Here is an 86,862-nt window from a genome sequence, read left to right on the forward strand (position 1 = left end):
GAATGCCGTGGCGAGGAATTGACTATTCCTTTAGCGATGCTTCGAGAAACTGCCCTACGCGGTTCAGCATGATGCCGCGAGCCTGCCCGTGTTCGAGATAGTGATCGAGACCTTCGAATTCGAGGTAATCGACAGTCTTGCCGCTGCCTTCCAGGCGGCTCTTCATCAGTTTGGATTGCGCGACTCCCGTATTCAGGTCGACAGTCCCGTGCACCAGCAGCACAGGTGCATCGAACCTGTCGGCATGCCGCGCGGGTGAACCCGCCGCAACGTGAGGGCCCGTGCCGATGAACCGGTCAGTGGCACGAAAGTTGGTGTACCGGCGGCTTTCTTCCCGCAGCAGTTCGAGATCGGTTACCGGCGCGATCGCAACGACAGCCTTGTAGAGCGACGGATCGAGAACCTGTGACTGCAATGCGGCATAGCCGCCATAGGACCAGCCCATGACGCCCATCCGGTCGCCGTCGGCAATGCCTTGCCACACGAGCCACCGGCCTGCATCGTTGACATCGGAAATCGCGGTTTCCCACGCCTGAAATCCGTTCTTGCCGAACCATGCTTCGCCGTAACCGGCAGACCCGCGGAAGTTGGGCTGCATGACAGCATAGCCGCGGGCGACAAGGAACTGGACCAGCCAATCGAAGCCCCATTCGTCGCGGGCGCCGGGCCCGCCATGCGGAAGCACGATAGCTGGCAGGTTTCGTCCATCGCTGCCGGGCGGCAGGGTTAAATAGCCGGGGATCGAGGTTCCGTCTGCTGCAGGGAAGTTCACCGGCTGCATCTGCCCCATCTCGACATCGACCAGCGGATCGCGCAGCGGCAGGAGTTCGGACAGTTGGCGCGAGTCCTTCTTGTACAGGTAAGCCACCCCCGGGTCGGTGTCGCTCGATGCTATCAGGACGAGGCTGTTCTCATCCTCGCTCGCGTCCTTGATCGAGATCAGGGGCGTTCCGGGCAGAGCCTTGCCCAGCGACGAAGCAAGCCTCTCCAGTTCAGGGTCGAAATACTTCACCTGCCGTTTCTCGGTGGCATAGCTTGCCCCTACGACCCGGCGCTTGCGGCCGATGCGAATGAGGGAATCCACATCCACATCGTCGCGCGACATGACGAGGTTCCTGCGGTTGGTTCCGTCCAGGGCAACGGTATAGAGCGCCCGATAGCCGTTGTGACTGTCGAAACCGTAAGCGAGGTTGTTTTTGCTATCGACCGCCACGGGCCAGAACCCCTCTGCGATACTACCGCCCGCATCCACGGCGGACAGGGGCTTCCAATCATCGGAAGCAGCGTCGCGATAGAGATAGCGATAATCGTTGCCGTCATACCCGCCGGCGGTGCTGTCGGCGACCATCATGATGCGCACGCGGCCGTTCTCGTCCGCTATATAGAGCTGGGCCTTGTCATTGGGCTTTTCCACGGTTCTGGTGCGACCGTTGGTGATGTCAAAAAGATCGACGCCAAGCCCTTCCCGATCTTCGAACAGTCGCGTGCCCGGCCCGCTGTTCTTGATGTAATCACGGGTCATCAGGATGCGCTCCTCCTCACCGTCGATGTCGAGAGCGAGGATCGATCCACCGTCCTGAAGGAGGCCTAGCGTCTTGTAGGTGGAGTCGGGCGACAGGCGGATTACCTTCCCATCCTCGGCAGAAATGCCCAGCATTCGGGTGAAATAGATCAGCGTCCCGCCGACTTCCTGAATTCCGTAGACTTCGCATATTATTCGGCTGTCGGTTGCCCAATCGCACCATTGGAGGCGGGCATTGGCCTGATTCATCGTAATCAGCGAAACGGGCTCGGCCGACGAATTCAGATCGACGGTGTAGATGGTTTCATCCGCTGCATTACCGGGGGCGATGTATAGAATCCGGTCACCCGACGGCGAGATGGAAATGTCCGTCAGCGACTGACGTGCGCCGAACCTTGCCGCCGTTTGCCCCAGTTCTTCCGCCGCGACCGGCAACGCGACCATTGCCGCAGCAGCGGCCAGAACAACCCCGTAAGTCTTCATTGATAGATCCCCCCGCTCCAATGAGCGCCCGACAAACTATATCATCAGAAGCCAACTGAAAGATCAAAATTCATGCCGGTGGAAATAATCCTCTACCTGTGGCGCTCTCGACAAGTGTGTCTCGCCCCCCGATAGACATCCGATGATCGAAATGGCCGAAATAGCGACCTTCTCTCCTGAAACATGGCTGTTCCCCACGTTGGCCGCAGTTGCGGTTCTGACCGGGATCGTCGATTCCATCGCCGGCGGTGGCGGGCTGATCATGATGCCGTCGCTGCTCGCGGCGGGCCTGCCGCCGCATCTGGCGCTGGGCACAAACAAGCTGCAGTCGGTTTTCGGGACGACAATGGCTTGCCGCACATATCACAGGGGCGGGCTGGTCGAGTTCAAGGCGAACCGGGCGCTCGTGGCGCTGGCCTTCATCATGGCGGCAGCGGGGGCGGTGCTGGTGCAGATGATACCCGCACGCATCCTCACCTATATCGTTCCCGTGTTCCTCCTCGCTCTTGCAGGGTACGTCATTTTCTCTCCTCGAATGACCGATCAGGATGCGGAGCAACGTGTCGGGCGCGCCGGATACGCTCCCGTCGCAGGGGGTATCGGGTTCTACGATGGCTTCTTCGGCCCGGGTACGGGTCAGTTCTTCAGCGCCAGCCTGGTCGGCCTGCGGGGTTACGGCCTTACGCGCGCGACCGCCAATGCCAAGCTGTTCAACATGGCGACCAACTGGGCATCTGTCATCGTCTTCGCACTGGGCGGCAAGATGGTCTGGCTGCTGGGCTTCTGCATGGCGGCGGGCGCGATGCTGGGCGGATATATCGGTTCGCATTTTGCGATGCGGCACGGCGCGCGCCTGATCAGGCCGCTGATGATCGTAGCCTCGCTCGGCCTCACCGGTCGGCTGATCTGGGGCTGGTTCACGTCCTGAGGCGCCATCCCGTGCGGAAGATGATCGCAATGGCCGTGACACAGGCCAGCATGAAGGCAAGCGTCAGGCCAAAGGAGACCCAGATGTTCACGTCCGAAGATCCGTAGAACGTCCAGCGCAGCCCGCTTACGAGATAGACGATCGGATTAACCAAGGCGATGTCACGCCACGGGTCCGGAAGCATGTCGATGGAATAGAATGTGCCGCCTAGGAACGTCAGCGGCATCAGTATGAGCATGGGGACAATGCCGAGTTTCTCGAAATTGTCGGCCCAAATGCCCAGGATGAAACCGAACAGCGAAAAGGCCGATGCAACGAGCATGATGTAAAGCGCCGCCAGTACCGGATATTCAATGCGATAATCCACGAAGAAGGTAGCGGTAAAAAGAATGATCGCCGCCAGCACCAGTGACTTCGTGGCTGCCGCACCGACGAACCCGGCAAGGGTCTCGGCCGTGCCGACCGGTGCGGAGAGCAGTTCGTAGATCGTGCCGGTAAAGCGCGGCATGTAAATGCCGAAGCTGGCGTTGCTGGTGCTTTCGCTCAGCAGTGTGAGCAGCAGCAGCCCCGGCACGATGAAGGCACCATAAGCGACGCCGTCCACGGCATCCATCCGCCCGCCGATGGCGGAGCCGAACACGATGAAATAGAGCGACGTTGTCAAGACGGGTGCCAGGATCGACTGGAACGCAGTGCGCATCGCACGCATCAATTCGCGCACATAGATTGCCCAGGCGCCGCGATAGTTGAACCCGCTCATGCCTGCTTCTCCAGCAAATCTACGAAGATGTCTTCCAGCGAAGATTCGCGGATCTCGATAGCGGTGTAATCGACGCCGGCCGCGATCAGCGCCTTGGTCAGATCGGCCACTTCCGACTTGCCCAATCCGCTGCCGTCGCCGCCACGGTAGCAGAGGTCGTCCCCGTCCAGCCTTACCGGATAGCGCGCAATCTCGGGCGGAAGGACTGCAGGCGGATTGCGAAGGGTGATATGCGCCTCCGTCCGGCCCAGACGCGCCATCATCGCCTGCTTGTCATCCACCATCAGCAGCTTGCCGCCCCGGATAATGCCGACGCGGTCGGCCATTTCCTCGGCCTCTTCGATGTAATGCGTCGTCAGGATCACGGTGACGCCCTGGCTGCGCAGTATGTCGATCTGCCGCCACATGTCGCGCCGCAGTTCGACATCCACGCCGGCGGTCGGTTCATCCAGGAACAGCAGGTCGGGATCGTGCGCCAGCGCCTTGGCAATCAGCACGCGCCGTTTCATCCCGCCTGACAAATTGCGGATCTGTTCGTCCCGCTTCTCCCACAGGCTGAGCGAACGAAGCACTTCCTCGATACGGGCCGGGTCCGATGGGCGACCGAACAGGCCACGGGAAAAGGCGACTGCGCGTGCGACCGGCTCGAACATGTCGGTCGACAGTTCCTGCGGGACGAGGCCGACCCGCCCGCGCACCTTGCGCCAATCGCGCAGCATGTCGTGACCGAAGGCGTGAATAGTCCCGGAGCTTGGCCGGACCAGGCCGCAAACCGCGCCGATCAGCGTCGTCTTGCCAGCGCCGTTCGGCCCAAGCAGAGCAAATATCTCGCCTCGCCGGATTTGCAGATCGACATCGTCCAGCGCCTTCAGCCCGCCAGAATAGATCTTGGTCAGCCCCTGAATGTCGAGAATTACATCACTCATGCAGGCTCACCTTTTTCGGGTAGAAGCAACGAGGCGTCGCCATAGGAATAGAATCTGTATCCTGCGGCGATGGCATGGGCATAGGCGGCCTGCATGCGTTCGCGGCCCATCAGCGCGCTGACCAGCATGAACAGGGTGCTGCGCGGCAGGTGAAAATTGGTCATCAGGCCGTCGGTAGCGAGAAACCTGTAGCCGGGCGTGATGAAGATGGAGGTGTCGCCTTCAAAAGGCTGGATAGTGCCATCTTCATCGGCGGCGCTCTCCAGCAGGCGCAGGCTGGTCGTGCCGACGGCGATGATCCGGTGGCCATCGCGCCTCTTGCGGTTGAGCCTTTCCGCAGCGGCGGCGTCTATGCGGCCCCATTCGGCATGCATCGCATGGTCAGACGTATCCTCCACCTTGACCGGCAGGAATGTTCCCGCACCCACATGGAGCGTCAGCGTTTCGGAACCGATGCCTGCCTTCCCGAGCGCATCTACAAGCGCAGGCGTGAAATGCAGCGCAGCGGTCGGAGCCGCTACGGCGCCGTCCTGCGCCGCGAACATCGTCTGGTAATCTTCGGCATCGCGTTCATCGGTCGCGCGCTTGTTGGCAATATAGGGGGGAAGCGGCATCGTGCCGGCGCGCTGCAGCAGAACTTCGACGGGCTCGTCGCCTTCGAAAGCCAGTGTCCAGCTGCCATCCGCGGCCCGGCCTTCTGCAAGCGCGCTCACGCCATCGGCGAACTCTACCCGGTCACCGGAACGAAGGCGCTTGCCGTTCTTGATGAAGGCCTGCCAGCGGCGAAGGTCGACCCGCTTGTGCAGTGTCGCGCCGATCTTCGCGTCGCCGCGCTTCCCCTCCAGCCTGGCGGGGATAACGCGCGTGTCGTTGAAGACGAGTATATCGCCGCGATCAAGCTGACCCGGCAGGTCGCCAACCGCACAATCCGCGAGCCCATGCTGCCCCTTTACCACCAGCATGCGCGCAGTATCGCGCGGCACTGCCGGGCGAAGGGCTATGTTCTCGGGCGGAAGGTCGAAGTCGAAAAGATCAACGCGCATTCCGCGGCATCTAAAGGCAGTGCTGCATCATGGGAAGGCCGCACGGCGCGCCTGCGCGCAATGTCTTCGGCAACCTACTCCGAGATGGGCGCGTTCAGCTGCTCGACCGTAACGCCATCATATTTGGGCGCTTCCTGTTCGCCAGTCGGAATGGGGCGGTTGTCGGCGGCGATGCTTGCCTGCAGGATACGCGTCGGATCCGCAGGCGGTTCGCCGCGCGCGATGGTGTCCACGGCATCCATGCCGGCGATGACCCGGCCGAAGTTGGTATATTTCTTGTCGAGGCTGAAGCGGGGATAGAACACGATGAAGAACTGGCTGTTGGCGCTGTTCTCGTCCTGCGCACGCGCCATCGCAATGGTGCCGCGCAGATGCGGCATGGGATTGAACTCTTCCTCAAGGTCGGGCAGCTGCGACCCGCCCTGCCCGGTGCCCGTGGGATCACCCGTCTGCGCCATGAACCCGTCGATCACGCGGTGGAAGACATTGCCGTCGTAAAATCCCTGCCGCGCCAGGGTCTTGATGCGGGCGACATGGTTCGGCGCCCAATCCTCCATAAGCCGGATCGCAATGCGCTGGCCGTTCGACAGGTCGAGGTAGAGGATGTTCTCCAGATCCGCCGCCGCATCATAATTGATCGGAGCATAGGTGCGGCGCTCTGGCACAACCTGGTCCTGCGCGGCGGCAGGCACGGCGGGCACCAGCATCAGCGAGGCAAGCGCGCCAGCGGCAATCAGGCGTTTGAACATGGAAATCCCATCGAAGAAGACGAATGAATAATGTCGGTGTAGTGGCAGCAAGTAGCCGTTCAGGCCTGACCGTTCAATGAATGATGCCGGGCATCGCCAAGAGTGTCAGTAATCGCCGAGACGGCCCAGCTTTTCGACGCGGGCGACTACATCGTCCCGCACCGCTGCGCTGACGAATGGTGCAATATCCCCGCCGAAGAGGGCGATTTCCTTCACCAGCCGCGATGCGATCGGTTGCAATGATACGTCCGCCATCAGAAATACGGTTTCGATATTTTCGTTTATCTGCTGGTTCATGCCAGCCATTTGGTACTCATATTCGAAATCGGCGACGGCCCGCAGCCCGCGCACGATGACGCTGGCGTTCTGCTTTTCGGCGAATTTCATCAGCAGGGCGTTGAAGCCTGTGACGGACACATTGCCAATACCGTAATTGTTTACTTCGCGCCGGACCATGGCCATACGTTCTTCCGGCGTGAACATGGGGTTTTTGGAAGGGTTGGTCGTGACGCCGATGATCAGGCGATCGACCAGTTTGGATCCCCGCCGGATGATGTCGGCATGGCCGAGCGTGATGGGATCGAATGTTCCGGGATAGATGCCGATGCGTTCAGCCATGCACTTTACCTGTCTCTTTCAACGATGAAGCGCGCCAGTTCGCGCAGCAGGTCCGCTTCAGCGCCGAAATGATCGAGGTGGCCCACCGCCTGATCGACCAGCGCCCTCGCCTGCGTGCGCGCAGCTTCGGCGCCCATCAATGACACGAAGGTCTGCTTGCCTTGCCCGTCGTCCTTGCGCAGAGCCTTGCCAGCCTTCGCTTCATCCCCTTCATGGTCGAGCAGATCGTCGGCAATCTGAAAGGCAAGGCCGATATCGCGTGAATAGAAGCGCAAGGGTGCGCGGCTGTCCTCATGCGCGCGGCCGAGAATAGCGCCCATCTCCACTGCCGCCGCCAGCAGGGCGCCTGTTTTCAATTGTTGCAGGCGAGTGACCGCTGGCAAATCGTACTGCGATTCTTCGGCAACGATATCCATCATCTGCCCGCCGGCCATGCCATGCATTCCGCTGGCACCTGCCAATGTCGCGACGAGGTCGGCGCGCACGTGCGGATCGTCAGAGATCTCTGGCATGGAGAGAATTTCAAAAGCCAGCGCATGCAGCGAATCACCGGCAAGCACGGCTGTCGCTTCGTCGAAATGGCGGTGCAGCGTGGGCTTGCCGTGCCGCAGCGCATCATCATCCATGCAGGGCAAATCGTCATGGATCAGAGAATAGACGTGGATCGATTCGACCGCGCAACCGGCGCGAACGGCCGCCTGCCTGTCGACATTGAAAAGACTGGCGGTAGCGGTCAGCAGCAGCGGACGAACCCGCTTGCCCCCGCCGATCGCGGCATAGCGCATGGCCTCGATCAGCCGTTTGCGCGTGTCCGCCGGCATCGGCAGAAATTCGTCGAAACTGGCATCGACCTCGCGCTGGATGCGAACCAGCCCCTCCTGCAGAAGCCCGGCCTTGTCCTGCACGGTCGCCAAATCAGCTCGCCGCGTCGAAAGGCTGGGTTTCGCGCGGCTTGCCGTCGGGACCGGCGACGATCTTTTCGATCCTCGCCTGAGCCGCGTCGAGCCGCGCCTGGCAATGCAGCCGAAGCTTCTCGCCGCGCTCGTAAAGGTCGATCGACTCGTCGAGCGGCACTTCCCCGCCCTCCAGCTTGCGTACGACATCCTCAAGGGCGCGCAAGGCGTCCTCGAAGCTAATCTGCGAAATATCGGAAGTTCCCTCAGCCATGCTGCCTGCATTGCCGCCGGCTTTGCAGCGGGTCAAGCATGAGTGGCGATGCGCCCATGCCGCGAAGGGGACTAGCGGCTGGCGCGGTGCATCGCTAAAGGCGCTGCATGTCCGAAATCACGCCAGACAAAGTCGAAGCCCACGGCTTCACTCCCGAAGAATATGACCGCGTTCTCGACGCGCTGGGGCGGGAGCCGAACCTTCTCGAACTCGGCATATTCTCGGTCATGTGGTCCGAACATTGCAGCTACAAGAGCAGCCGCTTTCACCTGAAGAAGCTGCCGACGGAAGCCCCTTGGGTCATCTGCGGACCGGGTGAAAATGCGGGCGTGATCGACATTGGCGAAGGGCCGGACGGGCGCAAGCTGGCGGCGATCTTCAAGATGGAGAGCCACAATCACCCCAGCTACATCGAGCCGTATCAGGGGGCGGCCACCGGCGTAGGCGGCATCTTGCGCGATGTGTTCACCATGGGCGCGCGCCCGGTCGCGAACCTCAACGCCCTGCGTTTCGGGCGGCCCGATCATCCGAAGATGAAGCATCTGGTGCAGGGCGTCGTCGCGGGAATTGGTGGCTATGGCAATTGCGTCGGCGTGCCGACCGTGGGTGGCGAAACCAATTTTGACCCTGCCTACGACGGCAACATCATCGTGAACGCCATGACCGTCGGCGTCGCGGATCAGGACAGGATCTTCTATTCCGCAGCGACCGGAGTAGGCAATCCTATCGTCTATGTGGGTTCGAAGACAGGCCGCGACGGCATTCACGGCGCGACGATGGCCAGCGCCGATTTCGGAGATGATATAGAGGAGAAGCGCCCTACCGTTCAGGTCGGCGATCCCTTCGTCGAGAAGCTGCTGATCGAAGCCTGCCTCGAACTCATGGCAACCGACGCAATCGTCGCCATACAGGACATGGGCGCAGCGGGCCTCACATCCTCCAGCGTCGAGATGGCGACGGGCGGCAAGACCGGCATTCGCCTCGACATGAATCAGGTGCCCTGCCGGGAAGAGGGCATGACGCCCTATGAGATGATGCTGTCTGAAAGCCAGGAGCGCATGCTGATGGTGCTGAAGCCGGGCCGCGAGGCCGAGGCAGAGGCGATCTTCCGCAAGTGGGAACTGGATTTCGCCGTGATTGGGGAAGTAACGGACACGCAGCGGATGGAACTGGTGTTCGGCGGTGAAACGGTCTGCGACATCCCGCTCGGCCCGCTGGCTGAAAAGGCGCCCGAATACGAACGGCCTTACCTCTCGCGCGAAGATTACGGGATCTGGGCGAATGTTGAACCGCTTGGCGCCCTGCCGGAGGTGACCGACATCGGTGCCGATCTGCTAAAGCTGATGGCAAGCCCCGCCCTCGCCTCCCGCCGCTGGATCAGCCAGCAATATGACAGCCAGGTGGGCGCGGATACCTTGCAGACCGGGGGCGACGCCGCTGTCGTCAGGGTGCACGGAACGCGCAAGGCGCTCGCCATGACCACGGATTGCACGCCGCGCTATTGCTACGCCGATCCTTACGAAGGCGGCAAGCAGGCCATTGCAGAAGCCTATCGCAATCTCTGTGCAGTCGGCGCAAATCCGCTGGCCGTGACCAATTGCCTCAATTTCGGAAACCCGCAGCGGCCTGAGATCATGGCGCAATTCGTCGGATGCCTTCAAGGCATGGGCGACGCCTGCCGGGCACTGGATTTCCCCATCGTGAGCGGGAACGTGTCGCTCTACAACGAAAGCAAGGCGACCGGCGGCGGAAGCGCGATCCTGCCCACCCCTGCGATCGGCGGTGTCGGCATCATTGAAGATCATGCCGGCGTGATGACGATGGGCTTCAAGGCGGACGGTGAGGAAATTCTCGTTGTCGGACGCAAGTGCGCTGGCAGCACCGCGGAACTCGGTCAGTCCGTCTGGCTGCGGGAGGTGGCGGGAGCGAAAGCCGGTTCGCCCCCTTCGGTCGACCTCGGTCACGAGCGGAAGGCCGGGGAATTCATCCGCAGCCTGATCGACAACCGCCGGGTAACTGCCGTTCACGACGTCAGCGATGGAGGGTTGATCGTCACGGTGGCAGAGATGGCGCTGGCCGGAGGCATCGGTGCCGCTCTAGAAGCAGGCGCAATCAGCGCCGGAAAAGCGTACTTCGCGGAAGATCAGGGCGTGTATGCCATCACCGTGCCGCGCGGGACAGGCGACACCGTAATATCAATTGCAGCCGGAGCAGGCCTCGTCTGCGAGAAGCTCGGCACCACCGGCGGTGATGCCATTACCCTGGCCGGGCGGCCAGAAGGTGCCGACACGATCCGCTGCTCGGTCAGCCTTTCCGACTTGCGCGAGGCGCATCAGCGCTTCTTTCGCGACTGGATGGACAGCTAGGCAGCGGCAGTTTGAGTGCGGCTCTAAGCGTGTTACGGCCGCTCTGCCATCAGGTCAGGCCGCCTTCTTCGCCGCTTCCCTGCCCAGCAGATCGTAGGGATCGATGTTCTCACCCTGCCAGATGCGGTGGCATTCACGGTACCGGACAGGCGGGTCGATGTTCAGTTCACGCCGCGCTTCTTCCAGCGGTTTCGCCAGCAGTTCCATGATCGAAAGGTCGGCGATGCGGGGGCATTTGCGCCCGGCAAGCTGCGCTTCGCGCACAGCCTTCAGAACCGGCGCGTCGCTTTCGACCTGTCCACGCATGTTCAGTGCACCGGCATAGGCGATGAACAGATTAGCCTTTCCGCCATTCTGTTCATAGGTAAAGGCCAGCACACATTGCTCCCCCAGAGCATCGCGGCCGTAACCTGTGAGGATGTGCAGCAGATCATGCGTGTCCCGCCGCCGGTCGCCATACCACTCCGCAAGATCGCCATAGCGCGGGCGATCGCCGCGGCACTTGTCAGCCTCGGCAACCAGTCCCGCCGCGCTCAGTCCCTCGCGCTCCATGAAAGTAACATAGGCATCGGCAACGCTGCCCTTCGGCATCTGCCGCAAGGCATCGTGATCGTCGAGCAGCGCCGGCAGATTACCTTCGCGCATCCGCATCCTCTCGCCATGTTCGCTCAGCGTGAAGGCACGCGCTGCCGGCATGAACTTGCTGGAGGGCAAGGCTTCGAAGATATGGAAGACATGCGCCGTGTTTTCCTTGTCCTTCAGCAATTCGCGGAAGTGGTGCAGCGCCTTCAACGGGCGCTTGCGCAGCTTCGGCCGGTCAGGATGAACCAGCAGAGTGCCGTCGCGCGCGCATTCCGCATTGGCGGCAGGGCTGTCGTGAATGGCGGTGTTTTCGGTCATGACGCATCCGTTACTAACATTCATGTCAATATAACATGAATGTCGCCGCATGCGAGTCTCGTCAACCGCTGACCCATTCCTCGCGAGGGATCTGCAGCAGCTTCAGGATCGATGTGCAGTCGCCCCGGTCGATCCAGCCGTCAGCCTTCTCGCGCAGAGTTGGCTTGGCGCGATAGGCGATGCCGTAGGTCGCAGCCTTGATCATGCGCACGTCATTCGCACCATCGCCCGCAGCCATGCTCACCGCTTCGGGCCCGAGGCGCTCCATTTCCTCGATCAGGATGCGCTGTTTCGTCGCCCCGTCAACGATGGCTCCGTCCAGCGTACCCGTCAGCCTGCCGTCCCGTATGCCTAGGCGGTTGCCCACCACTCGGTGAAATCCCAGTTTCTCTGCGATCGGGTCGGCGAAGTGGTGAAACCCGCCGGTAACCAGTACCGTCTGGCACCCCCTGGACTTCAGCGTCGCCACCAGGGTACGGGCGCCGGGTGTCGCCGCGATGCGTTCGTCCAGACACTGCCGGATCGCTTCTTCATCCAGGCCTTCCAGCAAGGCGACGCGTTCCTTCAGAGCGGATTCGAAATCGAGTTCCCCCTGCATCGCACGTTCGGTGATTGCGGAAACCTGCTTTTTCAAACCGGCGAAATCCGCCAGTTCGTCGATGCATTCCTGCCCGATCATCGTCGAATCCATGTCGGAGACGAATAATTGCGGCTCGCGAATATCTTCGGCCGAAACCAGCAGATCGGCCGGAGCGAAGTGCGTGTCCAATATGGCACGAAATTTGGCCGGATCGCCGTGGGGCAAGGCGATCTGCAGAACGCCGCCATGAAAATCCAGCATCTGCGCCACGGCGACCGGCATGCCGGCATCCGACAAGGCTGCGCTGGCACGGTCCAGGCGCATTTCCAATGTCAGCGGGTCTGCTATCAACCGTGCGATGGGCAAAGAATATTCTCCTGAAAATGAAGCGAAACGGCCGCTGGCGCTCATTGCAGGGCCGACCGCAAGCGGCAAGAGCGATTCAGCCGTGGAGCTTGCGCTGGCGCTGAGCCAGGCTGGCAAACGAGCGGCGGTGATCAACGCCGACAGCGCGCAGGTCTACAGTGACCTGCAGATCATCAGCGCACGACCCAAACCGCAGGACATGCGCGGCGTTGAGCATCTACTCTACGGTGCATGGAACGGGGCCACCGCCTGCTCCGCCGCAGACTGGGCCGACGCAGCGAAACTGGAGATTGCTCGCCTGCATGGCGAAGGAATTATCCCCATACTTTGCGGCGGAACCGGCATGTACCTGCGGGTGCTGCTCGACGGGATCGCTCCCGTTCCGCCCATCCCGTCAGAGATCAGGGAGCAGGTGCGCGTCTTGACGGGCGCCGAGGCTCGCCTGGCTCTTGAGAGAGAAGACGCAGAGGCCGCCGAACGGCTGGCGCCGCGTGATACGGGGCGAACCATGCGCGCGCTTGAAGTCGTGCGGGCAACGGGTCGCCCCATTTCCGAATGGCAGAAGGAGAAGACCGGCGGCATCGGCGGCGATGTTTCGCTGCACGCAGCGCTCTTGCTGCCGCCGCGTGACGACATTTACGAGCGCTGTAATAATCGCTTCCGCATCATGGTCGATCGGGGCGCTGTGGAGGAAGTGCGGGCGCTGCTCGCACGCGATCTTGATCCTTCGCTGCCGGTCAGGCGGGCTATCGGGGTCCCAGAAATTACCGCCTTCCTGAACGCCGAGATCGGAGAGGCGGAAATGATTGCAAAGGGGCAGCAGGCCACGAGAAATTATGCGAAGCGGCAGTATACATGGTTCCGCCAGCAACCGCCCGAAGGCTGGCCGCGATGCACCAGCAGGCAGGACCTGCTCGCCGCCTTAAGAGAAACTTTGTTGCTGTAACGATGCTTGACCTGCAATATTGTAACCAGTAGGTAAGCTACTCACCGGCCAAACGAACGCCGGTTGCAACATACATTTCCGGCCCGGTACGTTCCCCCGCGTATCGGGCCAAATAACAAGCCGGGTTTACGGGGCACGGCACAACGCGGAACACCGAAAGGGATCGAGTTGAACGAGGAACGAAGCGGAGCGTCCATTCTGGTCGAGAGCCTGGTGCGGCAAGGCGTGACCCTCGTCTTCGGGTATCCGGGCGGCGCGGTGCTTCCCATCTATGACGAACTCTACGAAGACAAGCGGCTGCGGCACATTCTTGCGCGGCACGAAGCTGGCGCCGCCCATGCAGCCGAAGGATATGCCCGTTCCACCGGTCGCCCCGGCGTCGTCCTGGTTACATCGGGTCCGGGCGCGACCAATGCGGTTACAGGTATTGCCGATGCCTATATGGATTCCATCCCGCTGGTGATCATAACGGGCCAGGTTCCGACGGCGCTGATCGGCAGCGACGCTTTTCAGGAGGCGGATACCGTCGGCATCACTCGCCATTGCACGAAGCACAATTACCTCGTGAAAGATCCGGCCGATCTGGCCGCGACGATCGAGGAAGCCTTTCGGATCGCCACCAGCGGTCGCCCTGGGCCTGTCCTGGTCGACATCCCGAAAGACGTGCAGATCGCCACCGCGTTCTTGCCCGCAGACGGCGAAGCAGCGTCAGGCGATTCCAAGCCGCTGCCCTCTACCCGGCACTATGCTCCGCAGACCCGCGGAAGCGACGAGGCGATCGCCCGTGCGGTGGAACTGCTGGCGAAGGCCGAGGCTCCTGTATTCTACACCGGTGGCGGGGTGATCAATTCCGGGCCGCGCGCCAGCCACCTGCTGCGCCAGCTGCAGGCCCTGACCGGAGCGCCCGTGACCTCGACGCTCATGGGACTCGGTGCCTTCCCTGCCGACCATGCCGACTGGCTCGGCATGCTGGGGATGCACGGCACGTATGAGGCGAACATGGCGATGAACCGGTGCGACCTGATGGTCTGCATCGGCGCGCGCTTCGACGACCGGGTGACGGGCCGCCTGGAGGCGTTTTCGCCCGCTTCGACCAAGATCCATATCGACATCGACCGGGCCTCCATCAACAAGACCGTGCCTGTCGACCTTCCGGTAATCGGCGATTGCGCCGAAGTTCTGGAGCAACTTGTCCAAAGCTGGGGCGATGCGAAGCCGCAGGACCTTACCGAATGGAAGGCGCGTATCGCCGGGTGGCGCGCGCGCCATTGCCTCGCCTTTCCCGAAGATGGCGACATGCTGATGCCGCAAAAAGCGGTCACGCGCCTTTTCGAGAAATCCCGGCACCTCGACCCGATCATCACGACAGAGGTCGGCCAGCACCAGATGTGGGCGGCGCAATATTTCCACTTCTTCGCACCCAACAAGTGGCTCACCAGCGGCGGATTGGGCACGATGGGATATGGCCTTCCCGCCGCGATCGGCGCGCAGCTTGGCAACCCCGACGCGCTGGTCATCGACATCGCGGGCGAGGCGAGCATCCAGATGAACATCCAGGAACTGGGCACCGCCAGCCAGTACCGGCTGCCGATCAAGCTGTTCATTCTCAACAACGAATTCATGGGCATGGTTCGCCAGTGGCAGGAACTGACCTATGAGAGCCGCTATTCCAATTCCTATTCGGACAGCCTGCCAGACTTCGTGGCTTTGGCTGAAGCCTATGGCTGGAAAGGCATACGCATTCACGACGAGAGCGACCTCGATGCCGGGATCGATGCGATGCTGGCGCATGACGGGCCGGTGCTGGTGGATTGCCGCGTGTCGAAGGACGCCAATTGCTATCCGATGATCCCCAGCGGCGCAGCGCATACCGACATGCTGATGTATGGCGACGAGATCGCGGCCAATCTGGACGATGCAGCGAAGGCGCTGGTCTGATGCACATTCAGCCGCAGACTTCCGAACGCCACGTCCTGATCGTCACGGTCGACAATGAAGCTGGTATCCTGGCCCGGATCGCCGGCATGTTCACGGCGCGCGGCTACAATATCGACAGCCTGACCGTGGCCGATATCAGCGAAGATCACGCGATAAGCCGGGTCACCATCGTCACCAAGGGTCCGCCGCCTGTCATCGACCAGATACGTGCCCAGCTCGAACGATTGGTGCCCGTTCACAATGTCGTCGACCTGACGGAGGAAGGCCCGCATGTCGAAAGGGAGCTTGCCTTGATCAAGGTGACCGGCGAAGGTGAAAAGCGGGTCGAGGCACTGCGCCTCGCCGACATATTCCGGGCGCGCGCAGTGGATACGACGAGGACGAGCTTCATCTTCGAACTGACCGGAGCACCTGCGAAAATCGACAGCTTCGTTGCTCTCATGCGGGAACTTGGTTTGGTCGAGATCGGCCGCACCGGCATAGTGGGCATGATGCGCGGCAAGGAAAAGTTCTGAAATTCAAGCACTCAGCGCTTGCCGTCGCGGGCGCAGGGAAAGGGGAATAATGAAAGTCTATTACGACGCCGATTGCGATCTCAACCTGATTGCCGACAAGAAGATCGTGGTGCTCGGCTATGGCAGCCAGGGCCACGCCCATGCGCAGAATTTGCGCGATTCCGGTGTGGCAGAGGTTGCGATCGCCCTTCGTGAAGGAAGCGGCACGGCCAGGAAGGCCGAGGATGCCGGCTTCACTGTCATGACCAACAGGCAGGCAGCCGAATGGGCCGACATCATCATGATGCTGGCTCCGGACGAGAACCAGGCGCAGATCTGGAACGACGATCTGAAGGGCCACATGAAGCCCGGAGCAGCCCTCGCTTTCGCGCATGGCCTCAACGTCCACTTCGGCCTGATTGAACCGACAGACGACATCGACGTCATCATGATCGCACCCAAAGGCCCGGGCCACACGGTGCGCAGCGAATATCAGCGCGGTGGCGGCGTACCCTGCCTGATCGCCATCGATCAGGATGCGAGCGGCAATGCCCATGACATTGCGCTCGCTTATGCCAGCGGTGTCGGCGGCGGCCGATCGGGGATCATCGAAACCAACTTCAAGGAAGAGTGCGAAACCGATCTCTTCGGCGAACAGGCGGTCCTGTGCGGCGGCATCACCCACCTCATCATGGCAGGCTTCGAGACATTGGTGGAAGCGGGCTACGCTCCGGAGATGGCTTACTTCGAATGTCTACACGAAACCAAGCTGATCGTCGATCTGCTCTATGAAGGCGGCATTGCCAACATGCGTTACTCCATCAGCAACACGGCGGAATATGGCGACTACCACACCGGACCGCGCATCATTACGGATGAGACCAAGGCCGAGATGAAGCGCGTGCTCGATGATATTCAGACCGGCAAGTTCGTCCAGCGCTTCATCACCGACAACCGCATGGGCAACCCTGAAATGAAAGCGCGGCGAAAATTGCAGAGCGCGCATCCCATCGAAAAGACGGGCGCTGATCTTCGCGCGATGATGCCGTGGATCACCGCCAACAAGCTGGTGGACAAGGAACGCAACTGAATGGCCGCGGCAGAGTTGACCATGGGAAGGCGGAGAAAAGGTAGCAACATGCACAAGATGACCATGGCGGCGGTGGCCACTGCCCTGATGCTGGGAGGATGCGGCGATACGACCGAGGCCGAGGATGTTCCGCCCACCGACGTGATCGCCGCGCGTGCCGATCAGCCGGCGGCGGTGCCTTACCCCGATTCCGAACGGCAGCTCCCCGAAGTGGCTCCTGACCCTGCGGAGCGCAGCAATTGCAATGCGGACATTGCCCAGGTCTTCGTCGGCGAGATGGCCGATGCGGAAACGCGCGGGCGCCTGCTGTCCGAAGTGGCGCCAGTGACGACGGTCCGCTGGGTCGGGCCCGGTGAAGCCACGACGGACGATCTGGATCCGGATCGTCTGAATGTCATGCTTGACGCTAGGGGCGCCATAACAAGCACTCGATGCGGATAATAAATTTGAGCCGGATATCCTGATACCAATTGATCGGAGCACATTATGAACAGAATCATCAGCACCAGTCTGGCGGCACTCGCCCTGTCCGCAGGCGCTGTCGGGCTCAATGCGCAGCAATCGAGTGCGCTTCCCGGCCAAGTGGACCCTTCTCGCGTGTCCGGCGGAACCTATGAGGTGGATTCCGGCCACACGCTCGTCGGCTGGCGGGTCAACCATTTCGGCTTCAACGACTATTTCGGCCTGTTCGGAGATGTCGAGGGTTCACTGACGATCGATCCCGCCAATCTGTCCTCCGCCCAAGTAGACGTCACGATCCCGATCACAGCGGTGACCGTCGCCAGTGAAGGACTGCGCGATCACCTGCTGCGTCCCGGGGAGGATGGCGCAGAACCGGACTTCTTCGGCGCGTCCCCCGCACCGGCCCGGTTCGTGTCCACTCGCGTCGTGCCGCATGGCGACGGGCGGAACGCGACCATCCTCGGTGATCTGACGCTCAATGGCGTGACAAACCCGGTGACGATCCTGGCCGAGTTCACCGGCGCCGGTGCCAATCCGATGAATCAGCGGGAAACCATCGGCTTCGAGGGAACATCGATGATCAAGCGGTCGGACTACGGGATCGACTTTGGTATTCCGGTCGTCTCCGATGAAGTCGAACTGAACCTCACCGCCGCTTTCGAGAAAGCGCGGTAGGATCTGTTTGACACGCCATGCTTGCTATCTGCGCAATATTACGCAATGAAAGGTGGCATGACACGTAACGGATCGCTTCTGCTTCGACTTATGCGCCCCTGGGCGTAGCCTGACGCGCCCCACACGGCGCGCTTGCGCTCAGGGGTGAAATTCGAAGACAGCGCCCTTCCCGATACGAGTTTTCTTGTCCATGACCATGATGCAGCGAGCGACCGGCAAGTACCGGCCTTTTCCGACCATAGACTTGCCCGGGCGCCAGTGGCCGACACGGACGATCACTGCTGCGCCTCGCTGGCTTTCGACCGATCTGCGGGATGGCAATCAGGCAATTGTCGACCCCATGGACGCGATGAAGAAGAACCGCTTCTTCGACTTGCTCGTCGATATCGGCGTGAAGGAGATCGAGGTCGGTTTTCCCAGTGCAGGATCGACGGAGTTCAATTTCATCTCGGGCCTCGTCAGGTCAGGCCGCATACCGGACGATGTCACCGTGCAAGTCCTTACCCAATCCCGTGAAGACCTGATCCGCACCAGCTTCGACAGCCTTGATGGCGCGCATTCGGCCATCGTGCATCTCTATAATGCGGTGTCCCCCGCCTGGCGCGACATCGTTTTTCGAATGAGCCGCGAAGAGGTGAAGGATATCGCCGTCGCAGGCGCCAAGGTGATGCGGGATGAAGCCGCCCGGCGGCCCGACACACAATGGCATTTTCAGTATTCGCCCGAGACGTTCTCGACAGCCGAACTCGATTTCAGCCTCGAGGTCTGCGAAGCGGTCATGGATGTTCTGGCTCCCACCGCCGAACACCCCATTATCCTGAACCTGCCGGCGACGGTGGAGGCGGCAACGCCCAATATTTACGCCGATCAGATCGAATTTTTCATCCGCAACTTACCGAACCGCGAAAATGCAATCATCAGCCTCCACACGCATAATGATCGGGGCACCGGAGTAGCGGCGGCGGAACTCGGTCTGATGGCCGGTGCCGACCGGGTGGAAGGCTGTCTGTTCGGCAATGGCGAGCGCACCGGCAATTGCTGCCTCGTCACTGTTGCTCTCAATTTGTACACGCAAGGCGTCGACCCTGGACTCGATTTTTCGGACATCGACCGGGTGATCCGCACCGTCGAATTTTGTAATCAGTTGCCCGTTGATGCGCGCCACCCCTATGGCGGGGAGCTCGTGTTCACGGCATTTTCCGGCAGCCATCAGGACGCCATCAAGAAGGGCTTCGCGGCGCGCGACACCCAGAACGGCGCACTCTGGCGCGTTCCTTACCTGCCGATTGATCCCGCCGATCTGGGCCGCACTTACGAGGCGATCATTCGCGTCAATTCACAAAGCGGCAAAGGCGGTTTCGCCTGGGTGCTGGAGCAGGATCGGGGTTTGAAACTGCCCAAGAAGATGCAGGCCGATTTCTCCCGTTCCGTTCAGAAGCTTGCCGATACGCTCGGACGCGAACTCACAGCCGATGACATCTGGCAGGCGTTTTGCGACACCTATTTCATCAGGACGAGCGAAAAGCTTGTGCAACTTGTCGATTATGAAGAAACCCGCGGGTCCGACGGATCGGCGATTTTCGCGGGCACAGTTGCCGTTGCAGGTGAACAGCAGCGTGTTTCCGGCCGGGGCAATGGCCTGATTTCTTCAGTAGTCGCTACGATGGAGGCGGCCTTCGACATCAGCCTCGAAATAATCGACTATACCGAACACGCACTCGGTTCGGGGCGCGAGGCCAAGGCAGCCGCTTATCTCGAATGCCGCGCCGCGGACGGACGCACCGTCTGGGGGTGCGGCATCGATGAGAATATCGCGACTGCCAGCATACGTGCCGTGCTGAGCGCGGCGAACAGCATCCTCGCCGCAGTCGATTGATCAGGAGCAGGCGGGCCTAGGGGAGGGCCTGCTTCCACCGTAAATTTAGTCGCCTGTCAGGATCCTGTCCACCAACTGCTTCACACTTGGTGTGAACTTGTTGGAATAGAACGGGTCCTCACGAAACCGGTAAGCCGCGTGGCCTGCAAACATCAGGTTCTCCTCCACGGGTCCGCCATGCGCGATGTCCTGCAAGGTTTTCTGAATGCAGAAGCTGCGCGGGTCAGCAAGACGGCCGGTCGTGTAATTGTCGTGATCCTTCCACGAGGAGAACGCACAATGCGACAGACATCCCATGCAATCGGCCTGATCCTTGCGAATGATATCGCGGCTTTCCGGCGTCACGAAAACGACGGTTTCCTCAGGCGTTTTCAGCCCTTCGGTGTAACCGGCAGCTACCCATTCACGGGCTTTTGCACGGTCCTCTTCCGTCACCCAGAAGTTCTTGCCCCGCACGCCCGCATCCAGTTGCACGCGGCGGTCGCCATCCTCGACCTTGCTGTAGCCGATCTGGCGTTCGCTGCGGTGGATCAGATCGTAGAGGAAATCGTTCTTAACCGCACTGGAATAGAAACCGGTCGGTGAAAACTGGTGAAGGAGCACGTCGCCCGGTTCGATATCGCGCAAGGCGTCTTTCCAGCCCTGCGGAATCGGGCTTTCTTCGGTTAGCAGAGGCCGGGTGCCGAACTGGAAAGCGATTTTTCCCAGTTCGGGATTGTCGATCCAGTTTTCCCATTCGCGCAGGAACCAGACACCGCCTGCCATGACGATTGGCACGTCTTCCGATACCCCTTCCTTGCGCATCGTGTCGCGCAGGGCGGCGACGCGCGGATAGGGATCCTCCGGCTTCAGCGGGTCCTCGGCATTGGACAGGCCGTTATGCCCGCCGGCGAGCCAGGGATCTTCATAGACCACTGCGGCCATCAGGTCGGCGACCTTGTGGTAGCTGCGCTTCCACAGGGCGCGGAAAGCGCGGGCCGAACTGATGATAGGGAGGTAGTGCACATCGTGACGCGCGGCGATCTCCGCCAGTTTGTAAGGCATGCCCGCGCCGCAGGTGACGCCGGTTACCAGCCCCTTCGTGTTGGCGAGCGTGCCTTCCAGCACTTCCTGCGCGCCGCCCATTTCCCACAGTACATTGATGTTGATGGCGCCTTTGCCACCGGCAATATCATGCGCGCGCTTCACCTGCTCCGTCGCACCGTCGATGGCATAGCGGATGAGCTGTTCGTGGCGCTCCTTGCGTGTGAGTGCATCGTAGACCTGCGGGACGATCTTGCCTTCCGCATCGTAGCTGTCGGCATTGACCGCGCTGACGGTGCCAATACCGCCTGCAGCCGCCCATGCGCCGCTGCTCTCGCTGTTGGTGGCAGACACACCCTTGCCGCCCTCTATCAGCGGCCACACTTCGCGCCCGCCATAGGAGATCGGTTCGAGACCCTTGAATGCCATTATGTCTTCACTTTCATCTTCGGTAATGATGCCGACTTGCGGCCTTCGCTGCCGCCAGGCTGATCGCTGCGGCACGGTTCGATTGCAGACGGCGCAGGCCGCTTGTCGGCCGCCTTGAATTGCGCATAATATCCTGCCAGTTCCGGCGCATCGCGGAAGGCGACGAGTTCAAAACCGACCTGCTTGAATTCGCACAGCAGCAGCAGGGGATTAATTCCGTGCTGATCGATCGGCCGGTCAACATCGACGACAACGACCTGCCCGCCTTCGGCAAGCGCCGGCCACAGGCGCCAGAGGAAAGCGTAAGGTTCGCTGACCTCGTGATACATGTGCACCAGGAAGATACGATCGAAACTGTCTTCCGGCAATCTCGGATCGTCAGCGTCGCCCGGCTTGATCGAGACATTGTCCAGGCGCTCACGTTCGACCCGCGACCCGAGCCGCTCCAGCGCGTCGCGGTCGATATCCTGGGCAAGCACCCTGCCCTCTGTTCCAACGCGTTCTGCCAGACGAACGGTGTAATAGCCATTGCCCGCGCCGATGTCGGCGACGGTCATTCCCGGCTCGATCTCGGCGAAGTCCATCACCTTCGCAGCCTCGCCGCGGCTGTCGCGCTGCGTCTCGGTGGAGAACTGGTTGCTGCCGAGGCCGGAAACAGGCCTGTCCGGTTGCGGGAATTCCAGCGCGCTCTCAGGCCGTTCGCCATCCACACGCTCGCAGCCGGTCAGGAGCATTCCCGACGCCAGCAGCGCGGCTGCGCAAATAGCGCCGCGTGTCCTCATTCGACGTCCTCGACCTCGACCGTTTCACCTGTGACACGCTGGGCCAGCGCGGCTGAAATGAAGGGGTCCAAAGCGCCATCCAGCACGTCGTCGGGCGTGGGGCTGGTCACTCCGGTGCGCAGATCCTTCACCATCTGATAGGGCTGCAGGACATAGGAGCGGATCTGGTGCCCCCAGCCAATCTCCGTCTTTTCGGCATATTCGCCCGAAGCGATCGCTTCGCGCTCCGCCATTTCCTTCTCGAACAATCGCGCTTTCAGCATGTTCATCGCGGTGGCGCGGTTCTTGTGCTGGCTCCGGTCGTTCTGACTGGCAACGACGATCCCGCTCGGCTGATGAGTGATGCGAACAGCAGAATCGGTCGTGTTCACGTGCTGCCCACCGGCGCCGCTGGCGCGATAGGTGTCAATCTTCAGATCGCCCTCGTTGATCTCGATATCGATGTCGTCGTCAATGACGGGATAGACCCAGACGCTGGAAAAGCTCGTGTGCCGCCGGGCCGACGAATCATACGGGCTGATGCGGACGAGGCGGTGAACCCCGCTTTCTGTCTTTGCATAGCCATAGGCGTTTTCGCCCTTCACCAGCAGCGTGGCGGATTTGATGCCTGCCTGTTCGCCCGAATGATAATCGACGAGTTCTACCTTGAACCCCTTGCGCTCGGCCCAGCGGGTATACATCCGCTGCAGCATCTCTGCCCAATCCTGGCTTTCCGTGCCGCCAGCGCCAGCGTGGATTTCGACATAGGTATCGTTGGCGTCGGCCTCGCCTGCAAGCAGCGCCTGAACCTTATCGGCGTCGGCGCGTTCGGCAAGACGTTCAAGGCTGGCGAGCCCGTCACCCACGATCTCGTCGTCGCCTTCGGCCTCACCCATCTCGATGAATTCGACGGCGTCGTTCTTCTCACTGGTGATCTCGCGAACAGTGCCGATGGCGCTTTCCAGCCGGCGGCGTTCACGCATGACGTTTTCCGCTTCCTTCGGGTCATCCCACAAGGTCGGGTCCTCGACCCGCGCGTTCAATTCGTCGAGGCGCCGCAATGCGCGCTCCCAATCCAGCGACTGGCGCACCAGCTGCAGGGCAGCGTCAATTCGGTCGATGTGGGCCTGCCCCTCGGCACGCATGGCTTCTTCTCCGCGTAGAATTTGCGCCACGCCTAGCGAAGCCGGGCAAGCTTGGCAAAGGTTTGCCGTCGCTGCGTGGGGCAGCGCCGGGAATAGGTTCAGTAGATGCCGCCCTGCTCTTCCACGAAGCTTTCCGCCTGCTGGGGTGCCGGCGCGCTCCGACTCTGCGTCCGGCTGGTGCTTCGCACGGTCGACCGATTGGCCTGGCGGATGAGTTCGAGAATCTCGTTCCGGCGTGCTGCGATGGCATCCTGGCGCGTGGCGCGTGGCGGTTCGGTGTCAGGCTTGAAGGCTTCCCAGATCACCGCGGCCTGCGGCTCGTCGGTGGGAGTGGCGCCAAAAACCTTTTTCCCGCTGCGGCGATCGATCCGGACCATGCGGACACCGGCGGGCGCGACGAAGGGCTCGTCGGTCCAGCGATCCCGCGTATCGGTGACGAATTGCTTGAAGATCGGAGCGGCGGTGTTGCCGCCCTGTACATAACCGCCCATGTCGCGCGGTTGATCGAAGCCAAGATAAGTTCCCGCAACTATGTCGGGCGACCCGCCGACGAACCATGCGTTGGTCGGTCCGGTCGTCGTGCCCGTCTTGCCGAACAACGGCAGATCGAGATCGCGCAGGCGAACGGCAGTACCGCGCGTCACCACGCCGCGCAACATGTGAACGGTCTGGAAGGCGGTACGCGGGTCCATGACCTGACGCCCGCTCCGGGGCAGGCGGGGCATCGGCTGACCGTCGTATTCCGCCATATTGCACCCGGTGCATTCCCGCTTGTCGGCTCGGTAGATGACCTTCCCGCGCCGGTCCTGCACATAATCGATGACGCTGGGGTTATGCTGGCGGCCCTGATTTGCCAGCGCCGCATAAGCATTCACCATCTTCAACACCGTGGTGTCGCCCGCACCCAATGCGAAAGCAGGATAGTTTTCGTATTTGCCGATGCCGACCCGCTCGAACATACGGGTGACATTATCCATGCCTGCTTCCATGGCGATGTGCACGGTCATCAGATTACGGCTCTGCTCCAGCCCCCAGCGCATCGTATGTACGCCGCCGCCGCCGCCGCCGAAGTTACGGAAGCATTTGTCGCCAAGGTTGGCGCCCTGATAGTAGCAGAACGTCTGGTCCGGAACCTGGCTGGCAGGCGTCATGCCATGATCGAGTCCGGCCGCATAGACGAAGGGCTTGATGGTCGAACCCGGCTGGCGCTGCGCCTGCGTTGCACGGTTGAAGCTGCCGAGGCGGCTGTCGAAACCGCCCTGCATCGCCAGAACGCGCCCCGTCTGCGGATCCGAAGCGACGAAGCCGCCGGACACTTCCGGAAGATACTCCAGCCGGTATCCATCGCCAGCTGGGGAGGCGGCCACGACATCGCCGACCTTGAGCGAATCCGCCGCACGGGACAGCGCGTAATCCTCGCCATCGGTGAACAGGATGCGCGGGGAAGCGCCTGCCTGGTTTATGACGCCAATGCGCCAATTCTCGTAATTGATGCCGAGGTTTGAACTCGCCAGCTGGGACGCGAGGTTGCCCGCATCGGCATCCAGCGTCGCGACCGGCCCACGGAAGCCCTTGCCATTGTGGTAACGCAGCATTCCTGCACGAAGGGAATCGCGCGCCGCATCCTGCATTTCGGTATCGAGCGACGTCCTCACCCACAAGCCGCCCGAATAGACGCTGTTCTTGCCGTCATCGGCAGTCTCGCCGAACTCGTCGATCAATTGGCGGCGAACTTCTTCGAGGAAGTAGCCCGCATCGGCACTGGCGGTCTGCGATTTCTGCGGCTCCAGCCCCAGCGGCTGCGCCTTGGCGCGGGCCGCCTCGCTTTCCGTGACGAAATCGTTCACGGCCATCTGGTCGAGCACGAAATTGCGGCGGGCAAGCGCGAGTTGCTCGTTCTTGGCCCGGCCATAGCGCTCCGGTGCCTTCGGCAAGATCGCGAGGAAAGCCATCTCGTGTAATTCCAGATCGCCGATATCCTTGTCGAAATAGGCACGGCTGGCTGCCTGCACGCCGAAGCTGCGGCGGCCGAGAGGTATTTCGTTGAGGTAAAGCTCGAGAATCTGGCGCTTCGTCAGCACGTCCTCGATCTTCATCGCCAGCATCATTTCCTTCAGCTTGCGCGTAATGGAATATTCGTCGCCAACCAGAATGTTCTTGGCGACCTGCTGCGTGATCGTCGACCCCCCCTTGGCGCGCTGGCCGGTTCCCATCTTGCTGGCGTAATCGACGACCGCGCCGGCAAGGCCGGTCACGTCGACACCGCCGTGGCTGAAGAAGGTCTTGTCCTCCGCCGCCAGATAGGATTCGATCAGGGTCTGCGGGAAGTCGGCATATTGCAGCTGCACCCGGCGTTCACGCGCGTAGGAATGCACGATTTCCCCGTCGATGCCGCGCACGACCGTCGGCAGCGGCGGTTCGTAATCGAGCAGCGTTTCGGCATCGGGCATTCCGCGGGATAGCGCGATCCACAGCGCGATCAGCGAAACAAGGCCGAGCACGCCAAGGATAAATCCCCAGCGGAACCAGCGACGTTCGCGCCAGTTACGTTTGAAGAATTGCGCAACCCCGCTCGCGTCGCGGCGTATACGATATGTGATGCTGTCTCTGGATTGTTCGGCCATGATCAGCGGCAGCCCTTAGCATGCGCTACCTTGCTGTTGCCAGAACAAAGCTGGTTTTTCAGTCGATGATGTAGCCGATCTCGAAATCGCCCCAGCGTTGCCCGGCAATTATCATGGGGACGTAAACGTTGCGAACAACCTGGTATGTCAGCCCGTCCCCTTCCTGCCTGTAGACCGCCATCATGTAAGGTGCATCGCTGGCTTTTGCCTTCCGGTCGACCGGCGCGAAAATGATGCGGCCATTCCGACAGTATTGCGTGTCATGTCCGACCTCGCCCGTGGGCCTACGGGAGAACTCCGTCACGTGAGTGGGCAGGTACCCGTTCTTGTCGGTGCAGGCTGCAGCCATGATCTGCGGATCCGATGATTTCATCCGGTCCAGCAGCGGCCGCCAGTTGCGATCGGTCCATTCCATTGCCCGCGTGCTGTAGCGCGGTGGGTTACTGCCCTCAATCAGCCGGTAATCGGTGTCGAATAGCGCGGCGAGATCCAGCGATCCGTCCTTCACCGCGGCTTCTGCGAGCGCAGCCGCTTCCGCAGCGGCCTGCAGCGCCTTTTGCACCATGGCTCCGTCGATAGGCGAGAGGCCTGCCTGGACAATGCCGTCGAACATCTCGTTGGCCGTCATCTCAAGGCTGCCGATCTGGCGATTGGCGTCCTGTAGCTTGGTTTCATTCTTCACGGCAGCACGGTCGAAATTGTCCAGCACGCTTTGCACGCGCCCGACATGTCCGCTGATTGTGCCGGTCGCACGGGCAATCTGGTCGTTCTGGCGATCGACTTCCTCCACCAGCTCGCTGACGCCGGCGATGGTATTTTCGATGCGTGCGACCGATTCCTTGGCCGCTCCACTCGCCTGCGCGCCGCTCTCGATTCGCGCGATGACCTGCTCGGCCTCGCCGCCCAGCGTGTCGATGGTGCGGGCAATTTCCTCGGTCGCGGTTCGGGTGTTACCAGCGAGGACCTTAACCTCGTTCGCGACGACGGCGAAGGTCCGCCCCGCATCCCCTGCCCGCATCGCCTCAATGGTGGCGTTCAGGGCCAGAATGTTGGTGGTTTCCGCAATCTGATCGATATCCTGCGAACAGCGGCGCACCTGGTCCATCGCCGCTGCGAAGCCGGTGACATGGTGCGTGAGTGTGTCGACAAGTTCGAGCAAGCCGTTGATCTGACCAAGAGAGGACCGGATCAGCGTAGTGCCCTCGCCCAGTCGTTCGATTGCTTTTTCCGATAACAGACGGGCTTCGTCGCTGGCTTCGGAAACCTTCTGCTGGTCGGCCTCGAGCGCCGCGACGGTTTCCTGCAGTTCGGCATGTTCTGCGCGCAATCGTTCGGATGACTGGATCACGCTTTCGACGATGCCGGCAACGTTGGATGCGCCCACCGTGACCTTGCCGCAGCTTTCGGGAATGAGGTCGATCGCCCCGTGCCCCGCGCCGCCAAGACCCAAAACTTCCATTTGTTCGTACTTCATCGCCGCAGCGGCCCCCCACCTGATGTTCAGGCCGGTTTACGGTGCCATGGTTACCAGCGGTTTAATCCTGCGCACATTTCCGCGCTGGCGAAGACGTGCCTTACGCGATAGATACCTGCGCCATGTTTTTCGATTTCGTAGACGAGCTGCGCGCAGCCGGCATATCGGCTTCCTTCAAGGAACATCTCACGCTGCTCGAGGCGCTCGACCGCGACGTGATCGAACAGACGCCCGAAGCCTTCTATTACCTGAGCCGGGCCACTTTCGTGAAGGACGAAGGGCTGCTCGACCGCTTCGATCAGGTGTTCAACCGCGTCTTCAAGGGGATCATAAGCGATTACGGGCAGAACCCGGTCGAGATTCCCGAGGACTGGCTGAAAGCAGTCGCCGAGAAGTTCTTCTCGGAAGAGGAGATGGCCGAGATCAAGTCGCTGGGCGACTGGGACGAGATCATGGACACGCTGAAGAAGCGGCTCGAGGAACAGAAGGAACGACACGAGGGCGGCAACAAGTGGATCGGCACCGGCGGAACGTCGCCTTTCGGCCATTCCGGCTACAATCCCGAAGGCGTGCGGATCGGCGGGGAAAGCCGCAACAAGCGGGCGGTGAAGGTCTGGGAAAAGCGCGAATTCCGCAATCTGGACAATACGAAGGAACTCGGCACTCGCAACATCAAGATGGCGCTGCGCCGCCTGCGCCGTTTCGCGCGCGAAGGTGCTGCCGATCAGCTCGACCTCGACGCCACCATCAAGGGCACGGCGAAACAGGGCTGGCTGGACATTCACATGCGGCCCGAACGGCGCAATGCGGTCAAGCTGCTGCTATTCCTGGACGTCGGTGGGTCGATGGATCCCTTCGTCAAGCTGGTGGAGGAACTGTTCAGCGCCGCCACCGCCGAGTTCAAGAATCTCGAATTCTTCTACTTTCACAATTGCCTGTACGAGGGCGTCTGGAAGGATAATTCCCGCCGCTGGCAAGACCGCACGAAGACCTGGGACGTGCTGCACAAGTTCGGGCATGACTACAAGGTCGTGTTCGTCGGCGATGCTGCGATGAGCCCCTACGAAATTACGCATCAGGGTGGTAGCGTCGAACATATGAACGAGGAAGCCGGAGCCACCTGGATGAAGCGGGTGACCAACACCTATCCCGCAACCGTCTGGATCAATCCCGTGCCTGAGAAGCAGTGGGGCTATTCGCAGAGCACGCGGATGCTGCGCGAGCTGGTGAATGACCGCATGTATCCCCTGACGCTGGACGGGCTCGACGATGCCATGCGCGAGTTGAGCCGCAAGCAGGGTTGAACCCGACCCCGCTTCATTCGCGGTCGAGTTCCTCGTTCAGTCGCAGGCTGCAGCGCCAGAAGAAGAACGCCGGCACGAGGCTCATGGCCGAGGCTATGTAGAGCACGTAACGTACGCTGTCGTCTCCGTAGGCGGGCTTCAGGACATCGGACAGGATGCCGAAGAATGTCGGCCCCAGACCGAGGCCGATCAAATTCTGGAAGAACAGCAGCACCGCCGCCGCCATTGCGCGGGCCGACGGACTGACCAGCCCCTGCACCGAGGAATAGGTCGGGCCGTAATACAGCGCCGTCAGGATCGTCGGGATGAACAGGATGGCGAGCGCCAGCTGCCACTGGCTCACCGCATAGGCGAGCACCAGCATCGGCGCAGCGACAGCCATGCCGATGGCGGGGGCAGTCAGAACATGCCGCCGGTTCTGCGCCCCGTAACGGTCGGCAAGATAACCGCCCAGCCACGTACCGAAGATACCAGCCGCGCCATTGACCAGCCCGAAATAGAGGCCGACCTGTCCGGGGCTGAGGCCGTGGGTGCGCTGGAAGAAGATCGTCGCCCAGGTGATCTTGCCGTAGCTGAGAAACGCCGCCGAAGACCCGGCGATCAGCAGGAAGATCATCGCCTTCGACCCGAAAATGGCGGACAGCGCCTCCTTGCTGGAAAGCCGCTGCCGTTCCGGCATGGCACGCATCGCAGCGCCGCGGCGCGGGTCCTTCAGCACGAACCAGACGACCAATGCCAGCGCGACACCCGGCAGACCGACGAAGAGGAAGGCTGCGCGCCAGCCTACCAGATCGGCCAGGATGCCGCCGATCACCATGCCCAGCACGGTTCCGATCGGAATGCCGAGTGCGTAGAATGCGAGGGCGGAACTGCGGCGTTCCTTTGGCACGATGTCGCTGATGAGAGAATGAGCGGCCGGCGTACAGCCAGCCTCCCCCACACCCACACCGACACGCGCGAGCAGCATCTGCGTGAAGTTCTGCGCCAGGCCACACAGCGCCGTCATCGCCGACCAGACCGCCAGAGCGACGGCAATCAATCGCGGCCGGTTGGTAGTCGGCTTGTCGGCGTAACGCGCCAGCGGCAGCCCGAGAATGGAGTAGAGCAAGGCGAAGGCCAGGCCCGTCATCAGCCCAATTTGCGTGTCGCTGAGGCCCAGTTCGAGGGCGATCGGCTCCGCAAGGATGTTGACAATCTGCCGGTCGAGAAAATTCAGGATATAGACGATCAGCAGGATCCACAGGACCGCGCGGACCGAACTCTCCCGTTCCACTTTGCCGGGCGCAATCAGGCCGGTTGCCGGGGGTGCGTTCAAAGCCATCTTCTCTCCTCGAGGGCGGCAATCTGCTGTTGCCGCTCCTTCTTTCACAAGGGTGTTCCTGCCTTTCGCCCCGAGGTCAACCGTGCTGCGTCAATTGCCGCCAATTTGTTCAATAGAGCAGGTGACCCCTCACCATCTCGACCCATGCTGCTTCGTCAGCGGTGGCCTGTCCGTCCAGATGGTCCGGACCGGCGCTGTCGTCATCGACCCAGGCGCGCAAGGACGGACCGCCATTGATGACGTCGATGGCGAGCCGGTCCATTTCATATTCGTAAGGGAAATCACGCCACAGATCGTAGCCGGGATGCAGAGTGCGGATCGCCTTGAAAGCGAGGGCCTGCAGCCGCCACGGCTTGAACATATCGTTGTCGTAGAACGGCCCCTCGGCATGGATCATCAACCCGCTGCACAATTTCCCCGCATGCTTGTGAAATGTCGGTTCGAACCAGCATTCGCGCAGGGCGCAGCCGCTCAGCCATTCGGGCGCAATCTTCCGCATCAGCTTGTGAATGGCGCCAGCGTCGAGGTCGGGTGCGCCGAACAGAACTTCCAGCGGACGCGTGGTGCCGCGCCCTTCGCTAAGATTCGTGCCCTCCAGCATGACAGTGCCTGCATAGGCGCGGGCCATGTTGAGCGCGGCGGCATTCGGGCTGGGATTGATCCAGATCCGGTCCGAAGGCCATCCCCATCCGGCGCCCGCCGCATCTTCCTCGCCTTGGTTCGGCTGCCAGCCCTCCATCTCGACCACGCTGTAATCCAGATCGAGATCGAACTGTTCGACGAACCAGCGGCCCATCTCGCCCATGGTCAGACCGTGGCGCATCGGCATCGGCGCAGCGCCGACGAAGCTTTCCTGCCCCGGCACCAGCAGCGTCCCTTCGACCGGGCGACCAGCCGGATTGGGGCGGTCCAGCACCCAGACCGTCTTGCCCCGCTCCGCCGCTGCCTCGAGCAGGTAAAGGAGTGTGGTGACGAAGGTATATATCCGGCAGCCGAGATCCTGCAGATCGAACAGGAACACATCGGCAGTGTCCATCATGGCGGGGGTCGGCCGCCGCACCTCGCCATACAGGCTGAAGATCGGGATGCCGTAAACCGCGTCCACCTCATCCGCAGTTTCGACCATATTGTCCTGCTTGTCGCCCTTCAGCCCATGCTGCGGACCGAAGGCCGAGGTGATGTTGACCCCTGCTCCGACAAGCGCGTCGAGCGAATGGACGAGATTGCGGGTCACAGATGCGGGATGCGCTACCAGTGCAACCCTCTTGCCCTTCAATTGGTTCAGGAGTGAATGGTCGGCGAGCAGGCGATCTAGTCCGGTTTTCATCGGCCATCAGGTGCCGCAAGCCTGCCGGCGAAGCAAGCCGCATCGTGGAAATCGGGATCGGGTTGGCTCGAAGGGTCGGGATGAGCAAGCGCCCAGAAACTTTTGGTGCCGCAATACTCCTCCAGCACCGCGTTCAGGCCGATGGTGCTCGGCCCTGCGGGAATTGCTTCTGCGGGGATGTGCGCGTCAAACAGGGTGAAGGACGATCCATTCCGCAGGGAACAGACCGGCGCCTGATCTACCTCCCTTTCGTGCATGCCGGCTCTATAGCTATCGAAATCATAGGCGGCCCAGGCTTCGGAAGGTGACAGGTTGAACTCCGAATATGCCTCTTCGCCGTCCGGCCTGACGAACAGTTCGAAGCAGGTGGTGCGCCATAATTCATCCCTGCGCCGGCGCCCGGCGAAAGGTGGCAATCTGAGCGTTCCACCAGGCGTGACCTTCCACCGCAGAGACAGCCAGTTCGGCGTCATTCCGGTAATGCGTGCCTCGACCGATGCTATGCAGACTGGCGGGGAAGCGGGATGGGCGATCAATTGCGACATCCCTCGACCCCTGCCCGCACAAGTTAGGACAGCGCAAGAGACACCCTCGTCCGAATGGCAAAAAATCTTGCCAAACCGGCCTTCGCTGCTAGCCGCCTGCTGCATGACCGAATTTGCATCCGACCTTATGCGCGTGCTAGACCAGCGCGGATACATCCACCAGGCGACAGATGCCGGCAGCCTCGATGAACTGGCGGCGCGGCAGGTGGTGCCCGCCTATATCGGCTTCGATGCAACCGCGCGCTCGCTGCATGTCGGAAGCCTCGTGCAGATCATGATGCTGAGACGCCTTCAGCAGACGGGGCACAAGCCCATCGTCCTGATGGGCGGCGGCACGACCCGGATCGGCGACCCGACTGGCCGCGACGAAAGCCGCAACATGTTGAGCGATCAGGATATCGACGCCAACATCGCCTCGATTCGAACGGTCTATGAGAAATTACTCACCTTCGGCGATGGCCCGACCGATGCCGTCATGGTCAACAATCAGGATTGGCTGGGAGAACTCGGCTATATCGAGATGCTGCAGAAGGTCGGCACGCATTTCACCGTAAACCGTATGCTGACCTTCGATTCCGTGCGCCTTCGGCTTGACCGCGAACAGCCGATGACGTTCCTGGAATTCAATTACATGATCCTGCAGGGCTATGACTTCCGCCATCTGGCGCATGACATGGGTGCGCGCCTGCAGATGGGCGGTTCCGATCAATGGGGCAATATCGTTAATGGCGTGGAACTGGGCCGGCGGATGGACGGGACCGAACTGTTCGGGCTGACCACGCCGCTGCTCACCACCGCAGACGGACGGAAGATGGGCAAGACCGCGTCGGGAGCCGTCTGGCTGAACGAGGATCAACTTCCGGCCTACGATTTCTGGCAGTTCTGGCGCAATGCGGATGACCGCGATGTCGGCCGCTTCCTGCGCCTCTTCACCGACCTGCCGCTCGAACGCATTGCTGAACTGGAGGCGCTGGAGGGCAGCGCCATCAATGATGCCAAAATCGTCCTCGCCGATGAAGTCACCGCACTGGTGCGCGGAACCGAAGCGGCTCTTGCAGCGCGCCGTACGGCGGAGGAAACCTTTGCAGGCAGCGGCAGCGGCGAAGACCTGCCCTCGATCGAGGCAGGTGCGGAAGGCATCGGCATAGCTGCCGCCTGCACGGCCCTCGGCTTCACCGCCAGCAATAAGGAAGCCAAGCGCAAGATTGCGGAAGGCGCGGTACGCATCGACGAAGTTGTCGTTACCGATCCCGGGCACATGGTGCAGCCTGCTGATCGCGAGGTTCTTAAGCTGAGCCTGGGCAAAAAGAAGCATGGCCTCGTCCGCTACTGAAAAACTTAGTTAATCAGATATTTGCCTTAAGTTTTCGGCGGCGTGTTTACAGTATCTAAGTGTTTCTGCGTCATACCTCTTGTCGTCGGATCGAGCCAGGGAAGGGTTTCACCAAAGTGACCGTCGGAGCACAACTTTCAGTTACCGATCTGCGCAATGCAGCCCGTCATCCGGTGGATTTCCCGGTCATCGCCGAGCATCATGATGCCGGCGACATGCAGTTGCACATCAGCAACATTTCGGCTCACGGCTTCATGATCGACAATGATGCCCAGATCGCGCGCGGCGATCGTGTCATCATCCGTCTGCCGGTTGTTGGCCGGATCGAAGCTTATGCCATCTGGCAGCGTGACGTTCGGGCGGGCTTCCAATTCGAACGCATCATCAGGCTCGACGATTTCATCCAGATGATCGACACGCTGCAGCCGAACCCGCGATTGCGGAAGCGCCGCTGACCAAAGCGCTCAAGACTTTTCAATTTCCGGATTTTCGGGCGAAATAGACCCGCACAGCGCGGGACATCGCGTCGGCGAAGCGCGCCTGCCCTTCATCGGAAGCGAGCCTTGCAGCATCCTCGGGATTGGTGATGAAGCCAGCTTCGTAAAGGACGGATGGCACGTCAGGCGCGCGCAGGACGGCGAGCGATGCAGACCGGCGCGCCTGCGGATGAAATTGCAGGGTGCCCTCGCCCTCGCGCAGGACCAGACCTGCAAATTGTGCGGAGTCCGACTGCATGCGCCGCTGCGACAGTTCGACCAGAATAGCATTTACCTCGTCGCTCCGCCCGCTCAAGCGTATGCCGTTGACGACGTCGGCCTCATTCTCGCGCTCGGCGAAAAGCGCTGCCGCCCTGCTCGAAGCCTCGTTCGACAGGGTGTAGACGCTGGCACCGCTGACCCCGTCCTGCTCTCCGGCTGAATCCGCATGGACCGAAATGAACAGATCGGCGTTCAGCCGCCGCGCAATTTCCGATCTTTCGCCAAGCGCCAGCAGGCGGTCATCCTCGCGGGTCATGGCCACGCGAATACCGCCGTCGCGCACCAACTGGTCCTTCAGCGTCGTCGCCAGTTGCAGGACTATGTCCTTTTCACGCAAATCAGCACCAACGGCCCCTGGATCCTTTCCACCGTGGCCAGCGTCGATCACCACCAGAGGACGCGACCGGTCCTGCGGACCGTAAATCTTCGGCAGATTAACCGGGTCGCCTGCTGCCGGCAGGGCCAGCCGCAAGACGTAATCGCGCCCGAGAAGCGGCACGTCTATAGTCCGCCCCAACGCATATAGCATCGCCAGAAGGAGGACAGGCGCAAGGAACAGGAGCCAGAGCTGGTATCGAAGCGTCATCGCACGACGCTGTTAGGGCGTAATCTGCCGTTTGCGCAATATGCAGCCATCTGCGGCCTTGATCCCATCCCCTGCGCACATCGGCAGCCCGTCCTGCATCAAGCGCGCCTGTAATAAGGTTGCCGCATTGCACGCGCGATGCTAATCACGAGAATACCGGGCGAATATCGCTAACCGGCCATGAGATGGTCTCAACCATCTACAGCCGGTTTTCTGCGAGACAGCCCGCCTGCACGATGCGGCCCTGCTCCATCTTGCGACTGAACAGGTTGATGCGACATATGAGACTCCCCTTCCCGCTCCCGATGCCACGGCCAACACGCCGCGGCGGGGCTGTTGCGGTAGGGATCGAGGGCTATTCAATCGGACAGGTGCAGACCGTCCGGCCCGCCCCGGCAATCGCCGCGGGCGTTTCCATGTTTGCAAACACACACATTCCGTACTCCGGCCATGCGGGCCTCGCTCGCATCGGCAGGAGTCGGCTACCCTTCGCCGCGCGCCCCGGCCGCGGCTCCACCAATATTGCGTGCGTTCCCCCGGCCCTTTGCGGCCCGCCGGGACGCACCTGGAGAATACATAATGGCAACGCGCATGCTGATCGATGCGCGCCACACGGAAGAAACACGTGTGGCGGTCCTCAAGGGCAATCGTATCGAGGAATTCGACTTTGAATCTGCCGAACACAAGCAGATCAAGGGCAACATCTATCTCGCCAAGGTAACCCGGGTCGAACCATCGCTACAGGCGGCTTTCGTCGATTTCGGCGGCAACCGTCACGGTTTTCTGGCCTTCAGCGAAATTCATCCCGACTATTACCAGATTCCTAAGGAAGACCGCGAACAGCTGCTGGCCGAAGAAGCCGAAGCCGCTGAAGAGGAGGCCCGCCTTCGCAGCGAGGAAGAGGACGAAGGGCACAGCCCCGGCGACGAATATGACGCCGACGATGAATCATCAGGATCGCTTGCGGAAGATCTGGCTGAAGACGGCCTTGAGGAAATTGACACCTCCGACAAGGATCGCGTCTCCACCATCGAAGACGGCAATGTCGAAGATGACGACGACAGCGATGAAGACGAAGAGTCCGACGACGGTTCCGAAAATTCGGATGACGACGGAAATCGCCGCGGACGCGGGCGTCGCCAGGGCCGCGGCCGGCAGAACAATCGCCAGAAGAAGGGTGGCCGCAGCCGCGCAAAGGAAGTGGACGAAGTCCGCGCCAAGCGCATGGCCCTGCGCCGCCGTTACAAGATCCAGGACGTCGTCCACCGCCGCCAGGTAATGCTGGTTCAGGTCGTGAAGGAAGAGCGCGGCAACAAGGGCGCAGCGCTGACGACCTACCTCAGCCTTGCCGGTCGCTATACCGTGCTCATGCCGAACAGCAGCCACGGTGGTGGTATCAGCCGCAAGATCTCGAGCGCGCAGGATCGCAAGCGTCTGAAGCAGATCGTGGGCGACCTCGACCTGCCCCGCAGCATGGGGCTGATCGTGCGCACGGCCGGACTCCAGCGCACCAAGCCCGAAATCAAGCGTGACTTCGATTACCTCGCAAGGCTATGGGACGAAATCCGCGAGAACACTCTGGGGTCGAGCGCACCTGCGCTGATCCATTCGGATTCCGACCTGATCAAGCGCGCCATCCGCGATCTCTACAATCGCGAGATCGAGGAAGTGATCGTCGAGGGCGAGGCTGGATACAAATCTGCCAAGCAATTCATGAAGCTGTTGATGCCCAGCCACGCGCGGCGGGTAAAAAGCTATTCGGACCCTGTTCCACTGTTCCAGCGCTACGGTGCGGAAGACCAGCTGCGGGCCATGTATGATCCCGTGGTGCAGCTGAAATCCGGCGGTTATCTTGTCATCAACCCGACCGAAGCCCTGGTCAGCATCGACATCAACTCGGGACGCTCCACCAAGGAACACGGGATCGAGGCGACCGCCACCGCGACGAACCTCGAAGCGGCGAAGGAAATTGCGCGTCAGTTGCGGCTCCGCGACATGGCTGGCCTCGTCGTGATCGACTTCATCGACATGGAGAACAACTCCAACATCCGCAAAGTCGAAAAGTGCATGAAGGATGCGCTGAAGAGCGATCGTGCACGTATTCAGGTCGGGCGGATCTCCGGCTTCGGTCTGATGGAGATGAGCCGTCAGCGCCTGCGCACCGGTGTGCTCGAAGCCACGACCCGAGAATGCCCGCATTGCGACGGAACGGGCCTTGTTCGTACCGCCTCCAGCGCCGGCCTGTCGGCCTTGCGCCTGATCGAGGACGAGGCTGCCAAGGGCAAGGGATCGATCATCTCGCTTTCCGCCAGCACGGAAGCGGCCATCTACATGTTGAATGCAAAGCGCGCCGATCTGCAGGAAATCGAACGCCGCTATAATGTCTCGGTCGAGGTTATTCCCGAAGGGGAAGACGAAGGCGCGAAGATGTCGGTGAGCAGTTCCGGCCCTCGCCCGTCCGAAGCACCGAAGTTCGAGCCCATCGTCGACGATGATGACGATGAGGACGACATCGATACAGATGATGCCGAAGACGAGGACACGCGCGACGAACGCGACGACGATGACAGCCAGAATGACAATCGCCGACGCCGACGCCGAGGAGGCAGGGGGCGGAATCGCCGCGATGACCGTGATAGCAATGGTGCCGCTAGCGACGAAAAGCGTGACGACGATGATGGCAAATCATCTGAAGCAGGTGACGATGACCGAAGCGAGCGCAGCAACGACGAGAATGCCGAGGACGAGGACAAGCCGCGCAAGCGACGCCGCCGCGGCGGTCGCAACCGCAGGAATCGTGGCGGCCGCGGTCAGAATGGCGACGATGGGCAGAACGGCAACGATGAAAACGGCAATGAGCAGGGCGGCAAGGAAGACAAGCCGGATACTGTGACCGCAGAGGACGCTGCGCATCTGCAGGGGGTGTCCGAACAATTGGATGACGACATTGCCGTGGTCACCGGCCCGGATGGCACGCCGGAAAGCGCGGAAGCTGCTGCCGAAATATTGGAGAAGCCCAAGCCTCGCACTCGGCGCCGCAAGAAAGCGGAAGCAGAAGCGCCTGACGATGCTGCTCCATCCGAGCCTAGCGACGCCGCTTCCGAGGCCGGTGCCAAGCCGGCGTCCAAGCCGCGTGGCCGCCGCAAGAAAGCTGACGAAGGCGAGACCTCCGCTTCCGATGAAGCAGCTCCGGCAGCCAGGAAGCCGCGCCGTGCACCGCGCAAGAAGGCGGCTGAGGGTGAGAGTGCAAGCGGCGAGACTTCCGAAAAGAAGGATCAAAAGGAAGGCGCCGCTGCAGCCAAGCCCCGCCGCAGCAGATCCTCAAGCAGTGCCGAGATGAACCCGGTAGCGGCCGATACGGAGCTGAATGACGAACCCTCCCGCACTGCGGCGAGCGAAGCGCCGGCCAAAAGCGAGAGCAACAGCAGCCCGGAAACATCCGTTGCTGCGGCTGAACCGGAACAAAGCGGCCCGCCGCGCCGCGGCTGGTGGCAGCGCACCTTCGGCACCTGAAGCTGATTACGGCTAAAAACAGGGGCGGGTCGGCGAAAGCCGCCCTGCCCCTTTTTTCGTGTGACTTTGACCATGCAGCGCCGAAGGGGTGGCGCATGCTCCGCGAATTTCCTATTGGCACGGCAAAGTACCAGCGAAAGATGACGCATGACTGACAGCATCGAACCGACCCGCATTCCGCCTGCCGCCAGGGAGCGCATCCGCATCCTTTTCATGGCGAAGCACGCGCTATGGGGCGGCGGGATGCATCCCGAAGACGGAAATCACGCGATCTATCATCACGAAGTTCGCACCACGCTGGAAAAGCTGGATCTGAACCTTTCCTTCGCCAACAGTTACGACGTACTGTTCAGCGAACCCGAAGCGGATTTCGTCTTCCCGCTTCTGAACCGTGGCGGTTTCGTCAATTCCGAGATGATGATACCGCTGCTTTGCAACATGCATCGCCTTCCCTATGTCGGAGCGATGCCGTTCCTTCGCGGTTTGAGCGACGACAAGGCGACCGCCAAGCTGGTTGCTCATCACGCCGGTGTGCCGACCGCGCCGTGGTATTGCTATCGCCGCGGCGCTCCCGTTCGTGAACAGGACTGCCCGCCGGCGGAACGCTGGGTCATCAAGCCCAATGCATCGTCAGCCAGCTGGGGCATTGCCGATGCAACGGAGTGGAACGGCGTCGAAAATGCCGTGGCAAACATTCATGGACAGGGCCATGACGCCATCGTTGAGCCGTATCTCGACGGATATGATCTGCAATGCGCGTTCATCACCCTTCAGGGTGAACCCACGGCAATGCCGATGCTGTGGTACGAACGTGAGGACACGCAGCGCCTCTGGACCTATTACGAGAAGCGCGATCTGGTCCAGAATACCGAGAAAGATACGCTCAAGCGGTTCGACGATGCAGAATTTGCGCCGAAGGTGGCTGCTTTCGCCCGCACAATCGCCGAAGCGTTCAATCCATTCGATTACGGTCGTTTCGAGTTCCGCTTCGACCCGAAAACAGGCGACATCAATTTCATCGAGGTCAATCTGAACTGCAATCTCTGGTCTGAAAAGGTCATGGCGAAAGCGTCCGCACTTGGCGGCTTCTCTCACGGCGACCTGCTCGAAACCATCCTCGCGGAAAGCATGATGCGACAAGGTCTGGTGGAACGCTGAATTGGCAGATTATCCGATCACTGCAATCGTGCTGGCGGGCCAGCGTGCCGGTGTCGTCAACCCCTTGGCCGAACGGGCCGGGGTTTCGCACAAGTGCCTGGTGCCGATTTGCGGCCGGCCGCTGATCGACCATGTCCTGCGGGCCTTGGCGTCAGCCAGCAACATCAGCGAGATCGTCATCTCGGTTGAAGATGATGCGAAGAGCGGGCTTGCACCGATCATCGCCGCTCACCAGCGCGCCGATTTGCCAATCCGCTGCACGCCAGCCGCAACAGGCATCGTAGACAGCGTGCTTGCGGCGGCGGAGAACCGTGACGGTCCTTTTCTCGTGACGACTGCCGACAATGTTTTGCTGGACACCAGCGCCGTTGACACGGTCCGGGCAGAACTCGCGCAGGCCGACGCCGTTTTTGCGCTGGCGACGGACAAGGCGGTCCTTTCAGCGCATCCCGAAGGTCAGCGCAATTTCTATCGCTTTCGTGATGCCAGCTATGCCAATTGCAACATCTACGGACTTGCCGATCGTGCGGCCCTACGTGCTGCGGAGATCTTCCGCGAGGGTGGCCAGTTCCAGGCAAACCCGGGCCGGATGATTCGCGCCTTCGGGCTCAGCAACATCCTGCTCATGCGCTTCGGCCTCATCTCTTTGCCTGCCGCTCTGAAGCGGGTTAGCCGCAAGCTGGGCTTTAACCTGAGTGCCGCGCATTTCACGAACGGCGCTCTGGCTATCGACGTCGATAATGAGCGGACCTATGCGGTCTGCGAACAATTGCTCGCGAAACGCGAAGCCTCTGCTCAGTAGGCGATCGGCTCGCCGTCCCAGCCAAAGAAACCGCCGCTGTCTGCAGGCGTCAGACCATCCAGAACATCTATCAGCCGTTCGGCCGAATGGGCGGACGAGAACAGCTGCCTTTCGGGAACATTGCCCTGAAAAGGTTCGCTCAACGCCGTGTCAACGGTTCCGGGGTGGAGCGAGGCGATCACGGCCTGCGGATGCGTTCGGCGCAATTCAATGGCGAAATTGCGCAGCATCATGTTCAGGGCCGCTTTGCTGGCGCGATAGGAGTGCCAGCCGCCTAGTTGATTGTCGGAAATGGAACCCACGCGTGCCGACAGAGCTGCGAAGACACAACGCCGGTCGCGTGTGAACAGGGGCAAGGCATGTTTGGCAATGATGGCCGGGCCGATCGCGTTGACCCGGAAGATTTGCTCCATCGTTTCGGCATCCAGCTTGCGATAGGATCGTTCCGGTGCCTTCCCGTCGTCGGTGGACAATTGCCCGGTAGCGACGATGATCAGATCGGGCGGGTCGCCCTGCATGTAAGCAACGGCAAGCCTGATGCTTTCCTCGTTCGTCAGATCGAAAGCAAACTCCTTTACGGCCGGCGCGGTGTCACTTTCGAATGACCCGCAATTGCCAGATCGCGATCCTGCGTAGATCCTCCGAACTCCGCCTTGTACGAAATGTTCGACCATGGCCCGGCCGATTCCGCCGGACGCGCCGAAGATGGCGGCAGCATCCACCTTGTTGATCCAATCATCCATGAAGAGCATCCTAGCCTGCTCCGCCACCTGATCCAACCACATGCGATCAGCGTCGAGCCATCTACCGCTGCCGTAACGTCATGCCTTGCAGCACCAGCGAAAAACCCGCGAATTGCTTGCCTTTCGGGCATGAATCACTAATTGGAAGGCATCGCAGCAGGAACTGATACTCATGGCCACCTTCACCCTTCCGAAGAATTCCAGGATCACCCGCGACGGGCGCAGCCATCGTGCCGAAGGTGCTGGACGGGTCCAGAAATTCAAGATCTACCGCTACGATCCCGATACCGGCGCGAACCCACGTTACGATACTTTCGAGATTGACCTCGACGATTGCGGGCCGATGGTTCTGGACGCCCTGATCAAGATCAAGAACGAGATCGATCCGACACTGACATTCCGCCGGTCTTGCCGCGAAGGGATCTGCGGCTCCTGTTCGATGAACCTCAATGGCAAGAACGGGCTCGCCTGCACCACTGCCATCGGCGATCTCAAGGGCGAGATCCGCATCACACCGCTGCCGCATATGGAAGTGATCAAGGACCTCGTTCCCGATTTCACGCATTTTTATGCGCAATATGCCAGCATTCGGCCTTGGCTGCAGACCGTCTCCACGACCCCCAGCGGCAAGGAACGTCTGCAAAGCCCCGAACAGCGCGAGCAGTTGGATGGATTGTACGAATGCATCCTCTGCGCCTGCTGCTCCACGGCATGCCCTAGCTATTGGTGGAATTCCGACAAGTTCCTCGGGCCGGCGATCCTGCTGCAGGCGTATCGCTGGCTGGCCGACAGCCGCGACGAAATGACGGGTGAGCGCCTCGACCAGCTGGAAGATCCGTTCCGCCTCTATCGCTGCCACACGATCATGAACTGCGCGAATGTCTGCCCGAAGGGGCTTTCCCCGGCCAAGGCGATCGCCGAGATCAAGAAGATGGAAGCCGAACGGCAGATGTGATCGATGCGGGGAATTGACGGGCAGCCGGATAGCGATTTCTTCGAATATCGTGAGGATCCGGAGCAACCGGGTTGGCACACCTGGAACCTGAAGGACAATACGCGCTTCAACGGCGTGGTCATGGGCCCGATGTGGACCCGGGTCGAAGGCGAAACGTGCCGCCTGCGCATGATCCCCGAACATCGTCATACCAATTTGCAGGAGATCATCCACGGCGCGGTTACGCTGGGGCTGATCGACATCTCATTATTCGCGGCGCTTCGGACTTTGGGCCGGGGTGATGCCGGCATGGCGGTCACACTCGAACTTTCTACCCAGTTCATCGGAGGTGGAGACCCCTCGCGGCCCTTGGACGCCGTAGTCGAGGTCGTGCGCGAAACCGGCCGGTTGATGTTCCTTCGCGGGCAGGTCGTGCAGAAAGATGACACGGTTGCAGGCTTCAGCGGCATCATTCGCAAGGCAACCCGCAAGTGAGCCCTGCATGACAGGCGTTCTGGCGCGCTATCGTGCCTTGATCGATGCTGGCGAACTTCGCCCCGATGCACAGCAGGAGCAGGCGGTGGTGGCGCTGCAGGAGCTTCAGCAGCAGCTGGAAACACGCCCGTCGAACGGTGGGGGCGGATTACTGAAGCGTCTGTTCGGCGGCGGCCGTCCTGCGGATGCGCCCTGCGGTATCTACATGTGTGGCGGTGTCGGCCGCGGCAAGTCGATGCTGATGGACCTGTTTCACGATGCGCTCGCCATCCCGGAAAAGCGCCGCGCGCATTTTCATGCCTTCATGATTGAAGTGCACCGGATGATGCGGGAAGCGCGGAAGACCGAAAGCGGCGATCCCATTCCCGTCGTCGCAGCGCAGCTGGCACAGAATACCCGCTGCCTCTGCTTCGACGAGATGGTGGTGAACAACAGCGCCGATGCGATGATCATGAGCCGCCTTTTCCGTGCGCTGATCGTTGATGAGAATGTCGCTGTTGTCACGACTTCGAACCGGCCGCCCTCCGACCTGTACAAGGACGGGCTGAACCGCGAACACTTTCTGCCCTTCATCCACTTGATCGAGAAGCGCCTCGAGGTGCTCCCGCTAAACGGACCGACGGATTACCGCATGGAACGGCTGCAGGGGATCGAAACCTGGCATACGCCGCTGGGCGAAACAGCGACTGCCAAGGTGCGGGAGGCTTTCTTCCGCCTGACCGATTACGAACCCGAAGATGCGGCTCACGTCCCTTCGGGCGAGCTGGATCTCGGCGGTGGCCGGATCCTTCATGTTCCCAAAAGCTTCAAGGGCGTTGCCGTCTTCAGCTTTAAGCGCCTGTGCGAAAGTGCACGCGGCGCCAGCGACTATCTGGCGATCGCGCAGAACTATCATTCGGTCATCGTGGTCGGCATTCCGCAAATGGGTGCCGACATGCGCAACGAAGCGGCACGGTTCATTACCCTGATCGACGCGCTCTACGAACACCGGGTGAAGCTGTTTGCAACCGCAGAGGTCGAACCGGAGGACCTCTATGTCGCAGGCGACGGAACTTTCGAATTCGAGCGAACGGTCAGCCGGTTGAAGGAAATGCAGAGCCGGGAGTATCTGGCGCTCGGTCACGGTTCGGACGAATAGGCGACCTTTCGCCCAAGCATACGTCCGCTTGTCGCGCAAATTTCAGTTCCCATATCCTGGCTCTACCGGCGGCCCTTCGACAACCCCGCCGAAGCAGGAAAACAGATGATCGATCTCCGCCCCTTCGCCTCGCTCGGCGCTGCCAATCATGGTTGGCTGGATGCGCGGCACCATTTCAGCTTTGCCAGCTATCTCGACCCCTCCCGCATGGGCTGGGGTGCGATCCGCGTCTGGAATGATGACACGATAGCGGGCGGCAGCGGCTTCCCCCCGCATCCGCATAGCGACATGGAGATCGTGACCTTCGTGCGGAGCGGGGCGATTTCGCACCGTGACAGCCTCGGCAACGAGGGCCGCACCGCCGCTGGAGACGTCCAGGTGATGAGCGCAGGCAGCGGCATTACCCATGCCGAGTTCAACCGCGAAGATGAAGCAACGACCCTGTTCCAGATCTGGATCTTGCCCGATCGGCGTGGCGGCGACCCGCAGTGGGGACAGCGCGAGTTCCCGCGCTCCGACCGGAGTGGAGCTTTCACCATTCTGGCAAGTGGTGAAGCCAAACGCAACGATGCGCTCGAAATCAGGGCCGATGCACGCGTGGCGGCAGCGACTCTCGGCGCGGGACAGACCGCCCGCTGGAATACAGACCCGGCACGACACCAATATCTCGTCGCCCCGAAAGGCCGCATCACGGTGAACAGAAAACCTGCTGAACCGCGGGACGGTATCGCGGTCACCGGAGAGGACGAACTGATCGTCGAGGCGCTGGACGATGCCGAAATCGTGCTGGTCGACGCACGCTGAAGAAGCCTAGCCGCTTACGCCCAGATGGTTCAGCGATCTGTCGAGCATGAGCAATTGCCATAGCAGCCGCGAATGATCGCCGCGGCCAGCGATGTGGTCTTCCGCCAGCAAGGCGATGCGCGCATTGTCGAACCACCCGCTGCGCGCCAACGCGGCACCGGAGGCGATTGCCCTTGCCTCCGGTGCCAGCGGCCCCCGCAGCCAATGCGCGATGGGTGTGACGAAACCCTGCTTTTGGCGGTAGAGAATTTCATCAGGCAAATAGGCTCGCATCGTGCGCTTCAGCAGCCATTTGCCCTGGCCTCTTCGTATTCGCTGCCGTTCGGGCAAGGTGGCGGCGAATTGCACCAGCCTGTGATCGAGCAAAGGTTCGCGCGCTTCCAGGCTAACGGCCATGCTGGTTCGATCCACCTTGGTCAAGATGTCGCCGGGCAGCCAGAATTTCAGATCGGCATATTGGGCGGCATCCAGCCCGCTTCGGACCGGAGCAACCTGCATCATCTTTAGCAGCGGCTGTTCGGCCCGGTATTCACCGCGCAGGCGCAGGAACTCCGGCGAATAAAGCGACTGCCGCAGTTCGGGAGTGAGCGCCGAGAGAGCCCTTGCATATCCTTCATGACCATCTGCCGCGAGCGACTGAAAGGTGCTTTTCGCCCTCAGCACACGCGGTGCCCAGTCGGCCTTGGGCCAGTATCTGCCCAGCGTTCCAAAGAGGGGCTGACGCAACGCTGAAGGCAACAGAGAACGGGCCTGCTCTTCTCGCGCGTGGAAGATGTGGCGGCGGTAGCCCGCCATGGCCTCGTCGGCGCCATCGCCCGATAGGGCCACGGTCACGTTCTCTCGCGCCAATTGACAGACCCGCCAAGTCGGCAGAGCCGATGCATCCGCAAAAGGTTCGTCGAAGATCCCTGCCAGGCGTGCAGTCTCGGTAAAATCATCCGGATTGACGCGGCGCGTGCGGTGGTCGGTGGCAAACAGATCGGCCACCTGGCCAGCGTAGGATGTTTCGTCCAGCGCGGCGACATCGAAGCCGATGGAGCATGTGTTCACCGGCTGCGAACTCGCTTCGGCCATCAGCGCGACCACGCTGGAGGAATCGACCCCGCCGGAAAGGAAGGCGCCAAGCGGCACATCGGCAACCATGCGTGACGTCACGCCTTCCCGCAGGTGATGAAGCAAACCTTCCGATAGATCGGACTGGCTTGCATTGCTGCGCTCGGCGAAGCTGACATCCCAATATTGGCGGGCGGCTCCTGCCGGACGCCCTTGCTCCAGAAGCCTGAAATGGCCTGCGGGAAGTTTCTCGACGCCCTTCAGGAAGCTGCGATGATCCGGCACATATCCCCAGGCGAGGTAATCCTCGACCGCAAGAGGGTCCACCTGCCGGCGCAGAAGCGGATGCGCCAGCAGACCCTTCAGTTCCGATGCGAAGGCGATGCTGCCATCGCTGAGAGCGGCAGTGAACAGCGGCTTTACGCCGAGCCGATCGCGCGCAAGGAACAGCGCGCGCCTGTCGAGATCGTACAGTGCAAAAGCGAACATGCCGTTCAGCCTTTGAAGGCAGTCGACACCCCACTTCTGCCAGGCGGCAAGTATGGTTTCCGTATCACCATCGGTGCGGAATACTGCCCCAGCCGCCTGCAATTCGCACCGCAATTCGCGGTAGTTGTAAATTTCGCCATTGAAGACGATGACCGCCCTCCCGTCCGCGGAATGCATCGGCTGCGGCGATCCCTGAAGGTCGATGATCGACAGGCGGCGGTGCCCCAGCCCGATGCCCGACCCAGTCCAGACACCTGCGCCATCCGGCCCGCGATGGGCCAGAGCGTCCGTCATCCGCACCACGCGTGCCGGATCGACGGGCTTGGGTGTCTCGCAATGGAAAATACCGGCAACTCCGCACATGGGAGCCGACTAACGGCTTTCCAGGATGCCGTCTATCCACGCCATTTCGTCGCCGATGCTGCGGCGGAATTCGGCCAGCAGTTCGGCGACAGGCCTGCCCTGTCCCTCCTCAGCCGAAAGGATCAGCGTCGCAGTCGGAACTGACTGCAGCAAGAGGCGATCACGCATAGTCGCCAGCTTTAGCTGCAACACGCTGCCGGTCAGCAGCGATCCGTGGTAATAGCTCGTCTGCGCCAATCGCCGATGACGACCAAGTGCGAACAATGTGTCGGATGTGTAGCCATCCGCTCCTGCACTCTGCCCTACCCAGCGCCACGGAGTGTCCGGCGGCAGCGCTCCGTCGCCAAATGCGCCCGCTTCCGCCTTGTCGGCCTGCCTTGCATAGACGGCCAAGGATACGTCCACCGTCTGTCCGGCCGCGTTCGCATAACGGCCCAGCAACCGGTGGTCGGCGCCGCTCGCACGTGGCTGCCAGTCTAATTCTTGCGGCGAGCGGGCCGCTTGCCACCCGAAAACACCTGGCAAATAAACCTGCTCCGGAAGCGCTGCCTCTACGCGCGAGGCGGCAAGATTCCAGGCGGCGAAGGCAAACAGCGCGGCCAATGAGGTGAGCAGAGCGGTACGAAGAGAAAAGCGATATTCGGACAAGCGGCTCAAGGCGGGTGACGCCAGGATGCGGCCCGCATCTATTGCAGCATCATCGGGATGGCGTTCCGCCCAGCGCCAGGCAATCGCCAGCAGCAGGAACATGATGAGGGCGAAGAATACCCAGCCATAGAAGATGTGGTCGAAGCCTTCTGCAAAAGCGATGCCCTGCGACTGGGCGATATAAATTGTGGCCCAGGCCCGTATTCCATTGGCGATAATCGGCAACGCGAGAGCAACGCTCATGAAAATCAACCGGCTGCGCCAGCGCTGGAAGCAGGTGGCAGCAACCAGAACCCCCAATGCCGCCATGGCCACGAGGAATTTCACGCCGGAACAGGCTTCCGCAACCTCGAACAGCCCGACAGGCGTGTCGATGAACACGCCCTCGATTTCGGCCGGAATGCCACTGGCTTCCGTCAGCCAGATGACGATTTCTGCGGTGACAGATTGCAGCGGCGGGACAAGTTCATCGCCGAAAGGCACCAGGAACAGCATGTAGGCCAATGGCAAGATCAGTCCCGCTGCGACCTGCGGGCCAAGGACGACAATTACACCGGCTATCAGGGTGCAAACGGCCCCCGATTGCCCGGCCAGATTGAACCCGGAGACGCTTCCCACCAGCCACAGGAACAACGCGCCGCCAAAGCCGAACACGCCCGGCCACCAGGGCTCCGGCGGCAGCTTCAGCAATTGTTCGCGTCGATGCCATACCAGCCAGGCGAGAATGAATGGCACGAAAAGAATGTGATTATAGGTGGACGAATTCCACCATTGGGCGAACATGGCCAGCCACTCGCGCCAGGTGACCAGAAAAGTCACCAGCCATACCCCCGCCAGCGTGGCGAGCGGAGCGCGCCATGCGGCAGGCAGTATCACAGCCAATCCCTTCGATCCGCTGGCTGTCTGTTCAGGCTGCATCGCGGCACCCGCTCGGGGCAGAGCCAGCGACGAGAGCCGCCAAGGGCTTGAGCATGGCATCCCAGTCCTGATGCTCGATCACGTAATCGCGAGCAGCCCTGCCCAGATTGGCGGCAAATACCGGATCCTCTACGATGGCGCAGACTTGATCGGCCAACTCTGCATCGGAATGGCCGATGCACCAATGCGTGCCGTCGGTCGCATCGATCCCTGCCGCCGCTTCCGCCGAGAGCACCACCGGTCTGGCCATCGCCATCGCCTCGAGCACCTTGTTCTGGACGCCACGCGCGATGGCCAAAGGCGCGATCACCGCGTCGCTCGCGGAAAGGAACGGCCGCACATCGGGAACCTCGCCCCACACGCGAACGCCTTGCTTTCCATCGCGGCGGATCAGCCGCTCGACCGGTGCGCGTCCGACGATGTGGAAGGTTGTGCTCGGCAGCTTCTCCCGGACCATGGGCAGAATGCGATCGGCGACTCTCTCACAGGCCTCCACGTTGGGGGGATAATCCATCTGTCCGGTAAAAACGATGTGCGGACCCGGCATCTGATCCAAAACGGGATGGGGTTGGCAGTTCCGTGGATGAAAAAGTGCCGTGTCGACACCGTTTCGCAGGACTGAAACCGAATGCCTGCTCCCTGCGGGCAATCGCGACCGAAAAAGCTCGGCTTCCGCTTCGCTGACGAGCAGGGTGTGGTCGGCTCGTGCTGCGAGCCGTGCCTCCTCCCGCGCCAGAAGCCGGCTTTCGCGATCGTAGATCCATGCTTTGGCAGCACTTGCGCCCTCGGCGTAGGATGCGAATTTCGCTGAATCGACGTCGCATAAATCAATGACGACCCTGCCGCCGAAATCAGCGGGAACATATTGCCCCATCTGCCCGGAGAAGACGAAGATGCAGTCGATATTCTTTTCTGCCAAGGTGCGGCTGACCCATTCGCGCATAGCCGGATGATCAAAAGCGGTAAGACTGACAGGCTTGCCCGAGGCGAGTGCCCGCAGCCCCGGCAGGGCCAGCCCCGCCCTTCGGCGCAGCACCTGATGACTGGCCGCAACGCCCCGCAATGCAACGGCGTGGCCAAGGTCCACGTCATTATCGGCAAAGCACCCAACGTGAACCTGAGCCAGTTCAGCCAGCTTCAGCAGCAGATGATGCGATCTGATCTTGTCGCCGCGGTCCGGCGGAAAGGGTATGCGATGCGCAAGAAACAGAATGTCCCCCATCAACCGAGCCCGCGCGCGATGAAGGGGCCGATGCGGTTCGCAATGCCGAGCGGTAGCCGCTTCCACAAGGCAACTTTGCGGGCATAGGCCGCGCTTGTCGGGTCTGCGTCGCGGGGCGCCCGGCCCGGCGCCGTCCAGTTTGCGTAGGTGAGCGGTTCGGGAGTAAAGCCCCAGTTCTTTTTATAGTGCCAGGGCCCGCTGCCTGTTTTCGAACGCCCGAAATCGAAGCGCGTGCAGCCACGCCGCCGCGCATGCAGCATCAGTTCGAAATACATGCGCTCATTCGCGCGCAGCGAACGAGCCTGCTGCGTGCCCCCGCCCCAGTAGGGCATTACCGTTTGCCGGTTGTAAAGTGAGAGGACGCTGGCGACGGGCATTCCGCCGGCGCTCACCGTCAGAATGTCGGAACTGTCCTCAAATTCATCGAGCACCGCAGTAAAAAGCGAACGCGGGAATACCGGGGTTCCAAGGTTGCGAACACTTTCCGCATAGACATCGTAATGCATCTCCCGGTCACGTTCCGACCTGCCGATCTGCAAGTCGAAATCCATCCTCAGGCTTTTCCGCACCTCTGCCCGCTGCTTGCGCGGAATGGCGGCCAGTTGCTCCTCATCGCCTGAGGCAAGCTCGCCCACGAAGCCGCTATGGCTGTCACAGGTTGCCCGCCAGCCATCCGGAACGATGCCGCCGCGCAGTTCTATGCTGTCGCAGGAGCGGCGCAGGGCGAGATCCTGTGCATGGCTGCAAAGCAGTTCAGCCACCGATCTGTTTTCAGCCAATACACCGCCATCGACAGCGAAGCCGCTGGAGACCAGCGCACGTCCGAAGATCGGAGAATGTATCTCCGTCATCGGAAGCCAGCCGACCATCGCATTATCATCCATGGCAGCGATCCCGACCCCTCGCTGGCCGGTGCCGCGTTCGATGGCACGCAGCCAGCGGGGACGGTGGAAAGGTGTTCCCCCTTGCCCGGCTACGAATGCCTCGACCGCAGCAGCGGCTCCGGCATCATTGCAATCGATGATCCTACAGTGCACTCCTGTAAGCGGGGCCTCAAGAGTTGAATGAGCATTCACGCGGCAATGTCGGTGCTCATCTCGACCGGGTTCTGCGCTTCCCGGTGAGCCAGCATGTCCATCCTGCCCCAGGCGAATTCATGCACCAGATCACCGAGCTTCGCCGCCATTTTGTCGAGGTTTGTATAATGGCGCAGCCTGGAGCGCATGGGCGCATTGCCGACGCGCGGCTGTTTCGGGTCGATCTCCCATGGATGGAAGTAGAATACCGCAGGCCGTTTGTCGGTGCGGTTCACCTGCCTGATCGCCCAGCGGGAGAACGCATAAGGCAGGACGCGGAAGAAACCCCCGCCACCAGCCGCGAGCCGCTTGCCGCCGAACATGGCGGTCGTGACCGGGATTTCCACGAGGTCGGACCATGGCAGTGGCTTGAACGCGAAGCGCGGCGCTTCCTTCCAGCCATAATGATCATGCGCGATGGGCGCGACACTGCTCGAATAGGCATAGCCCTGCTCGGCGAGTTCCATGTAAGCCCAGGGCGTCCGGCTATCGATGGAGAAGCTGGGTGCGCGATAGCCGGTGATGCGAACACCCGCTGCATCCTCCAGCACCTTGCGGGCCGTAGTGATGTCCTCGGCGAATTCGGATCGGGTGAACTTGAAAACGCGCGCATGATCATAACCATGGCTGGCGAGTTCGTGTCCGGCCTCCACGATGCGGCGCATCAGCGCGGAATTGCGCTTCGCCACCCAGCCCAGGGTGAAGAAGGTCGCGGTTACGTCCGCAGCGGCAAACAGGTCGAGTATGCGTGAGACATTATCCTCCACCCTCAGGGAAAGGCTGTCCCAGTCGTCGCGCTTGATAACGTTCTCGAAGGCCCCGACCTGGAACCAGTCCTCGACATCGACCGACAGGCCATTCACGATCTGCCGGCTGGTAATTTTTTCCGTGTCGGAAGCCTCCATGCCATTTGCTCCTGCGAAGTTCGGGACCGCCTGGTCAGGCTGCGATACGGGGCGAGCCATCGCCCTCGATCCATTCGATCAGCATCGTCAGCGTATGACGGATGCTGCGCTCCTGCTCGTCCAGCCGCGCCTCCATCTCGTTCAGGCGATGTGCGAAGTGGCCGACATCTTCGCTGCTCCCGCCGCTGGAAGCAAGCTCCGACAATTGCTTCTTCATCTGCGCGATCGTGTCGTGCATCTCGGCAATCCGGGCATCACGTTCGGCCAGCATCGCGCTCAGCTCTGCGCCCGCCACGGCAGTGCCAGGCCTCGGAGAAGCAGGCGCTTCGCCGGGAGGCAGATCAACCGGATCGGCTGCCACCATGTGTTTGACCGGCTTTGAGACGGGCGCTGGTCGCAGCCTTGGCATCGGACTCGGCGCTGCCGAAGGGAAAGTGCTGTCGCTCTCCATCTCTTCCAGAACGGCGGTCAGCATGCCGCTGTCGATGCGGGTGCGCTGTTCCACTGCGCCCAGCAGCAGCAACCGGGTCATGATCTGGTTGACCTTGCGCGGTATGCCTCCGCTAGCCTCGTGGAGGCGGGTAAAGACCCGCTGGTCGAAGGCGGGGTTGCCGTCCCAGCCGACGCATTCGAGCCGGTGGCGAATATAAGGTTCCATCTCCGCCGGTTTCATCGCATCCAGATGATGCGCGGCGATCACCCGCTGGCGCAATTGCTCCAGCCCTTCGTGATTGGCCAGAACCTGCCGGAATTCCGGCTGCCCCAGCAGCAATGTCTGCAGCAATGGCTGTGCGCCAAGCTGGAAGTTCGACAGCATGCGCAGTTCTTCGAGCGCCTCGACAGAAAGGTTCTGCGATTCGTCCACCACCAGCAGGCACCGGCGGCCCGCGCGCGCTTCCTCGTGGAGAAAGTTCTCGATCGCGCCGAGTGCTGCCGCCTTGTCATGGCCTTCGACATCAAGGCCGAAGCTCTGCGCCGCGACATGGACCATTTCTTCGGCGTCCAGCGCGCTGGTGACTACCTGTCCCACGCTCATCTGGTCGGGATCGATCTTTTCCATCAGATGCGCGACCAGCGTCGACTTGCCCGCCCCGACCTCGCCCGTGATGACGATGAAGCCCTCGCCCTGTGCCAATCCATAGCCAAGGTAGGAAAGCGCCTTCCGGTGCGTGCCGCTTTCGAAATAGAATTGCGGGTCCGGGGTCAGCTGGAACGGGCGTCCCGTCAGTGCATAGAAATCGTCGAACATCGTATCGTCCCCGTCAGAAGTCGTAGCGCAGGCCGAGCAGCACGGATGCGGTTGTCAGGTCCTGTCCGGCAAGAGCGCTGCCCAGATAATCGAGAGCGACCGCAGCACGGGCGGACAGGCCTGCCAACAAATAGCGCCGGTAAGCGGCTGATGCGCCAAGAATGGTGCCATCGCCAGCACCGACGCCTCCACTTTCGAACCATTGCACATAGGTATTGACCGAATAGCTGTCGCGCGGGCCAAGCCGCCCGTCGGCAAAAGCGGTCAGGTAGTAATTCTCATCCACCAAGCCGTCGGCCGTCGCCAGTATCGTACCGGGCGTGCCGAAGAAGTTGCGCCGGTCGTAACCCGCACCGACGCCGGCTGTAAGTCGGCCGATCTGGCGTGAATAGCTGGCGGCGACGCCCCGATTACGGAAAGTTGCCGCGCGAAGTGATCCGAGCGCGCCCGACAGGCAGTTGCTGCCCTGCTGGCTGGCGACGCATCCGGTGATATCTCCGGTCAGCGGATTGCGGTTGGCGGCGAAGTTCGTCGGCAGCGCCACCAGCGCCCGGTTCAACTGCCCGCCGAAGCCTGTAACTGCGTCATAGACCGAGATGTTCAGGCTGCTGCGACTGCTGGGCGCCCAGGCAAAGCTGCCGTAATAAGTCGTGGAATCGTATCGCCTGCCCAGATGCGCTTCGAGCGCGGTGCGCGTACTCGGCCGCCACAGGACGCCCACATCCCAGATCAGGCCATCGGTCTCGTATGCTATACGGCGCGGGCCGCTCTCGTCCGCAAGCAGGCGGCCGTCCTCACCGACTACGAGAAGGCCAGCATCGTCCAGCAGCACGTCCCGGCCCGAAATCTCGACGTTTTCGTATCCAACCCCGCCCACGACGGCGAGCGTCGGCGAGACCGGTACGGTGACATCACCGCGTACATGGAAATCGCGCACGCGTTGATCGAACGTGGAGATATCTTCCTGTGTATACCCCGCACCGAGGCCGAGGCCGACAGGAAGCGGTTCGCCGGGGCGGGTCGCCGCGTGAAAGGCTGCGGTCTGCACGACGCTTTCGTCGAAAAGATCCGCCTGCCGCACCGTTCCGGGAAGGCCGAAATCCGTTTCTACGCGAGTGTAGCCTGCGCGGTAGTTTGCGTTGATCTGGACGTCACCAGCCTCGGCATGAACGTTCGGTCCGGCATAGGCTGTATAGACCCTGCTCCCCGCATCGCCTGTCAACAGGGATGCGCCACCGCCGTTCAGGCGCGTGCGTGACGCTAGCGCTCCGCCCTCGATTGTCACCGCATCAGGTATGACGGTGGCGTAACCCCGCGCGATACCGCTCAGAGTGTCGCTGCCCCGGGCATCGTTCTCATAAGCGATGTTCCGGGCATAACGCAGCGACACCGAGCCGCCATTCTTGCGGCCGGTAATTGCCGCATTCACGCCGGCTGCAAGCTGGGTATAGGTGACGACGTCATTGCCCGGCGACAGTTCCGCCAGCAGGATCTGCGATATGTCGATATAGGGCTGAACTTCCGGACGACCGGAGCCGCGCTCCCGCCCTTCACCGCCGCGCTCTTGCCCCGGAGAAGCCGGAGCGTAGCTTTCCTGCGCCGATGCAGACACTGCCGACGCGCCCACAAGGCACAGCGGCAGCATGAAATGAGCAAAGGCGAGAACCGGCCTCATCCGCTCAGTCCGCTCCCGCATGATAAGTACCGAAGCGGCGACCGCTTGGGCTGAAATCCGCGCCATTCAACAACAGCTTGATATCGGAGCACGCCGAGAGCAGGCCATAGGCATCCTCAAGGGCGCTGCGCCCGGTCCGGTCGGCTCGTGCGACGAGAACCGTCTGCCCCGCATGCTTGGCGAATTCCGCCGCTGGCGATGCAGCAAGAGTCGGAGGTGAATCGATTATAATCATGCGGTTGGGTGCATCTCTGCTCAAGCGCTCGAAGATATGGTCCGTCTTCTCGCTGGCGAGGTGATCGGTACCGCCCGTTCCTGCAGTGCCCGCATCGCCAGCGGGCAAGACCGACAATCCATCGATATCGGTGCGCAGGACGAAATCTTCTACCCTGGTTTCCGGATCGGCCAAAGCGTTCATCAGTCCCGGGCCCCCCTCGATGCCGAGAACACTGCAGATGGAGGGTTTCGCCACATCGCCATCGACCAGCAACACCTCGATATTCCGCTCAGCCGCCATGGCCAATGCAAGATTTACGCTGCAGAAAGTCTTGCCTTCACCCGGCAATGGCGACGAGATCAGCACGATACGCGATTTCTCCGTGCCAAGCGCGCGCGCCGTCGACAGCAATTGCCGCTTGGCAATGCGGAACTCCTCAAGCAGCGTATTCGCCTCGCCACCCGGTACGATAAAGCCCCGTTCCGCCAAAACGGCCCGGTCGACACCATGTAATTGTGCCGGGAACTGGACCGGCTCACGGGCCTCCTCCACATGCATCGTTTCGGCAGCTTGCGTCAGCGGTGGCTCTATTTCAGATGCACTTGCCGTCAGCGCAGGAGAGATTTTCCCGTGCTTTGCCGCTTCCGCCTTTGCATTAGCGGGCCGGACGAGCTTCCGCCTGACCTTTGGCAGATCAGCGAGATCGCGCCTGAGAGCAGCAGGCTTGAAAGGGTCGAGACCGAAACGCCCGCTGGCGCGCTCGAAAAGCGAGGCACCCTTGCGGCTGTGCACATCCTGGCCCTGTCCGGTCGTTTGTTCGCCCGAACTGCCTCCAGCCTCCTGATCCGGCTGGTCGTCGGCAGAAGGTACAGGAATGTTGCTGTGTTCGGTCATGCCCAGTCCCTCAAGCCACCATGCCGCGCTGGACGAATTCCGCCGCCAGCAGCACGACGAACATGCCAACCAGCGCTGCGCTGCCAGCCATGAACATCTTCAGCCGTTTCGGCTTTGCCGCACGCGCAGCGTTGGTCAGGCTGGTGGAAATCGTGCCGATTACCGGCAGATCCATCGCGCGTTCGAGGCCACCTGCCGTGGCGAAGGTGGAGCGTAGCTGACCCAGCAGCAGCACGGTACCCACCCCAGCACCGATGCCTGCAATCAACACGCTTAGCAGCAGCAAGGGCCGGTTCGGCGCGGCAGGCACGCGGGGATTGGTCGGGGGATCGATCACGTCGAACTTGAAGCTGGACCTTGCGCTCTCTACTTGCCCGCGCAGCCGCATTTCCTCGCGGTCTTTCAGCAGTTCATCATATTTCGTCTTCAGAACCTCGTAATCGCGGCTGATGCGGTTGGCTTCTGCAGCCAGCCCCGGTTCCGAAACCTGATCGGCAACGATGTTGGAAATTTCCGCCTGCAAGGCAGCTTTGCGAGCAAGCAAGGCCTGCACATTGGCCGAACGTTCAGCCTGAATCGATGTGAGCGAACTGTACGCGGGGTTCGGCGAACCGGTCGCGCCTGACCCCTCATTCGCCGCCTGGCGCTCCAGCAGCGCCACTTGCCGCTTCTGCGCCACGACGTCAGGATGCTGGTTGGTCAGACCACGAGCCTGCAATCCGGCAAGCTGCGACTGGGCCTGTATCAGCGCCGCACGCGCGCCGCCGATCGCGCCCGGTGTGACCAGCGTGCGGGGTGTACCGGCAAGCTGCCCGTTGATCGCCGCCAAGGCGCTTTGCGCTGCGGCCAGATCGGCGTCGATGCCCCGCATCTCGCCGCGCGAAGATTGGAGGCGAGAGGAAATGGCGGTAGCGCCGCCGATCAGTTCGGGGTGCTGGGCCTCAAACGCCGTGCGCTGAAGCTCGGCCGCTTCGAGCTCCGTCGCCCTTGCCGCCAGCTGCTGATCGAGGAAGGCAATCGTCTCGGCCACTTCGCTTCGGTTCCCGGCGTAATTATTCTCGCGGAAAAGGTCGATCAGCTTCTGAACCACGTCTTGTGCGAGCGCCGCATTCTCCGCGTCGCTCAGTTCAGACCGCCCGATCGTCGCCGTCAGTTCGAACAGGCTCTCCTCGCGGTTCACCACGGTGATGTTTTCCGCCAGCTTGGTGATGGCCATTTCCATCTCGCGCTGGGTCGCGATTTCCTGTCCCAAGCGGGTGGAGCGGATGACCTTCTCCAGGTTCACGGCGCTGGTAAGCGACTGGCGTACCCGCTGGATATCTCGCCCGGTGTTTCCGGAAATGCCGATCTGTTCCGAGAGGACATCGTCCAGCTGAACCGAAATGCGGGCGCTGGACTGATAGGAATTCGGTATCGTGGCCACGACCAGCCATCCCAGCAGGCAGACCCCCCAAGCAATCCCGAGAGCCAGCCAGCGACGGTTCCAGACCGTGTGCATGGCAATTCGCGCCTGATCGAGCACTTCGTTCATTTCGGCAGGACCACGCTCAGAACATGCTTTCGGGTATTATGATCACATCGCCCGGGCGCAGCATGACATTGGCGGAACTGTCGCCTTTCTTCAGCAGATCGCCGAGGCGCAGGTCATATTCCGCCTGGCTGCCGGACTGCTTGTCGAACCGGATCAGCTTTGCACGATTGCCTGCCGCAAATTCGGAAAGACCGCCGACCGCGATCATGGCATCGAGAACCGTCATATTGGCGCGATAGGGTATCGAGGCAGGCTGTTCAGTCGCGCCTACGATGCGGACCTGCTGGCTGAACGTGCCGGCAAATTTGTTCACGATCACCGAAACGATCGGTTCTTCGATGTACTTGGAAAGCTGCTGGCGGATGTCATCCTGCAGCATCGAAGGGGTCTTCCCCACCGCAGTCATGTCGGTGACGAGCGGGATCGTGATGCGGCCGTCGGGACGAACCTGAATGTCCTCCGCCCCCAATTCCGGATTGCGCCAGACGTGAATCGTCAGTTCGTCGAGCGGTCCGATGATGTAATCCTGGCTCGGCCCCTCCTGCAGCGCCACGAAGTCGGCGGGTGGCAGTTGCTGCCCGCTGCCTTGCGCGCAACCAGCCAAAGCCAGAAGGCCCAGAATGGCGGAAAGAAGAGACAGGAAGCGGAACTGCGGCATCAACGGAAATCCTGATAATCTGACGAACGGGCCGGCGACGACGGAGTGCACACTCCGGGATCAGCGGCTGAATTTTGCTTTGCCCAAGTCTGTCCTCGCCAAAAAAAGGTGAATATACCGTTAGGCCTGATCGGCGAAGGATCGCAAATAGGGTGCAGTCTCGTTTTGGGACGATCGCGACGCCGATTTCAGACAAGCACTTCTGCCGCAGGCCCTTGGCCCAGAAAAGCGCTTGGACTGGCGCTGGCGCCATAGGCGCCGGCGCAGAAAACGGCCACGAGGTCGCCGACATCCGCACGCGGAAGATGCGCCCTGTCCGCTAGGCGATCGAGCGGAGTGCACAGACAGCCGACGACGTTGGCAATCTCCGCAGGCTCGGCGCCGAATGCCTTCACCACTGCCAGGGGGTAATTGCGACGCACGACAGTTCCAAAGTTGCCCGAGGCGGCCAGCTGGTGGTGCAAACCTCCATCGGTGACGAGATAGGTTTCTCCATGGCTTATCTTTCGATCGACAATCCTTGTTACATAGATGCCCGCCTCGCCTACAAGGTAGCGGCCCAGTTCAACACACAACTCAGTTGCGGCGAGGTTTTGTGGCAGCGCTGCCATGCGCGAGGACAAGGCTGCACCGATCCGCTCGACATCGAGCGGCTTGTCGCCATGGAAATAGGGTATGCCAAAGCCGCCGCCCATATTGAGCTTGGGCAGCGAAGTTCCGATGCGGCTGGCGATCTCGCTTGCGAGCGAGAGTACATTTGCCTGCGCTTCAATGATGGCGTCGGCATCCAGCGCCTGGCTACCGGTAAAGATGTGCAATCCCCGCCAATCGGCACCTTGCGCGATGATGTCGCGGGCAAGCGCGGGCACCCGTTCAGCATCGACGCCGAAAGGTTTGGCACCCCCGCCCATCTTCATGCCCGATCCCTTGAGTTCGAACTCCGGATTGACCCGAATGGCCAGCCGTGGCTGCGCGCCGAGGCGCCGCCCGATGGCAATCGCGCGTGCCGCTTCGCCTTCGCTTTCGAGATTGAGCGTCGCACCGGCGGCGATTGCAGCCTCCAGCTCGTCATCGCGCTTGCCTGGGCCTGCAAAACTGATGCGGCTTGCCTCGAGACCGGCTTGCTGTGCCATCGCCAGTTCGCCTCCGGAGGCTATATCGAAACCGTCCACAAGGCCTGACATCATCTCGAGCAAAGGCGCGTAGGAGTTTGCCTTTATTGCATAATTTATGTCGGTGCGTTTGGGCAGCGCCTTTCGAAGGCGAGAGATGCGCTGCTGGATCGCGACCCTGGAGTAGATGAAAATCGGCGTGCGGCCCGCCTGTTCAGCGATCTTTCGCACCTTCTGTCCATCAACGGACAACTCGCCATCCACGGCTTGATAGAACGACGGAATGGGACCGAGCGGCTTCATTCCGCCATTTCCTGCAAGATGCCGCGTATCAATGCCGGCCGGTCCAGTTTTCCGTTCGGATTGACCGGGAAGTCGTCTCGCCAATGGATCATACGTGGTTGCATGAAGCCAGGCAGCATCTTGTTCAAAAGCGTCGGCAACTCACGTTCCGCCGTTTCGCGCCGCCCTGCGGGCCGGGCCACCAGATGCACCGCTTGACCCAGCCGCGCATCGTCGATCCCGACCGCTGCAACATCGGCAACCAGGCCCGTCGCTCTTGCAGCATCCTCCACTTCCTGAGGGCTGATTCGATTGCCCGCGCTCTTGATCATGGCATCACGGCGCCCGACGTAATGCAGCAGGCCTTCTGCATCACGCCGCACCCGGTCGCCTGACCACACTGCCATGCCGCCATAGCGGCTGCCTTGGGGTGCAGGCCTGAAGCGTTCGGCCGTTCGCGCCTCGTCCTGCCAATAGCCTCGCGCGACAAGAGGGCCGCAGTGAACCAGTTCGCCTTCCTCATCGATGGCAGCTTCTTCCCCGGCGTCGTTCACAACGAGAACTTCTGCATGCGGGACAGCCTTGCCCATCGAAGTCGGATGGCTGTCGACCAGATGGGGATCAAGGAAAGTGGAGCGAAAGGCTTCGGTCAGTCCATACATTGGAAAAATGCCTGTATTCTGCAGCTTGCTCCGCAATGTTCGCACGAGATCCTCGGTCAGGGCGCCGCCGCTGTTGGTCACCCGCCTCATTTCTCCTGCTGTATCTGCAGGCCAGTCCAGTTCAGCAAGTTCGATCCAGAGCGGCGGCACCGCAGCCAGTGTCGTAATCCGATGTTTGGAACAGGCTTTCACGACGTCACGCGGCAGGAGGTAATCCATGGGGATGACGCAGCCGCCCGCAATCCAGGTGGAAAAAAGCTGGTTCTGCCCATAGTCAAAGCTGAGCGGCAGCACGGCCAGAGTGCGATCATCGGACTTCATCTTGAGGTACTGAGCAACGCTCACTGCACCCAGCCACATGTTCGCATGGCTCAGCATCACGCCCTTGGGCTGGCCTGTAGAGCCGCTCGTATAGAGGATCGCTGCCAGGTCTTCGGTCGAGACATCCGACCGCCCAAGCGGCTCAACCGAACCTGAAGCCTGAGTAAGAGCATCCTGCTCAGACATGATGATGCAATCAGCGGGCGCATCGCCTCGGGCAAGGCTTTCTAGCCGCGCGGAGGTGCCGAGCAGCATGGATGCGCCGCAATTCTTCAGGATATGTGCGACCTGCATCGGCTTCAGCAGCGGATTGATCGGCACATGCACCAGCCCGGCCCGCGCCGTGGCCAAGGGCATGAGGCAGGACAGTTCCCCCTTCGCCGCCCAGGTGGCGATCCTTGCGCCCGGCACGGCGACGCGCATCGACAGCCATGCAGCGAGCCATCCTACACGCTCTCTTAAATCACTATAGGTCAAGGTGCCGTCACGAAGTACCAGCGCCGGTGCGTCGGCCATTCCGCATTCCGCCAGATGGTCTATGGGGCGGCAGAGTTGCTCCGACTGATGATCAGGGGCAGACGTCATGGATGCTCCGGGATGGGAATTGCGACTTGATTTCGATCAGCTATCACGAGACTGTTAAGGTCTTGCAAGGGGCTGTCCCTGATGTTGCATCTCCTTTCGACAGGCTGGACTGGCTCAGCTTGCTCAAGAAGCATCTTCCTCCTGACGGCTGCAAACCGTTCATTGCGACAGCGGCTGACGATGCTGATGTGGTCACTCTGCCTCTGTTACGAACCAGCGGCCGGCTAGAACCGATGAGAAACTGGTATAATTTCACCTGGCGACCAATCTGGAAGAATGGCGTCGAAGCTGACGTTCTCTGCACCGCTCTGGCGCGGGATCTGCGTCGTCATGCGCGTCGGGTAACGATGTGGCCGGTTCCCCAGGAGGATGCAACCGCAACGCGCCTCGCCGCAGCTTTCCGCAAGGCCGGTTGGCTCGTGCAGATGGATCAATGCGATCACAATCATGTCTTGAACACGGGGAAACGCAGTTTTGCGGAGTATTGGGCGGGCAGACCCGGCCAGATGCGTTCCACTCTGCAGCGCAAGGGCAAGAAGGTGCGCACCGAAATAATCACGCAATTCTCGGACGATGCCTGGAACAGTTACGAAGCGATATACGCCAACAGCTGGAAGCCAGCGGAAGGCGATCCTGTCTTCCTGAGAGAATTTGCAAAAGGGGAATCTGCGGCCGGAAGGCTGAGAATGGCAATCGCCTATTCAGGCGAACAACCCGTGGCAGCGCAATTCTGGACCGTCGAGGACGGTGTCGCTTACATCCACAAGCTGGCACATCTCGAGGCGGCAAAGGCCCTGTCGGCCGGCACTACTCTGACTGCGGCTTTGCTGGAGCATGTGATCGACAAGGACGGTGTCGCATTGGTCGATTTCGGCACCGGCAACGATGCCTACAAGAAGGACTGGATGGAAGAGGACCGTCCGCGCTACCGGCTCGACTGCCTCGATCCGCGGCAAGCGCGCGCCTGGCCGACACTCGTAAAGCGCACAATCGCGCGGGTTGCGCCCGGTGCTCCGCAGGGCTAGGTGGCGATCCGCAACGACGGGAATCGCAATCAGGTGCAGGGCCGCGGCGCTGTTGCCGACAGGGGACCAGCGATGACAGAAGAGTCCGCCGACAAGATCGGTGAAAGCAAGGCGATGGCACAGAACCGCCACACGCTCGACATGCAGTTGCGAGCCATTCTTTCCGACATCCTCAATCTGGACGCGGACCGCGTCGCCAGTTTCACGAATGAAACGGGCCTTTTCGGACATTTGCCCGAACTGGATTCCATGGCCGTTGCCGGCTTGCTGACCGAAATGGAAGACAGGCTCGATATCCTGATCGAGGATGACGATGTGGATGGCGAAATGCTGGAGACTTATGGCGGTCTGCTGGCCTTTGCCGAAGCGAAGGTGGTCGGCAACTGATCGAGCCTGCATTCACTTCCTGGCCCTGCCCGGCGCCCGGTGCCGCCAGGAACGACGAAATGGCCCTGACGATCGACGCAGGCAGCGAATTGCGCTTGCTGATTCTGCCCGCCCTGTTCGACGAAGCCAATCGGATGCGGAGGATGACGGTCGACACCATGCGGGCGCTCGGCAGTGTCGGCATCGATACCTTCTTGCCTGATTTGCCGGGCTGCAATGAAAGCCTGGCTCCGCTGAAGACGCAGACCCTGAGTTCGTGGCAGGAAGCCGCAGGTCGCGCAGCGCAGACCTTCGGTGTGACCCATGCCCTGACAATCCGTGGCGGCGCGCTGGTCGGTCCAGCCGAAATTCCGTGCATCCGGTATGCGCCGGTCACTGGCGCAAAGATGCTGCGGGCCATGTTGCGGGCACGGTCAATACAGGCGCGGGAAGCCGGGCGCGAGGAAAGTCTTGCGGGGCTTGCGGAGACTGGCCGCAAGGAAGGACTCGACCTGTCCGGCTGGACACTTGGCGCCGAGATGTTCCGCCAGATGGAAGATGCCGTGCCTGTTCCAGCCGCATGCACGACCATCGAGCAGACAGAGCTCGGCAGTTCAGGCCTGTGGCTACGTGCGGAGCCGGGGGAAGACGCCGATCAGGTCCGAACCTTCGCCCGACTTCTGGCCGCGGCGATCAAGGCATGAGCCGCCTGCATCTCACCTTCCTTTGCGAAGGCAGTCGCCTGGCTGGAACTCTCGACACCGCACCCGGCCAAACCGGGCTGTTGATCGTCAGCGGGGGCAACGAGGTGCGGTCCGGAGCCTTTTCGGGACAGGCTCGATTTGCAGCGAAAATCGCCCGGGCAGGGTTTCCGGTTTTTCGCTACGATCGCCGGGGCATTGGCGATAGCGAAGGAGCCAATCGGGGCTTCCGCCAGGCTGGCGCCGATATTACTGCCGCTCTGTCCGGCTTCCGCGCCATCAGTCCGCAAATCGTGCGCATCGTCGGCTTCGGCAATTGCGACGCTGCGAGCGCGCTGATGCTGGCGGCGGGTGGTGGATGCGACAGCCTGCTCCTCTCGAACCCGTGGACTATCGAAGACACCGACGACACGCCGCCGGCTGGTGCCATTCGCAGGCGCTACGCAGCAAAGCTGCGCAACCCGCGTGAGTTGGTGCGATTGGCCAGAGGACAAGTTGATTTCGGCAAGCTGGCGCGCGGTTTGCGAAAGGCGGCTACCCGGATGCAAGGGCCGAATTCGCTATCGCAGGAGATGCAGGCAGGGCTCGCCCGCTTTGAAGGCCCGGCACGGTTCCTGCTCGCCACTGCGGACCGCACGGCACAGGCTTTCCTGGAAAGCTGGCCTATAGGCGACGAGCGCATCAGCCGCTGCGAGGGCGCGACACATGCGTATGTGGAACAGGATTCGAGTGACTGGCTGGTAGATCAGACGCTGCTGGCGCTGCGATCCTGACGCAGGAACAGGCTGGCGAGTTCGACATGGGTCGACCAGCGGAATTGCCCGACGGGGCGTAGTTCGTGCAAGGTGAAGCCCGCCTCCACCAGAACCTTTGCATCGCGCGCCCAACTGGCCGGATTGCAACTGATGTATACTATGCGATCCGCCTTGCTTTCGGCTATTTTCGCAATCTGCTCTCGCGCACCGGCCCGCGGCGGGTCGAGCAGGACGCCCGCGAATCTGTTCAGTTCGTCGTGCATCAGCGGATTGCGGAACAGGTCGCGATGCATGCCAAACACAGGCTTGCCGCTGCTGCCAGCAGCCGCCTTGCAGGCCAGATGAGCCTCACGCGCTGCTTCGACGGCCAGCACCTTGCAAACGTCCGCCAGTGCAAAGGCGAATGTCCCGAGGCCAGAGAAGAGATCGACCACCGTTTCGCACTCACCAAGCCAATCCCTGGCTGCCCGCACCAGCGCTTCTTCGCCGTCATGGGTGGCCTGCAGGAACGATCCGACCGGAAACGGCACCGCCACACCGCCGAGTGTTATGGTGACCGGCTCAGGTTCCCATTGCGGCTCCGGTCCGAAGCCGGAGTCGATGGTGAGCCTCGCCAATCCATGTTCCCGAGCGAAATCGAGCAATTCCTCGATCTGCGACAGCCCTTCGACAGAAAGGCCGATGAAACCGCAGTCGACGCCCTGATCTGTCAGCACCAGTTCGACGTCGACCGAATACTTGCCTTTCCGCCGCGACAGGAGCTGCCGCACGGGTTCGACCAAAGCGAATAGTTGTTCTGCCAACACGTGACATTCCCGCATATCGACAATGCGATGAGATCCGCTTTCACGAAATCCGATGATGGCGCGTCTGCCACCGCTGGCGGCGTGCAGCGTCGCCCTGCGGCGGCTGCGCGGCGGCGAAAGATGGGCGGGCGCGAGTATGGTGGGGGTGAGCCCCTGCCCTTCTGCGGCGTTGCGGACGCGGTCCGTGACGAACCCGCGCAGGCTTTCCTCGTCGAGGTGCTGCAACTGGCAGCCGCCGCATTGTGGAAAATGACGGCATGGCGGCGATGCGTGATGCGGTCCGGCGATAATCGTGCCGTCGTCCATCAACAAATCACCAGGTGCCGCACCGCTGGCATGGCGTCCGTCCGCCGTAACCCCGTCGCCTTTGGCTGCCACGCGGATGATCGGCACCGCTTCGCCTTTATCGCTCATAGCAAGGAACCCCACGCATCGGCGGCGCAATCCGCCAGCATTCCGGCAGTGAAGGCTGGCCCGGCCAGTCTGGCCGCCGCCTTGTGCAAGGCATAACCCTGCTCGGCAGCGGTAACTGCATCGATCCCTGTCGCCAACCTGCTGGCGATCATTCCCGCGAGAACATCGCCAGTACCTGCCGTGGATAGCCACGGCGTTGCTGGCGGACAGAAAATGATCTCGCCCTCCGGCGAAGCGATGATGGTATCCGGCCCCTTCGCGACCACCACTGCTTGGCTCGCTTCAGCCAGAGCCCTGGCGCGCAGATGCTTTGCGCCCGTACCCGGCAAATCGAACATCTGCTCGAGCCCCTGCAGCTCTCCCTCATGCGGCGTCACGACCGTAGCTTTGTCGCGGCTGTGCAGCATGGCGGGGCTGAGCAGAGCCAGCCCATCTGCGTCGATCACGCATGCTCGGTCCTTCTCCAGCGATTGCCGCAGCCGGTGTATCGCATCCTCGCTTCGCCCGAGGCCCGGACCCACGAGAATAGCGGAGATCCTCTCATCCTCTAGCGCTTCATCCAAAGGTGCTTGCACGATGACCAGTTCCGCTGGCGCATCGGGGTGGGAATGACTGGCGAACAGCTTCACATATCCGGCACCAGAGCGCATCGCCGCCTGCGCTGCCAGCAGTCCGGCACCGGGCATCTCTCCGCCGACAATCGCCAGCAGGCCGCGCTTATATTTATGGCTTTCGAATCCGGGGGGGTCGAGACGTGGGGGCTGCGCGAGGCGGACGGAATTGTCAGCATTGATCCCGATATCAACGCGCCTGAGCATACCCATGCTGGACATGGCCGGCATGAGATAATGCGCCGGCTTCCATGCGCCGATCGCGATGGTCAAATCGTAGCTGACGTCGCTTCCGAGCAGGCGTCCGTTGTCGCTGTCGATCCCGCTGGGGCAATCGACGGCTATGGCCAGTTCATGACACTTGCGAAGGGATTGCAGCAATTGCACCAGTTCCTCGCCAAGTTCGCGGGTCTGAGCCATGCCGAAAAGACAATCGACGAAGACGCTTCCAGAACGACTGACCGCCTCCTCCTCGATCGACCCGGAATACATTTGGCGGGCTGCCGATGCCGTATCGCTGCTGGTGCCCAGGGGAGCGATGACGGTCACGTGGAGCCCTCGGCGGGCGAGCTCGCCAGCAATGATGAAACCGTCACCACCGTTGTTACCCGGCCCACATAATACCGTGACCGAGCGACCGGCTGCCATGCGCCAGACGATATCCGCGGCCGCTTCGCCAACCTGCTTCATCAGATCGAACGCGGAAGCACCCTGCTGCATCAGCACAGCTTCGGCCTCGCGCATTTTTTGCGCGTCGAGGATCGGCTTACTTGGCATCGGGTTGCACATTCAGCACGGCGGGAAACCGGTAGCGGTCGCCATCCACCGCCACTTCCAGAATGTCTCCGTCAAGGGATCGACCGAGTTCGCCGGCGCCGTCCGCAAGATACAACCCGCTCCCGTCGCTCGCTTCCAGCACGCGCCGGAAACCTCCATCCGGGTGCCTGATAATCAGATACTTGACGCCCGCACTTGCATGGGATTCGACCCTGCACGCCTCTGCCATCCTGCCGCCATCTACCGCACATTTGATAATATCAGCACCTGCGTCAGCCTGAGCCTGCGTGACCGGTTTTCCACATGCAGCGACCAATGACGCAAGAGCGATGACAGTTGCCCGATCAGATATCGGCATAGACATGCGTTTCTGCCCGCGCACCGGGATGGGTGACGGCGCCGCTATATGCCGGGCCGACGTTTTGTGCGTACCGCCACAGGGCACCCGATTGATAGTCGTTGCTGCGTGCCTGCCAGTCGGCCCTTCGCCGGTCCAGTTCCTGCGCATCGACATCCAGATCGATGGTGCCCGCTTTGGCGTCGATGGTGATGGTGTCGCCATCCTGTACCAGCGCGATGGGGCCGCCGTCTGCAGCCTCGGGGCCGACATGGCCGATGCAAAATCCCCGCGTCGCGCCTGAGAAGCGCCCATCGGTAATCAGCGCTACCTTCTCTCCCATACCCTGCCCGTAAAGAGCGGCGGTGGTCGAGAGCATCTCGCGCATTCCCGGACCTCCTTTCGGCCCTTCGTAGCGGATGACGAGCACGCTGCCTTCCGCAATGTTGCGATCCTCCACCGCGCGGAAGGCATCCTCCTCGCAATCGAACACACGTGCCGGACCCGAAAAACAAAGCCTTTCCATGCCCGCGACTTTCACGATGGCTCCATCGGGGGCAAGCGATCCCTTCAAGCCCACGACACCGCCTGTGGGGCTTAGAGGCGTCCTGACGTCATAGATCACCTTCTGATCGGGGTTCCAGGTAATCTCCTCGAGGTTTTCTCCCAGGCTCCTGCCGGTGACCGTCAACGGTTCCGGATCGAGGAATCCGCCATCCAGCATCGTCTTCATCAGCATGTAGACGCCGCCCGCATCATGCATGTCGCGCGCGACATAGCGTCCGCCGGGCTTGAGGTCAGCGATGTAGGGTGTGGATTTGAAGATTTCCGCCACGTCATGCAGGTCGAAGGTAATCCCGCATTCGCTGGCCATCGCGGGCAGGTGCAGCGCCGCATTGGTCGAACCGCCGGTGGCGGCGACGACCCGCGCGGCGTTCTCGAACGCAGCGCGGGTGCAGATATCGCGCGGGCGGATATTCGCCTCCAGCAGATGCATGACCTGCCTGCCCGCCGCCCGGGCTATCTCTTCACGTGATTTATAAGGTGCCGGGGCCATGTTGCTGTTCGGCAAGGACAAACCTATGGCTTCACCGACGCAGGCCATGGTGTTGGCGGTGAACTGCCCTCCGCAGGCGCCGTGCCCGGGACAGGCAACTTTTTCCAGCGCAGAGAGGTCTTTCAGCGGACAGTTGCCGGCGGCGTGCTGGCCCACAGCCTCGAACACATCGACGACGGTTACGTCCTCGCCCTTGTAGCGGCCGGGCAGGATCGATCCGCCATAGACGAAGATGCTCGGGACGTTCAGACGCAGCATCGCCATCATCATGCCCGGCAGACTCTTGTCGCAGCCGGCGAAGCCGACGAGTGCGTCGTAGCAGTGCCCGCGGACGGACAGTTCGACAGAATCCGCAATGACTTCGCGGCTGACCAGCGACGATTTCATTCCCTGGTGGCCCATCGCGATACCGTCGGTCACCGTGATGGTGTTGAAGCGGCGCGGCATGCCGCCTGCCTCGTCCACACCCTGCCGGCAGATATCGGCTTGCGCATCCAGAGTGGTGTTGCACGGTGCGCTGTCGTTCCCTGCCGAGGCCACCGCGACGAAGGGCCTGGCGATCTCTTCCTCGCTCAATCCCATTGCATAATAATAGGACCGGTGCGGCGCGCGTTCCGGCCCGACCGAGACATGACGGCTCGGAAGTTTCAACTTGTCGAAGCGCTTTGTCATTTCGTTTCCTGCAAGGGCGGCGGACAAGCCACAGCCCTGCCCTTACTGCAACGCCAGCGCAACCCGGTTGGCGACATCGGCCAGCAACGCCGCCCATCTCGCCTGCCCTGCTTCATCCGTGATCTGGTCCTGCCTGATCTCGACGGTGAGATAGGGAATGCCGCGTGCTTCGGCATGGCGGTTCATGGTTACGTTCAGATCCTTGCCGGAATATGGCTGATTGTCGCCGACCCTCAGTCCTTCTTCCGCGAACGAGCGAATGGCATGGCGCGTGGCGCGATCATCGTCATTGTACAGAAGGCCCACCTGCCAAGGGCGCGGTTCGCCGCCGCTTCGCAGTTCGGGCGTGAAGCTATGGACGGCTACAATTAGTTCAGGCTCGCATTGCGAAACCCATTCAGCCAGCGCCGCGTGATAGGGCCGGTAATAAGTCGCCAACCGCCGTTCGACATCGGCACCGATGTTGCCGGGGATCAGATGCCCATCACTTATCGTCGGGACGCAAGCGGGGTCGTCTTCTTCCCGGTGGAGATCGCAAACAAGGCGGCTGATCGTGGCGATGTGCGCTGCGATGTCATGGCGCCGCGCAAGACGGTCGGCCACACCCTCGACCCCGATGTCGAGCGCGATGTGCTGTTGCATGAGAGCGCTCGGCAGTCCGAGTTCCACGTCTTCCGGGACATGGTTCGAAGCATGATCGGCAATGCAGATGATCCCGCCAAGCCTGGCTGTTCCGGCGCGGCGGAAGGGTCTCCCATCACTCATCTCAAACGCCCCTGCATTCGCCACCAGGCGGGATTTTCGGAGCCTAGCCTGCCGGAAGCTGACGTCATGGCGTCATGATTGTCGAACAGGGCAAAACAAGTGGCTCCCGAACCCGACATGCGGACCAGCGTGGCACCCGTGCTGCGCAAAGCGGCAAGAACGTCGGCCACTTCCGGCACCAGTTCGGTTGCCGCTGCTTCGAGATCATTATGCCCCTCGCGCCCGATTCGGGACAGAGGTCCGGACGGCAGTGGACCGCCATCCACGCCATTCCACCTAGCGAAAACCGCCGGCGTGGATAGCGGGACGCGGGAGTTCACCAGCAGGACAGGTGTACCGGACAAATCGTTCTCGACCGGTTCAAGTTCGGTGCCCGTGCCGCGCCCGATGCAGGCTTCGCTTCTTACGCAAGCGGGAACATCGGCGCCCAGTCTGGCTGCGCGGTCCTGCCAGTTTTCGGGCAAACCGTACATCCGTTCTATTACCCTGAAAACCGCGCCGGCATCGGCCGATCCGCCGCCGAGGCCTGCGGCCACCGGTAGACGCTTGTCCAGAGTGACCGCCAACCCGCTCTGCCGCGGCAGGCGCGAGAGAGACTGCGAAACGATGTTGCCGAACGGCGCATCCAGTTGACCGGCAAAGCGACCAGTCTGCTCGAACCTGTCTTCCGCAGCTTCGGCAAAGGTCAGCCGGTCACCATCGTCCACGAAGGCGAAGGCGGTTTCGAGTTCATGATAGCCATCCTCGCGCCGCTTGCGGACATGCAGCGCGAGGTTGATCTTGGCATAAGCTGTCTCGGACTGAGCCATCTCGGATCGCGCGTCGGGCGCATCACATGTTCGGATAATTCGGCCCGCCCCCGCCTTCCGGCGTAGTCCATTCGATGTTCTGGTTGGGATCCTTGATGTCGCAAGTCTTGCAATGGACGCAATTCTGCGAGTTGATCACGAATTCGGGCTTGCCCTCTTCAACACCTGTCCATTCATACACACCCGCCGGGCAGTAGCGGGTGGACGGCCCTCCATAAACGCCCAACTCGCTGCTCAATTGCAGTTGCGGGTCGATGACCTTGAGGTGGTTGGGCTGGTCTTCTGCATGATTGGTATTCGACAGGAACACGGATGACAGCCGGTCGAAGCTGAGGACGTTGTCTGGCTTGGGATAGTCGATCGGCTTGTACAGGTCGGCGCGCTGCAGATGTTCGTAATCGCGCTCATGCTTCATGGCGACCGGCAAGCCGATCTTCAGCTGGCGCATCCACATGTCGATCCCGGCGACAACCGTGCCGAGGTCCGCGCCGAAGCGGGCGACTGCAGGCTCCGCATTCTGAACCTTCTTCAGCTCGGTAGCGATCCAGCTCGACCGGACGGCGGCATCGTAATCCATCAGTTCGGCATGTTCCTGCCGGTTGGCGATCGAAGCGGCGATGCTTTCAGCAGCCAGCATGCCGCTCTTCATTGCCGTATGGCTGCCCTTGATGCGTGGCACGTTCACGAAGCCTGCGGCACAGCCGACCAGAACCCCGCCGGGGAAGGCGAGCTTCGGGACGGACTGCCAGCCGCCCTCGTTAATGGCGCGGGCACCATAAGCGACGCGTTTGGCGCCTTCCAGGATCTCCGCCACCTTCGGATGATGCTTCCAGCGCTGGAATTCCTGGAAAGGCGAGACGTAGGGATTCTTGTAATCGAGCGCGGTGACGAAGCCGATGGCCACCTGGCCGCCCGCCTGATGATAGATGAACCCGCCGCCCCAGCTTTCGCTTTCCGACAGCGGCCAGCCTTGCGTGTGAATGACGCGCCCGGGTACATGCTTTTCCGGGTCGATGTCCCACAATTCCTTGATGCCGAGGCCGTAGATCTGCGGCTGGCAGTCCGCCTCGAGATCGAAGCGATGCTTCATCTTTTTGGTCAGATTGCCACGGACGCCCTCGGCTAGGACGGTATATTTTGCCTGGATCTCCATACCCGGCTGGTAATCGGACTTGTGCGACCCGTCCGCCGCGACGCCCATATCCTGCGTGATAACGCCCGTTGCAGCACCGCTTTCGTCGAACATGATTTCGGACGCGGGGAAGCCGGGGAAGACCATCACGCCAAGTTCCTCGGCCTTCTCACCCAGCCAGCGGGTCAGATTTCCGAGCGAAACGGTGTAGCAGCCCTTGTTCGACATGAAGGGCGGCATGGCGATGTGCGGCATGGAATATTGCTTCGCCTTCGACAGCACCCAGTGCCAATTGTCGGTGACGGGCGTTTCTGCCAGAGGGCAATCCTGCTCGCGCCAGTCGGGCAGCAACTCGTCCATTGCCTTCGGATCAACCACCGCGCCCGACAGGATGTGGGCGCCAATCTCCGAACCTTTTTCCAGAACGATGACCTCGAGTTCCTCGTTCAGCTGCTTGAGGCGGATGGCCGTAGCCATTCCCGCCACGCCGCCGCCGACGATCACTACGTCGCAGGGCATCGATTCACGTTCGGTCATCCCGGTCTTTCCTTCCGATCAAATCTTCCCTAATTACTTGATTGCTGCGGGCTGCAAGGTCAAGGCCCGCACCCCAAGGCTGATGCCATGAACAACCGTGAAACCTCATCCCGGCCGCATATACAAGGCGGCGAATTCGTCGCTGGCTTCACAGCCGCGCTGGACTGGTGGCGCGAGGCCGGGGTGGATTGCGATTTCAGCGATGACGCTACGGGATGGCTTGCCGAGGCCGAGGCGGCGAGCGAAGCCAAACTACCTGCAGCACCCAAGCCAAAGCCGAGGCGAAAGACAGGCGCCGAAATCCTCCCGCTGGCGAGGATCGGCGGAGAAAAAAGCGCCTGGCCGTCCGATCTCGGCGGCTTTACGCCATGGTGGCTGAGCGAAAGCGCTCTTGACGATGGCGGAACCTATCCGCGCATCGCACCGCGCGGACTAGCGGGAGCGGACATTATGGTGCTGGTGGCGGAGCCGGAAGCGTCCGACACGGAGAAGCTTCTTTCGGGCGAACAAGGCCGCCTGCTCGAAAACATGCTGGCAGCGATGAACATTGCCGAGGATGCGATCTATTTCGCCAGTGTTCTGCCCCGCAACACGCCGATGCCCGATTGGGACGATCTGGCAGCGCGCGGCCTTGGCGAAATGGTCGCGCACCATATCGCCCTGGCTACCCCGCAGCGGCTCATCCTGTTCGGGCGAACCATTCCGCCGTTGTTGTGGCACGATGCAGCGCAAGGCCCTGCCGTTCCGCGCGAATTCGATCAGAATGGTCAGAACATTCCGGCCTTGGCCGTGCCGGGGCTGGATCGTCTGCTGCGCAGGGGCAGCGAACGGGCGCGCTTCTGGCGGCGTTATCTGGATTGGACGGGGCCGATACACACCCCGGAAGGAAAAGCGTAAAGCATGATCGGATCTTCGATTAGACATTCACCCTTGTCGCGCATCGCAGCGGCGCTGACGGGTGCCGCGGCCCTCGCCATCTCTTCGCCAGCATTCGCTAGTAGCGCGGATTATTTCCAGAGCCGCGCTGCAAGCCAGACTGTGCCGGACATCTTGGACCGCGCCGACGACGCGTATTACCGCGCGCTTTTCAAAGCAATTGATCGCGAACAGTGGACTGCTGTCGAAAGCATGCTCGCGTCCCGCACCGACGGTCCGCTGCACAAGATCGCTCAGGCCGAATATTACCTGCACGCCAACAGCCCGCGTATAGAAGGCGACCGGATCGCCGCATGGCTGGCGCAAGGCACCAGTCTGCCGCAGGCGGAGCAGATCGTACGTCTGGGCATGAAACGAGGGCTGTCTTACGTGCCCGCGCTGCCGGCAGAGCAGCCGTTTGCGCGGCAGCCCTATTCCTCCAAACGTATCCTGCCCAGCGGGACGGCCGACGCAACGATGCCGGCGGAGATTTCCTCCGCCATTCTCGACCGGATCAAGAATGACGATCCGGATTCCGCTCGCCTGCTGCTTGACGGGATTGATGCCAGCCTGAGTTCCGCAGCCCGCGCCGAATGGCGGCAACGCGTGGCATGGAGCTACTACATCGAAAACAACGACGCCGCTGCGCTCGCCATGGCGAACACGGTGCGGGAAGGTAGCGGGCCCTGGGTAGCGGAAGGCGATTGGGTTGCAGGGCTTGCAGCCTGGCGGCTCGGCAATTGCGACATCGCGGGCGACGCTTTCAATCGCGCGGCCACGGATTCCAGCAACAATGAACTGACCGCCGCGGCTCATTACTGGGCCAATCGCGCGTTCGTGCGATGCCGCTATCCCGAGCGCGCCGCCGAACAGCTGCGCGGCGCGGCGCGGCTGGACGAGACATTATACGGAATGCTGGCCCGTGAGCAGCTCGGCCACGAACTCTCTGCCGATCACGCTGCACCCGATTTCAGCGGAGCAGACTGGCAGCGGCTCGGCGGCAACGACAACGTCCGCGCTGCCATTGCTCTGGCTCAGATCGGCCGCGCCGGGCTTGCCGATGACGTGCTGCGCCATCAGGCGCGGATCGGCGACCCGCAGAACTACGATGCCCTCTCGCGTCTCGCGCGTGAAATGGGTCTGCCCGGTACGCAATTATGGATGGCGCACAACGCACCCTATGGAACGCGCGCACAGCCCGCCTTGCGCTTTCCGGTCACTCGTTGGACGCCGATTGATGGCTGGAAGATCGACCCTGCCCTCGCCTACGCCCATGCATTGCAGGAATCGAACTTCCGGCCTGCCGTCGTCAGCCCTGCCGGGGCCAAGGGGCTGATGCAGATCATGCCGATCGCCGCGCGGGAACATGCCGCATCCCTGAACATGGACGCGGCATATGCGGACCTCGCCGACCCGCGGGTCAATCTCTCCTTCGGTCAACGCAATCTTGAAGCCTTGCGTGACAGCGGAGTGACCGACGGACTGCTGCCTAAGATTATGGCCGCCTATAATGCGGGTCTCACCCCGGTCGGACGCTGGAACAGTGAAGTGCGGGACTTGGGTGATCCGCTGCTTTACATGGAATCGATCCCCTATTGGGAGACGCGCGGTTATGTCGCGATCGTGATGCGAAATTACTGGATGTATGAACGACAGGCCGGGGCAAATTCCGATAGCCGCGTGGCCTTGGCGCAAGGCATGTGGCCGACCTTCCCGGCCGTGACCGGCGGCAACTTGCACCTGAGCGCACGCTGATGCCCATCGACGAGGAGCGCGCCTTTCGGTCGATCAACATCGCCCTGCTCACCGTATCGGACACGCGGACACAAGCGGACGACACCAGCGGCGACATTCTTGCCGAACGGATCGAAAGTGCCGGGCATATGCTCGCCGCGCGAGCCATCGTCCGCGACGATGCAGATGCATTGGTCGCTCAGTTGGAAGCGTGGATCGACGATAGTGCGGTAGATGCTGTCGTTAGCACCGGCGGTACGGGTCTGACCGGCCGCGATGTGACGCCCGAAGCGCTGGACCGGGTTAAAGAGAAGGAAATTCCCGGTTTCGGCGAACTGTTCCGCTGGCTCAGCTATAAATCCATCGGAACATCCACCGTTCAATCGCGGGCAATGGCGGTCCTGTCCCGCGGAACTTATATCTTCGCGCTTCCGGGTTCGAATGGCGCGGTCAGCGATGGCTGGGACGGGGTACTTGCCGAACAGCTTGATAGCAGAAACCGGCCCTGCAACTTTGTGGAATTGATGCCGCGTCTTGAGGAAAGCTGACCGGCGGCATCTCGCCAGCTACTTTCGAGTGGTAGGAAAATCGGTGAGAATTCAGCGCTGCTAAAAGTTCAATTTCCGAAGAGCCTTTATTATAATGCAGGCAGGCTTTTTCGCTCTGTAACCTTCCAGCGCTAATTTATCTGGGAAGTAAGCCAGGGAAGCGGACATAACGGAAAAAAAACGCCGGAGGAGCAACGAAACCGCAGAATTGTGCTACTTTGCCCACGCTGATCAGCTAATCGTGTATATTGCTGCATCGCTATAAAGTGATGAGAAGAGAACTGCGATAACTCCTGCTGCAATCGCGACGCCGTATGGAAACTTACCCCGGTCGTCGCCTTGTCGCGACATCGTTTTGCCTGAGATCCGGCGCAGACTGATCCAAATCATCACGAGTACAAGACCAGCTAAGGACACTGACAGGAGCAGAGTTAGCCCTTGAGAAAGCGTGAAGTAAGCGGCTGCGCCAGCATAAAATTTAGCATCGCCTCCACCGATCAGTCCAAAGCGGAAAAGAACCATGCCAACGATCAAGGCCAAGAGAGAATGGCCAAAGCCTGACAGCGCGACGTGGAGATCACCGACGAAGAGCCAATGCATTAGGCTGTAGACAAGGAGGAGCAGAGCCAGCCAGTTCGGCAGACGACGGTGTCGGATGTCAAGCCATGCGCCTATGCCCACGAGCACTGCTAGCCCTGCGGGCCAGAGCCAAAAACCCTCCATCAGTGAACCGCCGCTCACGAGTTAATTGGTTCTTGCCGTACGAAGCGCGACCCTAATCGGGTAAGCCGCTCTGGCGCGTGTCGCGGTCAAGCGCCGTGATGAACCATTCACATTCGAACGAATGTCAATTCGCGAGGCCTGCGCGGGATTGTTCCTCTGTTCAGCAAAAGATTGCTTGCGCGAGAGGATCGTTATAGCGGCACGCTTGTTTGGATCACGCTCCACACTCGCCAAGCGACGACTACCAATCTGCATCGTAGGCATGACACCTGCTTCCGAAGCGCCCTCTAGCGCCAGCGTACCCTGTGATTGCCGCAACATACGGGAAGTCGGGCGCTCGAGAATAATGGCGCCTCGCCTTTCTGAAGCCACTTGTTTGTTCCACGGCTCGGCTGCAACAGTCTGTGGGACTATCAAGGCCAGGCGCCTCTCTGCTTCGTCTTGCTCCCGTGAGAGAGCAAGCTGGCGCTGGCCAAGTTCAGATGCATAGAACTGGTCGAGATTGGTGGTGAACCGCGTGCTGCTTGGTTCCCTCATGACCGCGGCATTGAAGAAGCGTTCGGCGAGATCGCCGCGGCCGAGGCGCGCATAAGCGACACCAAGAGCATTGAATGCTTCACCAGCCGTGTCGGGGTTGAGCGCAGCCAATTGCAATTGCGGTATGGCACTCCCGATGTGACCAGCCCGCAGATTCGCTTTTCCATCCTCAAGATCGGCTGCTCCGAAGATTGGCCGTACGGTCGCTAATTGCTGAGCCCCGCCTCCAAAATTAAAAACGGAAACAAAGCTGGTGCACCCGCCAAGCGGAATAATGGCTATCATCGCAAGCAACGCTAGCAAAACTTTGTTCATCGTTAGTTACCCCCCATAACCGGAAACATATCACGCATCGCGAGAGTAATAGCGGGTAGTGCGAGCACTCCAATCATCGTCGGCAGCATGAAGCATACAAGCGGTATCGAAATCAACACCGGCAGACGGTGCGCTCTTTCTTCGGCCCGCATCCGGCGCTGCTCACGCATTTCCCCCGAGTAAACCCGCAGCGTCGTCGACATGCTCGTGCCAAGCTTGTCGGACTGGATCAGCAGCGTGGTAAAGGATCTGATCTGGTCAACGCCCGCATTTTCACCGAGCTTGCGTAGAGCATCTTCGCGCGAAGCACCGGCCCGCATCATAAGAGTTGTCTGCAGCAGCAGTTCAGCGATCAGCGGGTGAGAAGTTGCCATCTCCCGGCCAACTCGGTCCATCGCAGCTTCAAGGCCGAGGCCAGCTTCTACGCAAACCAGCATCAGATCTAGACTGTCGGGAAATGCATTGATGATTGCTGTGCGACGGCGATCCGCCTTAGCGCGAACGAACAAGTTGGGGATGTAAAGACCAAGCAGAGCGAGAATAGCTGAAATTACATATAGCTTCATCAGACCCGGAGGCGAGCTCGACGTCAGCGCCGACAGCAGGAATAATCCTGGAAGCACAAAGATCAGAAGCAACCTGACAAATGTGTAGATGCGCGGCGCTGAAGGCGATTGATAACCTGCCGCTCGCAATTGCTTGTGTAAATCGATGTTCTTTACGTCCGAAAGGTTCAGACCGGAATCCTCCAGCTTCTTAGTTAAATTCATCCAGACATTGCTTTTCTCGTCATGAGTAAGGCTTCCCCCAGCGGGGGCGTTCTGCCGGGTGCCGATACTGATCAGCTCACGCGTAGTACGAATTCGTCGGGCTGAGTATGTAACTGCGAGATAACTGGCCAAGGCTACTGCGCCGAACAGGGCTACCAATATAAGGGTGCGCAAGACCCAATTTGAAGCGGCTAATTCGAGCATGTCACACCTTCAAATCGATCATTCGACGAATGGTGTAGACGCCAATGATGTAAAAAATGGCTAGAGCGATAGAGCCGTATATGAAGACGGGTTCATTGGCGACGCCAAGATAGAAGTCCGGTGTTCCAATGAAGATCATCAAAAATGCTGCGACCGGCAGCACAGAGAGCATCCAGCCTGTCATTCGGCCTTCTGAACTGAGCGCACGCACCTTCATAAACATCTGATGCCGGTCACGAATAACCTTAGAGATGTTGTCCAAGATCTCAGCTAGATTGCCCCCTGTCTGCGTTTGAACAGAGAGCGACACGACGAACATTCGCATATCCTCCAAATTCCATCGGTCAGCCATGTTCGACAACGCACTTACAAGATCAGCGCCATACGACACCTCATCCGAAACGATCCCGAATTCAGAGCCAATAGGATCGCCCATTTCATGCGTCAGCAGGTCGATCGCTGAGGCTACAGGATGCCCCGATCGCAGTGCTCGTACGAAGATGTCGAGCGCAACCGGAAATTGTTCTTCCATCTTTTTGCGTCTTTTTAGCGCCATTCGGCCGACAATCATGTTTGGCAAAAAAACGGCGAGAGCCATCGAGAAGAAAAGCGCAAGCTGTAAAGTACCAAAGCTTATGCCGGGACCCGCGACGAACATCACGAACAGCATCAGCAGGAAAAGGAACACCGCTGTAGCAGCCATTGCCGCGAGTAGCTGATTCACAGTGAAGCTGATGCCAGAGCTAAAGACCCGGCGTTCGAATGCTTGCAAGCGCGTGCCAATGAACGGAGGCAAGCCAGTAAATGCTTGCGGCTGATTCTTTAGCAGACGACCGGTGACGATCTCCCGGTCCTCGCCTGCTCCGATCATCTGCAACCGCTTGTTGACTGCGCTACGATGACTTCGGCGGCTCGCTAGGCGCTCAGCAAACAGCTGCACAAGCAGGAAGATGCTAGCAAAGATGGCCAAAAGGATGAAGATGCGAAGAATGTCGCCGCTCATCGCTCAGTCAATCCTCTTGTCCGGCCGGAACAGTTCTGGCGAGAGCTCCAAGCCATGACTGCTTGCCTCCTGGAGGAATTTCGGGCGTATCCCTGTGGCCTCGAAATGACCGATCACTGTTCCATCCTCTGCAAGACCAGTGCGTTTGTATCGAAAAATTTCCTGCATGGTTATTGTTTCGCCCTCCATGCCAGTAAGTTCTGATAGGCTGAGTACCTTGCGCTTGCCGTCTGAAAGACGGCCGACCTGAAGGACAACGTTGATTGCAGAAGCGATCTGCGCGCGAGATGACTTTGCGGTTATCTCAATTCCGCTCATGCCGATCATCTGCTCAATCCGGCTGAGCGCATCGCGCGGCGTATTGGCATGCACCGTCGTCATCGATCCGTCGTGACCGGTATTCATTGCCTGAAGCATGTCAAAGGCTTCCCCTGCACGAACTTCACCGATGATAATGCGATCGGGTCGCATACGAAGGGCGTTCTTAACGAGATCGCGCTGCGTAACCTCGCCTTTGCCTTCAATGTTCGAGGGGCGAGTCTCTAGCCGAGCGACGTGCTCCTGCTGCAACTGGAGCTCGGCCGAATCTTCGATAGTCACGATGCGCTCACGCTCGTCAATGAATGAGGAGCAGGCATTAAGCATCGTGGTTTTACCAGACCCGGTTCCACCGGAAATCAACAGGTTACGCCGCGCTTTGACCACCGCCTGCATGACTTCGGCCATGGCTTCGGGAACCGAGCCGAGGCCAACCAGCTTGGCCATGCTGATGGGCTTCTTGGCGAATTTGCGGATCGACAGGAGCGAGCCGTCTAGGGCAAGAGGCGCCACAATGGCGTTCACACGTGAGCCATCGGCTAGACGGGCGTCAACGAAGGGCGAGGATTCGTCGATGCGCCGCCCGACCGCACTTACAATCTTTTGGATAACTCGCATCAAATGCTTTTCATCCTGAAAGCGGGTCGTGACACGTTCAAGTTGCCCACCGCGTTCCACGAAGACTACATCGCACCCGTTGACCAAAATGTCTGTGATGGACTCGTCAGCTAACAGAGGCTCTAGGGGGCCTAGGCCCAACAGCTCATCCAAGATCTGGCTGACGAGTTGCGTCATCCCCTCTCGATTCAGCGGATGATCGTGCGTGATCAATAGCTCAGGTACAATTGCAGCAATTTCCTGCTTAACTTGCTCCGGCGGCAACTTATCAAGCATAGCGAGGTTGATCCTGCTAAGCAGCGCTTGGTGGATCGCCATCTTTACTTGCAGAAGATTTTCTTCACGGCTGCTCAAGCGAGGGTGTAAAGCTACAGCCGCTTCTTCCACAATCTCGGATTGTGCCCTGACTGGCTGACGGCTGACCTGGTCAGCTTCTCTTCGCTGAATTTTCCACATGTCAGCGTTCTCCATTGAGCCCATGAATGATTAGCTTGGCGGCTGAGCCTATGTCTTTCATGAAACGTGTACGCCGCTGGATCGAATTAATCAGCACCCCTTCATCTTGCGCCTGACTGAGCGAGCGTCCTTCTTCGCCTACGGAGGCAAGCACTCGATGGTCCAAAGCCTGACCAGCGGCTTCAGCGTCTATCGTCTTGAACAGCCGCTTTTCTGCACGATTGGCGATTACATCTAGACGATCTCGCTGCAGCCCCATTGACTTCAAAAAGTCGATTTGCCGTTTTGTATGGCGTAGAGCCGATACTGACAGGGTGGTTACATGAACCACCCTGTCGGCGGCAAAGGCGAGCGACAAAGCCCAGTTTGCAAGGGCTCCCGGAAGATCAACGACCACGATGGCGTATTGCTGCTGAGCCAAGCTAACGATCTCAATAAGACGGCTAAATTCCAAGGCCTCAATCGGCATGATTTCGCGAGGGGCGGCAATAACATCGACGAGGTCATTGGCTCGACAGGTAACAGACTTCATGAGCTCACCGTCAACAGCCGCTTGCGGATCAAGTAGATCAGCAAGGCTAAGGCGCGGCGAGCAGCCTAGGTAGGCCGCTGCGTCTCCGCTCTGTAAGTCACAATCGATCAGACAACCGCGGGCTTCTCCGCCTATCTCAGTTGCCAAAGCAGCTGTTAAGTGGGTGGCCAGTGTTGTCGCTCCGCAGCCTCCCGTGCTTTTCATGATTGCAAGTGTCGGCGCTAGGCGGGCCGAAGAACCTCGAGTTTCAGCCTTTCTCGTAGCAATTTCAGTTAATACAGAGACCAACTCCTGCTGGTCGATTGGCAAGCTGACGAGATCGTCAATACCGCGGCGCATGAGAGCGCGCGACGCCGCAATGTCGAGTTTCTCTATGGCTGCAATAACCGAAATTTCTGGAAAGTGGAATTGTAGCTTGTCGAATCGATCGAGCGAAGCGGGCAGACCAGGATCGACTTGCACGACCACGATCTGCGCTCCAGCCAAACTGTCAAGCGGCAGGTCGTTTTCGGCTGCGATCGGCAGAAGGCGTACTTGCGTGCCGATGTCGCCGACGTGTGCAAGGTGATGCGGCTCGGCCATTAGGCAAACGCCGGCTGGCACGGGATGCTGCCGATCCGCTCCGCTAGTTTGAAAGCTTTGAAATTGCGTCATACAAGCATCAGTTCGAGCTGGTTCCGGCAGAGTCTTCTGCCGTAATGGAGTAAGCGAAGTCGGGCAGGTTTGCGGAGACGCCAAGAGGTGAAAGCGCGATGGAATTGTAGGTCATGTCAGCAAGCCGAACGGTGATCAGCGGAGCTATATCTGGTCCGTTCGGATCACCTGCGAAACCGAGTCCGGAACCCGAATAATCGACCCTGATGTTTCTGTCTTCAAGGCCGGGCCAAATTTGCTTCATCCTGGTGCTCAAAGCGCTGAAGGAAGCAGGATCAAATGTCGTCCCCGGACAAGGGCTCGTAACACAGGTGCAGCCGACACTAGTGCAGCTAATCTTGCCAAGCGCACCCGCAGGAATAGGTTCGCCTTGCAGGATTATATCGGTCCCTACAAAAGTGTTAGTATAATTTGTGCTCGCAATCTCTTTTGCCAGCGGGTCGGTCACTGCCGCCCAGCGGGCGCCGATCTGCGTCGCCTTCTCCGCTTCGTTGATACGGTAAGCGTAATATCCAACATCAATTGTCCCGAGCGTCAGCAAGAGCAGAAGCGGAAGTACAAGCGCGAATTCAGCGGCCGTGCCGCTTTCGGCGCGCAAAAAGCGGAAGAGGAAAAATCTTAGCAGCATCAGACACCCATAACCACGGCATTCTGCTCAGCTCTGAGAGAAGCGCTATCGCTGATTACGCCAAGGCCCTTGAATAATGATTTGTACCCGATTGTCGCGCTTATGTTGATGACAGGCGCAGGCTCCGCTGCTTCATAGATGCCGGTCGTCGCCTGAGGGCTTATTGGGCAGGTGACACTCACATCAAATGTGAGTTCGTCCGCGTCCCATCCCGAGCGGCCTTCACTTCCGCCGCTTAACACCCCTGTGAGTGTGACAGCACGAACATCTGCTACCAAGGTTGGAGAGATGTAGCCGCCAGATCGGCAGTTGATCTCGTCGAACGGATGTCGTCCTCCGAAGCGAGCGCCATCACGGACTGCCTTAACTAGCTGATGTTGGGCGTAAAAGTAGTGACCGCTTTCGAGACCGGCGAAGATCAGTAACAGCGAAAGCGGCAGGATCAACGCCATTTCTGCCGCCGCTGCACCCTTTTGGCAGGTAAGAAAGGCTCTTAAAATCATCTGACCAGGTACGGAACGTCACGACGGAGCAGCGCTGCATTGTTCTGCCCCCTGATTGAAAGATCGGTCTTGCGGATGACCTCAAGATAGATGTCGCTCTTGCTTGTACGAGTGCGATCTGCTGACGGCTCGACGACGAACACGTCCATCCAATCGGCGATCTTAACGTCTTTAGTGGCTCCCTTGACTCCTTCAGCGGTACAGTTCACGACTGCAACGGTCATGACCCTGCGATCAGGGCTCTTCACAATAGTGGAAAGGCCGCTAAGTTTCTGGCTACAGATTGGTGTCGCATTCCGGACTTCAGTCCCAATGCCTGTTTTCTGCGGCGCGAGAATTTGCACTCCATCAATCACATTGCCGGCCCGCTCGGTTTCCCATCGGTAGACTTGGTAGCGAGTGGGTGTCGTGGTTGTCAGCGCGTTCGCCCCGTGAGTTACATTATATTGCCAATCGGTTTCGCTCCAACGGCTGCCGTCTGCTCGGACAAAATTGCTTCTGAAGTAGGCACTCCGGTCCCAATTTCCATCTCCGAAACGCGCATCTGTGCAGGAGCCGGCGGTGCTGACGGCGTGGCACATATCTCGAGGATGGCCCATAGAGGCTGGAGTTAACGTCGATGGAAGCGCCGCAGCGGACGGCGGCTCATAACGCAGGCCTTCAGTTTCACGCCATCCGTCGTTAGCGGACTTGCATGATTTAGCATCTACACCAACGATATCGGGATCAGCCGTTGGATCAGAATCGGGTCGCACGAGATCCTTGCGCGCGTTGAAGGCTGACGGGCACACACCGCCTTTGCTGCAAGCATTGGCCTCGTAAATGTCGAAACGGGTATTGATCGAATCAATGGCACCGGTCTTCAAGCCCGGTTCTGTATCCGGCTCAATTGTCTCGGCCCCGTTCAAAGAAGTGCACCCCCCGCTCGGTCCGAGCCAACCTAGCCCTTCCGCTACGGCTGCAGCACCACCCCCCAGATCAAGAAAGCCGAAATTGCCGGGCTGCCAGAAACCGGCGCCACCTCCGCCCGGACCGGCCACTACGAGCATACCGGCGCCAGTACGCTTGGCGAAGTCAAACGTCGCATCGACCTGACCGCCGGAGCCCAAATTTTCCTCATCAGGGTTACAGATCATCAGCGGGGGAATACGACATAAGGCGGAGCCTAGGCCCGCCACTGCATTCGCGGTCATCTCGCCTCTCATCGCGCCGACAATCGGTGTCAGCGCATAATTCGCCGCGCGCGTCTCGACTGTCACGGATATAAATCCGGCTTCTGCGAAGCGAGAGACGTCGGTGAAGCCTAAACTGGGGTCTCCCGCCTCGGCATCCGTTCTAGTGGCGAAAAACGTGATACCGATGGCTGGAACATCGACTTTCTGCCCAGTGTTATCATTTGAAAACAGCGTTGCATTTCCCACCAGCCCGCCCTGAACGGCCTCAATGGCCCGCTCCATCGAGCCGCTTTCGCGGTCAAGCTGGCTTGCCCCCGCAAGCGCTGCCTGATCGGCCGCGTTCTGTAGTTCCGTATCCATGCCAGCGACGCGCGTATAATCGAATGCTAGGCCTGTAATGGCAACCAAAGGAACAAGCGCAAGCGCGTAAGTGGCAGCAACTGCGCCGCTCTCGCTCCGCCAGAAAACATTTGAAAAGAGCCAGCGCGTCATCACATCGGCCTCAGTTGGGAGTACCAGTTTCAGAAGTAGACACCCGCTCCGGCACTTCAGTCGTCCCCTCACGGTAGGCTTCTGTCACCCGCACCGCGCGTTCTGCATCAGTGGAAGGCAGCGGCTCTGCGTAAGCCGGCGCAGGGTCAACCACCATTGCAGCATAGGTTGCGCGGTTCGCATCACCGAAGCTCGGATCCTGATATCCGATCAGTTCCTTGTCCGCGACAGAGCAAGCGGGAAGGCTTAACCCGGCCGCCAAGGATAGAAAAATTTTTCTAGAATTCATAACTGTCTTCCGTGTTTGCGGGAGCTTGCACAGCACCGGATGGAGCCTTGTAGCTTGGCGCGGGTGCGGCGGGGTCGAAGCGCACGCTCCCTGCGCGCGACGGCTCCTGACCAAGCTCGTTGCCGACAGGTCGGTAGTCTGTCCCATTCAGCAGAACATCAGCCTGCACCGGATCAGGCACCCGGTCGGTCGGCAGGCGCACTTGGTCAGGCCGGATCGGCTGCACCAAACGGGGAGTCACGATGATCAGCAGCTCGGTTTCGCCCTTCTGAAAGCTTGAAGAGCGGAACAGAGTGCCGATGATCGGGATGGAACCCAAAATCGGCACTTGGTTAACCGTGGTCTGGAAATCCTGCTGGATCAGTCCGGCGATGGCGAAGCTCTCGCCGTCGCGCAATTCCAAGACAGTGGATGCTCGGCGCGTCCGCAAGCCAGGTATGGTCAATCCGTTCAGAGTGAGTGAGGCGGAAGGGTCAATCGAGGAAACCTCCGGTTCAACCAGTAGGTTAATCGTCCGGTCTGCCAACACGGTAGGAGTGAAGCCGAGGCTCACGCCGAATGGTTTGAACTCTACGGTAATGGCCTGAGCGCCCGCGCCGCCTACCCCAGCGCCGGTGCCGCCGCTCTGGGCAACAGGGATCGGGAACTCGCCACCGGCAAGGAAACTGGCCCGCTCACCCGACAGCGAAACCAGCGTCGGTTCGGCCAAAGTTTTCAACAGCCCACGTGATTCTAGTGCGTCGAGCACGACTTCGATATCAAGTCCGGCCACATCGGAGAACAAGCGGCTAAAAACGCCGAAGCTGCCAGTAATGGCATCGAGCCCAACGAGTCCGGCTCCAGGGCTCGGATCAGGGGTGACCGATGCACCACTGCCGATGGCTCCACCAAACCGACCCCCTGTAGAACTGAAAAACGAGCTTACGCCTAGATCCTTGCCGACGTTGCGCGATATCTCGGCGAAGCGGACTTCCAACATAACCTGCTGGCTTGACCCCACGCTCATCAGGTTGACGACCTTGTCCGGCGCGAAAGTATTGGCCAGTCGCACCGCTCGATCGGCGACGCTGGCATCACTGACCAGCCCTGAAAGCACGATATTATCATTGGAAATACTGGCATGGATCATCTCGCTGCCCATCAGCGATCCGAATTGTTCACGTAAGGACTGAACGTCCGGTCCGACTGCGATATCGATCACAGCCATGACTCGGTTCCCCTTGTCGTATAGGGTAAGGCTGGTGGTTCCAAGCTGCTTGCCGAGCACATAGACTGACTGGTCGGAGATCGGGAAAATGTCTGCGATTTCATCATTGCCGATCAGAGCGCGGGCGATCGGACGGTCGGCAGTGATGACTTGGCTCTTATTTATCGGAACTTCGACTGATCCGGCATGAATCGACGCATCCATGCCAGCCATGCCCTGCGCGGCGAGCGGATGCCCCGCAACGCCGGTCAGCGCAAGAAGCGCAGCGCTCCCAAGCGCAGTACGGATTAGACTAGCCCCCATAACGATTTACCTCAACTTCCTCGTTTTCTGTCCCACGAACTACTTGCATCGTCGGCCCAGTCGGACGTCGTGGTGCGACGGCAGCAGCAGGCTGTGACGCTGCTTGAGAACCTCGTGTTGGTGTGCTGCGCGGCTCGGCATATACTACCGTCTGCGGCGCTGGCGCAGCAGCAGGGGCGCTGGCGCCGCTGCGGCGTGCAGGAATGAACAGGCCGCGACCGCCGAGATCTCTCGGCAGCACCGTTCCGCTGCCGCCGAGCATCTGATCCTCCACGTTGCGCAAGGCAAGGCTGAGCGATCCGAGCTTATTGGCCAACGTCAACTTCTGCGCCCCATAGATATCGGTCTGCACCGTAGCGGTTTTGCCGACGGCGGGTGCAGTTTCACTCTCGTTTGCCGTCTGGTCGACGGCCAACACCTGAACATTTTCGAGCACAACCGTTGTGAACATGTCGCTGGCGCTTGCGCCTTCCCCAGGAATTTGCCGGGTGAGCATGACGTCGACTACGTCGCCTGCCCGAACAAAGCCGGACACGCCGGTTACCGCATCTATCGGGATCGATACCGCTCGCATTTGCTCAGGAAGGACGGAGGACAAGGTGGCACGGCCCCCTTCACCCGAGACCTTGCTGGACAGGATGGGTTCGCCAGCTACTATCGGGCGAAGGGCGACGCGGCCACCGGCAGTCGCTTCTTCCACGGAACGGAAAGCGCCGGCAGGCACCGTGTCAGCGGGCCAATTGGCAAGGCGGAGATTTGTGGAACTGAGCTGCCCGCCGAAACCAAGATCCTGGGTGGCAACAACAATGCGGGCAAGCTCCTGTTCTTTAGCAACCCGCGCCTGCTGCTGCTCTACGCCAGAGAAATAAGAGTTGGCCAGGTAGACGGCGACAAGACCGAAGAAAAGAGCAATGCCCAAAATAGCAAGATTGCGACCGCGCATCGCTATGACCCCCAATGCCGTTGCCCTATCCGCCGCTAGCCAAATTCGAGCAACTAAAATCCTTTTTGTACTTGCTCAAGGAAGTGCCACCGGGGAACAAGGCCCCGGTGGCGTAAGGCTTCAATCGGCGGGAACGCCAGCTGTACGTGCAGTATCGGCTGTCTGCAGAGCGGCCTCAGCGTCTACAAGCGCTTCTGTCACTTCGCCACTGAGGGCGACCGCTGCTGTGGCGATTGCTGCGCCAACAATTGCAAGGATCAGAGCGTATTCAGCAGCCGAAGCACCAGATTCGTCAGCGATAAAATTTTTGATGAAGGACATAAGTAAACCCCTAATAAAATCACCGCACCCTGCGGCATTCCGTTTCGATAAAGAGCCCCGGTTTACCCGGTGACTAACCGATCCGAGGAGTGAACCCCTGACCTACGCGACCCTTGGTAATCTTAACTGCGTCGTTTCGCAGTGCCAAGCGTAAGTCCCTCGGAACCCCTGCATAATGCCCTATCTCTTCATCTTTACAATTTATTCGTGATTTGTGGAAAAAATGGCGGAATTCCGCGGCTTGCGTAGGTTAACGAGGCACCAGATCGCAAATGTCGTTTCCATACAATCCTTAGTTAAGTACATGAAAACTATCAGAAATATCTTAGGATCAAGTGATTCGTGCCACCGGCCTTCATGTCAACTGTTGCGGAATCGCTTCACTTTGGGACGGAACCAAACAAAATGGTTAGCGTTCAAGCGGGTTAAGCTGACTCCGACAGTCACCTAAAGCGGCCGCCTTTTATCAACGAGCGAACCTGCAGCTGGTGGCGGAATTGCTTTCCAAGCTGTTTTAGCGAAATCAAAAGCGGCCAACACGCGCTGCCCTTCAGCAAAGCGACGACTTCCGAGAACCGAAGTCAATTGGTCTAGGCGGTAAACTCATAAACTGGGTTGCGCTTAGCGGCGGTGATTGATTCAAGGCCCGAGAAGGAGCCTTGCACATGCGTCGTCGTTTTGATCTGACAGATTTAGAGTGGTCGGTGGTCGAGCCACTGCTTCCGAACAAGTCTCGGGGTGTTCCCCGGGTGGATGATCGCCGGGTGATCAACGGTATCCTCTGGCGGTTCCGCACCGGCAGTCCATGGGCGGACATTCCCGAGCGTTACGGTCCCCACACTACCTGCTACAATCGCTTTGTCCGCTGGCGCAGAGCCGGTGTCTGGGATCGGCTTCTGACGGCGGTTTCGCAGGCTTTCGACGGCGAGCTGGTGATGATCGAC

At 60.7% G+C, this 86,862-nt stretch carries 79 protein-coding genes; 27 read left to right on the plus strand and 52 right to left on the minus strand.

What is annotated here, in order from left to right:
• Window positions 1-22: 22 nt before the first annotated feature.
• Window positions 23-2,005 carry an alpha/beta hydrolase family protein gene (locus tag G7A66_RS01995; protein WP_174294030.1) on the minus strand — a complete coding sequence of 661 codons (1,983 nt, stop codon included), beginning with the start codon at window positions 2,003-2,005 and terminating at the stop codon, window positions 23-25.
• Window positions 2,006-2,147: 142 nt separating this feature from the next.
• Between G7A66_RS01995 and G7A66_RS02000 the strand changes: the two genes are divergently transcribed.
• On the plus strand, window positions 2,148-2,933 hold the full coding sequence (locus tag G7A66_RS02000) for a TSUP family transporter (protein WP_174294031.1): 786 nt from the start codon (window positions 2,148-2,150) through the stop codon (window positions 2,931-2,933).
• Here G7A66_RS02000 and G7A66_RS02005 read toward each other — a convergent pair.
• From G7A66_RS02005 to G7A66_RS02035, 7 genes are all read right to left on the minus strand, one after another.
• Window positions 2,923-3,693 (minus strand): ABC transporter permease, encoded by a 771-nt coding sequence (locus tag G7A66_RS02005; RefSeq protein ID WP_174294032.1) that lies wholly within the window; start codon window positions 3,691-3,693, stop codon window positions 2,923-2,925. The genes G7A66_RS02000 and G7A66_RS02005 overlap by 11 nt on opposite strands.
• Window positions 3,690-4,619: an ABC transporter ATP-binding protein gene (locus tag G7A66_RS02010; RefSeq protein ID WP_174294033.1), complete on the minus strand. Its 930-nt coding sequence runs from the start codon at window positions 4,617-4,619 to the stop codon at window positions 3,690-3,692. Before G7A66_RS02010 ends, G7A66_RS02005 begins: the two co-directional genes overlap by 4 nt.
• Window positions 4,616-5,662 carry a tRNA preQ1(34) S-adenosylmethionine ribosyltransferase-isomerase QueA gene (gene queA, locus G7A66_RS02015; RefSeq protein WP_174294034.1) on the minus strand — a complete coding sequence of 349 codons (1,047 nt, stop codon included), beginning with the start codon at window positions 5,660-5,662 and terminating at the stop codon, window positions 4,616-4,618. The genes G7A66_RS02010 and queA overlap by 4 nt, the downstream gene beginning before the upstream one ends.
• Before the next feature lie 74 nt (window positions 5,663-5,736).
• Window positions 5,737-6,411, minus strand: a complete 675-nt coding sequence (locus G7A66_RS02020; RefSeq protein ID WP_174294035.1) for a peptidylprolyl isomerase — start codon at window positions 6,409-6,411, stop codon at window positions 5,737-5,739.
• A 105-nt stretch (window positions 6,412-6,516) separates the two neighbouring features.
• Entirely contained in the window at window positions 6,517-7,029 is a 513-nt protein-coding gene (coaD, locus tag G7A66_RS02025) for a pantetheine-phosphate adenylyltransferase (RefSeq protein WP_174294036.1), read from the minus strand.
• Window positions 7,030-7,034: 5 nt separating this feature from the next.
• The gene (locus G7A66_RS02030; protein WP_408609227.1) at window positions 7,035-7,934 is read right to left on the minus strand and encodes a polyprenyl synthetase family protein; all 900 of its coding nucleotides are present in this window, start codon (window positions 7,932-7,934) and stop codon (window positions 7,035-7,037) included.
• Between the two features lie 10 nt (window positions 7,935-7,944).
• Window positions 7,945-8,196, minus strand: a complete 252-nt coding sequence (locus tag G7A66_RS02035) for an exodeoxyribonuclease VII small subunit (protein ID WP_174294037.1) — start codon at window positions 8,194-8,196, stop codon at window positions 7,945-7,947.
• Window positions 8,197-8,303: 107 nt separating this feature from the next.
• Between G7A66_RS02035 and purL the strand changes: the two genes are divergently transcribed.
• Window positions 8,304-10,562 (plus strand): phosphoribosylformylglycinamidine synthase subunit PurL, encoded by a 2,259-nt coding sequence (gene purL, locus G7A66_RS02040; RefSeq protein ID WP_174294038.1) that lies wholly within the window; start codon window positions 8,304-8,306, stop codon window positions 10,560-10,562.
• 54 nt (window positions 10,563-10,616) lie between these two features.
• On the opposite strand, the gene G7A66_RS02045 is transcribed toward purL, so the two are convergent.
• Window positions 10,617-11,462: a Coq4 family protein gene (locus G7A66_RS02045; RefSeq protein ID WP_174294039.1), complete on the minus strand. Its 846-nt coding sequence runs from the start codon at window positions 11,460-11,462 to the stop codon at window positions 10,617-10,619.
• 61 nt (window positions 11,463-11,523) lie between these two features.
• A complete protein-coding gene (serB, locus tag G7A66_RS02050; RefSeq protein ID WP_206675028.1) occupies window positions 11,524-12,366 on the minus strand; it encodes a phosphoserine phosphatase SerB in 843 nt (280 codons plus the stop codon).
• A 34-nt stretch (window positions 12,367-12,400) separates the two neighbouring features.
• Between serB and miaA the strand changes: the two genes are divergently transcribed.
• From miaA to leuA, 7 genes are all read left to right on the plus strand, one after another.
• Window positions 12,401-13,354 carry a tRNA (adenosine(37)-N6)-dimethylallyltransferase MiaA gene (gene miaA / locus G7A66_RS02055; protein ID WP_174294041.1) on the plus strand — a complete coding sequence of 318 codons (954 nt, stop codon included), beginning with the start codon at window positions 12,401-12,403 and terminating at the stop codon, window positions 13,352-13,354.
• Between the two features lie 168 nt (window positions 13,355-13,522).
• Window positions 13,523-15,292, plus strand: coding sequence for a biosynthetic-type acetolactate synthase large subunit (gene ilvB / locus G7A66_RS02060; RefSeq protein ID WP_174294042.1), 1,770 nt, complete (start codon window positions 13,523-13,525; stop codon window positions 15,290-15,292).
• Complete coding sequence (gene ilvN / locus G7A66_RS02065) at window positions 15,292-15,807, plus strand: acetolactate synthase small subunit (protein WP_174294043.1); 516 nt, start codon at window positions 15,292-15,294, stop codon at window positions 15,805-15,807. The genes ilvB and ilvN overlap by 1 nt, the downstream gene beginning before the upstream one ends.
• A 49-nt stretch (window positions 15,808-15,856) precedes the next feature.
• Window positions 15,857-16,876 (plus strand): ketol-acid reductoisomerase, encoded by a 1,020-nt coding sequence (gene ilvC / locus G7A66_RS02070; RefSeq protein ID WP_174294044.1) that lies wholly within the window; start codon window positions 15,857-15,859, stop codon window positions 16,874-16,876.
• A gap of 48 nt (window positions 16,877-16,924) precedes the next feature.
• Window positions 16,925-17,317 (plus strand): I78 family peptidase inhibitor, encoded by a 393-nt coding sequence (locus G7A66_RS02075; RefSeq protein ID WP_174294045.1) that lies wholly within the window; start codon window positions 16,925-16,927, stop codon window positions 17,315-17,317.
• Between the two features lie 45 nt (window positions 17,318-17,362).
• The gene (locus G7A66_RS02080; protein ID WP_174294046.1) at window positions 17,363-18,013 is read left to right on the plus strand and encodes a YceI family protein; all 651 of its coding nucleotides are present in this window, start codon (window positions 17,363-17,365) and stop codon (window positions 18,011-18,013) included.
• 190 nt (window positions 18,014-18,203) lie between these two features.
• Window positions 18,204-19,889 carry a 2-isopropylmalate synthase gene (gene leuA, locus G7A66_RS02085; RefSeq protein ID WP_174294047.1) on the plus strand — a complete coding sequence of 562 codons (1,686 nt, stop codon included), beginning with the start codon at window positions 18,204-18,206 and terminating at the stop codon, window positions 19,887-19,889.
• A 45-nt stretch (window positions 19,890-19,934) separates the two neighbouring features.
• On the opposite strand, the gene G7A66_RS02090 is transcribed toward leuA, so the two are convergent.
• The 5 genes from G7A66_RS02090 to G7A66_RS02110 form a co-directional block, all read right to left on the minus strand.
• A complete protein-coding gene (locus G7A66_RS02090; RefSeq protein ID WP_174294048.1) occupies window positions 19,935-21,341 on the minus strand; it encodes an NAD(P)H-dependent flavin oxidoreductase in 1,407 nt (468 codons plus the stop codon).
• The gene (locus G7A66_RS02095; protein ID WP_174294049.1) at window positions 21,341-22,123 is read right to left on the minus strand and encodes a class I SAM-dependent methyltransferase; all 783 of its coding nucleotides are present in this window, start codon (window positions 22,121-22,123) and stop codon (window positions 21,341-21,343) included. Before G7A66_RS02095 ends, G7A66_RS02090 begins: the two co-directional genes overlap by 1 nt.
• Window positions 22,120-23,247 carry a peptide chain release factor 2 gene (prfB, locus tag G7A66_RS02100; RefSeq protein ID WP_174294112.1) on the minus strand — a complete coding sequence of 376 codons (1,128 nt, stop codon included), beginning with the start codon at window positions 23,245-23,247 and terminating at the stop codon, window positions 22,120-22,122. Before prfB ends, G7A66_RS02095 begins: the two co-directional genes overlap by 4 nt.
• A gap of 98 nt (window positions 23,248-23,345) precedes the next feature.
• On the minus strand, window positions 23,346-25,871 hold the full coding sequence (locus G7A66_RS02105) for a penicillin-binding protein 1A (protein ID WP_174294050.1): 2,526 nt from the start codon (window positions 25,869-25,871) through the stop codon (window positions 23,346-23,348).
• A 58-nt stretch (window positions 25,872-25,929) separates the two neighbouring features.
• Complete coding sequence (locus G7A66_RS02110) at window positions 25,930-27,345, minus strand: methyl-accepting chemotaxis protein (protein ID WP_232366584.1); 1,416 nt, start codon at window positions 27,343-27,345, stop codon at window positions 25,930-25,932.
• Window positions 27,346-27,467: 122 nt separating this feature from the next.
• Between G7A66_RS02110 and G7A66_RS02115 the strand changes: the two genes are divergently transcribed.
• Window positions 27,468-28,649: a vWA domain-containing protein gene (locus G7A66_RS02115; protein WP_174294051.1), complete on the plus strand. Its 1,182-nt coding sequence runs from the start codon at window positions 27,468-27,470 to the stop codon at window positions 28,647-28,649.
• A gap of 13 nt (window positions 28,650-28,662) precedes the next feature.
• Here the strand turns inward: G7A66_RS02115 and G7A66_RS02120 are convergent, their stop codons facing one another.
• From G7A66_RS02120 to G7A66_RS02130, 3 genes are all read right to left on the minus strand, one after another.
• Window positions 28,663-29,970, minus strand: coding sequence for a spinster family MFS transporter (locus G7A66_RS02120; RefSeq protein ID WP_174294052.1), 1,308 nt, complete (start codon window positions 29,968-29,970; stop codon window positions 28,663-28,665).
• Between the two features lie 109 nt (window positions 29,971-30,079).
• Window positions 30,080-31,297 (minus strand): exo-beta-N-acetylmuramidase NamZ family protein, encoded by a 1,218-nt coding sequence (locus tag G7A66_RS02125; RefSeq protein WP_174294053.1) that lies wholly within the window; start codon window positions 31,295-31,297, stop codon window positions 30,080-30,082.
• A complete protein-coding gene (locus G7A66_RS02130; RefSeq protein WP_174294054.1) occupies window positions 31,294-31,842 on the minus strand; it encodes a DOMON domain-containing protein in 549 nt (182 codons plus the stop codon). Before G7A66_RS02130 ends, G7A66_RS02125 begins: the two co-directional genes overlap by 4 nt.
• Before the next feature lie 103 nt (window positions 31,843-31,945).
• Between G7A66_RS02130 and tyrS the strand changes: the two genes are divergently transcribed.
• Both tyrS and G7A66_RS02140 read left to right on the plus strand, forming a co-directional pair.
• Window positions 31,946-33,175, plus strand: coding sequence for a tyrosine--tRNA ligase (tyrS, locus tag G7A66_RS02135; protein ID WP_174294055.1), 1,230 nt, complete (start codon window positions 31,946-31,948; stop codon window positions 33,173-33,175).
• A 116-nt stretch (window positions 33,176-33,291) separates the two neighbouring features.
• On the plus strand, window positions 33,292-33,630 hold the full coding sequence (locus G7A66_RS02140; RefSeq protein ID WP_174294056.1) for a PilZ domain-containing protein: 339 nt from the start codon (window positions 33,292-33,294) through the stop codon (window positions 33,628-33,630).
• A gap of 19 nt (window positions 33,631-33,649) precedes the next feature.
• Here the strand turns inward: G7A66_RS02140 and G7A66_RS02145 are convergent, their stop codons facing one another.
• Window positions 33,650-34,519: an N-acetylmuramoyl-L-alanine amidase family protein gene (locus tag G7A66_RS02145; RefSeq protein WP_174294057.1), complete on the minus strand. Its 870-nt coding sequence runs from the start codon at window positions 34,517-34,519 to the stop codon at window positions 33,650-33,652.
• A 579-nt stretch (window positions 34,520-35,098) separates the two neighbouring features.
• On the opposite strand from G7A66_RS02145, the gene G7A66_RS02150 reads away from it, so the two are divergent.
• The 3 genes from G7A66_RS02150 to G7A66_RS02160 all read left to right on the plus strand — a co-directional run bounded on the left by G7A66_RS02150 (window position 35,099) and on the right by G7A66_RS02160 (window position 39,992).
• Complete coding sequence (locus G7A66_RS02150; RefSeq protein ID WP_174294058.1) at window positions 35,099-38,032, plus strand: ribonuclease E/G; 2,934 nt, start codon at window positions 35,099-35,101, stop codon at window positions 38,030-38,032.
• Between the two features lie 147 nt (window positions 38,033-38,179).
• Window positions 38,180-39,190 carry a D-alanine--D-alanine ligase family protein gene (locus G7A66_RS02155; protein WP_174294059.1) on the plus strand — a complete coding sequence of 337 codons (1,011 nt, stop codon included), beginning with the start codon at window positions 38,180-38,182 and terminating at the stop codon, window positions 39,188-39,190.
• Window position 39,191: 1 nt separating this feature from the next.
• Window positions 39,192-39,992: a nucleotidyltransferase family protein gene (locus tag G7A66_RS02160; protein WP_174294060.1), complete on the plus strand. Its 801-nt coding sequence runs from the start codon at window positions 39,192-39,194 to the stop codon at window positions 39,990-39,992.
• Here G7A66_RS02160 and G7A66_RS02165 read toward each other — a convergent pair.
• A complete protein-coding gene (locus tag G7A66_RS02165; protein WP_174294061.1) occupies window positions 39,986-40,735 on the minus strand; it encodes an SDR family NAD(P)-dependent oxidoreductase in 750 nt (249 codons plus the stop codon). The two genes, G7A66_RS02160 and G7A66_RS02165, sit on opposite strands and share 7 nt — an antisense overlap.
• 172 nt (window positions 40,736-40,907) lie before the next feature.
• On the opposite strand from G7A66_RS02165, the gene G7A66_RS02170 reads away from it, so the two are divergent.
• From G7A66_RS02170 to G7A66_RS02185, 4 genes are all read left to right on the plus strand, one after another.
• The gene (locus G7A66_RS02170) at window positions 40,908-41,690 is read left to right on the plus strand and encodes a succinate dehydrogenase iron-sulfur subunit (RefSeq protein WP_174294062.1); all 783 of its coding nucleotides are present in this window, start codon (window positions 40,908-40,910) and stop codon (window positions 41,688-41,690) included.
• Between the two features lie 3 nt (window positions 41,691-41,693).
• Window positions 41,694-42,164, plus strand: a complete 471-nt coding sequence (locus G7A66_RS02175) for a PaaI family thioesterase (protein WP_174294063.1) — start codon at window positions 41,694-41,696, stop codon at window positions 42,162-42,164.
• 7 nt (window positions 42,165-42,171) lie between these two features.
• Window positions 42,172-43,302 (plus strand): cell division protein ZapE, encoded by a 1,131-nt coding sequence (gene zapE, locus G7A66_RS02180; protein WP_174294064.1) that lies wholly within the window; start codon window positions 42,172-42,174, stop codon window positions 43,300-43,302.
• Between the two features lie 105 nt (window positions 43,303-43,407).
• Window positions 43,408-44,106 (plus strand): pirin family protein, encoded by a 699-nt coding sequence (locus G7A66_RS02185; RefSeq protein ID WP_174294065.1) that lies wholly within the window; start codon window positions 43,408-43,410, stop codon window positions 44,104-44,106.
• A gap of 6 nt (window positions 44,107-44,112) precedes the next feature.
• Here G7A66_RS02185 and G7A66_RS02190 read toward each other — a convergent pair whose 3' ends face one another.
• The 12 genes from G7A66_RS02190 to G7A66_RS02245 all read right to left on the minus strand — a co-directional run bounded on the left by G7A66_RS02190 (window position 44,113) and on the right by G7A66_RS02245 (window position 59,966).
• On the minus strand, window positions 44,113-46,011 hold the full coding sequence (locus G7A66_RS02190; protein WP_174294066.1) for an XrtA/PEP-CTERM system amidotransferase: 1,899 nt from the start codon (window positions 46,009-46,011) through the stop codon (window positions 44,113-44,115).
• A gap of 9 nt (window positions 46,012-46,020) precedes the next feature.
• Complete coding sequence (xrtA, locus tag G7A66_RS02195) at window positions 46,021-47,535, minus strand: exosortase A (protein WP_332310469.1); 1,515 nt, start codon at window positions 47,533-47,535, stop codon at window positions 46,021-46,023.
• 31 nt (window positions 47,536-47,566) lie between these two features.
• The gene (locus G7A66_RS02200; protein WP_174294068.1) at window positions 47,567-48,799 is read right to left on the minus strand and encodes a TIGR03087 family PEP-CTERM/XrtA system glycosyltransferase; all 1,233 of its coding nucleotides are present in this window, start codon (window positions 48,797-48,799) and stop codon (window positions 47,567-47,569) included.
• Window positions 48,799-49,836, minus strand: coding sequence for a FemAB family XrtA/PEP-CTERM system-associated protein (locus G7A66_RS02205; protein WP_174294069.1), 1,038 nt, complete (start codon window positions 49,834-49,836; stop codon window positions 48,799-48,801). Before G7A66_RS02205 ends, G7A66_RS02200 begins: the two co-directional genes overlap by 1 nt.
• Window positions 49,837-49,871: 35 nt before the next feature.
• A complete protein-coding gene (locus G7A66_RS02210; RefSeq protein ID WP_174294114.1) occupies window positions 49,872-50,780 on the minus strand; it encodes an XrtA system polysaccharide deacetylase in 909 nt (302 codons plus the stop codon).
• 34 nt (window positions 50,781-50,814) lie between these two features.
• On the minus strand, window positions 50,815-52,029 hold the full coding sequence (locus G7A66_RS02215) for an XrtA/PEP-CTERM system-associated ATPase (RefSeq protein WP_174294070.1): 1,215 nt from the start codon (window positions 52,027-52,029) through the stop codon (window positions 50,815-50,817).
• Window positions 52,030-52,042: 13 nt separating this feature from the next.
• Complete coding sequence (locus tag G7A66_RS02220; protein WP_232366586.1) at window positions 52,043-53,770, minus strand: preprotein translocase subunit YajC; 1,728 nt, start codon at window positions 53,768-53,770, stop codon at window positions 52,043-52,045.
• Entirely contained in the window at window positions 53,709-54,815 is a 1,107-nt protein-coding gene (locus G7A66_RS02225) for a P-loop NTPase family protein (RefSeq protein ID WP_174294071.1), read from the minus strand. The genes G7A66_RS02220 and G7A66_RS02225 overlap by 62 nt, the downstream gene beginning before the upstream one ends.
• A gap of 10 nt (window positions 54,816-54,825) precedes the next feature.
• The gene (locus tag G7A66_RS02230; RefSeq protein WP_174294072.1) at window positions 54,826-56,346 is read right to left on the minus strand and encodes an XrtA system polysaccharide chain length determinant; all 1,521 of its coding nucleotides are present in this window, start codon (window positions 56,344-56,346) and stop codon (window positions 54,826-54,828) included.
• A gap of 16 nt (window positions 56,347-56,362) precedes the next feature.
• Window positions 56,363-57,004 (minus strand): XrtA/PEP-CTERM system exopolysaccharide export protein, encoded by a 642-nt coding sequence (locus tag G7A66_RS02235; protein WP_174294073.1) that lies wholly within the window; start codon window positions 57,002-57,004, stop codon window positions 56,363-56,365.
• Window positions 57,005-57,192: 188 nt separating this feature from the next.
• On the minus strand, window positions 57,193-58,419 hold the full coding sequence (locus tag G7A66_RS02240) for a pyridoxal-dependent decarboxylase, exosortase A system-associated (protein ID WP_174294074.1): 1,227 nt from the start codon (window positions 58,417-58,419) through the stop codon (window positions 57,193-57,195).
• Entirely contained in the window at window positions 58,416-59,966 is a 1,551-nt protein-coding gene (locus G7A66_RS02245; RefSeq protein ID WP_174294075.1) for an acyl-CoA ligase (AMP-forming), exosortase A system-associated, read from the minus strand. Before G7A66_RS02245 ends, G7A66_RS02240 begins: the two co-directional genes overlap by 4 nt.
• Before the next feature lie 233 nt (window positions 59,967-60,199).
• On the opposite strand from G7A66_RS02245, the gene G7A66_RS02250 reads away from it, so the two are divergent.
• The 4 genes from G7A66_RS02250 (at window position 60,200) to G7A66_RS02265 (ending at window position 62,831) form a co-directional block, all read left to right on the plus strand.
• Window positions 60,200-60,991 carry a GNAT family N-acetyltransferase gene (locus G7A66_RS02250; protein ID WP_232366587.1) on the plus strand — a complete coding sequence of 264 codons (792 nt, stop codon included), beginning with the start codon at window positions 60,200-60,202 and terminating at the stop codon, window positions 60,989-60,991.
• A 114-nt stretch (window positions 60,992-61,105) separates the two neighbouring features.
• Window positions 61,106-61,378, plus strand: coding sequence for an acyl carrier protein (locus G7A66_RS02255; protein WP_174294116.1), 273 nt, complete (start codon window positions 61,106-61,108; stop codon window positions 61,376-61,378).
• Window positions 61,379-61,437: 59 nt separating this feature from the next.
• Window positions 61,438-62,061 (plus strand): alpha/beta hydrolase family protein, encoded by a 624-nt coding sequence (locus G7A66_RS02260; RefSeq protein ID WP_174294077.1) that lies wholly within the window; start codon window positions 61,438-61,440, stop codon window positions 62,059-62,061.
• Window positions 62,058-62,831: a hydrolase 1, exosortase A system-associated gene (locus G7A66_RS02265; protein ID WP_174294078.1), complete on the plus strand. Its 774-nt coding sequence runs from the start codon at window positions 62,058-62,060 to the stop codon at window positions 62,829-62,831. Before G7A66_RS02260 ends, G7A66_RS02265 begins: the two co-directional genes overlap by 4 nt.
• Here G7A66_RS02265 and G7A66_RS02270 read toward each other — a convergent pair.
• From G7A66_RS02270 to G7A66_RS02300, 7 genes are all read right to left on the minus strand, one after another.
• Entirely contained in the window at window positions 62,804-64,033 is a 1,230-nt protein-coding gene (locus G7A66_RS02270) for a class I SAM-dependent RNA methyltransferase (RefSeq protein WP_174294079.1), read from the minus strand. The two genes, G7A66_RS02265 and G7A66_RS02270, sit on opposite strands and share 28 nt — an antisense overlap.
• The gene (locus G7A66_RS02275; protein WP_174294080.1) at window positions 64,030-65,421 is read right to left on the minus strand and encodes an NAD(P)H-hydrate dehydratase; all 1,392 of its coding nucleotides are present in this window, start codon (window positions 65,419-65,421) and stop codon (window positions 64,030-64,032) included. Before G7A66_RS02275 ends, G7A66_RS02270 begins: the two co-directional genes overlap by 4 nt.
• The gene (locus tag G7A66_RS02280; protein ID WP_174294081.1) at window positions 65,411-65,650 is read right to left on the minus strand and encodes a hypothetical protein; all 240 of its coding nucleotides are present in this window, start codon (window positions 65,648-65,650) and stop codon (window positions 65,411-65,413) included. The genes G7A66_RS02275 and G7A66_RS02280 overlap by 11 nt, the downstream gene beginning before the upstream one ends.
• A gap of 115 nt (window positions 65,651-65,765) precedes the next feature.
• Entirely contained in the window at window positions 65,766-67,487 is a 1,722-nt protein-coding gene (ilvD, locus tag G7A66_RS02285) for a dihydroxy-acid dehydratase (protein WP_174294082.1), read from the minus strand.
• 42 nt (window positions 67,488-67,529) lie between these two features.
• Window positions 67,530-68,252, minus strand: coding sequence for an N-formylglutamate amidohydrolase (locus G7A66_RS02290; protein WP_174294083.1), 723 nt, complete (start codon window positions 68,250-68,252; stop codon window positions 67,530-67,532).
• On the minus strand, window positions 68,249-69,061 hold the full coding sequence (locus G7A66_RS02295; protein WP_174294084.1) for a 4-(cytidine 5'-diphospho)-2-C-methyl-D-erythritol kinase: 813 nt from the start codon (window positions 69,059-69,061) through the stop codon (window positions 68,249-68,251). Before G7A66_RS02295 ends, G7A66_RS02290 begins: the two co-directional genes overlap by 4 nt.
• A gap of 22 nt (window positions 69,062-69,083) precedes the next feature.
• The gene (locus G7A66_RS02300) at window positions 69,084-70,730 is read right to left on the minus strand and encodes an electron transfer flavoprotein-ubiquinone oxidoreductase (protein WP_174294085.1); all 1,647 of its coding nucleotides are present in this window, start codon (window positions 70,728-70,730) and stop codon (window positions 69,084-69,086) included.
• Window positions 70,731-70,817: 87 nt separating this feature from the next.
• Between G7A66_RS02300 and G7A66_RS02305 the strand changes: the two genes are divergently transcribed.
• Genes G7A66_RS02305 through moaB form a run of 3 tightly spaced genes read left to right on the plus strand, consistent with a single transcriptional unit; the run spans window position 70,818 to window position 73,927 of the window.
• Entirely contained in the window at window positions 70,818-71,627 is an 810-nt protein-coding gene (locus tag G7A66_RS02305; protein WP_174294086.1) for a uracil-DNA glycosylase family protein, read from the plus strand.
• Window positions 71,628-71,630: 3 nt separating this feature from the next.
• Entirely contained in the window at window positions 71,631-73,400 is a 1,770-nt protein-coding gene (locus G7A66_RS02310) for a lytic transglycosylase domain-containing protein (RefSeq protein WP_174294087.1), read from the plus strand.
• A complete protein-coding gene (gene moaB, locus G7A66_RS02315) occupies window positions 73,400-73,927 on the plus strand; it encodes a molybdenum cofactor biosynthesis protein B (protein ID WP_174294117.1) in 528 nt (175 codons plus the stop codon). The genes G7A66_RS02310 and moaB overlap by 1 nt, the downstream gene beginning before the upstream one ends.
• A gap of 231 nt (window positions 73,928-74,158) precedes the next feature.
• On the opposite strand, the gene G7A66_RS02320 is transcribed toward moaB, so the two are convergent.
• From G7A66_RS02320 to G7A66_RS02380, 13 genes are all read right to left on the minus strand, one after another.
• A complete protein-coding gene (locus tag G7A66_RS02320) occupies window positions 74,159-74,668 on the minus strand; it encodes an A24 family peptidase (RefSeq protein ID WP_206675021.1) in 510 nt (169 codons plus the stop codon).
• 3 nt (window positions 74,669-74,671) lie between these two features.
• On the minus strand, window positions 74,672-75,502 hold the full coding sequence (locus tag G7A66_RS02325; protein WP_174294089.1) for a tetratricopeptide repeat protein: 831 nt from the start codon (window positions 75,500-75,502) through the stop codon (window positions 74,672-74,674).
• Window positions 75,503-75,504: 2 nt separating this feature from the next.
• Window positions 75,505-76,476 carry a type II secretion system F family protein gene (locus tag G7A66_RS02330; protein WP_174294090.1) on the minus strand — a complete coding sequence of 324 codons (972 nt, stop codon included), beginning with the start codon at window positions 76,474-76,476 and terminating at the stop codon, window positions 75,505-75,507.
• 1 nt (window position 76,477) lies between these two features.
• Window positions 76,478-77,479 carry a type II secretion system F family protein gene (locus G7A66_RS02335; protein WP_174294091.1) on the minus strand — a complete coding sequence of 334 codons (1,002 nt, stop codon included), beginning with the start codon at window positions 77,477-77,479 and terminating at the stop codon, window positions 76,478-76,480.
• A 3-nt stretch (window positions 77,480-77,482) separates the two neighbouring features.
• Window positions 77,483-78,871: a CpaF family protein gene (locus tag G7A66_RS02340; protein ID WP_232366588.1), complete on the minus strand. Its 1,389-nt coding sequence runs from the start codon at window positions 78,869-78,871 to the stop codon at window positions 77,483-77,485.
• A 1-nt stretch (window position 78,872) separates the two neighbouring features.
• Window positions 78,873-79,985 (minus strand): AAA family ATPase, encoded by a 1,113-nt coding sequence (locus tag G7A66_RS02345; RefSeq protein WP_174294092.1) that lies wholly within the window; start codon window positions 79,983-79,985, stop codon window positions 78,873-78,875.
• 79 nt (window positions 79,986-80,064) lie between these two features.
• Window positions 80,065-80,655, minus strand: coding sequence for a TadE/TadG family type IV pilus assembly protein (locus G7A66_RS02350; RefSeq protein WP_232366589.1), 591 nt, complete (start codon window positions 80,653-80,655; stop codon window positions 80,065-80,067).
• A 29-nt stretch (window positions 80,656-80,684) separates the two neighbouring features.
• On the minus strand, window positions 80,685-81,188 hold the full coding sequence (locus G7A66_RS02355) for a TadE/TadG family type IV pilus assembly protein (RefSeq protein ID WP_206675022.1): 504 nt from the start codon (window positions 81,186-81,188) through the stop codon (window positions 80,685-80,687).
• Window positions 81,185-82,855: a TadE/TadG family type IV pilus assembly protein gene (locus G7A66_RS02360; RefSeq protein ID WP_174294095.1), complete on the minus strand. Its 1,671-nt coding sequence runs from the start codon at window positions 82,853-82,855 to the stop codon at window positions 81,185-81,187. The genes G7A66_RS02355 and G7A66_RS02360 overlap by 4 nt, the downstream gene beginning before the upstream one ends.
• Before the next feature lie 10 nt (window positions 82,856-82,865).
• Complete coding sequence (locus tag G7A66_RS02365) at window positions 82,866-83,144, minus strand: hypothetical protein (RefSeq protein WP_174294096.1); 279 nt, start codon at window positions 83,142-83,144, stop codon at window positions 82,866-82,868.
• On the minus strand, window positions 83,134-84,564 hold the full coding sequence (locus G7A66_RS02370) for a type II and III secretion system protein family protein (RefSeq protein ID WP_232366590.1): 1,431 nt from the start codon (window positions 84,562-84,564) through the stop codon (window positions 83,134-83,136). Before G7A66_RS02370 ends, G7A66_RS02365 begins: the two co-directional genes overlap by 11 nt.
• A 79-nt stretch (window positions 84,565-84,643) precedes the next feature.
• Window positions 84,644-85,597: a Flp pilus assembly protein CpaB gene (cpaB, locus tag G7A66_RS02375; RefSeq protein WP_174294098.1), complete on the minus strand. Its 954-nt coding sequence runs from the start codon at window positions 85,595-85,597 to the stop codon at window positions 84,644-84,646.
• Window positions 85,598-85,717: 120 nt separating this feature from the next.
• The gene (locus G7A66_RS02380; protein ID WP_174294099.1) at window positions 85,718-85,918 is read right to left on the minus strand and encodes a Flp family type IVb pilin; all 201 of its coding nucleotides are present in this window, start codon (window positions 85,916-85,918) and stop codon (window positions 85,718-85,720) included.
• A 665-nt stretch (window positions 85,919-86,583) separates the two neighbouring features.
• Here G7A66_RS02380 and G7A66_RS02385 point away from each other — a divergent pair.
• Window positions 86,584-86,862: IS5 family transposase (locus G7A66_RS02385; protein ID WP_174294100.1), on the plus strand; the 279-nt coding region annotated here is incomplete at its 3' end.

It is taken from the genome of Alteripontixanthobacter muriae (assembly GCF_013336795.1).
Taxonomy (GTDB): Bacteria; Pseudomonadota; Alphaproteobacteria; order Sphingomonadales; family Sphingomonadaceae; genus Pseudopontixanthobacter; species Pseudopontixanthobacter muriae.

Coding starts and splice junctions, on each gene's coding strand:
- G7A66_RS01995 (WP_174294030.1), bottom strand. CDS start 2,005: ATGAAGACTTACGGGGTTGTTCTGGCCGCTGCTGCGGCAATGGTCGCG.
- G7A66_RS02000 (WP_174294031.1), top strand. CDS start 2,148: ATGATCGAAATGGCCGAAATAGCGACCTTCTCTCCTGAAACATGGCTG.
- G7A66_RS02005 (WP_174294032.1), bottom strand. CDS start 3,693: ATGAGCGGGTTCAACTATCGCGGCGCCTGGGCAATCTATGTGCGCGAA.
- G7A66_RS02010 (WP_174294033.1), bottom strand. CDS start 4,619: ATGAGTGATGTAATTCTCGACATTCAGGGGCTGACCAAGATCTATTCT.
- queA (WP_174294034.1), bottom strand. CDS start 5,662: ATGCGCGTTGATCTTTTCGACTTCGACCTTCCGCCCGAGAACATAGCC.
- G7A66_RS02020 (WP_174294035.1), bottom strand. CDS start 6,411: ATGTTCAAACGCCTGATTGCCGCTGGCGCGCTTGCCTCGCTGATGCTG.
- coaD (WP_174294036.1), bottom strand. CDS start 7,029: ATGGCTGAACGCATCGGCATCTATCCCGGAACATTCGATCCCATCACG.
- G7A66_RS02035 (WP_174294037.1), bottom strand. CDS start 8,196: ATGGCTGAGGGAACTTCCGATATTTCGCAGATTAGCTTCGAGGACGCC.
- purL (WP_174294038.1), top strand. CDS start 8,304: ATGTCCGAAATCACGCCAGACAAAGTCGAAGCCCACGGCTTCACTCCC.
- G7A66_RS02045 (WP_174294039.1), bottom strand. CDS start 11,462: ATGACCGAAAACACCGCCATTCACGACAGCCCTGCCGCCAATGCGGAA.
- serB (WP_206675028.1), bottom strand. CDS start 12,366: ATGCGCCTGGACCGTGCCAGCGCAGCCTTGTCGGATGCCGGCATGCCG.
- miaA (WP_174294041.1), top strand. CDS start 12,401: ATGGGCAAAGAATATTCTCCTGAAAATGAAGCGAAACGGCCGCTGGCG.
- ilvN (WP_174294043.1), top strand. CDS start 15,292: ATGCACATTCAGCCGCAGACTTCCGAACGCCACGTCCTGATCGTCACG.
- ilvC (WP_174294044.1), top strand. CDS start 15,857: ATGAAAGTCTATTACGACGCCGATTGCGATCTCAACCTGATTGCCGAC.
- G7A66_RS02075 (WP_174294045.1), top strand. CDS start 16,925: ATGCACAAGATGACCATGGCGGCGGTGGCCACTGCCCTGATGCTGGGA.
- G7A66_RS02080 (WP_174294046.1), top strand. CDS start 17,363: ATGAACAGAATCATCAGCACCAGTCTGGCGGCACTCGCCCTGTCCGCA.
- leuA (WP_174294047.1), top strand. CDS start 18,204: ATGACCATGATGCAGCGAGCGACCGGCAAGTACCGGCCTTTTCCGACC.
- G7A66_RS02090 (WP_174294048.1), bottom strand. CDS start 21,341: ATGGCATTCAAGGGTCTCGAACCGATCTCCTATGGCGGGCGCGAAGTG.
- G7A66_RS02095 (WP_174294049.1), bottom strand. CDS start 22,123: ATGAGGACACGCGGCGCTATTTGCGCAGCCGCGCTGCTGGCGTCGGGA.
- prfB (WP_174294112.1), bottom strand. CDS start 23,247: ATGCGTGCCGAGGGGCAGGCCCACATCGACCGAATTGACGCTGCCCTG.
- G7A66_RS02105 (WP_174294050.1), bottom strand. CDS start 25,871: ATGGCCGAACAATCCAGAGACAGCATCACATATCGTATACGCCGCGAC.
- G7A66_RS02110 (WP_232366584.1), bottom strand. CDS start 27,345: ATGAAGTACGAACAAATGGAAGTTTTGGGTCTTGGCGGCGCGGGGCAC.
- G7A66_RS02115 (WP_174294051.1), top strand. CDS start 27,468: ATGTTTTTCGATTTCGTAGACGAGCTGCGCGCAGCCGGCATATCGGCT.
- G7A66_RS02120 (WP_174294052.1), bottom strand. CDS start 29,970: ATGGCTTTGAACGCACCCCCGGCAACCGGCCTGATTGCGCCCGGCAAA.
- G7A66_RS02125 (WP_174294053.1), bottom strand. CDS start 31,297: ATGAAAACCGGACTAGATCGCCTGCTCGCCGACCATTCACTCCTGAAC.
- G7A66_RS02130 (WP_174294054.1), bottom strand. CDS start 31,842: ATGTCGCAATTGATCGCCCATCCCGCTTCCCCGCCAGTCTGCATAGCA.
- tyrS (WP_174294055.1), top strand. CDS start 31,946: ATGACCGAATTTGCATCCGACCTTATGCGCGTGCTAGACCAGCGCGGA.
- G7A66_RS02145 (WP_174294057.1), bottom strand. CDS start 34,519: ATGACGCTTCGATACCAGCTCTGGCTCCTGTTCCTTGCGCCTGTCCTC.
- G7A66_RS02150 (WP_174294058.1), top strand. CDS start 35,099: ATGGCAACGCGCATGCTGATCGATGCGCGCCACACGGAAGAAACACGT.
- G7A66_RS02155 (WP_174294059.1), top strand. CDS start 38,180: ATGACTGACAGCATCGAACCGACCCGCATTCCGCCTGCCGCCAGGGAG.
- G7A66_RS02165 (WP_174294061.1), bottom strand. CDS start 40,735: ATGGATGATTGGATCAACAAGGTGGATGCTGCCGCCATCTTCGGCGCG.
- G7A66_RS02170 (WP_174294062.1), top strand. CDS start 40,908: ATGGCCACCTTCACCCTTCCGAAGAATTCCAGGATCACCCGCGACGGG.
- G7A66_RS02175 (WP_174294063.1), top strand. CDS start 41,694: ATGCGGGGAATTGACGGGCAGCCGGATAGCGATTTCTTCGAATATCGT.
- zapE (WP_174294064.1), top strand. CDS start 42,172: ATGACAGGCGTTCTGGCGCGCTATCGTGCCTTGATCGATGCTGGCGAA.
- G7A66_RS02185 (WP_174294065.1), top strand. CDS start 43,408: ATGATCGATCTCCGCCCCTTCGCCTCGCTCGGCGCTGCCAATCATGGT.
- G7A66_RS02190 (WP_174294066.1), bottom strand. CDS start 46,011: ATGTGCGGAGTTGCCGGTATTTTCCATTGCGAGACACCCAAGCCCGTC.
- G7A66_RS02200 (WP_174294068.1), bottom strand. CDS start 48,799: ATGGGGGACATTCTGTTTCTTGCGCATCGCATACCCTTTCCGCCGGAC.
- G7A66_RS02210 (WP_174294114.1), bottom strand. CDS start 50,780: ATGGAGGCTTCCGACACGGAAAAAATTACCAGCCGGCAGATCGTGAAT.
- G7A66_RS02215 (WP_174294070.1), bottom strand. CDS start 52,029: ATGTTCGACGATTTCTATGCACTGACGGGACGCCCGTTCCAGCTGACC.
- G7A66_RS02220 (WP_232366586.1), bottom strand. CDS start 53,770: ATGGCGCGGATTTCAGCCCAAGCGGTCGCCGCTTCGGTACTTATCATG.
- G7A66_RS02225 (WP_174294071.1), bottom strand. CDS start 54,815: ATGACCGAACACAGCAACATTCCTGTACCTTCTGCCGACGACCAGCCG.
- G7A66_RS02230 (WP_174294072.1), bottom strand. CDS start 56,346: ATGAACGAAGTGCTCGATCAGGCGCGAATTGCCATGCACACGGTCTGG.
- G7A66_RS02235 (WP_174294073.1), bottom strand. CDS start 57,004: ATGCCGCAGTTCCGCTTCCTGTCTCTTCTTTCCGCCATTCTGGGCCTT.
- G7A66_RS02240 (WP_174294074.1), bottom strand. CDS start 58,419: ATGAAGCCGCTCGGTCCCATTCCGTCGTTCTATCAAGCCGTGGATGGC.
- G7A66_RS02245 (WP_174294075.1), bottom strand. CDS start 59,966: ATGACGTCTGCCCCTGATCATCAGTCGGAGCAACTCTGCCGCCCCATA.
- G7A66_RS02250 (WP_232366587.1), top strand. CDS start 60,200: ATGAGAAACTGGTATAATTTCACCTGGCGACCAATCTGGAAGAATGGC.
- G7A66_RS02255 (WP_174294116.1), top strand. CDS start 61,106: ATGGCACAGAACCGCCACACGCTCGACATGCAGTTGCGAGCCATTCTT.
- G7A66_RS02260 (WP_174294077.1), top strand. CDS start 61,438: ATGGCCCTGACGATCGACGCAGGCAGCGAATTGCGCTTGCTGATTCTG.
- G7A66_RS02265 (WP_174294078.1), top strand. CDS start 62,058: ATGAGCCGCCTGCATCTCACCTTCCTTTGCGAAGGCAGTCGCCTGGCT.
- G7A66_RS02270 (WP_174294079.1), bottom strand. CDS start 64,033: ATGAGCGATAAAGGCGAAGCGGTGCCGATCATCCGCGTGGCAGCCAAA.
- G7A66_RS02275 (WP_174294080.1), bottom strand. CDS start 65,421: ATGCCAAGTAAGCCGATCCTCGACGCGCAAAAAATGCGCGAGGCCGAA.
- G7A66_RS02280 (WP_174294081.1), bottom strand. CDS start 65,650: ATGGCAGAGGCGTGCAGGGTCGAATCCCATGCAAGTGCGGGCGTCAAG.
- ilvD (WP_174294082.1), bottom strand. CDS start 67,487: ATGACAAAGCGCTTCGACAAGTTGAAACTTCCGAGCCGTCATGTCTCG.
- G7A66_RS02290 (WP_174294083.1), bottom strand. CDS start 68,252: ATGAGTGATGGGAGACCCTTCCGCCGCGCCGGAACAGCCAGGCTTGGC.
- G7A66_RS02295 (WP_174294084.1), bottom strand. CDS start 69,061: ATGGCTCAGTCCGAGACAGCTTATGCCAAGATCAACCTCGCGCTGCAT.
- G7A66_RS02300 (WP_174294085.1), bottom strand. CDS start 70,730: ATGACCGAACGTGAATCGATGCCCTGCGACGTAGTGATCGTCGGCGGC.
- G7A66_RS02305 (WP_174294086.1), top strand. CDS start 70,818: ATGAACAACCGTGAAACCTCATCCCGGCCGCATATACAAGGCGGCGAA.
- G7A66_RS02310 (WP_174294087.1), top strand. CDS start 71,631: ATGATCGGATCTTCGATTAGACATTCACCCTTGTCGCGCATCGCAGCG.
- moaB (WP_174294117.1), top strand. CDS start 73,400: ATGCCCATCGACGAGGAGCGCGCCTTTCGGTCGATCAACATCGCCCTG.
- G7A66_RS02325 (WP_174294089.1), bottom strand. CDS start 75,502: ATGAACAAAGTTTTGCTAGCGTTGCTTGCGATGATAGCCATTATTCCG.
- G7A66_RS02330 (WP_174294090.1), bottom strand. CDS start 76,476: ATGCTCGAATTAGCCGCTTCAAATTGGGTCTTGCGCACCCTTATATTG.
- G7A66_RS02335 (WP_174294091.1), bottom strand. CDS start 77,479: ATGAGCGGCGACATTCTTCGCATCTTCATCCTTTTGGCCATCTTTGCT.
- G7A66_RS02340 (WP_232366588.1), bottom strand. CDS start 78,871: ATGTGGAAAATTCAGCGAAGAGAAGCTGACCAGGTCAGCCGTCAGCCA.
- G7A66_RS02345 (WP_174294092.1), bottom strand. CDS start 79,985: ATGGCCGAGCCGCATCACCTTGCACACGTCGGCGACATCGGCACGCAA.
- G7A66_RS02355 (WP_206675022.1), bottom strand. CDS start 81,188: ATGATTTTAAGAGCCTTTCTTACCTGCCAAAAGGGTGCAGCGGCGGCA.
- G7A66_RS02360 (WP_174294095.1), bottom strand. CDS start 82,855: ATGACGCGCTGGCTCTTTTCAAATGTTTTCTGGCGGAGCGAGAGCGGC.
- G7A66_RS02365 (WP_174294096.1), bottom strand. CDS start 83,144: ATGAATTCTAGAAAAATTTTTCTATCCTTGGCGGCCGGGTTAAGCCTT.
- G7A66_RS02370 (WP_232366590.1), bottom strand. CDS start 84,564: ATGGCTGGCATGGATGCGTCGATTCATGCCGGATCAGTCGAAGTTCCG.
- cpaB (WP_174294098.1), bottom strand. CDS start 85,597: ATGCGCGGTCGCAATCTTGCTATTTTGGGCATTGCTCTTTTCTTCGGT.
- G7A66_RS02380 (WP_174294099.1), bottom strand. CDS start 85,918: ATGTCCTTCATCAAAAATTTTATCGCTGACGAATCTGGTGCTTCGGCT.